Source organism: Halostella pelagica (assembly GCF_004762015.1).
GTDB lineage: Archaea > Halobacteriota > Halobacteria > Halobacteriales > Natronoarchaeaceae > Halostella > Halostella pelagica.
Map to the genome: position 1 here is coordinate 165556 of NZ_SJES01000001.1, position 111989 is coordinate 277544.

General features: G+C 64.9%; 110 protein-coding genes (1 of these 110 running past the window's edge). 58 read left to right on the top strand and 52 right to left on the bottom strand.

What is annotated here, in order from left to right; all coding sequences use genetic code 11:
- On the bottom strand, positions 1–646 hold the start of the coding sequence (katG, locus tag EYW42_RS00895; RefSeq protein ID WP_135533373.1) for a catalase/peroxidase HPI. 1490 nt of this gene lie to the left of the window's left edge; the window shows 646 of its 2136 coding nt (coding positions 1–646); it begins with the start codon at positions 644–646; its stop codon lies beyond the left edge, outside the window.
- On the bottom strand, positions 646–849 hold the full coding sequence (locus EYW42_RS00900; RefSeq protein ID WP_135533374.1) for a hypothetical protein: 204 nt from the start codon (positions 847–849) through the stop codon (positions 646–648). The genes katG and EYW42_RS00900 overlap by 1 nt, the downstream gene beginning before the upstream one ends.
- Before the next feature lie 279 nt (positions 850–1128).
- Between EYW42_RS00900 and EYW42_RS19615 the strand changes: the two genes are divergently transcribed.
- Together EYW42_RS19615 and EYW42_RS00905 are read left to right on the top strand one after the other, a co-directional pair.
- Positions 1129–1293, top strand: a complete 165-nt coding sequence (locus EYW42_RS19615; RefSeq protein ID WP_168192936.1) for a hypothetical protein — start codon at positions 1129–1131, stop codon at positions 1291–1293.
- Between the two features lie 58 nt (positions 1294–1351).
- Positions 1352–2536 (top strand): NAD(P)/FAD-dependent oxidoreductase, encoded by a 1185-nt coding sequence (locus EYW42_RS00905; protein ID WP_135533375.1) that lies wholly within the window; start codon positions 1352–1354, stop codon positions 2534–2536.
- 23 nt (positions 2537–2559) lie between these two features.
- Here the strand turns inward: EYW42_RS00905 and EYW42_RS00910 are convergent, their stop codons facing one another.
- Together EYW42_RS00910 and EYW42_RS19620 are read right to left on the bottom strand one after the other, a co-directional pair.
- Positions 2560–2994, bottom strand: a complete 435-nt coding sequence (locus tag EYW42_RS00910; protein ID WP_135533376.1) for an Hsp20/alpha crystallin family protein — start codon at positions 2992–2994, stop codon at positions 2560–2562.
- Positions 2995–3069: 75 nt separating this feature from the next.
- Positions 3070–3228, bottom strand: coding sequence for a DUF7559 family protein (locus EYW42_RS19620; RefSeq protein ID WP_168192935.1), 159 nt, complete (start codon positions 3226–3228; stop codon positions 3070–3072).
- Between the two features lie 142 nt (positions 3229–3370).
- Between EYW42_RS19620 and EYW42_RS00915 the strand changes: the two genes are divergently transcribed.
- Both EYW42_RS00915 and EYW42_RS00920 read left to right on the top strand, forming a co-directional pair.
- A complete protein-coding gene (locus EYW42_RS00915; RefSeq protein ID WP_135533377.1) occupies positions 3371–5095 on the top strand; it encodes a radical SAM protein in 1725 nt (574 codons plus the stop codon).
- Between the two features lie 70 nt (positions 5096–5165).
- The gene (locus EYW42_RS00920) at positions 5166–5891 is read left to right on the top strand and encodes a hypothetical protein (RefSeq protein ID WP_135533378.1); all 726 of its coding nucleotides are present in this window, start codon (positions 5166–5168) and stop codon (positions 5889–5891) included.
- Positions 5892–5957: 66 nt separating this feature from the next.
- Here EYW42_RS00920 and EYW42_RS00925 read toward each other — a convergent pair whose 3' ends face one another.
- From EYW42_RS00925 to EYW42_RS00935, 3 genes are all read right to left on the bottom strand, one after another.
- Positions 5958–6863, bottom strand: coding sequence for a glycosyltransferase family 2 protein (locus EYW42_RS00925; RefSeq protein WP_135533379.1), 906 nt, complete (start codon positions 6861–6863; stop codon positions 5958–5960).
- Between the two features lie 55 nt (positions 6864–6918).
- Entirely contained in the window at positions 6919–7626 is a 708-nt protein-coding gene (locus EYW42_RS00930) for a class I SAM-dependent methyltransferase (RefSeq protein WP_135533380.1), read from the bottom strand.
- Between the two features lie 231 nt (positions 7627–7857).
- Positions 7858–8265, bottom strand: coding sequence for a pyridoxamine 5'-phosphate oxidase family protein (locus EYW42_RS00935; protein ID WP_135533381.1), 408 nt, complete (start codon positions 8263–8265; stop codon positions 7858–7860).
- Between the two features lie 137 nt (positions 8266–8402).
- Here EYW42_RS00935 and EYW42_RS00940 point away from each other — a divergent pair, with 137 nt between their 5' ends.
- The 6 genes from EYW42_RS00940 (at position 8403) to EYW42_RS00965 (ending at position 11912) form a co-directional block, all read left to right on the top strand.
- Positions 8403–8687, top strand: coding sequence for a winged helix-turn-helix domain-containing protein (locus EYW42_RS00940; RefSeq protein ID WP_135533382.1), 285 nt, complete (start codon positions 8403–8405; stop codon positions 8685–8687).
- Between the two features lie 54 nt (positions 8688–8741).
- Positions 8742–9539, top strand: a complete 798-nt coding sequence (locus EYW42_RS00945) for an MBL fold metallo-hydrolase (RefSeq protein ID WP_135533383.1) — start codon at positions 8742–8744, stop codon at positions 9537–9539.
- A gap of 49 nt (positions 9540–9588) precedes the next feature.
- Entirely contained in the window at positions 9589–9828 is a 240-nt protein-coding gene (locus tag EYW42_RS00950) for a helix-turn-helix domain-containing protein (protein WP_135533384.1), read from the top strand.
- 54 nt (positions 9829–9882) lie between these two features.
- Positions 9883–10560, top strand: coding sequence for a YkgJ family cysteine cluster protein (locus tag EYW42_RS00955; RefSeq protein WP_135533385.1), 678 nt, complete (start codon positions 9883–9885; stop codon positions 10558–10560).
- A 65-nt stretch (positions 10561–10625) separates the two neighbouring features.
- Positions 10626–11021 carry a TRAM domain-containing protein gene (locus tag EYW42_RS00960; RefSeq protein WP_135533386.1) on the top strand — a complete coding sequence of 132 codons (396 nt, stop codon included), beginning with the start codon at positions 10626–10628 and terminating at the stop codon, positions 11019–11021.
- A gap of 390 nt (positions 11022–11411) precedes the next feature.
- Complete coding sequence (locus EYW42_RS00965; RefSeq protein WP_135533387.1) at positions 11412–11912, top strand: GNAT family N-acetyltransferase; 501 nt, start codon at positions 11412–11414, stop codon at positions 11910–11912.
- 25 nt (positions 11913–11937) lie between these two features.
- On the opposite strand, the gene EYW42_RS00970 is transcribed toward EYW42_RS00965, so the two are convergent.
- The gene (locus EYW42_RS00970; RefSeq protein ID WP_135533388.1) at positions 11938–12762 is read right to left on the bottom strand and encodes an amidohydrolase family protein; all 825 of its coding nucleotides are present in this window, start codon (positions 12760–12762) and stop codon (positions 11938–11940) included.
- 226 nt (positions 12763–12988) lie between these two features.
- Between EYW42_RS00970 and thsA the strand changes: the two genes are divergently transcribed.
- On the top strand, positions 12989–14530 hold the full coding sequence (thsA, locus tag EYW42_RS00975) for a thermosome subunit alpha (RefSeq protein WP_135534014.1): 1542 nt from the start codon (positions 12989–12991) through the stop codon (positions 14528–14530).
- Between the two features lie 24 nt (positions 14531–14554).
- Here thsA and EYW42_RS00980 read toward each other — a convergent pair whose 3' ends face one another.
- The 3 genes from EYW42_RS00980 to EYW42_RS00990 all read right to left on the bottom strand — a co-directional run bounded on the left by EYW42_RS00980 (position 14555) and on the right by EYW42_RS00990 (position 18464).
- Positions 14555–16978 carry a DUF5059 domain-containing protein gene (locus EYW42_RS00980; protein ID WP_135533389.1) on the bottom strand — a complete coding sequence of 808 codons (2424 nt, stop codon included), beginning with the start codon at positions 16976–16978 and terminating at the stop codon, positions 14555–14557.
- Between the two features lie 186 nt (positions 16979–17164).
- The gene (locus EYW42_RS00985) at positions 17165–17926 is read right to left on the bottom strand and encodes an SAM hydrolase/SAM-dependent halogenase family protein (RefSeq protein WP_135533390.1); all 762 of its coding nucleotides are present in this window, start codon (positions 17924–17926) and stop codon (positions 17165–17167) included.
- A 19-nt stretch (positions 17927–17945) separates the two neighbouring features.
- Complete coding sequence (locus EYW42_RS00990) at positions 17946–18464, bottom strand: nicotinamide-nucleotide adenylyltransferase (RefSeq protein ID WP_135533391.1); 519 nt, start codon at positions 18462–18464, stop codon at positions 17946–17948.
- A gap of 169 nt (positions 18465–18633) precedes the next feature.
- Between EYW42_RS00990 and lonB the strand changes: the two genes are divergently transcribed.
- From lonB to EYW42_RS01005, 3 genes are all read left to right on the top strand, one after another.
- Complete coding sequence (gene lonB, locus EYW42_RS00995) at positions 18634–20751, top strand: ATP-dependent protease LonB (protein WP_135533392.1); 2118 nt, start codon at positions 18634–18636, stop codon at positions 20749–20751.
- Between the two features lie 8 nt (positions 20752–20759).
- On the top strand, positions 20760–21785 hold the full coding sequence (locus tag EYW42_RS01000) for a CPBP family intramembrane glutamic endopeptidase (protein WP_237561257.1): 1026 nt from the start codon (positions 20760–20762) through the stop codon (positions 21783–21785).
- A 122-nt stretch (positions 21786–21907) separates the two neighbouring features.
- The gene (locus EYW42_RS01005) at positions 21908–22273 is read left to right on the top strand and encodes a hypothetical protein (protein WP_135533393.1); all 366 of its coding nucleotides are present in this window, start codon (positions 21908–21910) and stop codon (positions 22271–22273) included.
- Here EYW42_RS01005 and EYW42_RS01010 read toward each other — a convergent pair.
- Complete coding sequence (locus EYW42_RS01010) at positions 22259–22717, bottom strand: MGMT family protein (protein WP_135533394.1); 459 nt, start codon at positions 22715–22717, stop codon at positions 22259–22261. The genes EYW42_RS01005 and EYW42_RS01010 overlap by 15 nt on opposite strands.
- Positions 22718–23014: 297 nt before the next feature.
- Here EYW42_RS01010 and EYW42_RS01015 point away from each other — a divergent pair, with 297 nt between their 5' ends.
- Positions 23015–23794 carry an SRPBCC family protein gene (locus tag EYW42_RS01015; protein ID WP_161972897.1) on the top strand — a complete coding sequence of 260 codons (780 nt, stop codon included), beginning with the start codon at positions 23015–23017 and terminating at the stop codon, positions 23792–23794.
- Between the two features lie 114 nt (positions 23795–23908).
- On the opposite strand, the gene EYW42_RS01020 is transcribed toward EYW42_RS01015, so the two are convergent.
- Positions 23909–24205 carry a response regulator gene (locus tag EYW42_RS01020; protein ID WP_135533396.1) on the bottom strand — a complete coding sequence of 99 codons (297 nt, stop codon included), beginning with the start codon at positions 24203–24205 and terminating at the stop codon, positions 23909–23911.
- 178 nt (positions 24206–24383) lie between these two features.
- Here EYW42_RS01020 and EYW42_RS01025 point away from each other — a divergent pair, with 178 nt between their 5' ends.
- From EYW42_RS01025 to EYW42_RS01055, 7 genes are all read left to right on the top strand, one after another.
- Entirely contained in the window at positions 24384–27794 is a 3411-nt protein-coding gene (locus EYW42_RS01025; RefSeq protein WP_237561258.1) for a PAS domain-containing protein, read from the top strand.
- Between the two features lie 449 nt (positions 27795–28243).
- On the top strand, positions 28244–28996 hold the full coding sequence (gene trpC, locus EYW42_RS01030; RefSeq protein ID WP_135534016.1) for an indole-3-glycerol phosphate synthase: 753 nt from the start codon (positions 28244–28246) through the stop codon (positions 28994–28996).
- Positions 28993–30231 carry a tryptophan synthase subunit beta gene (gene trpB, locus EYW42_RS01035; protein ID WP_135533398.1) on the top strand — a complete coding sequence of 413 codons (1239 nt, stop codon included), beginning with the start codon at positions 28993–28995 and terminating at the stop codon, positions 30229–30231. Before trpC ends, trpB begins: the two co-directional genes overlap by 4 nt.
- The gene (gene trpA / locus EYW42_RS01040) at positions 30228–31064 is read left to right on the top strand and encodes a tryptophan synthase subunit alpha (RefSeq protein ID WP_135533399.1); all 837 of its coding nucleotides are present in this window, start codon (positions 30228–30230) and stop codon (positions 31062–31064) included. Before trpB ends, trpA begins: the two co-directional genes overlap by 4 nt.
- A 27-nt stretch (positions 31065–31091) precedes the next feature.
- Positions 31092–31886: a 2-amino-3,7-dideoxy-D-threo-hept-6-ulosonate synthase gene (locus tag EYW42_RS01045; RefSeq protein ID WP_135533400.1), complete on the top strand. Its 795-nt coding sequence runs from the start codon at positions 31092–31094 to the stop codon at positions 31884–31886.
- Positions 31887–31928: 42 nt separating this feature from the next.
- Complete coding sequence (locus EYW42_RS01050; RefSeq protein WP_135533401.1) at positions 31929–32705, top strand: SDR family NAD(P)-dependent oxidoreductase; 777 nt, start codon at positions 31929–31931, stop codon at positions 32703–32705.
- Between the two features lie 85 nt (positions 32706–32790).
- Positions 32791–33966, top strand: coding sequence for a 3-dehydroquinate synthase II (locus EYW42_RS01055; RefSeq protein WP_135533402.1), 1176 nt, complete (start codon positions 32791–32793; stop codon positions 33964–33966).
- On the opposite strand, the gene EYW42_RS01060 is transcribed toward EYW42_RS01055, so the two are convergent.
- From EYW42_RS01060 to EYW42_RS01070, 3 genes are all read right to left on the bottom strand, one after another.
- Positions 33953–34357, bottom strand: coding sequence for a DUF7575 domain-containing protein (locus tag EYW42_RS01060; protein WP_135533403.1), 405 nt, complete (start codon positions 34355–34357; stop codon positions 33953–33955). The genes EYW42_RS01055 and EYW42_RS01060 overlap by 14 nt on opposite strands.
- Before the next feature lie 29 nt (positions 34358–34386).
- Positions 34387–35070 carry a type I 3-dehydroquinate dehydratase gene (locus EYW42_RS01065; protein ID WP_135533404.1) on the bottom strand — a complete coding sequence of 228 codons (684 nt, stop codon included), beginning with the start codon at positions 35068–35070 and terminating at the stop codon, positions 34387–34389.
- Between the two features lie 611 nt (positions 35071–35681).
- Positions 35682–36650: a transcription initiation factor IIB gene (locus tag EYW42_RS01070; RefSeq protein WP_135533405.1), complete on the bottom strand. Its 969-nt coding sequence runs from the start codon at positions 36648–36650 to the stop codon at positions 35682–35684.
- 299 nt (positions 36651–36949) lie between these two features.
- Here EYW42_RS01070 and yjjX point away from each other — a divergent pair, with 299 nt between their 5' ends.
- Entirely contained in the window at positions 36950–37477 is a 528-nt protein-coding gene (yjjX, locus tag EYW42_RS01075) for an inosine/xanthosine triphosphatase (protein WP_135533406.1), read from the top strand.
- A 70-nt stretch (positions 37478–37547) separates the two neighbouring features.
- Here the strand turns inward: yjjX and EYW42_RS01080 are convergent, their stop codons facing one another.
- A complete protein-coding gene (locus EYW42_RS01080) occupies positions 37548–39362 on the bottom strand; it encodes a flippase-like domain-containing protein (protein WP_135533407.1) in 1815 nt (604 codons plus the stop codon).
- A 290-nt stretch (positions 39363–39652) separates the two neighbouring features.
- On the opposite strand from EYW42_RS01080, the gene EYW42_RS01085 reads away from it, so the two are divergent.
- Positions 39653–39892, top strand: a complete 240-nt coding sequence (locus tag EYW42_RS01085) for a DUF7123 family protein (protein ID WP_135533408.1) — start codon at positions 39653–39655, stop codon at positions 39890–39892.
- A gap of 498 nt (positions 39893–40390) precedes the next feature.
- On the opposite strand, the gene EYW42_RS01090 is transcribed toward EYW42_RS01085, so the two are convergent.
- The 5 genes from EYW42_RS01090 to pyk form a co-directional block, all read right to left on the bottom strand.
- Positions 40391–41005: a winged helix-turn-helix transcriptional regulator gene (locus EYW42_RS01090; RefSeq protein ID WP_135533409.1), complete on the bottom strand. Its 615-nt coding sequence runs from the start codon at positions 41003–41005 to the stop codon at positions 40391–40393.
- Between the two features lie 38 nt (positions 41006–41043).
- Positions 41044–42198 carry an SPFH domain-containing protein gene (locus EYW42_RS01095; protein ID WP_135533410.1) on the bottom strand — a complete coding sequence of 385 codons (1155 nt, stop codon included), beginning with the start codon at positions 42196–42198 and terminating at the stop codon, positions 41044–41046.
- A gap of 63 nt (positions 42199–42261) precedes the next feature.
- Positions 42262–42942, bottom strand: coding sequence for an NfeD family protein (locus EYW42_RS01100; protein WP_202613779.1), 681 nt, complete (start codon positions 42940–42942; stop codon positions 42262–42264).
- A 79-nt stretch (positions 42943–43021) separates the two neighbouring features.
- Entirely contained in the window at positions 43022–43351 is a 330-nt protein-coding gene (locus tag EYW42_RS19625) for a DUF7312 domain-containing protein (RefSeq protein ID WP_202613780.1), read from the bottom strand.
- A 50-nt stretch (positions 43352–43401) separates the two neighbouring features.
- Positions 43402–45156: a pyruvate kinase gene (pyk, locus tag EYW42_RS01110; protein ID WP_135533411.1), complete on the bottom strand. Its 1755-nt coding sequence runs from the start codon at positions 45154–45156 to the stop codon at positions 43402–43404.
- 91 nt (positions 45157–45247) lie between these two features.
- Between pyk and EYW42_RS01115 the strand changes: the two genes are divergently transcribed.
- The 3 genes from EYW42_RS01115 (at position 45248) to EYW42_RS01125 (ending at position 48187) form a co-directional block, all read left to right on the top strand.
- The gene (locus EYW42_RS01115; protein WP_135533412.1) at positions 45248–45538 is read left to right on the top strand and encodes a GYD domain-containing protein; all 291 of its coding nucleotides are present in this window, start codon (positions 45248–45250) and stop codon (positions 45536–45538) included.
- Positions 45539–45722: 184 nt separating this feature from the next.
- On the top strand, positions 45723–46496 hold the full coding sequence (locus EYW42_RS01120; protein WP_135533413.1) for an ABC transporter ATP-binding protein: 774 nt from the start codon (positions 45723–45725) through the stop codon (positions 46494–46496).
- On the top strand, positions 46493–48187 hold the full coding sequence (locus tag EYW42_RS01125; RefSeq protein ID WP_135533414.1) for a hypothetical protein: 1695 nt from the start codon (positions 46493–46495) through the stop codon (positions 48185–48187). Before EYW42_RS01120 ends, EYW42_RS01125 begins: the two co-directional genes overlap by 4 nt.
- 42 nt (positions 48188–48229) lie before the next feature.
- Here EYW42_RS01125 and metG read toward each other — a convergent pair whose 3' ends face one another.
- The 5 genes from metG to ppsA all read right to left on the bottom strand — a co-directional run bounded on the left by metG (position 48230) and on the right by ppsA (position 55574).
- Positions 48230–50359 (bottom strand): methionine--tRNA ligase, encoded by a 2130-nt coding sequence (gene metG, locus EYW42_RS01130; RefSeq protein ID WP_135533415.1) that lies wholly within the window; start codon positions 50357–50359, stop codon positions 48230–48232.
- Positions 50360–50677: 318 nt separating this feature from the next.
- Entirely contained in the window at positions 50678–51217 is a 540-nt protein-coding gene (locus tag EYW42_RS01135) for a YqaA family protein (protein ID WP_237561271.1), read from the bottom strand.
- 94 nt (positions 51218–51311) lie between these two features.
- Entirely contained in the window at positions 51312–52382 is a 1071-nt protein-coding gene (gene mfnA, locus EYW42_RS01140) for a tyrosine decarboxylase MfnA (protein WP_135533417.1), read from the bottom strand.
- 25 nt (positions 52383–52407) lie between these two features.
- Entirely contained in the window at positions 52408–53166 is a 759-nt protein-coding gene (locus tag EYW42_RS01145; RefSeq protein ID WP_135533418.1) for a DUF7537 family lipoprotein, read from the bottom strand.
- Between the two features lie 68 nt (positions 53167–53234).
- Complete coding sequence (gene ppsA / locus EYW42_RS01150) at positions 53235–55574, bottom strand: phosphoenolpyruvate synthase (RefSeq protein ID WP_135533419.1); 2340 nt, start codon at positions 55572–55574, stop codon at positions 53235–53237.
- A 220-nt stretch (positions 55575–55794) separates the two neighbouring features.
- Between ppsA and EYW42_RS01155 the strand changes: the two genes are divergently transcribed.
- Positions 55795–56694 carry a zinc ribbon domain-containing protein gene (locus tag EYW42_RS01155; protein ID WP_135533420.1) on the top strand — a complete coding sequence of 300 codons (900 nt, stop codon included), beginning with the start codon at positions 55795–55797 and terminating at the stop codon, positions 56692–56694.
- A gap of 23 nt (positions 56695–56717) precedes the next feature.
- On the opposite strand, the gene EYW42_RS01160 is transcribed toward EYW42_RS01155, so the two are convergent.
- Positions 56718–57272 (bottom strand): GNAT family N-acetyltransferase, encoded by a 555-nt coding sequence (locus EYW42_RS01160; RefSeq protein WP_135533421.1) that lies wholly within the window; start codon positions 57270–57272, stop codon positions 56718–56720.
- A gap of 195 nt (positions 57273–57467) precedes the next feature.
- Here EYW42_RS01160 and EYW42_RS01165 point away from each other — a divergent pair, with 195 nt between their 5' ends.
- Positions 57468–61625 (top strand): PAS domain S-box protein, encoded by a 4158-nt coding sequence (locus EYW42_RS01165; RefSeq protein WP_135533422.1) that lies wholly within the window; start codon positions 57468–57470, stop codon positions 61623–61625.
- The gene (locus EYW42_RS01170) at positions 61618–62076 is read left to right on the top strand and encodes a response regulator (RefSeq protein WP_135533423.1); all 459 of its coding nucleotides are present in this window, start codon (positions 61618–61620) and stop codon (positions 62074–62076) included. Before EYW42_RS01165 ends, EYW42_RS01170 begins: the two co-directional genes overlap by 8 nt.
- Before the next feature lie 91 nt (positions 62077–62167).
- On the opposite strand, the gene EYW42_RS01175 is transcribed toward EYW42_RS01170, so the two are convergent.
- Together EYW42_RS01175 and EYW42_RS01180 are read right to left on the bottom strand one after the other, a co-directional pair.
- On the bottom strand, positions 62168–63073 hold the full coding sequence (locus EYW42_RS01175; protein WP_135533424.1) for a PhzF family phenazine biosynthesis protein: 906 nt from the start codon (positions 63071–63073) through the stop codon (positions 62168–62170).
- 126 nt (positions 63074–63199) lie between these two features.
- Positions 63200–64594, bottom strand: a complete 1395-nt coding sequence (locus tag EYW42_RS01180; protein ID WP_135533425.1) for an alpha/beta hydrolase — start codon at positions 64592–64594, stop codon at positions 63200–63202.
- Between the two features lie 86 nt (positions 64595–64680).
- On the opposite strand from EYW42_RS01180, the gene EYW42_RS01185 reads away from it, so the two are divergent.
- From EYW42_RS01185 to EYW42_RS01195, 3 genes are all read left to right on the top strand, one after another.
- The gene (locus EYW42_RS01185) at positions 64681–65373 is read left to right on the top strand and encodes a phosphoribosyltransferase (RefSeq protein WP_135533426.1); all 693 of its coding nucleotides are present in this window, start codon (positions 64681–64683) and stop codon (positions 65371–65373) included.
- Positions 65374–65472: 99 nt separating this feature from the next.
- Positions 65473–66318: an S-methyl-5'-thioadenosine phosphorylase gene (gene mtnP / locus EYW42_RS01190; protein WP_135533427.1), complete on the top strand. Its 846-nt coding sequence runs from the start codon at positions 65473–65475 to the stop codon at positions 66316–66318.
- Positions 66319–66472: 154 nt separating this feature from the next.
- The gene (locus tag EYW42_RS01195; protein ID WP_135533428.1) at positions 66473–66757 is read left to right on the top strand and encodes a hypothetical protein; all 285 of its coding nucleotides are present in this window, start codon (positions 66473–66475) and stop codon (positions 66755–66757) included.
- On the opposite strand, the gene EYW42_RS01200 is transcribed toward EYW42_RS01195, so the two are convergent.
- The 4 genes from EYW42_RS01200 to EYW42_RS01215 form a co-directional block, all read right to left on the bottom strand.
- Positions 66758–67252, bottom strand: a complete 495-nt coding sequence (locus EYW42_RS01200) for an SPW repeat protein (RefSeq protein WP_135533429.1) — start codon at positions 67250–67252, stop codon at positions 66758–66760.
- A gap of 390 nt (positions 67253–67642) precedes the next feature.
- Entirely contained in the window at positions 67643–68638 is a 996-nt protein-coding gene (locus EYW42_RS01205) for a segregation/condensation protein A (RefSeq protein ID WP_135533430.1), read from the bottom strand.
- Positions 68631–72206, bottom strand: a complete 3576-nt coding sequence (gene smc / locus EYW42_RS01210; RefSeq protein WP_135533431.1) for a chromosome segregation protein SMC — start codon at positions 72204–72206, stop codon at positions 68631–68633. The genes EYW42_RS01205 and smc overlap by 8 nt, the downstream gene beginning before the upstream one ends.
- A 30-nt stretch (positions 72207–72236) precedes the next feature.
- Positions 72237–72536 carry a DUF7518 family protein gene (locus tag EYW42_RS01215; RefSeq protein WP_135533432.1) on the bottom strand — a complete coding sequence of 100 codons (300 nt, stop codon included), beginning with the start codon at positions 72534–72536 and terminating at the stop codon, positions 72237–72239.
- Between the two features lie 151 nt (positions 72537–72687).
- On the opposite strand from EYW42_RS01215, the gene gatB reads away from it, so the two are divergent.
- The 3 genes from gatB (at position 72688) to EYW42_RS01230 (ending at position 79007) form a co-directional block, all read left to right on the top strand.
- Positions 72688–74175: an Asp-tRNA(Asn)/Glu-tRNA(Gln) amidotransferase subunit GatB gene (gene gatB, locus EYW42_RS01220; RefSeq protein ID WP_135533433.1), complete on the top strand. Its 1488-nt coding sequence runs from the start codon at positions 72688–72690 to the stop codon at positions 74173–74175.
- 316 nt (positions 74176–74491) lie between these two features.
- Positions 74492–76987 carry a DNA topoisomerase I gene (locus EYW42_RS01225; RefSeq protein WP_135534017.1) on the top strand — a complete coding sequence of 832 codons (2496 nt, stop codon included), beginning with the start codon at positions 74492–74494 and terminating at the stop codon, positions 76985–76987.
- A gap of 70 nt (positions 76988–77057) precedes the next feature.
- Positions 77058–79007 carry a hypothetical protein gene (locus tag EYW42_RS01230; protein WP_135533434.1) on the top strand — a complete coding sequence of 650 codons (1950 nt, stop codon included), beginning with the start codon at positions 77058–77060 and terminating at the stop codon, positions 79005–79007.
- A gap of 52 nt (positions 79008–79059) precedes the next feature.
- Here the strand turns inward: EYW42_RS01230 and EYW42_RS01235 are convergent, their stop codons facing one another.
- Positions 79060–79452 (bottom strand): RidA family protein, encoded by a 393-nt coding sequence (locus EYW42_RS01235; protein WP_135533435.1) that lies wholly within the window; start codon positions 79450–79452, stop codon positions 79060–79062.
- 99 nt (positions 79453–79551) lie between these two features.
- Between EYW42_RS01235 and EYW42_RS01240 the strand changes: the two genes are divergently transcribed.
- Positions 79552–80256, top strand: coding sequence for a phosphoglycerol geranylgeranyltransferase (locus EYW42_RS01240; RefSeq protein WP_135533436.1), 705 nt, complete (start codon positions 79552–79554; stop codon positions 80254–80256).
- 18 nt (positions 80257–80274) lie between these two features.
- Here EYW42_RS01240 and EYW42_RS01245 read toward each other — a convergent pair whose 3' ends face one another.
- The 3 genes from EYW42_RS01245 to EYW42_RS01255 form a co-directional block, all read right to left on the bottom strand.
- Positions 80275–82482: an amino acid permease gene (locus EYW42_RS01245; RefSeq protein ID WP_135533437.1), complete on the bottom strand. Its 2208-nt coding sequence runs from the start codon at positions 82480–82482 to the stop codon at positions 80275–80277.
- 3 nt (positions 82483–82485) lie between these two features.
- The gene (locus tag EYW42_RS01250; RefSeq protein WP_135533438.1) at positions 82486–82932 is read right to left on the bottom strand and encodes an NAD-binding protein; all 447 of its coding nucleotides are present in this window, start codon (positions 82930–82932) and stop codon (positions 82486–82488) included.
- Between the two features lie 298 nt (positions 82933–83230).
- Positions 83231–83701, bottom strand: coding sequence for an Lrp/AsnC family transcriptional regulator (locus EYW42_RS01255; protein ID WP_135533439.1), 471 nt, complete (start codon positions 83699–83701; stop codon positions 83231–83233).
- Positions 83702–83808: 107 nt separating this feature from the next.
- Here EYW42_RS01255 and aspS point away from each other — a divergent pair, with 107 nt between their 5' ends.
- Positions 83809–85110, top strand: coding sequence for an aspartate--tRNA(Asn) ligase (aspS, locus tag EYW42_RS01260; protein ID WP_135533440.1), 1302 nt, complete (start codon positions 83809–83811; stop codon positions 85108–85110).
- A 135-nt stretch (positions 85111–85245) separates the two neighbouring features.
- Here aspS and EYW42_RS01265 read toward each other — a convergent pair whose 3' ends face one another.
- Both EYW42_RS01265 and EYW42_RS01270 read right to left on the bottom strand, forming a co-directional pair.
- Positions 85246–86037 carry a formate/nitrite transporter family protein gene (locus EYW42_RS01265; RefSeq protein WP_135533441.1) on the bottom strand — a complete coding sequence of 264 codons (792 nt, stop codon included), beginning with the start codon at positions 86035–86037 and terminating at the stop codon, positions 85246–85248.
- The gene (locus EYW42_RS01270; RefSeq protein WP_135533442.1) at positions 86034–86432 is read right to left on the bottom strand and encodes a hypothetical protein; all 399 of its coding nucleotides are present in this window, start codon (positions 86430–86432) and stop codon (positions 86034–86036) included. The genes EYW42_RS01265 and EYW42_RS01270 overlap by 4 nt, the downstream gene beginning before the upstream one ends.
- 339 nt (positions 86433–86771) lie before the next feature.
- Between EYW42_RS01270 and EYW42_RS01275 the strand changes: the two genes are divergently transcribed.
- Both EYW42_RS01275 and EYW42_RS01280 read left to right on the top strand, forming a co-directional pair.
- Positions 86772–87602: a pantoate kinase gene (locus EYW42_RS01275; RefSeq protein ID WP_135534018.1), complete on the top strand. Its 831-nt coding sequence runs from the start codon at positions 86772–86774 to the stop codon at positions 87600–87602.
- 160 nt (positions 87603–87762) lie between these two features.
- A complete protein-coding gene (locus EYW42_RS01280; protein ID WP_135533443.1) occupies positions 87763–88548 on the top strand; it encodes a 4-phosphopantoate--beta-alanine ligase in 786 nt (261 codons plus the stop codon).
- 49 nt (positions 88549–88597) lie between these two features.
- On the opposite strand, the gene EYW42_RS01285 is transcribed toward EYW42_RS01280, so the two are convergent.
- Positions 88598–89947 (bottom strand): hypothetical protein, encoded by a 1350-nt coding sequence (locus EYW42_RS01285; RefSeq protein WP_135533444.1) that lies wholly within the window; start codon positions 89945–89947, stop codon positions 88598–88600.
- A gap of 188 nt (positions 89948–90135) precedes the next feature.
- On the opposite strand from EYW42_RS01285, the gene EYW42_RS01290 reads away from it, so the two are divergent.
- Positions 90136–90369, top strand: a complete 234-nt coding sequence (locus EYW42_RS01290; RefSeq protein WP_135533445.1) for a YgaP family membrane protein — start codon at positions 90136–90138, stop codon at positions 90367–90369.
- 465 nt (positions 90370–90834) lie between these two features.
- Complete coding sequence (locus EYW42_RS01295; RefSeq protein ID WP_135533446.1) at positions 90835–91764, top strand: sulfide-dependent adenosine diphosphate thiazole synthase; 930 nt, start codon at positions 90835–90837, stop codon at positions 91762–91764.
- A 17-nt stretch (positions 91765–91781) separates the two neighbouring features.
- Here EYW42_RS01295 and EYW42_RS01300 read toward each other — a convergent pair whose 3' ends face one another.
- Entirely contained in the window at positions 91782–92156 is a 375-nt protein-coding gene (locus EYW42_RS01300) for a hypothetical protein (RefSeq protein ID WP_135533447.1), read from the bottom strand.
- Between the two features lie 205 nt (positions 92157–92361).
- Between EYW42_RS01300 and EYW42_RS01305 the strand changes: the two genes are divergently transcribed.
- Positions 92362–93624 carry an aminoacyl--tRNA ligase-related protein gene (locus tag EYW42_RS01305; protein WP_135533448.1) on the top strand — a complete coding sequence of 421 codons (1263 nt, stop codon included), beginning with the start codon at positions 92362–92364 and terminating at the stop codon, positions 93622–93624.
- Between the two features lie 22 nt (positions 93625–93646).
- Here the strand turns inward: EYW42_RS01305 and EYW42_RS01310 are convergent, their stop codons facing one another.
- Entirely contained in the window at positions 93647–95209 is a 1563-nt protein-coding gene (locus tag EYW42_RS01310) for a SagB/ThcOx family dehydrogenase (protein ID WP_135533449.1), read from the bottom strand.
- Between the two features lie 74 nt (positions 95210–95283).
- Here EYW42_RS01310 and EYW42_RS01315 point away from each other — a divergent pair, with 74 nt between their 5' ends.
- Positions 95284–96069, top strand: a complete 786-nt coding sequence (locus EYW42_RS01315) for a DUF7001 family protein (RefSeq protein ID WP_135533450.1) — start codon at positions 95284–95286, stop codon at positions 96067–96069.
- Positions 96070–96082: 13 nt separating this feature from the next.
- Here the strand turns inward: EYW42_RS01315 and EYW42_RS01320 are convergent, their stop codons facing one another.
- From EYW42_RS01320 to dcd, 6 genes are all read right to left on the bottom strand, one after another.
- Positions 96083–96652 carry a GNAT family N-acetyltransferase gene (locus tag EYW42_RS01320; protein WP_135533451.1) on the bottom strand — a complete coding sequence of 190 codons (570 nt, stop codon included), beginning with the start codon at positions 96650–96652 and terminating at the stop codon, positions 96083–96085.
- 272 nt (positions 96653–96924) lie between these two features.
- Complete coding sequence (locus EYW42_RS01325; RefSeq protein ID WP_135533452.1) at positions 96925–98151, bottom strand: hypothetical protein; 1227 nt, start codon at positions 98149–98151, stop codon at positions 96925–96927.
- A gap of 189 nt (positions 98152–98340) precedes the next feature.
- Positions 98341–99672, bottom strand: a complete 1332-nt coding sequence (locus EYW42_RS01330) for a hypothetical protein (protein ID WP_135533453.1) — start codon at positions 99670–99672, stop codon at positions 98341–98343.
- Positions 99673–99853: 181 nt separating this feature from the next.
- Positions 99854–100528: a class I SAM-dependent methyltransferase gene (locus EYW42_RS01335; protein ID WP_135533454.1), complete on the bottom strand. Its 675-nt coding sequence runs from the start codon at positions 100526–100528 to the stop codon at positions 99854–99856.
- Entirely contained in the window at positions 100528–101424 is an 897-nt protein-coding gene (locus EYW42_RS01340) for a thiamine-phosphate synthase family protein (RefSeq protein WP_135533455.1), read from the bottom strand. Before EYW42_RS01340 ends, EYW42_RS01335 begins: the two co-directional genes overlap by 1 nt.
- The gene (gene dcd / locus EYW42_RS01345) at positions 101421–102008 is read right to left on the bottom strand and encodes a dCTP deaminase (protein ID WP_135533456.1); all 588 of its coding nucleotides are present in this window, start codon (positions 102006–102008) and stop codon (positions 101421–101423) included. Before dcd ends, EYW42_RS01340 begins: the two co-directional genes overlap by 4 nt.
- Before the next feature lie 3 nt (positions 102009–102011).
- Here dcd and EYW42_RS19380 point away from each other — a divergent pair, with 3 nt between their 5' ends.
- The 11 genes from EYW42_RS19380 to EYW42_RS01395 all read left to right on the top strand — a co-directional run bounded on the left by EYW42_RS19380 (position 102012) and on the right by EYW42_RS01395 (position 107923).
- Positions 102012–102173 carry a hypothetical protein gene (locus EYW42_RS19380; protein ID WP_161972898.1) on the top strand — a complete coding sequence of 54 codons (162 nt, stop codon included), beginning with the start codon at positions 102012–102014 and terminating at the stop codon, positions 102171–102173.
- A gap of 89 nt (positions 102174–102262) precedes the next feature.
- On the top strand, positions 102263–103075 hold the full coding sequence (locus tag EYW42_RS01350; RefSeq protein WP_135533457.1) for a TrmB family transcriptional regulator: 813 nt from the start codon (positions 102263–102265) through the stop codon (positions 103073–103075).
- A 91-nt stretch (positions 103076–103166) separates the two neighbouring features.
- A complete protein-coding gene (gene pth2, locus EYW42_RS01355) occupies positions 103167–103505 on the top strand; it encodes a peptidyl-tRNA hydrolase Pth2 (protein WP_135533458.1) in 339 nt (112 codons plus the stop codon).
- 218 nt (positions 103506–103723) lie between these two features.
- On the top strand, positions 103724–104002 hold the full coding sequence (locus EYW42_RS01360) for a HalOD1 output domain-containing protein (protein ID WP_135533459.1): 279 nt from the start codon (positions 103724–103726) through the stop codon (positions 104000–104002).
- Between the two features lie 233 nt (positions 104003–104235).
- Complete coding sequence (truD, locus tag EYW42_RS01365; RefSeq protein WP_135533460.1) at positions 104236–105558, top strand: tRNA pseudouridine(13) synthase TruD; 1323 nt, start codon at positions 104236–104238, stop codon at positions 105556–105558.
- Between the two features lie 123 nt (positions 105559–105681).
- Positions 105682–106116 (top strand): zinc ribbon domain-containing protein, encoded by a 435-nt coding sequence (locus EYW42_RS01370; protein ID WP_135533461.1) that lies wholly within the window; start codon positions 105682–105684, stop codon positions 106114–106116.
- 82 nt (positions 106117–106198) lie between these two features.
- On the top strand, positions 106199–106918 hold the full coding sequence (locus EYW42_RS01375) for a DUF2103 domain-containing protein (RefSeq protein WP_135533462.1): 720 nt from the start codon (positions 106199–106201) through the stop codon (positions 106916–106918).
- Between the two features lie 88 nt (positions 106919–107006).
- Positions 107007–107204 carry a hypothetical protein gene (locus tag EYW42_RS01380; RefSeq protein ID WP_135533463.1) on the top strand — a complete coding sequence of 66 codons (198 nt, stop codon included), beginning with the start codon at positions 107007–107009 and terminating at the stop codon, positions 107202–107204.
- A gap of 35 nt (positions 107205–107239) precedes the next feature.
- A complete protein-coding gene (locus EYW42_RS01385) occupies positions 107240–107518 on the top strand; it encodes a 50S ribosomal protein L37ae (RefSeq protein ID WP_135533464.1) in 279 nt (92 codons plus the stop codon).
- Complete coding sequence (locus tag EYW42_RS01390; protein ID WP_066378269.1) at positions 107515–107649, top strand: DNA-directed RNA polymerase subunit P; 135 nt, start codon at positions 107515–107517, stop codon at positions 107647–107649. Before EYW42_RS01385 ends, EYW42_RS01390 begins: the two co-directional genes overlap by 4 nt.
- A 1-nt stretch (position 107650) precedes the next feature.
- Positions 107651–107923 carry a KEOPS complex subunit Pcc1 gene (locus EYW42_RS01395; protein ID WP_135533465.1) on the top strand — a complete coding sequence of 91 codons (273 nt, stop codon included), beginning with the start codon at positions 107651–107653 and terminating at the stop codon, positions 107921–107923.
- Between the two features lie 6 nt (positions 107924–107929).
- On the opposite strand, the gene EYW42_RS01400 is transcribed toward EYW42_RS01395, so the two are convergent.
- On the bottom strand, positions 107930–108331 hold the full coding sequence (locus EYW42_RS01400; RefSeq protein ID WP_135533466.1) for a DUF7344 domain-containing protein: 402 nt from the start codon (positions 108329–108331) through the stop codon (positions 107930–107932).
- 108 nt (positions 108332–108439) lie between these two features.
- Here EYW42_RS01400 and EYW42_RS01405 point away from each other — a divergent pair, with 108 nt between their 5' ends.
- Both EYW42_RS01405 and EYW42_RS01410 read left to right on the top strand, forming a co-directional pair.
- Positions 108440–108835: a prefoldin subunit beta gene (locus EYW42_RS01405; protein WP_135533467.1), complete on the top strand. Its 396-nt coding sequence runs from the start codon at positions 108440–108442 to the stop codon at positions 108833–108835.
- Positions 108836–109075 (top strand): DUF3194 domain-containing protein, encoded by a 240-nt coding sequence (locus EYW42_RS01410; RefSeq protein WP_135533468.1) that lies wholly within the window; start codon positions 108836–108838, stop codon positions 109073–109075. It begins immediately after the preceding gene.
- Between the two features lie 112 nt (positions 109076–109187).
- On the opposite strand, the gene EYW42_RS01415 is transcribed toward EYW42_RS01410, so the two are convergent.
- Entirely contained in the window at positions 109188–111044 is a 1857-nt protein-coding gene (locus EYW42_RS01415; RefSeq protein WP_135533469.1) for a DUF2070 family protein, read from the bottom strand.
- Between the two features lie 80 nt (positions 111045–111124).
- The gene (locus EYW42_RS01420) at positions 111125–111706 is read right to left on the bottom strand and encodes a GMP synthase subunit A (protein ID WP_135533470.1); all 582 of its coding nucleotides are present in this window, start codon (positions 111704–111706) and stop codon (positions 111125–111127) included.
- A 93-nt stretch (positions 111707–111799) separates the two neighbouring features.
- Here EYW42_RS01420 and EYW42_RS19630 point away from each other — a divergent pair, with 93 nt between their 5' ends.
- On the top strand, positions 111800–111937 hold the full coding sequence (locus EYW42_RS19630; RefSeq protein ID WP_202613781.1) for a hypothetical protein: 138 nt from the start codon (positions 111800–111802) through the stop codon (positions 111935–111937).
- Positions 111938–111989 lie beyond the last annotated feature (52 nt).

Consider the following 111989-nt stretch of genomic DNA (forward strand, 5'->3'; position numbering starts at 1 on the left):
CCGAGGCCTTCGGGTCTGGCTGGCCATCAGGGCCCTCCGGATTCACGTAGATGAGCCCCATCACGGACGCGCCGAGGCCCGTATCGAGTTCTCCGGGGTCGTCGAAGCGCTCGTTCGCTTCCCACTCCTCCTCGGGGCCCCAGTAGACGGAGTCGTCGGGCTCGAAGGCATCCTCGCGCCCGCCGGCGAAGCCGAACGTCTCGAAGCCCATCGACTCGATGGCGACGTTCCCGGCCAGGACTATCAGGTCGGCCCACGAGAGTTTGCGACCGTACTTCTGCTTGATCGGCAAGAGCAGCCGGCGCGCCTTGTCGAGGTTCGCGTTGTCGGGCCAGCTGTTGAGGGGCGCAAAGCGCTGCGTACCGCCGGATGCGCCGCCGCGGCCGTCGCTGGTGCGGTACGTGCCGGCGCTGTGCCAGGCCATTCGAATGAACAGCGGCCCGTAGTGGCCGTAGTCGGCCGGCCACCAGTCCTGCGTCGTCGTCATCAGCTCTTCGAGGTCCGACTTCACCGCTTCGAGGTCGAGTTTCTGGAACTCCTCGGCGTAATCGAAGTCCTCGTCCATCGGACCGACTTCATGAGAGTTCTGGTCGAGAACCTCCAAGTTCAACTGGTTCGGCCACCAGTCGTGATTACGCCCTCTCATTATCCGGCTACCTCCGTGGTACGTACCCGGTTAACCTGGGCCGTCTGCTCCAGGTAGTCGTCCATACGCATCGACCCCTCGGGGCTGGCAGTGCGGGAGTTCTGGTCGTCCGGCACTGGCTCGCCGGAGTTCGTCGTCAACGCGTCTCGTACGGCGTCGAAGTTCGGGTCGCCCATGCCGTGCTTTGGGGTATTGTCTAACATTAATTACTTCTCTCGAAAGATGATTGGACTAGACGATAATAAGGCTTGGGCGCGCGGCGCAAATCTCCGGAATGCGCGGCGAAAGCGACCAATTCCCACGGGGACCGTCGACCCGCCTAGTGACAGCTTTAGGTGGGACGGCAATTACGCTCTTCCGGTTAACAGGTCGGTCCCCAACCGAGCGTCCCTTTCCGCTGTGGAGGCGCGTTCGCCGCTCGTTTTCCTGCCGTTGTCGGGAGCGGTGCGACACTTATTTTCCTCCGTGAACTCCCGTCGACTATGTCCACCGCCACTCACCGGTGTACCTGCGGTGCAACCCTCCAGTACAGACAGGACATGCGGAAGGAGCAAGGCGGCGTCTACCCGACCTGGAAATGCAAGGACTGCGGGACGCCGGTCCCGGGGACGGTCGCCGAGCGTATCAAGCACCAACATCCATCGTAACGCCCGCAGTGTCGCTCTCCGGCGGTACGCGTAAGTGGACCCCGTCCGACCGCTACGTATGGCCAAGCACGTTGCTGTGGTCGGCGGCGGTGCCGTCGGCACGACAGCCGCCTACGACCTCGCAGAGCGCGGAACGGACGTCACGCTGTTCGAACGCGAGGAGATAGCCGCCGGCAGCACGGGTCGCGCGGCGGGGATCGTTTACGACGCGTTCGCCGACAGCGTCGACGCTCGCGTCGCCGACCGCGCCGTCGAGCGCTTCCGCGAATTCTCGGGGGAGGGCGACTTCTCCTTCGAGGTGACGCCGTACGTCTGGCTGGCACGCGAGGGCGACGAACGCCGCGCGGACGCTATCCGTGAGCAGGTCCCCAGAATGCGATCCCACGGGCGGGACGCGGCGCTGGTCGACCCGGAAGAGCTGTCTGCGGAGTGGCCGGCGCTGCGGACTGACGACATCGCTGTCGCCGCCGTCGCGCGAAACGCCGGGCGGGTACGCCCGGAGACGTACCCGCCACTGCTCGCCGAGAAAGCGCGCCAGGCCGGCGCGCGGATCGAAACCGGCGTCGAAGTGTCACTCACGGCCGACCCGCCGGGTGTCACTACCAGGTCGTCGAAGACAGCCCAGGGCGGCGGCGGTTCCGCCGAAGGCGACAGTGAGCACCGCGCGTTCGACGCGGTCCTCGTCGCCGCCGGGGCACAGACGAAACGGATCCTGTCCGAAGCGGGGATCCCGGTCGCGCTGAAACCGTACCGCGTACAGGCGCTAACGACGGCTGGCGGGCCGAGCGGTCGCTCGAACGAGGACGGTCCGGCGGTGCCGATGACCTACGACGCGACAGGCGAGTTCTACCTTCGGCCGTACGGCGACGGTCTACTCGCAGGCGACGGGACCGAAGAGGTCGAAAGCGACCCCGACGACTGGAAACGGGACGGCGACGACGCGTTCGTGTCGTCGATGCGGGACGGCCTCGCACATCGCGTCGGCGTCGACGCCGACGTGACGGACGCCTGGGCCGGCCTCTGTACCGCGACGCCGGACCGCAACCCGTTGCTCGGCGAACTCCGCGACGGGATCTACGTCGCCACCGGGTTCCAGGGCCACGGCTTCATGCGCTCGTCGGCGCTCGGCGAAGTCGCCGCCGAAGCGATACTCGGCGAGGGGGGCATCCCCGACTACGATCCGACTCGCTTTACTGGCGACGAGGAGTTCGACATCGTCGAAGGAATGACCGTCTCCGAGTAGTTGCGCGTCAGTCGCGGCAGTAATTACGCGTCAGTCGCGGCGTCGGCGGTTTCGGAACCAGTGGTGCCGTCTCCGCCGACGGGGTCGGATTTCGGCAGGCGAACGCGGAGTTCTCCCGAACCGGTGAGCGTCGCCGTCGACTCGCCGGGGACGACATCGGCTCCGTCGGGCAGTTCCGCGCGGCCGTCCAGCGAGAGGCCGCGGCCGGGGAACCGCATCTCGTACCCCTCGCGGTACTCCCGGAACCGGTCGATACGGACCATCACGGCGTCGTCGACGAACCGTACCTGAACGTCGCTGCTCGTGGTACCCGGTGCGTCGAACACGACCAGAAACGCCTCGTCGCTTTCCAGTACGTCCGCCGTGAGCGACCGCGACTCCTGAAGGCGACTGGCCGCCCGGCCGACTCGCTTGACGACCGAGTCGCTGACCGACTTGCCGATCTCACGCAGTGTCATCTTGTTCCGAATGACGGGCCGCAGACGCCTAAGTCTGACGCGTTCTCCGAACGCGAGCGGCCGTCGCCGCCCCGCTCACAGTTCGATCAGCTGCAGGCTCTCCGTCTCGGCGCAGTACGGACAGACGAGGTCGTCGACGCTCAGGTCGTCGGGCACGTCGTAGGTGTAGTGGTTCTCGAACATGTCGAGTTCGCAGTTCTCGTTCGTGCACTTGATCTCCTCGGTCTTTGGCATAGATCAGAGTAATCTCGGTACGGGGAAACCGTTTGCGGCAGGGTATGGCGTTGCCGACGCCCGGACCGAGAGTCTCGGACTCTGCCGGATGCCACACCGCCGTTTCCGCACCGTTTTACCCGTCGAGCGTCAACGGAGACGTATGACAGACCCCGCCGACCTCTCCGTGACCATCGTCGACGGTTACGTCGACGAGCCAGCGCATTTCGGGGTCCCGCCGTACGTCTCGACGTACCCCCGGTACACCGCCGGCGCGCTCGTCGACGCGGGCGTCCCGTCGGAGAACATCACGTACCACACCATCGACGAACTCCGCGACGACCGCCACAAGTGGCGCGACGTCGAAGAAGCGGACCTGCTCTGCTACACCGGGGGGATGACCGTCCCCGGGAAGTACGTCGGCGGCACACCGGCCGAACCCGACGAGGTGCGCGAACTCGCGTGGACCGCCGACGGTACCTCGCTGATGGGCGGTCCGGTCCGCTTCGGCGTCGGCGACGCAAACGAGGGCGCGAGCGAAACCGAACGCGACGATCTGGATTTCGACTTCCTCGCCATGGCCGACGTCGAGGCCGCGGCGTACGACATCGTCTCGAACGGGCTCGAAGGGTTCGAGGACCGCTACCGCGGCGTCCCCGAGGAGACGCGCTGGGCGCGCAAGGGGGCGTTTATCGTGGAACAGCATCCGAACCACCCCGACTACCTCATCGCGGAACTAGAAACGTCTCGCGGCTGTCCGTACCGCTGTTCGTTCTGTACGGAACCGATGTACGGCGACCCCGATTTCCGTCCGCCCGAGAGCGTCGTCGACGAGGTGGACGCGCTCTCCGACCGCGGCGTCCAGCATTTCCGCCTCGGTCGCCAGGCCGACATCCTCGCCTACGGCGGCGACGGCGAAGCGCCGAACCCGGACGCGCTCCGCGACCTCTACGGTGGCATCCGCGATGTGGCACCCGACCTCGAAACGCTTCACCTGGACAACATGAACCCCATCACGGTCGTGAAGTGGCCCGAGAAGGCCCGCGAGGGTATCCGGGTCATCGCGGAGCACAACACGCCCGGGGACACGGCGGCGTTCGGTCTCGAATCCGCGGACCCGCTCGTACAGGAGGAGAACAACCTCAACGTCTCCGCCGAGGAGTGCTTCGAAGCGGTCAAGATCGTCAACGAAGAGGCCGGATGGCGGCCGGGAGAGGGGAGCGACGCGACGGGCCCCTCGACCGGCGACGACGCTCCGAACCGCCTTCCGAAACTCCTGCCCGGTATCAACCTCGTCCACGGACTGAAAGGCGAACGGAAGGAGACGTTCGAGCACAACAGGCAGTTCCTCCAGCGCGTCTACGACGAGGGGCTGATGCTCCGCCGCGTGAACATCCGTCAGGTGATGGCGTTCGAGGGCACCGATATGGCCGAGACGGGCGCGGAACTCGCACAGGACCACAAGCAGCAGTTCAAGCAGTACAAACAGGAGGTCCGTGAGGAGATAGACAATCCGATGCTCCAGCGCGTCGCCCCGCCGGGAACCGTCCTGCCGGACGTCACGCTGGAGTACCATCAGGACGGCAAGACGTTCGGCCGGCAACTCGGCACCTACCCGCTGCTCGTCGGTATCCCCGGCGAGCGAGAACTCGGCCGGACCATCGATGTTTCCATCGTCGGCCACGGCTACCGTTCCGTCACCGGCGTCCCCTACCCCCTCGATGTCAACAGCGCGTCGATGGACGAACTCAGGGCGATACCGGGCGTCGGCAGGAGCAGCGCGGGCGACATCGTCGTTAATCGTCCGTACGAGTCGACGGCCGAGGTCGGGGTAGACGCCGACCTGGGCAAGTTCGCGACGGTGCGGTCGCCGGAAGGCGCGGACTAACACCGTCTCGACAGGTGGGATCGCTCGCAACGAAACTTATTGGAGTCGCTGTGGTGCTTCCGCCAAGGGAATGACTGACGGAGATATCTTCAGACAGCGACGGCTAGACAGCGACACCGTCCCTGAGAGGCTGACGCTCGCCGTCTTCAACTCCGACTGTCCGGACGACGTGGTAGCGGCACTGGGCGAAGAGCTCTCCGCCTTTTTCAACGTCGAATCGGTGACCCAGGGCGAGACGCTCAGGGACACCGGAACGGAGTTCGCCGTCATGCACGACGACGTGTTGATCGACGGGCCGATCCTCCACGGCGACCGGTCGGTCGCGGACGTCGACGGGACGGTGATGGGTGCACAACCGGCGGACACCGTCTTCATCGCGGACTACGACGACCGGGAGGGGATGCGAACGCTCTCCCAGCGCATCGAGAAGAAGGCGTGGTGGGCCGGCGACGGAAAACTGTACGCGACGGGCCACCAGCGCCTCTCGATGATGGACGACCAGTGGAACCTGTACGAAAGTATCGCCGACGCCGGAGTGGACGTGACGGTGTTCGACCAGCCGGAGTGGACGCCCGGAAGCCGAGAGGCCCTCACCGTCCGCCCCGAGGGAAGCCACGCCCTGACGGGCACCTGGCTCGTCATCTTCGACGGCGCTGGCAACGATGCGGCGAAAGGCGCACTCGTCGCGACGGAACGCGGGTCGAACACGTACTACGGGCTCTGGACCGTCGACCCTGCCGTCGTCGACCACCTCCAACAGCGCGCGCTCGAAGTCGAGTCCCAGTCGCAGAGATAGCGCGAACGGCAGAGGTGCTACGAGGACAGTGTGACTGCCGAACTACCGCGAGCAGCGTGGGGGTCCCTAGCGCCAGTCGTACAGTTCTACGACCCGGTCATGGCGGTCGGCGAGACCGTTTGGATTCTTCGCCGCGGTGCCGTCGCGCGAACGGGCCGCGAACCCGTCCTTGCAGCCGCGGAGGACACCACCCATCACCGTTCGACCGTTGCCGAGCCAGGCGCTCAGTTCGACATCGCCGCGGAACACGTCCTTCGCGACGCCCGCGGCGTCTCTCAGCGCGAGCCCGGTCATTCGGCGGATCGTGCTGTGGTGGACGCCGTAGTTCTTGCAGAGCTGATAGGCCACCGACTGGTGGCGCCACCCCCAGTCGTACTGCGTTCGGCCGCCGTCAGCCCCGTACTCGCCGCGGACGCTCATCTCGGGAGCCCAGGTGACTGACCGGTCGACCGCCGCGAGTCGATGGGATACGTCGCGGGCCCCGCCGGTTTCGAGGTACTCGTCGAACCCGTCGATAGCCTCGATAGCGTCCCGGTCGAACACGACGTTGTCCCCGTTACAGAAAGAGACCGAACGACCGGCGTACGTGCGGGTCTCCTCGGACTCGGTCGTCATCCCGGCGCGCAGCGTGCGGTGTGTCGGTCCGGTAACGGCGTCAGCGCCGTCAACGAGCGCGTCGGCGGCAGCCTCGTACCAGGACGGTTCGACCGCCAGCCGGTAGCTTATCAGGCCGACAGCGTCACCCGTCGCGACGCCGATACCGGCGTTCCGGGCGACGTTGACGTTCCGGTCCGAGAGTTCGAGGAGGACATCTACGTCTTCGCGTTCGCGGATCATACCGGTCGTCCCGTCCGAGGACGGGCCGTTGACCACGATAGTCTCCGCGGCCGGAACGTGGTCGTTTATTGCGTCCAGGCTCCGTTTCAGTTGCTCTCGGCCGTTCAGTGTCGGGACGACTACCGAGAGCTCCATACCACCCTGTAGGAGAGTGAATGATTAAAAGATCACTGGATACCAGCCAAGGCGTTCACACGACCGACGCGTTCCAGTAGGAAACGGAAGCGAGGCTGTCGCCGACTGGTGATCGATGGACTGCGGTGTCCAGCGACCGAAACGCGCTGGCCATGCTGTTCGGTATCTTCCTGTAAAAGCCGTAGGGAAGAACGAAATCGTGTTCGTCGCCAACGAGCGTTAGACCGGCCCGGTCGAGCAACGAGAGCACCTCCGTTTGCGAGTAGAGCCGCGACCCCATCGGCAACAGCCAGTTGTAGACGCTGCGGCTGCTAAATCGGTTGAACGTGTCGAAAAACACCTGCTCCTTCGAGACGCGACGCATCTCGCTGAGAAACGCCGCAGGGGTGTCCGCGAGGTGGAAAAACCGCATCGCGAACACCGTGTCGAAGTGGTCGTCCGGGAACGGAAGGCGCCCGGCGTCGCCCCGCATGAATTCCAGCGACTCCTCGACGCCTGCCGACTTGGCTTTCTCCCGGCCCTGCTGGAGCATCGGCCCCGAGATATCGAGTCCGACTACGTCCGCACCGCGCTCCGCGAGCATCACGGTGAACCGGCCCGTTCCACAGGCGATTTCGAGAACGCGCTTGCCCTCGACAGGTCCGATAGCGTCGAGAACAGCTTCCTTCTCGCGACGGTCGATGAGTCTTCCCCCGCGCGAGAAACGCTTTTCTTCGTACTCCTCGGCGACATCGGACTCCTGGTACCACTCCTGTCCCTTCACGCTGTAGTGAGTTCTCGTTCCATAGGATAAAACGGTACTGGAGTCGTTCCGACTTACTGACCGAAATTCCTTGTTATTCGGTACCGTAGATCGGCGTATGCCGAAATGCACCACGTGCGGTACGACTCACGACGTAGACAGTCTCGTCAGGCACGAGCGAGGGAACCTGCTTCGCGTCCACTGTCCCGATTGCGAATCGCCGATGGGCCAGTACCGAAACCCGAGCGGCCGTTAATCCCCGCCGGAACGGACCGTCTCGGGTCGTATCCGTATGAGGACTCGTTCACCCGACTCCTCGCCGTGGTTTGGATATTCGTCGACACCCATGTACCGACGTGCGAGTTCGTCGATATGGTCGACCGCACCCTCAGTAGTGACGGCATCGACTGTTCCGGTAACAGAGAGATAGCGGTACGGGTCGTCGGGGTCGAGCATCGACAGCGCCACTGTCGTCCCTTCCTCGACGTTCCGTTCCTTTCGTCGCCCTCGCGCCGTATTGACGAGCATCGACCCCGCTTCTTCGTCGTAGTCGACCCACACTGGAGAAACCTGCGGTCTCCCGTCGGGGTCGTCCGTCACGAAATGCCCGAACGTCTTCTTCTCGAACAGGTCGCGGTGCGTCTCCGGAATCTCGCTCATACATATCGTCTCTCGGCAGGCGAAACAAAAGTCTTCTACAACCCACCTATTACGATAATAATACACCTAATATTCTGTGCATTGTTAGGACCCCCATATAGCCAAGCTTTACTTACCACCTTTGTCGAATAGAGTCCATGAGCACCAGTACGCAGGAGGAGCGCTCGAAAGAAACTGATGACGAAGCCTTATCAGATTCAGAATTCCGCGACCGTCTCTACGAACTCCCGCCGAGTGCGAAACTCGTCGCGAAGGTCCTCGAATCCGACGCACCCCTGTCCCAGGGACAACTCGCCGAGGAGTCGTTACTGCCCGACCGTACCGTTCGGTACGCGTTGAACCGCCTCGAAGACGACGAACTCGTCAACTCACGGTACTCGTTTCAGGACGCGCGGAAGCAGGTCTACTTCCTGAACAACTGACTCTCTCACCCATCGACCGGCCAGCCTTTTGTCTTCGCCACCGAACGCCGGAGCATGACTGGAATAGAGCGGACTGCTGTCCCGTACGACCGCGCACCCGGCGGTGCCACGAACGCGTACGTGGTTGGGTCCGAGGATGCGCTGCTCGTTGACCCGGCCGGCAGGACCGACGAGTTAGACGCGGCTGTCGACGAGCGGTCCGTGGCTCACGTCGCCGTCACGCACGCACACCCGGACCACGTCGGCGGCGTTGCGCACTACGCCGACGCGCTCGACGCCACTGTCTGGTGTCGCGCCGGCCGCGAGGACCGGTTCGAGCGGACGGCGGGTGTCGCCCCCGATAAGACGTTTCGCCCGGGGAGATCGCTCCCCGGAACGGACGGCGCGACCGCTCTCGACACCCCCGGGCACGCGCCCGACCACGTCGCGTTTCGCGTCGGCGACACGGTGCTCGTCGGCGACCTCGCCGTGGCCGAGGGGAGCGTCGCCGTCACCGCGCCCGACGGGGACATGCGTGCCTATCTCATCGCCCTTCGACGGTTGCACGCACAGAACCCCGAGCGACTGCTTCCCGGTCATGGCCCGGCGATCAAGGCACCTCGTGAGACGTTAGATCGTCTCGTTTCACACCGCCGCGACCGCGAGCGCCGCATCGAAACGGCGGTTCGCGGCGGCGCGCGAACGCTGGTCGACATCGTCGACGCAGCGTACGAAAAGGACCTCACCGGCGTCCGCGAAATGGCGGTCCGGACCGTCGAGGCTCACCTGGAGAAACTGGCCGTCGAGGGTCGCGTCGAGTGGGACGGGGAACTGGCGTCCCCGAGGTGTAAGCCTCCAGAGCGGAATTTATAATAAACAATCGAATAGGTTCTTGGCGGGAGGACGCGTCAGTCAAAACGGTATGGACTTCACGTCGTACCCAACCGATCCCGAGGCCGTCGCCCAGCGACGGATGCCGGGCGACCTCCAGTCGTCGCAGACGAAACTCGTCTACTACTACCTTCGAGTCACGGACTGCGAGACGGTCGGCGACCTCTCCGCGGAACTCGACATGAAGCGGATGACCCTGTACGACGTACTCGACACGTTAGACGAGAAGGGATTGGTCCGGCGCGAGGACGAACGGTACCGCACGACGTGACGGGACCCGTTCGCTGACCGCACTCCTTTTGAGTACCCGCGAGTACGGACGAGCATGGAGAGCCTCGAAGCCGAACTCGACCGCGCCCGCGACCTCGACGTCGACGACCTCGCCGACGCCATCGAGTCGATCGGCTTCGAGTGCACCCGCTGTGGGGCGTGCTGCAAGGCCGACGAGGCCGACCCGCACACCGCGACGGTGTTTCCGGACGAGGTACGCGAACTGCAGGACGCCGAGTCCTCAGGCGACTCGACCGAACGGGACTGGCGCGACGTCGCTCGACCGATGCCGTACGGCCTGACGGAGACGGCGGACGGGACCGAAGGCGAGACGTTCGAGTGGGCGCTCCAAACCGACGGCTGCGGCGACTGCACCTTTTACACCGAAGACGCGGACGGCGTCGGCGGGTGTACAGTCCACGAGGACCGGCCGCTTATCTGTCGGACGTACCCGTTCAGCGTCGCGCTCGCCGGAACGAGCCAGCCGATGGGCGAGGCCGTCGACGAGTCCGGCCTCGTCCGCGCTCACGAGTGCGAGGGTCTCGGCCGGGACATTTCGCGGGAGGACGCCGAGGACCTGGCCGCGGCGCTGAAAGAACGGGCCGTCCGCGAACTGGACGAGGCGATCGACGTCCGCGACGAGTACGAACCGGCGGACTCAGCTTCGGGCGAGGTAGTAGTACACGACTCCGAAGGAGCGAAATCCCCCGACGGAACCCTGCGAAAGCGGTAAAAACCCCGCTGACCGGCGATACTTCTTTAATGTATGGCTCCAAGATTTATCGTGGAGGTCTAACCTTGGAAATCTCTGATGAACTCCTGTGTCTGTTCAGCGCCGACGTGACCGTCCAAGACGACAGCTACGTCGTGGAGGTCCCGCGTCGCGAAATCGAAACCGGTTCCGTGAAACCTGGCGAAACTTATCGCGTCGCACTCATCTCTAGCGAGGAAGCGGACGATTCCGATGACGCATCGACCGGTGCGCCGCCGGAACCGCAACCGCCCGTCGAGATCAACGAGACGCGCTACGTCGAGATCGAAGACATCGGCAAGCAGGGCGACGGCATCGCCCGCGTCGAGCGGGGGTACGTCATCATCGTCCCCGGTGCCGACGTCGGCGAGCGCGTGAAGGTCGAAATCACGGAGGTCAAATCCAACTTCGCGGTTGGCGAGATCATCGAAGAAACCTTCTGAAGCGACCGTTTTCCCGGTCGGGGCGCGCAAAGTGCGACCTCTCCCGGCAAAAAGCTCGGCCAAAAAATCCCGCTCGCTCACTCGTTTCTCTCGTTCGCTCACGGTGGCTCTGCGTGCGTAACTGCCTGACGGCCTGCTCTCCGCCCTCGCAAGCGAGGGTTCGGGAGACGAGAAAAACGGGTCCTCCGGCAAATCGTGGCCGGCCAGGACCCCGGAACGCACGCCCCGCCGAACTTCGGCGAGTTGTCGGTCGACTCTACGTCGCGGAGTCCGAACCGCGGTGTCTCCAACTGCACTGTCTCGAACCCCGCGGTGTTTTGCACTGACGGAACCGATCGTCTCGGAGAACTCGCCCCGCGATTTTTTGCCCAGTACGTGCCACAGAGGATCATGGCAGACGAAGCCACTATTCGACCGGCTGAACGTGGAGATATCGACGGTATCCAGCGGGTCGCACGACGCGCATGGGGCGGTGCGTACGGAGGAGTGCTTCCGGAGGACGCGCTGGACGAGATGTTAGCTGTCCACTACTCAGACGAGGTTCTCGGCCGGACGATAGCGTCCTCGAAGCGGAGCCTCTTCGTCGCCGAGGACGACGGAACTATCGTCGGCTACGCCTCCGGCGGCCCCTCGGATATCGACGTGGAGGGAGAACTCAGCATCTATCTCGACCCGGACTGGTGGGGACAGGGGCTCGGAAAGCGACTCCTCGACTGCGTGGCCGAGAGCCTGGCGGAGCAAGACGTCGAGCGCATCGAGGAAAAGGTCCTCGACGAGAACGAGGTCGGAAACGCGTTCTACGAGAAGCATTTCGACCGCGTCGGCCGAGAAGAGATCGAAATCGGCGGGACGACCTGGACGGCGAACGTGTATCGGACGGAGATCGCGTGAGAGACGGACGGCCGCTGTGGGGGCGTTACTGCTCGCTCTCGGCACCGAGCGCGTCGATTACTCGCGCCGCGTTTTTCGAGAACGCTCGGCGCATCTTGTCCTCGGAAACGTCGAGCGTCAGTATCTCCATGACGCCGACGTTGGGGTGAGTGGAGGGCGCGCCGCTGCCGAACAGGACGCGGTCGGGATGTTCGAGGAGGGCGCGCTCCAGTTGCTCGCGATAGCGAACGAAACTCGTGTCGAGGTAGTAGTCGTCGTAGCGGTTCAGCAGGTCGATGGCCTCGCCCATCAGGTCGCGGTTCAGCGGATGCCCGCCGAAGTGCGAGACGATGACGGGGAACGAGCGATCCAACAGAGCGTCCTCGATCACGTCTGGCGGACAGGATTCGCCGCCGTGGACGAGGACGGGGAGGTCGACGGACTCCAGTACGTCTAACACGTCGTCGTCGGGTAGGCCGTCCGTCGCGGGGTCGAGTTTGAACCCGTGGAATCGGTCGTCGTAGGCGTACTGTTCGACGTCGTCGGGGGAGATATGCCACTCCTCGCGTGAGGCCGCGAGATTACGGAGACGCGCTCCGGTCGAATCGCCGGGACTGCGCGGCCCGTTAATGCGTGCGAACGCGACGAACGGCCGTTCGACTGAGAGCCTCGCGACGGCGTTGTTTGCCTGCAGATATCGCTGGTCGTCCGGAACGTCCGGGAACACCACCGAGCGGACGACGCCGGCCTGATGCATCTCCCGCTCCAGGTTGTCCGGCGTGATCGCCCGGCCGCGAACCGCCGACTCGTCGTCCGTGTTCAGGCGCGCGTGACTGTCGACCACGCGGAACCGGTGTTCCAACTCTAACATCTATTCTTCATTTCCGTTCCACGGTATTTTTGAATACCGGTTGGTTTCTGACGCGGCCGCGGGGACACTCTCCACCGCAGACGGACCAGAGCGGCGGAAAGCCCCCGTCAGTGTCCCGTTCCCATCAGATCGCTAACAGAACTTTTATATAGAACCGCAAACGATTCCTCTCCGAGGATTCACCATGGCAGATTCGAACCCCCAGCAGCGCATGGGTGGACGGCCCATGTTCGTGCTGTCGGAGGACAGCCAACGAACACACGGTGAAGACGCGCAGCAGTCGAACATTTCGGCCGGGAAAGCGGTCAACGAGTCGGTCCGAACTACGCTCGGCCCCCGAGGGATGGACAAGATGCTCGTCAGCGACGGCGATGTCGTCATCACGAACGACGGCGCGACCATCCTTCAGGAGATGGATATCGAGCATCCCGCCGCCGAGATGATAGTCGAAGTCGCCGAGAGTCAGGAGGACGAAGTCGGAGACGGCACGACGACCGCCGCCGTCCTCGCCGGCCAGTTGCTCGCGAAGGCCGAGACCCTTCTCGAAGACGACATCCATCCGACGACGATAGTCGAGGGGTACCACGAGGCCGCCGAGATCGCGGTCGAAACCGTCGATCAGACGGCGCTCGACGTCGAGGTCGACGACGACCTGCTGGCGCAGGTCGCACAGAGCAGCATGACCGGCAAAGGAACGGGCGGCGTCGCCGCGAGCAGCCTCGCGGAGTCCGTCGTCGACGCAGTCCGTCACGCGGAGCGAAACAGCGTCGTCGACCGGGACGCCGTCACGGTCTACGCTCGCGTCGGCGCGAGTTCGACGGCGACCGAACTCGTCGAGGGGATCGTTCTCGAAGAGGATCCGGCGACCGACGCGATGCCGTCGGAAGTCGAGAACGCTACTATCGCCGTCCTCGACGTCGACCTCGAAGTCCGAACCGGTAACGTCGGCGCGGAGTTCTCGGTGGATTCAGTCGACCAGTTGACCGCCGCCCGAGAGTCCGAGGAGCGCGAACTACGCGAGTACGCGGAGACGCTCGACGACGCCGGGGTGGACGTGGTCTTCTCAACCGGCGACATCGACGACCGCGTCGCAGGCTATCTCGGCAAACGCGGCATTCTCGCGTTCGAGAGCCTCTCTGACGGCGACGCGCAGGGGATCGCCCGCGCAACCGGTGCGAGCCGGATCGGAGCGCTCGACGACCTCAGTGAGGAGGACTTCGGTACGGCTGACCGCGTCCGAACGGAGACGTTCGGCGAGGACGAACTGGCGTTCATCGAGGGCGGTTCGGCGGCCGAGGCCGTCAGCCTCTTCGTGCGCGGCGGCACCGAACACGTCGCCGACGAACTGGAGCGCGCGATCACGGACGCAGTCGACGTCGTCGCGGCTGCGGTCGAGACCGGCGGGGTCGTCCCCGGTGCCGGCGCAACGGAGATCGCTATCGCGGACGCCGTCCGCGACGCTGCGACGGGGACCGAGGGCCGGAGGCAACTCGCCATCGAAGCGTTCGCCGACGCGGTCGACGTGCTCCCCCGAACGCTCGCCGAAAACACCGGAATGGACCCGATCGACGCGCTCGTCGACCTGCGGGCGACGTACGACGCTCACGGACGAGCGGGCATCATCGCGACAGAGCGAACCGGTGAGATCGGCGACCCCGTCGAGGCGGGCGTCGTCGACCCCGCCGCGGTCAAGAGAGAGGCAGTCGAGTCTGCTGTGGAGGCGGCGACGATGATCGCTCGCATCGACGACGTCATCTCGGCGGAGTGACCGGCCGACTGTTCGGCGACGACACTACTCCTCGACGACGATCGTCCCTTCCATCCCCGCCCTCTCGTGCGGGACGCAGAAGTAGTCGTGTTCGCCCGCCGTCTCGAAGGTGCGGACGTACGACTGCCCGGACTGCACCGCACCCTCGCCGTTTTCCCACCCCTTGCGCGCGGCGTCCTCGCTCTCGAACCCGCCGGACGCCCAGTACGCGGCGTCGTCCGGAATGTCTGCCCCGTACGCGGTGACGCTGTGGGGTTCGCCCGCCGCGTGTTCGAAGGCGACGGTGTCGCCGGCGGCGACCGTCAGTTCCTCCGGTTCGTAGGCGACCCTCTGCATCGACACGACGTGGTCAGCGTCGTCCGGGACTCCGTCGACGACGTTCGGCCCGCCCGAGAGCGACTGTTCGTCGCCGTCGTCCCCGTTTTCGCCGGAGGATTCGTCGAGAGGGGCGTCGTCCGGAGCGCCGACAACGGCGAACTGCGCGCGGAGCGTCGCGTCGGCGTAGGCAGCGGCCGCCTCCGACGCGCCGTCACCCTCTTCTAGCGCGGCCGCGTAGTTCTCTAGAGCATCCTCGAACGTCTCGTACGCCTCGGCGTCAGCTGATTCGAGGGCGTCGTGAACGCGGGCCTCCTCGAACGCCGAAAACGCGTCCTGCATCGTCCGCGCGGCCGCGTCCGTCCCGCCGCCTCCGCCGTTCGTGAGGACGGCGTCGAGCGCGACGAGCGCGGCTTCGTGAAAGCGCTCCGCCGCCGCCAGTACGTCGCCGCCGCTCGACGCCGACTCGCCGACTGCGGCCAGTTCGTCCTCGAACGTCTCGTACGCCTCGTGGTCGGCGGTTTCGAGCGCTTCGTGGTACCCGCCGGCACCGGCCTCGAAGACGGCGAGAGCGTCCTCGGCAACCGCCGACGCCCGGTCGTGCTCGTCGAGTGCGGTCAGCGCGGCGGCGTCGAAGGCCCGTCCCGCGAAAAAGGACGTCTCGGCACCGGCGACGAGACGGTCGCCGCCGACGGCCGCCTCGAACTCCAATAGGGCGGACTGGACGCCGTCGTAGTGCGACTCTACGCCGTTATCGTTCTCCTCCTCCATCGCCTCGACCAACTTTTCGAGGTGGTCGTGTTCGAACCGGTCGTACAGCGATTCGTCCGTCTCCTCCATCGCCTCGTGGAACCCCGCCTCGTCCGCTTCGAACCGCTCGAACAGTCCACGGGCGACCGCGACGGCGGCGTCGGCCGCGCCGAGTCGGTACAGTTCGAGCACGTCGGCGAAGCGCGCGCGGAAGAACCCCGACTGGAGCACGGCCGCAGGCTCGCCGCCGACGAGGGCGTCGACGCCGGCCCGGAGGTTCTCGTCGACCGCCGCAAGCGCCTCGTCGGCGGCGCTCCCGTCACCGTCGGCGAGCGCAGACTGGAGGTCTCCCAGACCGTCCTCGAACCCCTCGTACGCGTCGTCGTCGGCTGCTTCCAGCGCGTCGTGGGCGTCGGCGGCCTCGAAGTGTGAGAAGGCGGCCTCGGCCGTCGTCGCGGCGGCGTCCGTCGCACCTTGGGCCGCCAGCCAGCGGGCGTCGGACGCCAGAACGCGGTACACCGTCAGCGCTGCGGCGTGGCCGAACGCCTTGCCGGGTCCGCCGAGCGCCGACAGTGCCGCAGCGTCGCGGCCGCGAGCGCCGAACGCGGCGAGGTGGCCGGCGTTCGCTACCTCCTCATCTGTCGCGTCGTAGGAAGCCGCCATCGCGGCCGAGAACGCCGCGTTCGCCTCCTCCGCCGCCGCCTCCGCGTCGCCTCCGTTCGCGGCTTCGACTGCGCCAGACAGCGCGTCGGCGAAGTCCTCTGCCCGGTCAGTCACGCCGGACGACTCGGCGTCGTCCAGGGCGGACTGTCCGACGGACGCCGCTGCATCGGTTCGTCCCGCGGTAGTAAGCGCCGCGACATCCGCCGCCCGTGCGCCGTACTGCTGGAGAGCGAGCGCCGTCGCCGCGTCCTCCCCCGTGAGCGCCTCCTGTGCGTCGGCGAGAGACTCGCTCGCCCGGTCGGCCGCGTCCCGGGCCCGAGCCACGTCGCCGTCTTCGAGGCCGTCCGTTCGGAGCGCGCCGAGTCCGCCTTCGAACCCCTCGTAGGCGTCCTCGTCAGTTCTTTCGAGGAGTTCGTGAGCGCCGTACTCGCCGCCCGCGTTCTCGAAGTCCTCGAACGTCTCGCCCGCGACGCGAGCGCCGGCAGCAGCGTCTCCCGCCTCGCCGAGCGCCACCGCATCGTACAGGCGCGCCCGGTACACGTTCCACTCCGCCGCAACGGCCGCTTCGGGGCCGCGATCCGAGTCGTCGGACCCGTCGTCTTCGGTGGGGTTTTCGTCGTCATTTTCGGCTTCATCGTCAGAACTAGAGCAGCCGGCCAGTCCGAGACCGATGCCGACCGCACCGATCGATCGCAACAGGTCGCGTCGCTGATGGCGCATATATGATTTAGGCCAGCCTAAAAGAATAAATCCACCGATCTTTAGGCCGGCCTAATGCAACGCGGAGAACAGAGGCTGGGATAGAGTCGGACGCGAGAATCGAGAAACACAGAAGACTACTCCCGTCGGCGGTCAGATCCCCCGAATCACCCTGGCCACACCGGTACTGGATTACCAGGGAAACGGTCAGTCGAACGTCAGGCGCACCTCGTCGCCTGCGGCGACACCGAACGCCTCGTCGCCGCGGCCCCGATTCACGTCTAACTCGACGTTACCGTGACTGCCGACCGTGACCAGCCACTGCCCCGGCGGCACGGCGGCGAACGTCTCGCCGACGGGCACCGACTGGCCGTTTACGCGCACCTGTTCGACGCCTTCGATCACGTCGCCCGGAACGTTGGTGATCGCATTGCCGAAGTCGTCCACGACGAGCACCTCGCCGACGACCGCGTCGTCCGCGACGGTCGGCTTGGGAAAAGAGAGGCCCTCGTACTCGTCGACGGGGGTCAGACGGTCGAGAGAGTCGAGGTCGTCGACACCGACTTCGTGGACCTCTGCCGCGGCCGGCGCGAACACGTCGCGGCCGTGGAACGTGCTACTGGCGGCGCCCTCGTCGTCGATCGCGAAGTACTCTACCCGGCTATCCTCGCCGAGTAGTTCCCGCGCTGCCGGGACCAGAACGCCGTTGTCAGGTCCGACCAGCACGTGATCGCCCGCTCGTGCGACCAAGGCTGTGCGTTCCGTGCCGACGCCGGGGTCGATAACGGCGAGGTGGACTGCCGGCGGGAACCACGGGAGTACCTCACGTAACCAGAACGCCGCCGCGCGAACGTCCTGACGCGGTAGGTCGTGGGCGACGTCGACGAGTCGGGCCTCCGTCCGCCGGAGTATCACGCCTTTCATCGCGGCGGGATACGGCGACCCGAAGTCGGAGGCGAGCGTAATCATGCTGTGTCGGTTCGGATGCTCAGTTCCCGTTGCTGTCCGTTTCACTCACGCGCTGTAAGCGCTCGATGCCGTTCATCTCCTCGACGACTTCGACGACGGGATCGGGAAGTAGCGATTTCCAGTTTTTCCCCTTGATCATCCGCTCGCGGACTTCCTGACCTTCCAGCACCTCCCGGTTGAACATGGGTGACTGACGCACTTCGACGCCCGCCTCCTCGAACAGTTGGATCACCAGCGGGTTGTTCGAGTACGCGACGTCGAACTCCGGACTCATGCTCTGGACGTGGCTGACCCACACCGAGTTGCGTTCCAGATCCTCGATGGGGACGGCGTAGGTCACGAGGTCGATGTCGACGAGCGACTTCGTCACCATCATGACCCGCTCGCCGGCGGTGAACGGGTCGTGTTTGCTGTGGGAGTCGCCGGCGCTCCCGATTCCGAGGACTAACTCGTCTACGTCCTCGGCTATCTCCTGCACCATGTTGAAGTGGCCGTTGTGGAAGGGTTGGAATCGACCGATGTAGAACCCCCGTATCATACTCAGTAGGTGCGACCTGTCGGTTTATAAGGGTGGCGAGTTCGGGTTTTTGTGCTATACTGCCGGTTGTAGGCCTCTGTGTATCGTTTTCGCCATTCGATGAACGAATGATAGAGGGGGGAAAGTATATCAGTTCTCCTCCCTTCGATTTAGCCAGTAAAGACATTCTATGAGTAACGACACGGACCCAGACGACGTTTCTCCCGAACCGGTGAACCGCGATCCCCGCGATGGGGACGAGGACCACCGGAACGAGGGAAGCGGCGTCGATCCAAGCCCGGACGAATCTTCGGCGCCCGGAGACGAGACAGACTCGCAAGTGTCTGATATCGGTACGGGTGACGAGGAGTCACAGACAGAACTCGGTAGTGAGGTCGACGCGGAGATAGCTGACGACGTCGACGAGGACGACCTCCTCGGCGGCCTCCAGATAGAGTCGACCGAAGACATCGACGTGCCGGACCAACTCGTCGACCAGGTGATCGGTCAGGATAACGCCCGCGACATCGTCAAGAAAGCCGCCAAGCAGCGGCGCCACGTGATGATGATCGGCTCCCCCGGAACGGGGAAGTCGATGCTCGCGAAGGCGATGAGCGAACTCCTTCCGAAAGAGGACCTGCAGGACGTTCTCGTCTACCACAACCCGGACGACGGTAACGAGCCGAAGGTCCGAACCGTTCCCGCCGGGAAAGGCGAGCAGATCGTCGAGGCCCACAAGGACGAAGCCCGGAAGAAAAACCGGATGCGGTCGTTCCTGATGTGGATCATCATCGCGATCGTGCTCGGCTACACGCTCCTTTCCCCCGCTAGCATCCTGCTCGGCATCCTCGCAGCGGGTGTCGTCTACCTCGCCTTCCGCTACTCCAACCGCGGCAGCGACGCGATGATCCCGAACCTCATCGTCAACGCCGCCGACGAGCAGACCGCGCCGTTCGAGGACGCGACCGGTGCCCACGCCGGCGCGCTGCTGGGCGACGTCCGCCACGACCCGTTCCAGTCCGGCGGCATGGAGACGCCCAGCCACGACCGCGTCGAACCCGGCGCGATCCACAAGGCGAACAAGGGCGTGCTGTACATCGACGAGATGAACACGCTGGACATCCGGAGCCAGCAGAAGCTGATGACCGCGATCCAGGAGGGCGAGTTCGGCATCACCGGCCAGTCCGAGCGCTCCTCGGGTGCGATGGTCCAGACCGAGCCCGTCCCCTGCGACTTCATCATGATCGCGGCGGGGAACCTCGACGCGATGGAGAACATGCACCCCGCGCTCCGTTCCCGCATCAAGGGGTACGGGTACGAGGTGTACATGGACGACACCATCGAGGAGACCCCCGAGATGCGGCGCAAGTACGCGCGCTTCATCGCACAGGAGGTCAAGAAGGACGGCCGCCTGCCGCATTACACGCAGGAAGCGATCGAGGAAGTCATCCTCGAAGCCAAGCGCCGCGCGGGACGCAAGGGTCACCTGACGCTGAAACTGCGCGACCTCGGCGGCCTGGTGCGGGTCGCGGGCGACATCGCCCGCGCCGAGGACGCCGACTTCACCACTCGCGACCACGTGCTTCAGGCGAAGCGCCGCAGTCGCTCCATCGAACAGCAACTCGCCGACGACTACATCGAGCGGCGCAAGGACTACGAACTCACCGTCTCCGAAGGCGACGTGGTCGGCCGCGTCAACGGCCTCGCGGTCATGGGCGAGGACAGCGGTATTGTCCTCCCCGTGATGGCCGAGGTCACACCCAGCCAGGGCCCCGGACAGGTGATCGCCACCGGGAAACTGCAGGAGATGGCCGAGGAGGCCGTCCAGAACGTCTCCGCCATCATCAAGAAGTTCTCCGACGAGGACATCTCGGAGAAGGACGTTCACATCCAGTTCGTTCAGGCGGGCCAGCAGGGCGTCGACGGTGACTCCGCCTCTATCACGGTGGCGACGGCCGTCATCTCCGCGCTTGAGAACGCGCCGGTCAGACAGGACCTGGCGATGACCGGGTCGCTGTCGGTCCGGGGCGACGTGCTCCCGGTCGGCGGCGTCACGCACAAGATCGAGGCGGCCGCCAAGTCCGGCCTCGATACGGTTATCATCCCGGCCGCGAACGAGCAGGACGTGATGATCGAAGACGAGTACGAGGAGCAGATCGAGATCATCCCGGTCTCGCACCTCAGCGAAGTGCTGGAGGTCGCACTCGCCGGCGAAACCGAAAACGACGGTCTCGTCGAGCGTATCAAGAGCATCACCGGTTCGGCCCTCGAACGGCAGGTCGGCCGCGGTAGCCCCAGTCCGCAGTAGGCCCGACCGTGCCTGACTGGGCGGTCTTGGCGAGCGAAGCGAGCACGACCTCGTCGCAGTTCGATGCGACGGCGTTCGCGGGTTTTTCGCTCGTCGTTCTTTCGCTTTTGCTGTTACTCTCCCGAGCGACGCAGTCAGCGATGACCGACGACAGCGATGCGGCCGGTCTCCCCACCGACGAGACGGAGTTTGTCACCCGGAAATCCCACTCAGAGTCACCGTCCGAACCGTCTCCCGGACCCGCACCCGTCGAATCCCCGGACGACCAACGCGTTCCAAGACCGAGCGTAGACGGTGACGGACAGGGAACGAATCCGGGGCTCGGTGGGGACGCACCGACCGAGCCACGGGCCCGTCAGTCCGACGGCGAGAGCCGGAACCCGTTTCCGCCCGGCACGCCGTCCCACGAGACGGCCCGGACTGACGAGGACGATATCGAATTCTCCACCGGGGCGTTGCTGGTCAACGTCGCGTTCTCGCAGGGGTTACTGGGAGCGTTGCTCGTAGGGGCGGCCTGGTACACGCAGATACCGATGTCGGCGCTAGGCGTCACGACGGCACCGGGGAATACGGGATGGCCCGCGTTGTTGATCGGAGTTGGCCTCGGTCTGACGCTCTACGCCGCGAACGAGGGGACCGCGATGCTGTTCCAGCGACTGGGTATCGACACGGACGACGGCCTCCGGGAACTGCTCGCTCCGGACTCGCTGACGGGGTGGGTGGTCCTGCTCGGGACCGTCCTGCCCGTGATCGCCGTCTTCGAGGAACTGTTGTTCCGGGCGGCGCTCATCGGCGTTATCTCGACGGGCTTTGCCGTTTCGCCGTGGACGATGGCCGTCGTCTCGACGGTCGCGTTCGCTATCGGTCACGGTATGCAGGGCCCCGGCGGTATCGCCGTCACGGGAACGCTCGGGTTCGTGCTCGCGGCGGCGTTCATCGTCACCGGAAGCCTGTTCACCGTCGTCGTCGCACACTACCTGGTGAACGCACTGGAGTTCGTCGTCCACGAAGGGGTCGGCGTCGACTGGACGTAGCCCGGATTCGTCGAAAGGCACTTCCGGCCGCTCTGAGTCGGTCCGAACGTGACTCCGCTGGACGAATACGCTGACGAGACCTCGTCAGTGAAGACTGTCGCGGGGCCATCCCCGCGAGATACATGAAACAGTTACGTCCGACAGGATATCTGAACGTCCGCACGCTGACGCTTGCGGTCGGCCTGGTCTATCTGGTCATCGCCGCGGTCGCAGTCGCAACGGGCAACGCGACGGCGGGAGTACTCACTGACCTGGCCTTCTCGCTGGTGATGGTCGCGTTCGGCGTACTGCTGCGCGTCCGCAACCCCGACGAAATGGGGCTGCGGGTCGCCGGTGGACTGTTCGTCCTCACCGGTCTCGTACAGGGGTACGTCCTCATCGTCGAGGACGCCGCCATCGGCGACGGCGGAGTGACGCTGCTCGCTCTCGCCGCGCTCTCGCTGTATCTCTTCGAGATGTTCGTGCGGCCGCGCCTAGAGTCCCTCTAGCGACCGCAGTCGCTGCTCGACCGGCGGCGGGGCGGCGCTCGGCCCGTCGCGCACGCGGTGGTCCGGAATCAGGAGCGGCGCGGGGTTCTCCGAAAGCGCCGTTCGAACCGTCCGCTGGTCGTCCTCCTCGTCGCCGCTGAGCCCCGGTGTCATCCGGGCGAGCGCTTCGACCGTCAGTTGCTCCCCGTACGGCACGTCCCGGACCGTCTCCAGTACCGCCCGCTGGTCGGTCGGAACCGTGAGCGCGACCTGAACGTCCGCGAAATCGTCCGTTTCGCTCTGGAGGTACGCGAAGACACGGTCGAGCAGTTCGTGTTCACCGCCCGCGTTGTCCTCGGGAGCCGAAGGGAACGAGACGCTCATAACCCGTCCGCTGGCGATACCTATCTGTACGAATCGCTCTAGATACGGCGATTCCCGCGCATAGATGCCGGCGTCTTCCATGTACCGGTGGAGGACCGTCGAGGCCTTGAACATTCGCCCGGTTCGAGCCGTGGCGTTGTTCTCCCGGGCCAACATACAATGCCGGTCCTGTGGAGTAGTACGGTGGGGGAGATACCGTATGCTACTGAGCGCCATCGTCAAAGGGTCATACTGTCGGACGGAACTGTTTCAGATATTCCGCGGGAACGTCCCCGCGAAATTCGCCACTGGCTTCCGTCCGTCAGTATCACTCGATGCGGTAGTCGAGAGGGCCGACGAATCAGGACGAAACTATCTGAGCGACGCGGGGGCATCACGATGACCGCGCGGCCGCCAGAGTCCGGCGACGAATCGCGGGACGTGGCGGACGTGCGGGCCGACCAGCCGACTGGCGTGGACGTTCACACCGCCGAACGAGTCGGCGCGGCAGCGATCGGCGGAGCGCTCGTCGCGGCCGGCATCAAACGGCGGTCGCTCGGCGGCGCGGTGCTTGCGGCCGTCGGCGGCTGGCTCGCGTACCGCGGGGTCAGGGGGAAACGTTCGACCGCACGGGGCGCGGATGCGAGCGGCGCGGTTCTCGGACGCGACGAGACCGGCGCGCCCCCCGAGGCGACGGAAGTCGAACGCTCCGTCACCATCGGACGGCCGGCGGAGGAACTCTACGAGATGTGGCGCGACCCGGAGCAACTGCCGCGGATCATGGCGCACTTCGCGGACGTGACGCCGACGGGCGAAAACCGCCAGCACTGGGAAGTTCGTGGGCCGCTCGGCCGGGTGATTGCGTGGGACGCACGAGTCGTGACGGACCGGCCCGGCGAACTCGTCGAGTGGGAGTCGCTGGAGGGGACGACGCTACCCAACGAGGGTTCGGTGCGCTTCGGCCCGGCACCGGACAACCGGGGGACGGAGGTGACGGTCCGCTTCCGTTTCGACCCGCCGGGCGGTTCGGTGAGCAACGCCGTAATGGACGCTTTCGACATCGTGCCCGGGACTATCGCCGAGAAGTCGCTCGACCGCTTCCAGAGCCTCGCCGAGACGGGCGAGATCCCGACGCTCGAACAGAACCCGTCAGGCCGCGGGAAAGGCGATATGGTCTGATAGGGGCTGTTCTAACTGTGGACTCACCACAGTCTCCGACAGCGTGAACCCATGCCAAAGAGGGAGCCGGGACCGACATCGACGTAGACCAGCGGGTCGTGACAGAACTGCAGGTCATAGGTGCGCTCGAACGATGTCCTCCTCTCGACTTCGAGACGTTAACATAAGAACTGGTATATCCTGTGTCTTACCCTGTTCTCTCATGCGGTCAAGAACCGAAAACCCATCTATTTCTGGCATCATAACGTCAAGAACAACCGCCTCCGGTGGCGAATCTGAATTCTCTTCTAAATAATTCCATGCCTTCTCGCCGTCCTCGGCTGTCTCCACGTCGAACTCCTCACTAAGAGAGATCTGGATCATCTCTCGAATGGATTCGTCGTCGTCAGCAGCCAGAATATCCGCGGACATACTAGCGAGATTTCTTCCCGCTTTCTTACGTACATTCGGTCGATATACGAATCTCCGTATCAATCTCCGTCATTCCGGCCGTAGAGGAGGGTATAGCTCCACAGAGTGATTGAGGACAGACACCTAGACCACCTCGATAGGAATGCTTAACATATTATTGGGCGTATATACCATAACTGTGCCTGGTCTTACGGACGAAGTGGTCGATTCAATCCAGGTCCTCTACGTGAACTCGGATTCCGCGTTCGCGGAGTTGGTCCAAACTAAACTGCAACAGACGCGCTTCGATATTGATTGTATTTCTGCGAAGGGTATCGGTGAGGCGCTTCAAAGCCTCGCCACGGAACGAATCGACTGTATCGTAACGGCGTATTCGCTCGAAGATTCGGACGGTATTGGGCTTACGAAGTCAATTCGACAGCAGAACGCTGACATCCCGATAATCCTATTTACCGGACAGGGTAGTGAAGAAATCGCGAGTGAATCGACTCGTGTCGGCGTATCTGACTACATTCCGGTTCGGTCGAATCGTGATAACTTCACACTACTTGCGACTCGTATTCAAACGCTATCACAAGCCGCACGACAACGACAGGCAGCCGAACAGACGAATCGACGCCTCCAACGAACGCTCGAACGGACAACTGACGCGGTTTACACCGTCGATACCGAGTGGCGTATCGAATACATGAACGGGACGATGGCCGAACGAGTCGACTGTGATCCGGACACAGTCATCGGGGAAACGCTCTGGGAGGAGTTCCCCTCGATCATCGGGACAGAAATCGAAGAGCAGTATCGAAAGGCAATGGAGACCGGCGAACCGGTTTCGTTCGAACACCATCTCGGAGAGCCGTTCAACTACTGGGTCGATGTGCGCGCCTTCCCAGACGAGGATGGACTCACGATATTCTCCCAGGATGTCACCGACGGGCGTCAGCGGCAACTGGAATTAGAACGAACAGAAGCCATTTGTCAGAACATCCAAGACGTCATATTAGTCCTCGAAAAAGACGAAACCGTTCGATTTGCAAATCCAGCCGCGGCACGGGTGCTGGGAGACACACAATCTGATTCGATCGAGGGGGCGCAACTCTGTACTCTCGTCGGTGATCGGATTCCGGAATCGGACGCACAGGCGTTTACTCGTGCGGTCAGTGAACTGCTACGCGAGATACCAGGGGCCGGCGGTACCACCGAGCCCTCCGATTCTGACCTCCGGATCGACATGTCGACGCCTACGGGACAGCGAACGTTCGACGTTCGACTCACGCCGGTTCAGACCAGTGAACGTCCGCAGGTAATCATCGTCGCCCGAGACGTCACAAGCCAACATGAGATCAAACAGGAACTCGAGCGCCAACAATTCCTGTTCGACCGCGTTCAGGATATCGCAGACATCGGTGTCTGGGAGTACTTCCCGTCGACCGGCGAGCTCACATGGTCTGACGGGGTCCGTCGGATTCACGGTGTCGACGAGGATTACGAGCCGTCACTCGACGATGCAATTGATTTCTATCATCCTGACGATAGAGAAACCATTACGACAGCAGTCGACCAAGCGACCGAGGACGGGGAAACCTACGATCACGACCTACGAATCGTTGCGGCCGACGGTGAGGTGCGTGACGTTCGGGCATGGGGAGAATTCGTCGACAACACACACCGTGGCGATTCAGCGCTTCGAGGCGTTTTTCAAGACATAACGGCACGAAAAGCGGAACGACGTGAGCATCGAGAACTCGCGGAGGAATACGAAGCGTTGCTCGAAACATCCGGAGATGCGATATTCCTGCTCGATGTCGATACCGCTAATGAGGGCCCGTCATTCACGTTCTCCCGCCTCAGTCCCGGATACGAGACCCAGACTGGACTCACAACTGAAGAGGTTCGCGGCAAGACGCCGCGAGAAGTTTTCGGCGACGAACAGGGTGCCGAACTCGAAGCCAATTATACTCGCTGCGTCGATCAGCGTGCGCCGATTTCGTATCGTGAAGAACTCGACATCGGTGACGATGCTCGGTTCTGGGAGACGACCCTCGCACCAGTCATTGTCGACGGCGAGACCGTTCGAGTTGTGGGTATCGCTCGGAACGTGACCGAACAGGTCAAACGAGAGCGTGATCTTGAAACGACGAACCAGCGACTGGAATCACTCATCGAGGCGACGCCACTCACCGTAATGGAAATCGACAGTAACGGTGACGTCATCCGCTGGAACGATGAGGCTGAAAATATGTTTGGCTGGTCACGGGAAGAAGTGCTTGGCGAGTTCAACCCGATCGTTCCGGACGAGCAGCAAGCCGAGTTTGCATCACTCCGGGAACGCGCCCTGAGCGGCGAGCGGATTCGTGCTAGGGAGATACAACAGGAAACAAAAGACGGAGCGGTTCTGGACCTGCTTTTGTCGGTCGCTCCGATTACTGGTCCCGACGGAGATACTACGAGCATCCTTGCCGTCTTGGAGGACATTACTAAACAGAAACAGTTGGAAGCCCGACTCCGCTCACTTCAACAGACCGCACAGCAACTTAGTGGCGCTGAATCAAGCGAAGAGATCGGCTCCATCGCCGTTGATGCGGCAGTTGAGATTCTCGGCCTCGATATTACTGGGATTTGGGAATACAACGAGCGAGAGGATGCACTCGTCCCAATTACGGAAAGTCCTGCAGCACGAGAACTGTTTGGCGATTCCCCTCGGTTCACCTACGGAGACGGTATCGCCTGGGACGCGTTCGAGTCGGGAGAAACCCAGGTATATGACGATGTCCGGACCGAGGGGGAACCCCACAACCCGAACACAGAGATCCGAAGTGAAATTCTCGTGGCACTGGGCGATTATGGGCTTATCTCGACGGGTGCAGTTTCCCCGCAGGTCTTTTCTGAGACCGACGTTGACCTCTTTCGGATTCTTGGTGCGACTGTCGAAGGAGCACTCGCACGAGCGAAGCGGGAAGCGGAATTACACCGACAGAACGAGCGTCTTGACCAGTTCGCGAGCGTCGTTGCCCACGACCTTCGAAACCCGCTCTCCGTCGCAATGGGGTTTCTCGAACTCGCAAAGGAAACTGGAAACGCGGATCATTTCGAAGAGGCGGCATCGGCACACGACCGCATTGAACAACTCATCGAGGACCTCCTTACGCTGGCACGCGGAGAGACGACCATCGAAGATGCAGAAGAGGTCAATCTCGATAGTATTATAACGGAGGCATGGGGATACGTCGACACTGACGAGGCAACGCTTACAGTTACAGATGAAGTCCCGACAGTGACCGGCGATGCAGGTCGTCTAACCCAACTCTTTGAGAACCTTTTCCGGAATGCAGTCGAACACGGTGGTTCCGACGTCACGGTTACTGTAGGTCGGCTGGCCGATGATAACGGATTTTACTTTGAGGACGATGGCAGCGGGATTCCCTCGGAGAGGCGAGATAAAGTGTTCAAGCACGGCGTCACGTCCAGCGAGGGGGGAACTGGCTTCGGACTCTCGATCGTGGCCGACATCGCGAAGGCACACGGCTGGGCGGTCTCGGTGACAGACGGAACCGATGGCGGGGCACGGTTCGAGTTCAAGAGGTCCAAATAGCTACCCGTTGTCAGTAATCCGAAATCAGTGTTCTGCGTATCCAAATTGATCGATATCGATGGACCTATCAATTCCTTCCCAAATGTAGCACCAACACCAATTTCAAAACTTCAGCTTGATCCGTCATTGCTGTGCGGTCGTTCAGATACAAGTCTAATATCGGTATCTTCTGCAGACTCACCCTCATCTGGTGTACAGGTTATGTAAAAATTAGTACCCTAATACCTCATTGTTGTGTCATCACTGTCGAGAGAAAGTTTCTTCTCAAAGTATGACTGGAGACTCCAGCGAGTGAATTCTCCATTCGGGAGTTGATTATGAGCATATCTACTGTCAGTATCGCTAGCGGTGAGATACGCGATCTATTCCCATCTATCTGAATCCAGGACGTTTACTGCCGCGCTGTTCCCGCAAGCCTTATGTACAAATCCGTCCGTTAATGTACGATGATGAACGCTGACGAGGTCGCACCGGCGGTTCGATCCATTCTGGACACCGCCAGAGAGCGTGGAGACGAGAGCCGAGACCGGCTCTCGGTCGACGCCCGGTCGCTGCCGGACGCGCTGGCGGCCGCCGAAGCCGACGACCGCGCGCCGGTGATAGCGGAGGTAAAGCCCACGAGTCCGACGACCGAGGGGAAGACGGAGGCGGACCCGGTCGAGTTGGCGACGGCGATGGTCGAGGGCGGCGCGGCGGCGCTGTCCGTACTGACCGAACCAGAGCATTTCGACGGGTCACCAGAGAACCTGCGGCGGGTCCGGGCAGCGGTGGACGTGCCCGTGTTGCGGAAGGATTTCGTCCTGCGCGAAGCGCAGTTAGACACGGTCGAGGCGGACGTCGTCCTCCTCATCGCACGGTTCGTCGGCGACGACCTGGCGGACCTGATCGCCGCCGCGCGCGACCGCGGATTCGAAGTTCTCGTGGAGGTCCACACGCGAGAGGAACTCGAGCGGGCAGTCGCGGCGGACGCCGATATCGTCGGCGTGAACAACCGCGACCTGGCGAAGCTAGAGGTCGACCTGGGGACGTTCGAGCGGGTCGCGCCCGCGGCACCGCGAGACGTGACACTCATTGCCGAGAGCGGTATAGCGACGCGAGACGACGTGACGCGGATGCAAGACGCCGGGGCTGACGGACTGCTCGTCGGCTCCGCGATCATGGACGGCGACCCGCGGGCAAACACGGAGAGACTAACACGATGAGTACGAGCAAGTTCGGAGAGTACGGGGGACAGTACGTGCCGGAGGCGCTGATGCCGGCGATAGAGGAACTGGAGGACGCCTACGAGCGCTACGTCCTCGACAACGAGGACGGCTTCATGGACGAGTTCCGGCGTCGGCTCCGGGACTTCGGCGGACGGCCGACGCCGCTCCAGCACGCCGAACAGCTGTCGGAGCGCTACGACAGCGAGGTGTATCTCAAGCGCGAGGACCTCGTCCACGGCGGCGCGCACAAGCTGAACAACGCGCTGGGGCAGGTGTTGCTCGCGAAGTACATGGGCAAGGAGCGGATCGTCGCCGAGACCGGCGCAGGACAACACGGCACCGCGACGGCGATGGCCGCTGCCCACCTCGGAATGCCCTGCGAGGTGTACATGGGCGAGCGCGACATCAACCGCCAGCGACCCAACGTGTTCCGGATGCGGCTCAACGGGACCGAGGTAAACCCCGTCACGATCGGCCGCGGGACGCTGAAGGAGGCGATAAACGAAACGATGCGCGACTGGGCGACGAACGTCGAGGACACTCACTACGTCATCGGGAGCGTCGTCGGCCCGCACCCGTTCCCGCGGATGGTCCGGGACTTCCAGTCGGTGATCAGCGAGGAGGCCCGCGAGCAGATCCGCGAGCAGGCCGGACGACTCCCCGATAGCGTCCTCGCTTGCGCCGGCGGCGGGTCGAACACGATGGGGGCGTTCCACGAGTTCACCCAAGACGCGGAGGTCGACCTCTACGCCGTCGAGGCCGGCGGGAGTTCGCTGGAAGTGAACGAGGAGGAGGGCGTCGCGCCTAACTCTGCGTCGCTGTCGACAGGCGACGAAGGCGTTCTCCACGGCGCGCGCACCAAACTCCTGCAAGACACCGACGGCCAGATCATGGAATCTCACAGCGTCTCCTCGGGACTCGACTACGCCGGCGTCGGCCCGGAACTGGCCCACCTCGTCGACGAAGACCGCGTCACGCCCGTCACCGTCGGCGACGACGCGGCGCTGGAAGCGTTCCACCGCCTCTCGCAGGACGAGGGGATCATCCCGGCGTTGGAGACCGCCCACGCGTTCGGGTTCGCCCACGAGAACCCGGAGAAACTCGGCGACGTGACGATCATCAACGTCTCGGGGCGCGGGGACAAGGACCTCGAATCGGTGATCGAGGAAACCGGGAAACGAGACATCGCCGCCGCGCCGGACATGGACGTGTTCACCGGAGGTGGACTGTGAGCCGCATCGACGAGGCGTTCGCGGACGGCCCCGCGTTCGTCCCGTATCTTGCGGTCGGGGACCCGGACTACGAGTCCTCGAAGGCGTACGTCGAGGCGCTGGCCCGCGGCGGCGCGGACGTGATCGAACTCGGCCTGCCGTTCTCCGAACCCGTCGCTGAAGGGCCGACCATCCAGGGTGCGGTGACCCGCGCACTGGAGGCGGGGATGACCCCCGAGACGTACTTCGAGTTCGTCGAGGAGTTAGACGTGGACGTGCCGCTGGTCTGCATGACGTACTACAACCTCATCTACCAGTTCGGCTCCGACGCGGGCCCGCGCCCGTTCGTCGAGCGCGCCGCCGAGGTCGGCATCGAGGGTATCGTCGTTCCGGACCTGCCCGCGGAGGAGGCCGGTCCGCTCCGCGACGCCTGCGACGACCTCGGTCTCGACCTCGTGTTCATCGTCGCGCCGACGACTGAGGGCGAACGACTCGAACGCATCATGGAGCAGGTGTCGGGCTACGTGTACGTCCAGGCGCGTCTGGGTGTTACCGGCGCACGCGACGACGTAAGCGACAAGACCGACGACGCGCTCGCCAGGCTGACAGAGTGGAACGTTCCCAAAGCGGTCGGCTTCGGCATCAAGACCGGCGAACACGCCGAGCGAATCGTCGCGGGCGGTGCCGACGGAATCATCGTCGGGTCCGCGCTCGTCGACATCGTCGCCGAGGGCCACAGGGAGGGCCGCCCCGCCGAGGACGTGGCGGCGGACCTCGAAGCGAAGGCCCGCGAACACACGGAGGGCGCGGAGTCCGGCTACGCGCAACGCGTGCCAGAACCCGAACACACATAACGCAGACATGATAATCATTCACACACCATGAGTTCCGGCATCGACGCGCGTCTCGACCGCATCGGGACAGACGGGAACTACGTCATCGTCCCGATGGACCACGGCATCACGCTCGGCCCGGTAACGGGCCTGAAACGCATCGAGTCGACCATCGACGCGGTGACTCGTGGCGGCGCTGACGCGGTGCTCACCCAGAAAGGTATCGCGCCACGCGTCCACGACAACAAGAACGGGCGGGGGTACATCGTCCACCTGAACGGCTCTACGACGATCGGACCGGACCAGGCTGACAAGCGCGTAACCGGAACCGTCGAGGAAGCGGTCCGGGCCGGCGCGGACGCCGTCTCCTTCCACATCAACGTCGGAAGCGACCACGAACCGGACCAGATAGCTGATCTCGGCGAACTCACCGCAGAGGCCGACCGACTCGGAATGCCCGTGTTCGCGATGGCGTACGCCCGCGGCCCCGGCGTGGACTCGAAAGACCCCGAAGCGCTTGGCCACGCCGTCCGCCTCGCCGAAGAGGTCGGTGCCGACATCGTCAAAACCGGCTACAGCGGCGACGCGGAGAGCTTCGAACGCGTCGTCGAGGCGACCCGCCTTCCGGTCGTCATCGCGGGCGGGAGCAAAGGCACCGACCGCGAGACGCTGGAGATGGTCCGCGGCGTGATGGACGCCGGCGGATCCGGGGTCTCGATGGGGCGCTCCGTCTTCCAGCACGACGACCCGGAGGGCATCGCGCGGGCCATCACCGACGTGGTCCACGACGACGCCAGCGCCGACGAGGCGCTTCGTGACTCCGGTCTGGCCGTCGAAGCGTAAGTTTCCCTACCGTTTTTCTCGCTCACGCTCGTACGCGTCGCCATGGGCCAGACGACCTTCGACTTCACAGACGAAACAGTGATAGTAACCGGAGGCAGTTCGGGTATCGGCCGAGCCATCGCGACGGCGTTCGGCGACGCGGGAGCGACAGTCATCGTCGCTGACCTGCGCGAGGAACCCAAAGACGTCGATGCTGACCTGCCGACGCACGAAGCGATCGAGGACGCCGGCGGGCACGCGGAGTTCGTTCGGACGGACGTGTCCGCGCCGGACGAAGTGCGCTCGCTCGTCGAGGCTGCCCGCGAATTCGGCGGCGTCGACGTGATGGTCAACAACGCCGGCGTCTTCGGCGGAGGGTCGATCCGCGAAACCGACCCGACCGAACTCGACCGACTGCTCGGGGTGAACGTCCGCGGCGTGTTCGTCGGCTGTCAGGCCGCCGCCAACGACATGATAGAGCGCGACGACCCCGGTGCGATCGTCAACACGGCGTCGATCAGTTCGAACCTCGCACAGCACGGCCAGGTTGCCTACGACACCTCGAAGGGCGCGGTACGGATGATCACCCGCGGCGCGGCACTCGAACTGGCCGAGGACGGGATCCGAGTAAACGGCATCGCGCCCGGCCAGATCGCGACCGAGATCGACGAGGGGTGGACCGAGGAAGCGGAGGGAGGCGACTTTCTCAAGCCGGTTCCGCAGGGCCGTGCGGGAAGGCCGGAGGACCTCGCCGGAGCCGCGCTCTTTCTCGCCAGCGAGCAGGCCGGTTACGTGACCGGCGAACTGGTCCACGTCGACGGCGGCTGGCAGATCTGCTGAGACGGCGGGACGGTCGCCGACCTGTGGGTCACCCGTTAATGCCGATTCCGCCACGTTCATGCCCGCCCCATTCGAGTGGTGCAATATGACACGATCAGTGTGGCTCAAAGCCGACGAGAGCGTCGGCGACTGGGATGCGCGACGCAGGCGGATCACCGCCGGTCTGGAGTCCGGCGTGGACTGGGTACTCGTCGACGAAGGCGACGTCGGGCGAGTGCGCGAACTCGGCGATGTCAACGTGGCCGCGTTCCGTACCGGTGGGGACGTGGACGTGATCGACGACCCCGAGTCCGAGGACGCGGCGGAAGCCGACGCCTACGTCGTCGGCAAGGACGGCGAGGGCGACGGGACGGTTGACCTACCTGCCGACTACTCCGGGTCGGCCGACCTGTCGACGCTGCGCCGGGAGGACGAACGGGCGAACGGCGCGTACGTCCGCATCTTCGACGAGGAGTACGAGGCGTTCGCCGAGGCCGCCGCGGACGAGGCAGACTACACTATAGTCGTCGGCGAGGACTGGACGATCATTCCGCTGGAGAACCTCATCGCCCGCATCGGCGACGAGACGGAACTGATCGCCGGCGTCACGACGGCGGAGGAGGCGAAGACCGCCTTCGAAACGCTGGAGATCGGCACGGACGCCGTGTTGCTTGACACCGACGACCCAGACCAGATACGTGAGACCGTCGCCGTGCGCGACGAGGCCGAACGCGAGACGCTCGACCTGGAGTGGGCGACCGTCCGCGAGGTCGAACGCGCCGGGAGCGCCGACCGCGTCTGCGTCGACACGGGGTCGCTGATGGACCACGACGAGGGAATGCTCGTCGGGTCGATGTCCCGCGGCCTCGTGTTCGTCCACGCTGAGACCGCCGAGTCGCCGTACGTTGCCTCGCGCCCGTTCCGCGTCAACGCCGGCGCGGTTCACGCGTACGTCCGCACGCCCGACGGCGGCACGAAATACCTCTCGGAGATCCGCAGCGGCGACGAAGTCCAGATAGTCGACACTGACGGAAACACTAGAGAGGCCATCGTCGGCCGGGCGAAGATCGAACAGCGCCCGATGTTCCGGGTCGAACTAGAAGCCGATAACGGCGACCGCTTCGAGACGCTCATACAGAACGCAGAGACCGTCAAAGTCGCCGCCGAGGACGGTCGCAAGGCCGTCACTGACCTAGAAACGGACGACCGACTCAAAGTCTACTACGAGGACACTGCCCGCCACTTCGGCGAGGCAGTCGAGGAGAGCATCATCGAAAAGTAGTCGACTCCTCCTCGCTCGGGTTGCCGAGACGCGTCGTACACCAGTGACAGAAGTCGATGTCCTCGTCGACTTCCCCGCCGCACTGCGGACAGTGGACCGCGTCCGGGTCGTACCGCGCCTGCTGGACCGAGATGACGAAGGCGTCGATCACGTTGAACAGTATCAGCGACAGCAGGACGAACTGCCCTTGAAGCGACATGCTCTCGACGGTCGACAGCATCCGTTCCGCCGACGTTCCGCCCGTCGCCGGGTCGGGGAGCAAAAGCAGCGCCGCCAGGATCCAGAGCGCCGACCAGAGTATCGCCCGCACCCACTGACGCAGGTACAGGTGTCCCAGACCGGGAAACAGAAGCGCGAGGCCGACTGCGACCGCTGACCGTAAACGACCCATGTTGCCCGCTCATACCAACCGGCCGATGGTTAAGCTTCGGGTTTCGAGCGCAACTGCTCGACCAGGTCACGAAGCGTCGCCAGGTCGTACTGGCCGGGCGCGGTCGCCTCGTCGGAGTGGACCGGCGCATAGCCAATACTGGATCCGTACACCGGTGCGACGGCCCGTGAGTGACGGCCGGGCTCACCCATCGCCATCGTCGCAACCTTCTCGCCCTGCGCGGTGAACTCCCGGGTGAGCATCAGCACCGTCAGCACGTCGGCGGGGTCGGTCGCCGTGACGGCTAGCTTGCCAACGTCGGCGTTGGCCACGGCGTCGGCGAGCATCTCCCGCATCTCGTCCGCCGTGGGCGTCCCGTCGAAATCGTGTAGCGACGCGATGGCGGTGGCGTCGTGGTCCCTGGCGTGCTCGACCACGCCGCTGCCGCCGCCGTGTCGCACGGCGTTCAGTTCCACGTCGACGGCCTCGACGATGTCGTACTCCGACGCCGTCGCGAGGTCGTCGAGGCGGCCGGCGTCGTCGGCTTCACCGCCCTCCCACTCGGCGCGGTTGGTGGCGATGATCGGGAGGACGCCGTCGTACGCGTCGAGTTGGTCCAACGGGTCGTCCGCGAGGTCCATCCGGAACTCGACGGCGTCTGCGTGTTCGCGAGCGGCCGCTTCGTCGTCGAGGTCGGCGGTCGCCGCCGCGAGGACGAAGGAGTCGAAGTTCATGGTTAGATCTGGGGCGCGTGCGGCAAAAAGGGGATGTTTCGCTGCAGGGTGTGCGTACGGCCCGCCGTGGTCGTCTTCCGAACGACTGTCTGTCGTCGCTGGACTCGGATCAGTCCGCGCTGTGGAGCGGTACGAACCCGCAGTCCGGACAGCCGTTGTGTTTGGTGGTCTGGTAGCTCAGTTCGCGACTGCAGTTCGTACACTTGTACTGGGGGTCAGTCATTACCAGAACACCAGTTGCGATGACGGATATACGTTTCGTGAGTCGAGTGCCCGCGAGACGCTGTCTCACTGTCAGGAACCATATATTCGATTCGACGGACCAGGAGAGAGCTGCCAGTGATGCGCTTGTCGGACTATGCGGGCCGAGACGGACCGCTCCGCAGGGCGGAGCGTGTCCGTCTACGGGGAAGGGCAGGCCAGCGGACGAGCGTGATTCCCGCGAGCGGTCTCAGTGAAAACCTTCGATTTCCGCGATGGCAAAAATACGCGGGTTTTGAGCACGACGAGTGAACGGCGCGAGCATAGCGAGCGAAGTGAAACGGGAGTAGTTTCGGTCGAGCTTTTGTCGCGGGAGCGCCGAAGACGCGCGACCGCAGCGCAAACGGCCGCTATGCCAGACCCAGACTCTCTTCGGCTTCGAGCAACTCGTGGTAGCGGTTGCGGATGGTGACCTCGGAGATGTCCGCGACCTCGCTGACGGCGGCCTGCGTGGTCTTCTCGTTGGTCAGCAGGGCTGCGGCGTAGACGGCGGCGGCCGCGAGGCCGACCGGCGACTTGCCGCTGTGGACGCCCTTCTCCTTGGCGTTCTGGAGCAGCTTTCGGGCGCGGTGTTCGGCCTCGTCCGAGAGGTCGAGCCCCGACGCGAACCGCGGGACGTAGCTCTCGGGGTCGGCCGGTTGGACCTGCAGGCCCAGTTCCCGGACGACGTAGCGGTACGTGCGGGCGACCTCGTTTTTCTCGACGCGGCTCACTTCGGCGATTTCGTCGAGACTGCGCGGCACGCCGGCCTGGCGCGCGGCGGCGTAAACGCAAGCGGTCGAGACGCCCTCGATAGAGCGGCCTGGCAGCAGGTCCTCTTCGAGTGCGCGGCGGTAGATGACGGACGCGGTCTCGCGGACGTTCTCCGGGAGGCCGAGCGCCGACGCCATCCGGTCGATCTCGCCGAGCGCCTGCTTCAGGTTGCGCTCCTTGCTGTCCCGGGTTCGGAAGCGCTCGTTCCACTTGCGAAGACGCTGCATCTTCTCGCGCTGGCGCGAGCCGAGGGAGTTGCCGTATGCGTCCTTGTTGCGCCAGTCGATGTTGGTCGACAGGCCCTTGTCGTGCATCGTGTTCGTCGTGGGCGCGCCGACCCGACTCTTCTGGTTTTTCTCCTGTGCGTCGAACGCACGCCATTCCGGACCGCGGTCGACCGAATCTTCCTCGACGACGAGACCGCAGTCGTTACAGACCGTCTCGCCGTGTTCTTCGTCGTTGACGAGCTGCCCCCCGCATTCGGGACACGACAGCGTCTCGTCCTGTGTTTCGGTCTCGCTTTCGTCCGCTTGGTTGCGTGCGCGTGTTCGGGTGTTCTCGGTCATTTGTACGAGAGGGCGGAAGCTGTCCGGGCAGGATTCGATGGAAAAATCCCGGAGGTGGTTCCTTGTACGGACTTTGGAACGACCTCATATAAACGTTTCGGTATTTCGAAGAGGTTACCGGTGAAACGGCTATCCGTAGCGGTTTGAGCGGTAATAAAGGAAAGATTCAAACAGGATGATCGACCCCGCAAACGGAGGTACTCGGCGTTAGTCGAGTGTCGCTGTCGGACGGCCCTGTTTCCGCCGTTTCGGGGACAACCCCACGACATTCTTCACCGACGAGATCCCGTCAGTACAGTATGCGCGTCAGCCTGGGAAGCGAGAACCCGGTGAAAGTCGAAGCGACCGAAGCGGCGTTTGCAGGCCTCGGCAACGTCGATATCGTTCCGGTCCCGGTCGAATCGGGCGTGAGCGAACAACCGCTCGGACACGGTGAGACGGTCGACGGTGCGAAAAACCGTGCCCGGCGAGCGCTCCGTTCCGGTGAGTACGACCTCGGCGTCGGCATTGAAGGCGGCGTCGCGACTATCGATGGCGGAAACGACCTCTTTCTCGTCATGTGGGCGGCCGTCACCGACGGCGTCCGGACGGGCCGCGGCGGGGGGCCGAGCCTCCGTCTACCCGACGACGTGGCAGAGCGCGTGCGCGCCGGCGAGGAACTTGGACCCGTGATGGACGACCTTCTCGACGCCGAGAACGTCGCGGAACGCCAGGGCGCAGCGGGTGCGCTGACGAACGGTATTATCGACAGGGAGTCAGCGCTGACCCACGCCGTCGCCGGGGCGCTGGGGCCGTTCGTCACGGACAAGTACGATAGTGATTACTGAAACGGTTTACACGCAGATCGCATCGCCGTCGTGCGATCTGGTGTACATTGACTTTCAGTGATTGCTATCGTCATTCGGTGTCGACTGTGGGGCTCTCGCGGGCCTCGGCGCTCTCTTCGACGGCCGTCGTCAGCGACACGTTGAGCGCGATCATCGACGCGAGGCCGCCGACCACGGTGACGGCGTTTTTCACCGCGTGGTCGACGATGGCCGCGCCGACGGCGACGGACCAGCCTATCGGCGTCAGACCGACGACCAGCACGGTGAACGCCCCTTCGTACAGCCCGACGCCTCCCGGCGAGAGCGGCAACACCTTGGCGAGGTTGCCCACGCTGACGGCGAAGAATCCGACGGCGACGAGCGTCGGAAGCGAGAGCGAGACGCCGTCGAACGCCGCCAGCACGACAATAGCCGTCACTACGTCAAGCCCCCAGATGAGGAGGCTGGTCGCGCCGACCCGAGCGAAGGAGCGACTGTCGCTCGCGACCGTCTGAACGTCGCCGGCGAACTGCTCTATCACGCCCGATACGTACCGCGCGTAGCTGTCCGAACTGAGGCGAGAGACGCCTTCGCGGACGAGGTTCCGGTCCGAGCGCGCGGTGGCGACGATGAGCGCAACGGCGGCGATTGCGGCTCCGCCGACCCCGGTTGCCACGGCGACTGCGAGCCGCCCGCTTTCGCTGTCGGTGCCGAGGACGGCCGACTGAAGTGTGCCCGCCTCACCGGTTACGACGAGACCGATCAGAACGCTGCCCGCGAGCGCCGTGATGGTGAGGAGGTCGAACACGCGTTCGACGGCCAACGACGCGAACCCTGTCGGGTACGGGATCGACCGCCGGGCCTTCACGACGTACGCCCGGACAGCGTCGCCCGCTCGGGCGGGGAACACGAGGTTCCCGGTCTGACTGATGAATATGGCCCCCGTCAGGAAGCCTATCCGTTCCGTATACCCCAGTTCCGTAAGGATATCGCGGTAGCGCGCCCCGCGGAGCGGCCACGAGAGCAGGTAGATCACCGCGGACAGAGCGACCAGCCCCCGGTCGGCGGCAGCCACGTGAGAAAGCACCGTCGACGGGTCGAGATACTGGGTCATCAGGGCTATCGCCACGACCGTCAGCAGCGTCCCAGTGACGACGGTTACGCGGCGGTCGATCCGGGGGCTGACGGCGACTTGCCACCAGGTGCGAAGGATCTGGCTCCCCATCCCGAACACGTCCCGGACGAGGTCGACTTTCGTGTCGCCTTTCGGCGTCCACTCGACGGGGAACTCCTTGATGCGGTAGCCCGCCCGCTGGGCACGGACGAGTACCTCGGTGTCCCAGAACCAGTGGTCGTCCTCCACGTCGTCGAGAAGCGCAAACAGTGCGTCCCGGTCGAACGCCTTGAACCCGCACTGATGGTCCCGCAGCGACGACGACAGAAAGCGGCGAACGAGGAAGTTGAACCCCTTGCTCGGTACGCCCCGTTTCGCCGGACGGTCGGCTTCCCGGCCGTCGATCCACCGCGACCCCGTCGCCACGTCGTACTCGCCCGATCGGACGCTCTCGACGAGTTCTTCGAGGTGGCGCATGTCCGTCGCCATGTCTGTGTCGAAATAGACCAGCGTCTCCCCCTCGGCGGCCTCGAACGCGCGTTCGAGCGCACCGCCGCGTCCGAGTCGCTCGTCGCTGTGGAAATGCCGAACGCGCTCGTCGTCGGCCGCGAGTTCGTCCGCGATCTCGGGGGTGCGGTCGTCACAGCCGTCCTCCGCGACGATCACCTCGAACCCGTCCCGCGGGAGAAAGCCCGCGAGCGCGGCCACGGTCGTCTCGACCGTGGAACGGATCGTCGCCTCCTCGTTGTACGCGGGGAGGACGACGCTGACTTCGACCGCCCGTCGATTCATTGTCGCCAGTCGCGGGCGTGCGACCAAGAACTTTCTGGATTCGGAGACGCAACGGGGCCGTGATCGCACTCTCTGCACCCGATTCGAATCCGGATCGTGTCGCCGCTGCTTCGGGAACTCCTCCTCTGCTTTCGGTTCGACTGCGCCGGTAAGCCCCGGTTTCCTTCCCGTACCAACCGGTCGCTGTTCTCGGTTCGGACGCCGATTACGGATGTTGATAATCGCAAGACTGCGGCGGATTAACCTCGTGTACCAAACCCACTAAGGGTGCAACTACCATCGGAGTAAGTATGAGCACAACCGCCTCCACGACCGCCGACCTGAACGACAAGCAGTCGCGCATCCTCCAGTATCTCCGCGAGAAAGCCGAGACGAAGACCTACTTCAAATCGCGACTCATCGGCGACGAACTCGACATGACCGCGAAGGAAGTCGGCACCAACATGACCGCCATCCAGAACGGAACGTGTGACGTGGACGTCGAGAAGTGGGGATACTCCTCCAGTACGACCTGGAAAGTCAGCGTCTAATAGGAACTGTCGTGATTCAGTTCGGTCTCTTCCCGACGGGGGTCGGCGAATACCGATACACAGTTACGACAAACCCTACGAACTGACGGTCGGTCACCGCAGGTCCCGCCACGACCGCTCGGCGGTCCACCCCCAAAACGGTCTCCGCTTTTTCCGCGCTGATCAGGCTCTCGTGTCCTGACAGCGACGCTCGTCGTTCCGCCTGGGTTCAGTCGTTCGGCTACGTCCGCACTCGGTAGCGTGGCCGTCGTGTCGCCGGTGACCGCCCAGAATCGCTCGTTGCTGTCGAAGCCGAGTTCGACGGCGCACCGAACGATCCGGACGGCATCGTTCAGCGGGGATACACGCCGGCGGTCTCCTCGCCGCGTTCCTCCAGTTCAGGTTGACTGTCCGGTAGCTGTCGGAGAGATGTGCGAGGACGGCCGGCCCGAGTTCCCAGTTTCCGCCGGTACGGCAACGGTGTCCTTCGCCGACGGTGTGCCGTCGAGCGGGAGAATTTCAGGGGTCGAACCGGATCAGGTCGTCCGCCGTCGCCGCGAAGGCGACCGCGTCCGCGTCGAACGAGTCGGCGTACCGGACGAGAAGCGTCAGCACCGTCTCGGGTTCCTCGACGGCGTACCCGTCCTCGCGTGATAGCAGTCCCGCAGTCTCCAGTTCGCCCGCGTACTTGCTGACTGTCGGACGTGAAACGTCCAGCGCGTCCGCCAGATCGGACCCGGTGGCATCAGGAGTTCGGAGGAGTTCGAGCAACATTCCGCGGGCCGTGTCCCGTCGGAGGTAGCCCAGCGCCACCTGTTCGAACTCCGAAAACCGGCCGGCGGGGAAAAACCGCCGATAGTCGCCATCTTTCCGGCTCTCGACGGCTCCGTTCGATTCCAGTTCCCGGAGGTGGTGCTGGGTTTCGCCTGTGCCTAGCTGGAGGTCGTCACGGACCTTGGAGAAGTGTGCGCCCGGCGTCGTCGTGAGATAGCCGGCGATAGCGTCGCGGGCGTCGTTCCGGTCCCCGTCGTCAGCGTCGTCTCGGAACCGCGTCAGCGGACTCGCCGCTCCGAACGCGGCGAACCGCCGAAGCGTGGCACGCTTGCTCTCGTCAACGTCGCGGGAACCGGGCATTCACTCGCTCTTGCACCGTGGGGCGTATAATGTCTTCGCTAGTCGTCAGTCGACTCGCCCTCGGTTCGTTCCTCGCCCTGGAAGTCCTTGTCCATCTCCTCTATGACCTTGTTGGGGTCGCGGATATCGGCCGGGTCCTGACCCTCCTTGATGGCCTGGGCCTCCTGCTCCATCGCTTCGACGTCCATCTCCGCCTCCTCGTCGATCTGGCCGAGGATCTTGTCGATATCGTCCAGACCGAGCATCTGCCGGGTTTCCTCGTCGAAGTCGAGGCTGTTGAGAACGTCGCCGTTCCCCTTCACGTCGCTGCCGGTCAGGTGCTTGCCGTACCGACCGACCAACGAGGTGAGTTCCTGCGGCATGACGAACGTGGTGGACTCGCCGTGTCCGATGGATTCGAGCGTCTCCATCCCTTTGTCGATGACGGCGCGTTCGCCCATCGACTCCGCCGACTTGGCGCGGAGGACGGTCGACACAGCATCACCCTGCGCTTCGAGGATCTGGCTCTGCTTTTCACCCTGCGCACGGATGATGTTGGACTGCTTCTCGCCTTCCGCCTCTTCGACGGCGCTCCGTCGTTCACCCTGCGCTTCGAGGATCATGGCGCGGCGGCGGCGCTCCGCGGACGTCTGTTGCTCCATCGCCTGCTGAACGTCTTTCGAGGGGTTGACCTCGCGGACCTCCACGCTCTCGACGCGGATCCCCCACTCGTCCGTGGGCTCGTCAAGTTCCGTGCGGATCTTCGAGTTGATCTGCTGGCGCTTGTTCAGCGTGTCGTCGAGTTCCATGTCGCCCAGGACGGCACGAAGCGTCGTCTGGGCGAGGTTGGAGACGGCGCGCTTGTAATCTTCGACTTCGAGAAAGGCTTTCTTCGCGTCCATCACCTTGATGTACACGACGGCGTCGGCCGTGACGGGGGAGTTGTCACGCGTGATCGCTTCCTGTCGAGGGACGTCGAGTGTCTGTGTCCGCATGTCGAAGCGGTGCGTGTTGCTGACGAACGGCGGAACGATGTTGATACCGGGTTCGAGCAGTTTCCGGTACTCGCCGAACACCGTCAACGCTCGCTTCTCGGTCGCGTCGACGATCTCGACCATGCTGTATACGGTGACGATCGCTAGCACCAGAAACAGCAGGGCGACGAGCGTCAGACTGGGCGTGAGCCCCGACTGCAGGATTGTCAGTGACGACATATTGTTACCTTAGGACAGGGACGTAAAAAGCGTTCCCGTGTTGAAAGGCGTTGACCGCTGACGTTAGCCCGTACTCTCTCGCTCGGCGTCCGTTTCGATGGAGTCCGTGTCTGAGCCGTCAAGATCGGTATCGTCGTCCGCAGGTGCGTCGTCGCCGATCGACCCGTCACCGGCGTCACCGCTCGTCGACGCGTCGTCGGGCGAGTCGCTCTCGCCGGCGCGTTCGCGGGCGAGTTCACGGTCTATGTTGTCACGTTGGTCAGTTTCGACCGACTGGACGGTGACGACGTTCCCGCCACCGGGGTCGACGACGATGACCTCCTCGCCCTCGTCGATGTCGCCGTCCAGGCTTCGAGCCCGGTAGTAGGGATTGAACCCGGCGTTTTTGAGTTTCACCTCGCCACCCGTTTCGGTCACTCGCTCGGTGACGCGACCGGTCTTGCCGGCGAGGTCGTCGGAGTCGCTCGTCTGGCCGGCCCCTTTGCCGCCGTAGAAGTCGAACTCGCGGTAGACGAACAGCGAGACCGCCCCGATAGCGAACACGAGACCGGCGAGAACGAGCGGCGACGCCAGACTGCCGAGCGCGAGACCGAGGAGTCCAGCCAGGAGCAGGGCGACACCGAGAACGATGAAATGCGCGCCCGGGGCGAACGCCTCCATGATGACGAGTATAAATCCTGCGACGGTCAACAGGAGGGGGAGACTGCCCTCACCGCCCAGGACCTGCAGTAGAGTCGGGGCCATGTCAGACTGTTAGAACCCCTGTTGATTAACAGTTTTGCAGGGACGTCCCGGAACTGGTGCGTCAAGCAGTCCGCGCGGGTCAGACGGCGAAAACCATCGCTACGCGGACGATGATCCCGATCGTAACGAGAGCGCCGAGGAGGACGAAAAGGGAGTTCTCGAGCGTCGGCGACCCCGGTTCTATCGACTCTCGGTTGTCGACGACACCGTCCTCGTCGACCTCGTCGAGTCCGAACTTCCACCCGTCGGACTCCCCGTCGCGGTCAGTTCGTTCATCGTCGGGCGCGTCGCTCCGCTCGTCGGGCGTGGTGGGTTCGCTGTCTCCCGCTCCGTTCTCGCCGTCGGACGCGGGGCTTCTTTCGTCGAGTGCGGCGTCGTCACCGCCGTCGGCTCCCGGACCTGCGGTCATAGCTGGTCGTTCCCCCGCCGGAGTGAAAAGTCCGCGGGTCGACACCGCGGTCAGCGGATTCGGTCCGCCTCTGCCGACGCGACGTCGCCCTCGTAGACGACGCCGCGCTCGGCGTCGAGCGTGACGACAGTTCCGTCGGGGACCTCGAGCGTCGCGTCGCTTATCATCGGGATCCCGAGTTCCCGCGCGACCATTGCCGGGTAGCCGGTCACGCCGGGCGAGGCATCCACCACGCCGCCCAGTTTCGCGGTGTCTCCGGCGAACTCGCCGTCGAACGTCTCGTCGAGCGTCAGGATCGCTCCCTCCGGCACCGACGACAGGTCCCCGTCCGCGGTGCGTGCGACCGGGCCGATAACGCGGTCGCCGACCACGCTCCGGCCCGTCACGAGCGTCTCGGCGGCGACGTGGACCTTGAGCATGTTCGTCGTGCTCGCGCCTTCGAGTTCAGTCATCATGCCCGAGAGCACGACGACCGTATCGCCGCTCTCGGCGACGCCGGCGTTCAGCGCCGCCTGCACCGCGTTCTCGATGACCGCGTCCGCCCCCTCGTCGGAGAGGGGCGCGTACTGGGCGTTGACGCCCCACGACAGCGCGAGTTGCCGTCGGACCCGGTCGTTCGGCGTCGACGCGACGACGGGGACGCCCGGGCGGAACTTCGCCGTTTTCAGCGCGGTGTATCCGGACTCGCTGGCCGCCACGATAGCGCTCGCGCCGATGTCTCGCGCGAGGTAGCGGGCCGACCGCGCGAGCGCGTCGGTGCGGGCGTCCGCGGCGGCCGGGACGCGCTGCTCGCGCAGTTCCTCGTACTCCGCGCTGCGTTCGACCTGCCGAACGATGCGGTCCATCGCCTCGACGACGCGGACGGGGTGGTCGCCGATGGCGGTCTCTCCCGACAGCATCACGCCGTCGGTCCCGTCGATGACGGCGTTTGCCACGTCGGACGCCTCCGCGCGGGTCGGCCGACGGGCGTGGACCATCGAGTCGAGCATCTCCGTCGCGGTGATGACCGGCACGCCCGCGTCGCGGCAGCTCCGGATGATGCGCTTTTGGATCATCGGCACGTCCTCCATCGGGCACTCGACGCCGAGGTCGCCGCGGGCGACCATTACGCCGTACGCGGCGTCGATTATCCCGTCGAGGTTCTCGACTGCACCCGCCCGCTCTATCTTGGCGATGATCGGGATGTCGGCGTTTAGCTCCTCCAGAACGCCGCCGACCTCGTACACGTCGTCCGCGTTGCGGACGAACGAGGCCGCGACGAAGTCGGCGTCACGCTCCGCGGCGAGTTCGAGGTCCCTGCGGTCTTTCTCCGTCACGACGTCGAGGTCGAGGTCGACGCCGGGGATGTTGACGCCCTTCCGACCGGCGAGGTCGCCGCCGTCGTCGACGCGGGCCACGACCGCGTCGCCCTCCACACGCTGGACAGTCGTCTGGATGCGGCCGTCGTCAAGCAGGATGCTGTCGCCGGGTTCGACGCCCTCGATGGGCAGCGAGAGGCCGACCTCCTCGGGCGTCGCGGTTTCGCCCTGAACGAACCGGATATCGCTGCCCGAGTCGAGGTGAACGGTGTCGTCGATGGGCGCGGTCCGTATCTCAGGCCCCTGGAGATCGACCATCACTGCGAGCGGGTTCTCCGTCTCGTCGTCGACTGACCGGACTCTGTCGACGAGGGCCGCGCGGTCCTCGTGCGAGCCGTGGCTCGCGTTGAGGCGGGCTACCGTCATACCAGCGTCCGCCAGATTCCGGATCGTCTCCCGCGAGTCCGACGCCGGCCCGAGGGTGCAAACGATCTTCGCGTTTCTCATGCGTTCCGGCTACGCCGTCTGCGTCAAAAAGGACGGCGTTCCGCGTGCCGTCGGGAGAACGGTTTTCCGCGTTGCCGTTGCAGTCCCGCTCATGCCAAAATACGCAGCGATGACGACGGTCACCGACCGCGATTTCCAGAACGTACAGGAGCTCGCGACGCTGTGGGGGGAGATCGCTGCAGAGATAGAGAACAACCACGACGCCGAGCTCAAAGAGTCCTACGCGACGCTCGGCGAGTACGATTTCATCGTCATATACGATGTAGAGGACCAGGACGACGCCTTCCAGGTCGCGCTGTCCATCGAGCGCCACGGCCTCGACACCCAGACGATGGCGATAGAGGATACCGATAACTTCGCCGAACTCGTCGACGATATCTGACGCCGCGGCCTCCCGAAACCTCCGAAGGCAGTATCGAAGAGCGTTTTCTCCGGTCCGGTACGGAATGCATTTGTTGCCCCGTTGAATTTAATTCGACCATGGAACGGACCTCCAGAGATGACCGTTCACCGACGCACTTCGGTGCGTCGTGCGGTCCACAGCGTCTCCAGTCGGGTGATAACCGATGACGAATGCGGCCATCGTCGCCGACGGACTCACGAAACGGTACGGCGAGGAAGTGGCGGTATCCGACTTGTCGCTGTCGATCCCGTCCGGGACGGTGTACGGCTTCCTCGGCCCGAACGGTGCGGGCAAGACCACGACGATGCGAATGCTAACGACGCTGACGAAGCCGACGGCGGGCACCGCGACGGTGAGCGGCGCGTCACTCACTGACCGCGCGGGAATCACTGAGCGGATCGGCTTTTTGCCCGCGGATCCGCCGGTGTTCGACGAACTCACGGGGCGGGAACACCTCCGGTACGTCGCCCGCCTGCACGAACTCCCCGAGGCCGAGGCGACCGACCGCATCGAGCGGTTGCTTGACCGGTTCGACCTCGCGGCCGACGCCGACCGTCGAGTGTCATCGTACTCGACGGGGATGCGAAAGAAAGTCGGCGTCATCGGAACGATACTGCACGACCCGGATGTGGTCCTCCTCGACGAACCGACGAGCGGCCTCGACCCGCGCGCCGCTCGGACGATGCGGGACACCCTCGCCGAACTCGCCGACAGGGACATGACGGTGTTCCTCTCGACGCATATCCTCCCCGTGGTGGACGAACTCGCCGACGAAGTCGGAGTCATCGACGACGGCGAACTCGTCGCCGAAGGGTCGCCCTCGGCGCTGAAACAGCGCGCGGAGTCCACCAACGAAGTGGACCTCGAAACGGCGTTTCTCGACCTCACTCGCGAGGACGCCGCCGCGGACGACGGCGAAAGAACGGTTAAACGATGAGTTCCGCGGGCGAAACCAAGTCGTCCCGAGACGGGGCGCTTCCGGCGATTGCCATCAGCGCCGTTATCGCCAAGACCGAACTCCGTCGGGCGGCCCGCAAGATACGCGACCAGGACGTCTGGCTCGCGCTCCTCGCGGTCGGCGTCCTGGGGTTCGTTGTCGTGTCTCCACTCGCGTTCGACGCGGCTCGGGACGTTGGCGCGTCGCTCGCGGCGGGCGACGACGGCGCTCTGACCCACGCACCCCTCGCCGCGGCCGCAACCTGGGTGTTCCTGGCGGCGTTCATGGTCGTCAGCGGCGTCGGCTCCTACGGAGAGGTAGACAACGCCGACGGAATGTTGACGATCCGGCCGCCCAAAGACGTCGCGGGCGGTCTCTTTCTGTCGAGTCTGGCCCAGTATATCCCCTGGATCGCCTACCCGGTCGCCGTCGTGTACGCCGGGCTGTCTGTCGGCGCGCGGACGCCGCTCCCGTTCGCCGGCGGCGTCGCGGCCGGTGCCGTCGTCCTGCTCTCGTCGTGTGCAGTGGGGTATCCGGTCGGGCTGTTCCTCAAAGGCGTCTTCCGGCGGTCCGAGACGCTCTCCCGGCTCAAGCCCGTCCTGGGCGTCGCCGCGGGCGCGATCTACTTCTGGCTCATGTTCAGCGGCGAGTTCGTCACCGTCGCCCAAACCATCGAACCGGCTGTCCTCGCCTCGCCGCTGGGATGGCTCGACGACCTCGCACTGCTCACCACGCCAGGAACGTCGGCGTCGCCGCTTGCGGCCGTCGGCGCGGTGTCGCTGGCCGCCGTCCTGTTCCCCGTGGGCGTCCTCGCCACCGTGAGGGCCGCGCGGTACGCGTGGTACGTCGACCGCGCGGAAGACAACGGCGCGCAGGCGACAGAACCCGAAGATGCGGGGACCGCTCCGGCAGGACGCCTCGGACGGCTGCTATCGACCGTCTGTCGGCGGCAGGGCACCGCCGGGGTCGCCGCCGTGACGCTGGTGCGAGCATACCGCGCGCCGATGCAGTCGCTGTTCGTCGCGGTGCCCCTGCTGTTCGCGTTTCCCCTGTTCGAGCAGTTGCTCACAAGCGGGTCGCTCCCCTGGTACGCGCCCTGGCTGGTGGTTTTCTACGGCGCGTGGGCGGCGGGTGCCGCGTCGCCGCTCAACGTGCTCGGCAATCAGGGCGCGACGCTACCGACGCTACTGACCGCACGGTCGGACGGCCGGACGGCGGTCCGCGGGACGGTCCTCGCCGCAGTACTGCTCGTCGCACCGCTGACGACGCTCGGGGCCGCCTGGACCGCGACCACCGCGGGGGTTCCCCGCGCGGAGGCGGTAGCCGTCACTGTCGCCGCTCCCGTCGGCGTCGTCGCTGGCTCCGTCCTGGCCGCGGGGTTCGGGGCGCTGTTTCCCCGGTTCGAATCGATCGATGTGACGGCTTCACGGTCGGCGGTCCTCCCGAGCAAGGCCGCGTTCGGCCTGTTCTCGTTGCTGCTGACCGTCGGTCAGGTCGGTGCCGTGTTCACCGCCTCGCTGACGGCCCGTCGAATCGGGAGCGTCCTCCTGTCCGAGCGGTTACCGTTCGGTCTCACACCGTCCGCGTCGACGCTCGAATCGGTCGGCTGGTTCCTCGTCGTCCTCGTCCTCGCGGCAGTCCCCGTCGCGTACCTCGTCGCGGCGCGGCGGATCGATTCGTACAGACTGTAACGAGTTAGAAAACGAATTTCAGCCGGCGTACTGCCGGATGCTCTACCGGATCTTCGTCCCCGGCTCGGCGTCCTCGTGGGTGGTGAGCAGGTCGGCCTGCTCGCCCGCCGCGAGCACCATGCCGTTGCTCTCGACGCCGAACAGTTCCGCCGCTTCCAGATTGACGAGGACGACCACGTCGGTCCCGGGCAGGTCGTCGACGTCGTGTAGTTGCTTGAGCCCGGCGACGATCTGGCGGGTCTCGGGGCCGACGTCGACTTCGAGGCGGACGAGGTCGTCTGCGCCCTCGATCCCCTCGGCGTCCTCGATGTGGCCGACGCGCATGTCGACCGATTTGAACTCGTCGAAGCTGATGCGGTCGTCGGCGAGCGGTTCGAAGTCGGCGTCCGCGCTGTCCTCGTCTGACATCTCGTTTTCGTTTTCCTCGTCAACCCTTTCGTCGCTTTCGGTCGCCTCCTCGACGCGCACTTCGAGTTTCTCGTTGAGGTCCTCGACGCGGTCGTCTTCGATCTGGTCGAACAGTTCGTCGGGTTCGTCGAACGTTTCGGGAGGCGCTTCGAGCGTCGCCTCGACCGTGGCGTCGCCGACGCTGCCGCTCTCGCCGAGTTGCTCCCAGAGGCGCTGGGCCTTGCCCGGCGTGAACGGTTCCATCAGGACCGCGACGGCCTTGGCGATCTGGACGCAGTCGCGGATGACCTGCTCGGCCTCGTCCGGCGATTCGTCGACGAGCTTCCAGGGTTCGTTTCGCTGGATGTACTCGTTTCCGAACCGCGAGAGGTCGACGGCCGCCTCGCTTGCCTTCCGCGGCGAGTAGGCGTTGAGCGCCCCGCGGAACTCGTCGACGGCGTCCTCGATACGCTCGCGCACCTCGTCCGACACGTCAGCGTCCGGCGTCCCCTCGTAGTTCCGGTACGCAAACAGCATGCTCCGGTAGAGGAAGTTGCCGACGGTGCCGACGAGTTCGCCGTTTACGCGCTCCTGGAACTTTTCCCAGGAGAAGTCGACGTCCTGCTGGAACCCGCCGTTCGTGGCGAGATAGTACCGCAGGAGGTCCTCGTGGAACCCCTCGTCCAGGTACTCGCGGGCCCACACCGCGCGGTTGCGCGAGGTGGAAAAGCCCTGACCGTTAAGCGTCATGAACCCGCTCGCCATGACGGCGCGGGGCTCGTTGTAGTCGGCGACGCGGAGCATCGCCGGCCAGAAGATGGTGTGGTGCTGGATGATGTCCCGGCCGATGATGTGGACGATCTCTCCGTCGCCTTTCCACGGTTCCTCCCAGTCGTACTCCTCTTTCCCGACGCGCTCGGTGTACTGCTTCGTGGAGGCGACGTACTCGATTGGCGCGTCGACCCAGACGTACAGCACGAGGTCCTCCTCGGGGCGAGACTCCGTCTCGCTTGCCTCCGAATCCTCACCGGATTCGGAGACGCCCGGATAGTCGATCCCCCAGTCGAGGTCGCGGGAGATACACCAGTCCTGCAGGCCGGACTCGATCCACTCGCGGGGCTGGTTCTGGGCGTTCGAGGTCCCTCCGAGGCGGTCGAGGAACTCGGTCAGGTAGTCCGAGAGCTCCGAGACGCGGAAGAACTTGTGCGTCCGGTCGCGGTACTCCGCTGGATTGCCGGTGATAGTGCTGACCGGATCCTCGATCTCGCCGGGTTCGAGATGGCGACCGCACCCCTCGTCGCACTCGTCGCCGCGGGCCTGCTCGCCGCAGTAGGGACAGGTCCCTTCGACGTAGCGGTCGGGAAGTGGCTGGTCGTTCTCGGGGTCCCATGCCACTTTGATCTCCTTCTCGTACACGTACCCTTCCTTCTCCAACTTCTCGACGATTTCGAGCGTGAGTTCCGTGTTCGTCTCGTCGTGGGTGTGACCGTAGTTGTCGAAGTCGACGGCGAACTTCGGGAACGTCTCGCGGTACTGTTCGTGCCAGTCGAGGGCGAACTCCTCGGGGTCGACGCCCTCCTGTTCGGCCTGGACGACGATGGGAGTGCCGTGCATGTCGGAGCCGGAGACGAACGCCGTCTCCTGACCGATCGTCTCCAGCGCGCGTGAGAACACGTCGCCGCCGACGTACGTCCGCAGGTGTCCGATGTGCAGGTCGCCGTTCGCGTACGGCAGCCCGCACGTCACCACTGCAGGGTCGTCAGTAGGGAACTCATCGTGGCTCATACTATGCTCTCTCTGCGTTGCGGGTGTAAAACCCGCCGATTTCGGTCGTCCGCCTGACCCCAGTGAACGCGTCGCTTTGCTATCGGCACCGGCTGGACGAACAGGCGCTTGCGCCGCGGAGCGACCGTTTACTGCCGGCTATCACTGTCTGTGTGTAGCCGGTGGCCCGGCCAGCGAACCCGTTCAACGACGCGCGGCCGACAGTGTCTGACCGGTCCGGTCGCGACACGCCACCCGACGGGGCCCGGCACGACGTGCGTATAGAACGATCACCCGCCTGTAGTCGGAACCGGAAGACGCCACATCGTTGGCGGACGGTCACAGGCCGAAAATAGAAACCGCGCTACCGGCTACCCCCATCGTGACGACCAGGCGACCGACGCTCCCGGCGAACGTCGCTACCGCGAACCGGTAGTAGTCGCGCTCTAGCACCGCGAACGCGTAGATAGAGATAGTGTCCGGAAACCCCGGGACGCAGAGCGCGAGTGCCAGCCCCGCGTACCCGTACTCTCGCGCCAGTTCGACGGCCCGTTTCTCCGAGTACTCGACTATCTCGAACCGGGACTGACGGAGGTATCTGACGACCGGGCCGGCCTGCTTCGCTTCCTGGCCAAGATGGAACGCGAGGACGCTTCCGGCCGCTTTGCCGATGGCGCTGACGAGGATGACGAGCGAGAACTGGACGGAGGACGGGAGCGCGAACCCCATCCCGGCGTAGCCGGGGATGAGAACGACCTCACTCGGGAGCGGGAGGACGAACGCGATGAGAAACGAGTAGAGCAGGATCAACAATAGACCGCTCACTCCGGTCGCTGTCCTGACAGCTGTTTCGACGGCGCTGAAATCGGGGCCGATCAGCTGAACTCTGACGGGTTCGAGGGCTGACGTGAGGAGGGCATCGACCGCAGGGCCGGCGGGGAACGTCACGTACGTGCGGTGTGAAGGGGACCCCCTAAGTATTGACGTTTCGTTGCTGACGAACCGCGTTCACGTCGTCGACGAACGCCTCGAGCATCTCCCGAGTGACGTGTGGCATGCAGACCACGCGGAGTTCGTCGTCGCCGGTCCGCGATAGCTTCCATCCGGCGTCCCGCAGCGCCTCGAACTCCGGCGTCGGCACGTCGGCCGACACCAGCGGTAGTTCCGGGTCGACGACGTCGTAGCCGCAGTCTTCGAGTGCGTCGGCTAACCACTCCGCGTTCGCCAGGGAGCGTTCGTACTGCTCGCGGTAACCGTCCGGCCACAGTTCCTCGATAGCCGCCGCCGCGCTGGCGACGCCCGCGCCGCTGCGCGTCCCCGTCAGCGTCGCCTGTTTGGTCAACTCCAGATACGGTGTATCGACGGCGAGCGCGTCGAGTAACGCATCATCGCGGGCGAGGAACCCGCCGGCCGGGATCGCCGCCTGGCCGAGTTTGTGCGGATCGATAGTCATCGTGTCGACCGGGGCGTGCGAGAAGTTCCACTCGCGGTCGGTAAACGGAAGCGCGAACCCGCCCCACGCGGCGTCGACGTGTAACAGGGCGTCGACCTCGCCGGCGACCCGGCCCAGCGCCGGAATCGGGTCGACTCGGCCGTACTCCGTCGTGCCGGCGACCCCGACGACGAGCGCCGTCTCGTCATCGACCAGGCCGCGGACGGCGTCTACGTCGGCGCGGTAGTCGTCGTCGAGCGGTGCCAGCCGCAGGTCCACGTCGAGGAGGCCCGCAGCTTTCTGAAAGCTGAAGTGAACGCTCTCGGGGGCGACGACGTTCGGCGCGCCGCCGGCGACGTTACGTGCAACCCTGAGCGCCTGAATGTTGGCCTCGGTGCCGCCGCTTGCGACGTAGCCAGCGGGGTCGTCAACACCGGTTATCGTCCCGAGCGCGTCGACTACTTGCTGTTCCAGTTCGGAAACCGTCTCGTACGTTCCGGGGTCGCCGGGGTTCGTCGCGAGGAAGCGCTCGGCTGCCTCGCGGGCGGCCGGATGCGGTTCCGTACACATCGAAGAGAGAACCCGGCCGAAGTCCTGCGGCTCGGCTCGCATGGGTACCGATACCCGCGACGGCCGTTTAGTGATTGCGTTCTCGCGCCTCGTCGACCCAGTCCGGTCGCGATACGTCGGCTGAGCCGTCGGTGTCGAGTTGGAGCGTGATGTCAACCACCACGGGCGTCCCGCTCTGGGACCCCTCGATGTGGACTGTCAGTTCGTGGATCTGCCCCCTCTCGTCGACGACCGCCCTCGCCTCGTAGGTCTGGACGGTCTGGAAGTTAGTGCCGATCCCTCCCCCCGAGAACTCGTTTGCCTGCAGTGTAACGAACGTCCGGCCGTCGCGTCGGTCGACGGACGTGACATCGAACTCGCCAGCGGCGAGGTATTCGTAGAGCAGGCTGTATCCGGAGAGCTGTGACCGGAACCGTGACGCGTCCCGGCGGTCGTACTGGACCTCGTCGTCCTGTTCGGTACGGACGTACGCCGTCGACCCGTTCGCCCAGATCGTCTCGTTCACCGTCTCGGAACCGTGCGTTCTCGCTTCGACGAGAAACTCACCGTCGTCAGCCATCGTGACAACGCGTGCGGAGCCGGTCGTAACGTTCCGGTTGTCCCGGATGAACGTCACCTCCTGGTTTACGGTGAGTTCGTATGACTCGTCGACCAGGCTTTCGTTGTGCGCCGACGACAGCGAACTCGCGTCTTCGAGACCAGACGGCGACACGCCCGGCGGGTGCGCCGACGCATCGTCGGGCCATGGTCCGTCGCCGAAGATACCGCCGCATCCCGCGAGAGCGACCAGCGCGACCACGAAAACGATAGCCCACGATCTCTCCATTACACGTTTCTCGCGCGCCGAGAGACAAAAAGAACGGGCTCCGAACGGTCAGGACTCTCCGTCCGGCGTTATCTGACCGATTCCAACATCAGTTTCTGCTCGACTCGTTTGACCTCGTGTTGCACGTCGCGAACTGCGTCGATGTTCGCCGAGATGGAACTGACGCCCTCGTTGACGAGGAACTGCACCATCTTCGGCTTGGATCCGGCCTGTCCGCAGATGCTCGTATCGACGCCGTACTCCCTGCAGGTTTCGATAGTCGTTCCGATGAGGTTGAGAACGGCGGGGTGAAGTTCGTCGAAGCGGTCCGCGACGTTCCCGTTGTTACGGTCGACCGCGAGGGTGTACTGCGTGAGGTCGTTCGTGCCGAAGCTAGCGAAGTCGATGCCCGCTTCGGCCATCTTCTCGACGCCGAGCGCCGACGCGGGCGTCTCGATCATCACGCCCCACGTTCGTTTCTCGGGATCGATCCCGACGTCTTCCATGAGCTTCTTCGTCCGGAGCACGTCCTCAGCGTCGTTGACCAGCGGGAACATCATCTCGATGTTGTCGTACCCCATCTCGTACAGTCGCCGGAACGCTTCGAGTTCGAGTTTGAACAGTTCAGGCGTATCGAGGCTGCGGCGGATACCGCGGTAGCCGAGCATCGGGTTGTGTTCCTCTGGTTCGTCCTCGCCGCCTTCGAGTTCGCGGAACTCGTCGGTCGGCGCGTCGAGCGACCGGGTCCGGACCGGGCGCGGGTAGAACTCCTCGGCCACGCGCTGGACGCCGTCGACTATCTCGTCGACGTAGGCGCGCTCGCTGTTTTCCTCGATGTATTTGGTGGGCGTCTGTCCGAGCGAGAGGATCATGTGCTCGATCCGAAGCAGGCCGACGCCGTCCGCGCCGGTGGCCGCCGCGCGTTCGGCCGCCTCGGGGATGGAGACGTTTACCTTGACCTCCGTCGCGGTCATCGGCTTCACCGGCGTCTCCGGGCGTGCGTCCTCGATCGGTTCCCGCTGTTTTTCCTGCTGCTCGTGGCCCTCCCTGACGGCCCCTTTGTCGCCGTCTAGCGTGACGAACTGGCCGTCGGAAAGCACCGTCGTGGCGTTGCTGGCTCCCACGACGGCGGGGACGCCGAGTTCCCGCGAAACGATGGCGGCGTGGCTGGTCATCCCGCCCTCGTCCGTGACGATGCCGGACGCCCGCTTCATCGCCGGCACCATGTCGGGCGTCGTCATCTCGGTGACGATGATGTCGCCGTCGCCCACCTTGTCGAGTTCGTCCAGTTTGCCGACGATACGCACCGCACCGCTCGCCGCGCCGGGACTGGACCCGAGACCGCTGACGAGTACGTCTTCGCGAGCGTCGGACCCGTTACTCGCACTTTTGACGGCCCCGCTCCCGTCCGTGGACGCCTCGGCCTTGGCGTCGGTCCCGATGTCGCCGTCGATACGGGACTCCTCGGCCTCGCCGATGTCGCCGTCGTCGATAGTTGTTATCGGCCGCGACTGGAGCATGTACACGTCACCCTCGTAAATGGCCCACTCGACGTCCTGCGGCGTGCCGTAGTGGTCCTCGACCCGTTCGCCCATCTGCCGGAGGCTGTCGAGTTCCTCGTCCGAGAGGACGCGCTGTTCGCGTTTCTCGTCGGGGACGGGCCGCTCGACCGTTTCACCGGTCTCCTCGTCCCGGACGTGCATCACTTTCTTCTCCGCGACGGTGATCTCCTCGGTGCTCCCGCTCTCGCGGTCGATGACGTAGTTATCCGGCGACACCGACCCGGAGACGACCGCCTCACCCAGACCCCACGCGGACTCGATTATCATTCGAGGGTCGCCCGTCGACGGGTGGCTGGTGAACATGACCCCGCTTTTCTCGGCGTCGACCATCTGCTGGATGACCACGGCGATGTTGACGGCGCTGTGGTCGAACCCCTGGTTCTGCCGATAGTAGATCGCACGCTGGGTGAAAAGCGACGCCCAGCACTCGCGCACGCGGTCGAGCAGGTCCTCCGCGGTGATGTTGAGGTACGTCTCCTGTTGGCCCGCGAAACTCGCGTCCGGAAGGTCCTCCGCGGTGGCCGAGGAGCGCACCGCGACGAACGCGTTCCCGTCACCCAGATCCGCGTACGCGCCGAGTACCTCCTCCCGGAGGAACTCAGGAAACTCCGCGCCAAGGATCAGTTCCTGTGCGCGGTCCGCGGCCTCGGACAGTGCGGCGGAATCCTCAACGTCGACGTCGACCACCTCGAACAGTTCTTCGTCGATACCTGCCTCCTCGATGAACGTCCTGTAAGTTCCAGCAGTGACGACGAATCCGGGCGGCACCGGCAGCCCGGCACCCGTAAGTTCGCCGAGTGAGGCTCCCTTCCCGCCAACGGCGTCGATGTCTTCGGCCCCGGTCTCCTCCAGTGACAATACTGGCATACTGTGTCCGAAAACACCACGACGCCAGTAAAGTACTTTGCGAACGGTGGGGAATAGTTCCAACTCGAAAGCGAGTACGTTCTTCGATGTCAGAGTTCCTACTCAGTATCGAGTACGTGTTCCGCACCGCGGATCCGCGTTGTCGTCCGGTCTACCGTGTCTCCCGGCAGTGTCTATCCCGACAAAGACGTTTTAACGGACGAGTACTGTCATATGTGATATGGATACGAAAGTGGCAGTGAGATGGGCGGCGTACTACCGCCTCCTCGCGTCGGGGTCGTTCGTCGTCGGTATGGCGATCGCCATCGCCGGGATATCGGCAGGCCTCGGTGAGTCCCTCGATATCCTCTTCAACGAGTTGGGGAACACGGGAGCGGTCGACGAGGCTCGGGCGGCGGCCAACGTACCGCTCGCCGCCGTCTCGGCGGTCGTCGGCGTTCTCGTCTGGCAGATCGGCAAGTCCGCCGCGTTCTACTGGACGATGTCAAGCGTCATCGACGAGGAGACGAGCGTCGTCGACCAGACGGTGATCCGAGAGGAGATCCGGGCCGCCGTCGACGATGGAGTTCACGGCGACACCGCCGCTGCGGAACCGAACGGCCGGCGCGATCCGTCCGGTCCGACCGGACCAGACGCCGGTGTGAGCGGGTCGTCCAGGCCGGGGGTTACTGTGAGCGAGACGACCGGAACGGAAGCTACTGTGAGCGGGTCGTCCGGTCCGGGAACTACCGTGGGTGAAACGACCGGACCATCCGCCGGTGTAAACGAGGAGATGGACGAGTCGAACGCCGCCGACGAACCCGACGGGGGGTCGCCGACCACCGGAACGCGAACGGGGACGCCGGCCGTCCACGGAGACGACGAGACAGTTCGAACCGGGACGGCGTCGGCAGATGCCGGTGCGGACGCCGAAGCCGGTTCGGCGGACAACGGCGCTGCCGGCGATGCTGGCGCGGCGACAGCCGACGACGAAACCGCGACCAGCGCCGTCGACACCGGCGACGCGACGAACGCGTTCGACGACGGCGACGCGGCAGCGGACGGTGTCGCCTGCGGCGACTGCGGGCACCGAAACAAGGAGTCGGTGTCGTTCTGTATGAACTGCGGAGCCGAACTGTAGCAGTCTCGGCCGATACGAGTCCGTTATTCCCGTTCACGCCACTCCTGACGGAGCAGCCCGTACTGTACCAGGTCGACGTATTCCCCGTCGACGAACCGGTCCTTGCGGATGCGGCCTTCCTCAGTGAACCCGAGTGACTCCAGCAGGCCGCGGGACGCGTCGTTGAAGTCGTACGCCCCCGCACCCACGGCGGGGTGGTCGTACGTCCGGAAGACGTAGTCGATCGCGAGCGAGACTGCCTCCGCGCCGTAGCCCTCGCCGTGGACTTCCGGAGCGAGCCAGTAGCCCAGTTCCGGACGCCGGTAATCGACGTCTCCGACGTACACTGCGCCGATCCGTTGCACGTCGTCCTCGTCCGGCTGTCCGGGGCCGGCATCGTCCGCGTCGAGACAGACGAGGAAGCTGTCGCTACCGTCGTCTTGGTCCGATACTTCGGTCTGCTCCCGGTTCCTGACCGGGTTGCCGGTCGGATACCGGATCTCGGGGTTCGCGAAGGCCCGCTGGTGGAACGGGATGTCCTCTCGTTCGATCGTCCGGAGCGTGACCCGCTCACCGCTCGTAACGCGTGCTCCAGGCATACGCACGGCGACGCCCGGGAACACAATACGCTTTCCGTGTCGGCCGCGGCCGGGGTACACAGATATCGCCGTCGTCCGCCGGATCGAGGAGTAGTGTCCGAAGCCCGGAGCGGGTTCCGTCGAGAAATACTCGCATCTCCGTGGTACGATTACCGGACAGGAACCTTATCCATCTCGAAGTGTTTTACGGTCCATATGAGCAAACGGGCTGAGGCCTCTGGAACGGCGTTCTGGGGCGACATAGACGACACAGAGGCCCGCGAACGCTATCAAACGCTCGTGAACGCGATCGGCGACGGGGTCTATCAACTCGATGCCGACGGTCAGTTCGCCGCGGTCAACGACGTTCTGGTCGAGATGACCGGATACGCGCGAGAGGACCTCCTCGGCGAACACGTCTCCGAACTCCTCGACGACTGTCCGGCCCTCGAACGCGAGATAGAGCGGATCCGCACCGATCCCGGCAACCGAGGCGAACGGTACGAACTTGACGTTCGAACTGCCGGGGGACAACTGGTTCCCTGTGAGGTACGGGTGAACCCGCTCGAAGCGGACAACACCGTACAGGGCGTCGTCGGGACCGTTCGCGAGCATGACGAACGGTCCCGAACGGGCGAGACAGAGAGCGAACCTGACGAACGGTCCCAAACGGGCGAGACGGAGAGCGAGCGCGAGCGAGAACTCGCGGCCCGCTCGGCGGCGAGAGAGAACACCGTCGACGGGGTCGCGATCCTCGACGAGAACGAGGAGTACGTGTTCGCCAACCAGGCCCACGCCGATATCTACGGCTACGACGACCCCGAGACGTTCCTCGGCGAGTCCTGGCGACTGTGCTACGACGACGACGAGATCGAACGTTTCGAATCAGAGGTTCTGCCGGCGCTTTTCGAGGAGGGTAGCTGGCGGGGCGAGGCGACCGCACTCTGCAAGGACGGCAGTTCGTTTCCGCAGGATCTATCCCTGACGGAACTTGACGATGGGCGATACGTCTGCGTCGTTCGCAACATCACCGAACAGACGGAGTACCAGCGGGAACTCCGTCGGAAAGAGCGCCAGTTCGAAGCCGTCTTCGAGGACCCGAACATCCTCGCCGGTTTGCTCGAACCCGACGGGACGGTGCTCGATATCAACCAGACGGCGATGGAGTACATCGACGCCGACCTCGACGACGTCACCGGCGAGGCGTTCTGGGAGACGCCGTGGTGGCAAGAAGACGACGGAGTACAGTCGGACGTCGAGCAGTGGGTCGAGCGCGCCGCAGGCGGCGAGTACGTCGATTTCGAGGCCGAACTCACACGGCCGGACGGCACGGAGTACGTCCTCAACGGCGTCTTCAGACCCGTCACGAACGACGAGGACGAGGTCGTGTCGCTGATCGTCTCGGACCGCGACATCACAGAACGCAGACAGCACGAACGCGAACTCGAGGAATCCGAGCGCCGGTACCGGACGCTCGCCAAGCACTTCCCGAACGGGGCCGTCTCCCTCGTCGGCGAGGACCTCCGCTATCGGACGGTCGGCGGGAGTCCGCTGGACGTGGCCGGGGTACCCATCGACGAGATAGAGGGGCAGTCGGTCCACGAGGCGCTCCCGGAGGAGTTGGCCGACGACCTCGCTCCGCGGTACGAGACCGCGCTAGAGGGAGAGTCGAATACGTTCGAGACCGAACTCGGTGACGGGGTCTTCCAGTTCCAGTTCGTCCCGGTTCGGGACGACGACGGCGAGATATTCGCCGCACTCGGGATGTCTCAGGACATCACCGAGCGCACGGAGCGCGAGCGCGAACTGGCAAGATACGAGACGATCGTCGAAACGATCGACCACGGGATCTACGTGAAAGACGATGACGGACGGTTCACGATGGTTAACGACGCGTACGCGGACCTAACCGGCTACGACCACGAGACACTGGTCGGCGAACACGCCTCGCTCGTCGTCGACGAGGACGCGATCGAACAGTCCCGAGAGATGCGGACAACGATGGACGGAGAAGGGACCGACCGAACGATGAAAGCGGTTATCCAGACGGCGGACGGTACCTCCGTCCCCACAGAGAGAACCTTCTCGACGCTTCAGGTTGGCGACGGCGAGGAGAGACACGTCGGCGTCGTTCGGGACATCACTGAACGGATCGAACAGCAACGGAAGGTAGAGGAGTCAGAGCGTCGGTACCGGACGCTCGTCGAGAACTTCCCGAACGGGTCGGTCGGACTGTTCGACCGAGACCTGCGTTACACCGCTGTCGGTGGACAACTCCTAGACGCGCTCGACATCTCACCGCAGAACCGCGTCGGAAGCCACATCTACGACATTCATCCGGACAGCCTGCTCGACGATATCGAGCCGTATTACCTGGCCGCACTCGAGGGCGAAACGAACACCTTCGAAGTCGAATACGGGGGCCGGTATCTCCACGCCAACACGCTCCCCGTCAGGGACAGCGAGGGCGAGGTCTCCGCGGGAATGCTCGTCGTACAGGACATCACCGAGCGACGGGAGGCCGAACACGAACTTCGCGAGAGCGAGGCGAAGTTCCGGATACTCGCGGAGAACTTAGAGGAGGTCGTCTGGATGGCCACGCCTGACGCCGAGGAGTTCATCTACATCAACCCCGCGTTCGAGAAAGTGTGGGAGATCGATCGGAAGAGCCTGTACGACGAGTCGCTGTCGTTTCTCGATGTGGTCCATCCCGACGATCACGAGCGCGTTCGGGAGGAGTTCACGGCGCTCCCGGAGAATGATTTCGACGGGGAGTTCCGGATCGTCCGCCCCGACGGCGAAATCCGCTGGGTCCACGCCAAAGGGACCAGAGTGTACGACGAGGACAGCGAGATCAGCCGCATCGTCGGTACTGGTCAGGACATCACCGAGCGAAAGGAGCGCGAGCGTCAGTTAGAGGAAAGCGAGCGGCGCTACCGGACGCTCGCCGAGCACTTCCCGAACGGTGCAGTCGGGGTGTACGACCCGGACCTCCGGTACACGCTGACTGCAGGGGCCGTACTCGGTGACACTCTGCCAAGCTCGAACCGGCTCGAAGGCGAAAGAATGACGGAGATATTCCCGCCGGACACAGTCGAGGATCTCGAACCGCTGTTCCGCGCCGCCGTCGAGGACGGCGCGACCGATAGCGCGAGAACCGAATTCGGGGGCCGACACTGGCAGGTGTGGGTGACACCGCTACGCAACGCCGACGACGAGATATTCGCCGGGCTAAGTTTCACCCAGGACATCACGGAGCAGGTCGAACGCGAAGCCGAACTCGAACGGACACTCGACCTGCTCGAGAAGACTGAACGTATCGCGGACGTCGGCGGCTGGGAGATCGACCCGCAGACGCAGGACGTGTTCTGGACCGACCACATCTTCGAAGTTCTGGATCTGCCCGACGACGGGGAACCACCGCTGAACGAGGCCATCGACATGTACCACGAGGACGACCAGCCGATCGTCGAGGATGCCGTCGAGGACGCGCTCGCCTCCGGCGACCCCTTCGACGCAGACGTCCGAGTCTGTACGGACAGTGGAGAGATGCGTTGGCTTCGGCTTCAGGGGATACCGGAGACCGTCGACGGCGACGTCGTTTCGTTCCGTGGGGCGGCACAGGACATTACCGAACAGGTCGAGCGCGAGCAGCGACTCGAAGAGCTGATCGACGAACTCGAAACGTCCAACGAGCGCCTGGAACAGTTCGCCTACGCGGCCTCCCACGACCTTCAGGAGCCTCTTCGAATGGTGTCGAGCTACCTCCAGTTGATCGAGAAACGGTACGCCGACGAACTTGACGAGGACGGCCAGGAGTTCATCGACTTCGCAGTCGACGGGGCCGACCGAATGCGCGACATGATCGACGGACTGCTCAAGTACTCTCGGGTCGATATGCGAGGAAACCAGTTCGAGGCCGTCGAACTGGAGGAAATCTTCGCCGATGTCCGCTCGGATCTCAAAGTGCGGATCGAGGAGAGCGGCGCCGAGATCACGGCAGACCCACTTCCATGCGTCGAGGGTGACGAGGGGCAGTTGCGTCAGGTGTTTCAGAACCTACTCTCCAACGCCATCGAGTACAGCGGCGAGGAGCGCCCTCGAATAGACGTCTCGGCCGAACGGAACGGTTCTGAGTGGGTAATATCGGTCAGCGACGAGGGGATCGGCATCGACCCGGACGACGCGGACAGGGTATTCGATGTGTTCCAGAGCCTCCACGCGTCGGATACCCACTCGGGGACGGGGATCGGGCTCGCGCTCTGTGAGCGCATCGCCGAGCGCCACGACGGGGAGATATGGGTCGACTCAGCGGTTGGAGAGGGATCGACGTTTTCATTCACACTGCCCGCCGAAAGCACATACAGTGAGTGAACAGAACTCTTCCGCTGACCGAGCAGAGATACTCCTCGTCGAGGACAATCCGGGAGATGTCCGGCTAACGGAAGAGGCATTCAAGGAGGGTCAGATCGCCAACACACTCCACGTCGCGACCGACGGGGTCGAAGCGCTCGATTTCCTCCATCAACGCGGGGACTACGAGGACGCGCCGTGTCCGGATGTGGTCCTCCTCGACCTCAATCTCCCGCGGAAGGACGGCGACGAGGTGCTCAAGGAGATCCGCAACGATACCGACCTGAAGCGCCTTCCAGTAATTGTTCTTACAAGCTCGGAAGCCCAGGAGGATATCGTCAAGTCCTACGAACTGCAGGCGAACGCGTTCCTGACGAAACCGGTCGACCCCAGTGAGTTCATCGAAGCGATCCAGTCTCTCCAGCAGTTCTGGCTCTCAGTCGTTCGATTACCGCCGTGCAAGCAAAAGTGACAGCGACTATCAGAGTGAAGGGGCCAGTCGCTCCGTCGTCCATCGACGCATAGCCGCGTTCCTCGACCGCGGCGCAACCGTCCGACGTCTTCTACGCCTCCAGTATGTCGTCGTCGTCGTCCGCGGCCGGCACCGACAGCGTTCCGTCTATCGCAGTGGCGGCGTCGCCGCCGACGCGGACCGTCTCGCCGACGCGGACCCGGACTCTGCCGGGGCGGTCCACGAAGTGGCCCTGTTCGAACACCATCTCGTCGGGCAGTTCGCCGTCGAAGGCGCTGACCTCACGAAGGTACGCGCCCGCCGCTCCGCTCGCCGTTCCAGTGACCGGGTCCTCGGACACGCCTGCCCCCGGTGCGAACATCCGCGCGTGCAACGTCGCATCCCCCTCCAGCGTGTCGAAGGTGAACGCGTAGAGGCCAGTCGCGTCGTACTCCTCGCAGAGTTCCTCGACGGCCGCCATGTCAGGGTCAGCGTTTCCGACGTGTTCGAGAAAGTTCACGGGGACGACGAGGAAGGGAAGTCCCGTGGACGCGACTGCCGACGGCATGTCCGCGCCGACGTCCTGGAGGGATCCGACCGGCACGCCGAGAACGGTCGCGAGTCGCTCGTAGTCGACGTCGACCGGACGGACCGTCGGGTCGTCCTGCGTCATCCACACCGCTCCGTCCTCGGCGACCTCGATGTCGAGGACGCCCACGTTCGTCTCAAGCGTGTGCGTGCCCGCCTCGATCACGCCGTCCTCGTGGAGATGCGCGTGGGCGGCGATAGTCGCGTGACCGCACAGGTCCACCTCCTGAGACGGCGTGAAATACCGCACCTTTCGGTCGGCGGGGCCGCTCGGGAGCAGAAACGCCGTCTCGCTGAGAGAGAACTCGCGGGCGATAGCCTGCATCTGTGCCTCCGTGAGGCCGTCGCCGTCCGGAACCACCCCCGCGGCGTTTCCCGAGAGCGGTTCGTCGGTGAAGGCGTCGACCTGCAGGGCGCGTACGCTGTCCATGCTCGTGGTGTCTCCCGGCCCCGACATGAATCTGGTGCGAGGGACCTAACGCGAAGTGCGATAGCCGGGTCGCAACGAGGTGCGATAGCGGATTCGCGACGGACGCCGACCGACGCGCGATACCCTCTACGTATCGTTGGGTAGCCACGCCGCAACGTCGTCGACGACGGACTCGGCGACGTTGCCCGTCTGTATCTGCTTCACCGGCGTCGACTGTCCCTCGCCCGGCATGAACAGGTGGTTGAGTCGGTCGTACAGCCGGTACGTCGCCTCGTCTCCCAGCGCGGACCGCCACCGCTCGAAATCCGCGTCGGGGCTGGCTTGCCAGTCCCGCTTCCCCTGACAGACCAGCCGCGGGATGTCGAGGCCCGCCGCAGTCTCGACCTGGTCGTACTCTTTCACGCTGAGCCAGAACCGCGCCGGTTGCCCCGCTATCGTTTCTTCCGGGTCGACCTCGCCCTCGTCGAGGCGGCGGACAGCCTCCTCGAACCGCTCGATCCGCTCTTGCTCGGCGTCGGTGACGGTTCCGTCGAGTTCCGCGATGTACCGGTTCTGTTCGGGCAGAAGCTGATACAACGGTCTGGCGTTCCCCGCGAGCATGGCGATCCCGGACAGGTTACCGTCCCGCTCGGCGATACGGGGCGCGACAGCGCCGCCGAAACTGTGGCCGACGACGGCGACGCCGTCCGGCCGGACGGGGGCGGCGTCGCGGAGTTTCGCGACCGCCGCGAGCGCGTCGTCCGTGACGACACGGTCGACCGTCGCCTCCTCGGGCGACACTGAACACTCGTAGGTCCGTTTGTCGTACCGGAGGACTGCGACGCCGTTCGAGGCGAGTCCCCACGCGAGGTCCTGGTACACCTTGTTGACGCCGATAGTGCCGTCGCGGTCCTGCGGGCCTGACCCGTGGACGATCACGACGCCCGGGAACGGACCGTCGCCGTCGGGAACCGAGAGCGTGGCTCCGAGTTCGCAGTCCCCGTCGAGGGTGAGTTCGCGTTCCGTGAACGCCGACTGGTCGGCGTAGGTCGGCGGGGAGTACGATTCGAGAAACAGCAGTCCCGCGATAGCGTTCTCGTCGTCGACGACGAGCCGAACGGCCCGAGAACCGTTCTCGAACGCGACTCTGACGATGACCTCGGCGCGCGGCGGGTCCGAGCGACGTTCGACGGCCGATATCTCCTCGAACGATCCGAACGACGCCTGGAGTCGCGACCAGATACCCTGTAGTTGCGTGGCAGACACCTGTCGGGAGAGGGCATCGTCGAACAGGTCCGCCGCGCTCTGGAACTCACCTTCGTTCAGCCGCGTCACGAACGCTCTCGCGACTTCGTCAGGCGATTCGGGCGGGTCGGTCGACTCCTGTTCGGTAGTGGTGTTCTCACCGGTGGTAGACGGTGTAGATGATCGGTTCGCGGTAGTCTCCGTCGACGGGGACTCGTCGGACGACGCGCACCCGGAGAGAGCGGCGGCGACTGCGGCAACGACTGTACGGCGAGTCGTACTGTGGCGGACGACCATATCTGAACCGACTCTACTTCTCGGAATAAAACCTTTCTCTCGCTTTCCTGTAAACGGTTAAGTGTCGAGGCGCGCGACTGCCGTCCATGAGCGACCTTCCGGAGGACTTCGACTGCACGATCACCAACTGGGAGTACATTTACGGGCTCTGCCGGGACGTGAGTTCCGAGGTCAGGGACGACGAGTTCGAACCCGACGTGATCGTCGCGTTAGCCCGCGGCGGGTGGTTCGCCGGGCGGTGCATCTGTGACTTCCTGGGCCTCGACGATCTCACCAGTCTGAAGATGGAACATTACGTCGGCACCGCCGAGAAGGCCGACGAACCGCAGGTCCGCTATCCGATGCCGGAGGGGAGCGTCGAAGGCAAGGACGTACTCATCATCGACGACATCGCCGACACTGGCGGGTCGATCAAGCGCGCGGACGAGTACGTCAGAGAGCGCAACCCCGGCGAGGTCCGGACCGCGACGCTCCAGTTGCTCCAGACCAGCGAGTTCGAACCGGAGTACGTCGGCGAGCGGCTAACGGAGTGGACGTGGATGGTCTATCCGTGGAACTTCATCGAGGACATGATCGAACTGACAGTCGGCGTCATGGAGAAGGCCGACCAGGAGACGTTCGACCGCGAGGACGTGCGTCACTACCTCGCGGAGTACCACGACGTCCAGCGGATCGAGATGGAGATAGCGCAACCGGACCGCCTGGACGAGGTGCTCTCCGAGATGGAGCGCCGCGGCGAGATAGAGGGTGAGGACGGGACCTGGACGCTCGCACACTGAGGCGGCCCGGCGCGCGTTGCGGAGGCCAGCGGGAACTCCGAGTGTCGAAGCCCCGCGACGAGGGACCGATTTTTGTAGTCCCGGGACGCAGTCCCGGCCATGATAGGCTTTATCGGCGGCAGCGGCATCTACGAGGCCCTCCCGCTGGAGAACGTCCGAGAGGAAGACATCTCGACGCCTTTCGGCGACCCGAGCGCGCCCATCACGGTCGGGGAACTCGCCGGACGGGAGGTGGCGTTCCTGCCGCGACACGGCCGCGACCACCAGTACTCACCGACAGAGGTTCCCTACCGCGCCAACGTGCACGCGCTGAAGCAACTCGGCGTCGAACGCGTGCTGTCGAGCAATGCGGTCGGGAGCCTCCGCGAGGACCTCCCGCCGCGGACCCTGGTCGTCCCGGACCAGACGTTCGACCGAACGAAACACCGGACCCCGACGTTTTTCGACGACGGGATAGTCGTCCACGCGGCGTTTGCGGAACCGTACTGCCCCCACATGGTCGACCATCTCGGCGAGTCGACCCGTGCGACCGACGCGGACTGTGAAGTCGGCGGTACCTACGTCTGTATCGAGGGGCCGCAGTACTCGACGCGCGCCGAGAGCGAGTTCTACCGCGCGCAGGACTGGGACGTGGTCGGGATGACGGCCATCCCAGAGGCGAAACTCGCGCGGGAGGCGGAACTGTGTTACGCGACGGTAACCGGCGTCACGGATTACGACGTCTGGAAGGCCGACAGCGAAGTGAGCCTGCAGGAGGTGCTCGAAAACGCCGCGGCGAACGAGGGCGCTATCAAAGAGGTCGTCGAACGGGCGGTCCGAGAACTGCCCGACGACCGAGCGTGCGACTGCGGGTCGACGCTCGACGGCGCTATCAACACGCCCCCCGAGGCCGTCCCCGAGGAGACCAGAGAGCGCGTCGACCTGCTCGTCGACGACTACCGCTGATACTGCCGGCTGTCTCCCGTACAGAGAATCTCTACCCCGAGGTGTCGACGTTCGTCAGCGGCGTCCAGTCGCAGGCGACGATGCGTTCGCTTCGCGCGACGCGTTCCGCACGGGTACATCTCACCCTTGCGACGATTACCCGACCAGAAGGCTCATGGCAGTAGTCACCTTCCCTCGGAAAGAGAAGCTTACCATGATGGAATCGGACTTTTTCGCGCTGGCTCGGGCGGATCCGGGCCGTACGATCACCTATTCGGTGGTTCCCGTCCTCGTCGCCGTCGCACAGTTACTCAACGGTTTCTACCACCACGTCTCTCTGGTTTACCCGGCGCTGTTCGCGCTGTCGCTCGTCGCGTTCGCAGTTCTCGCTACACAGTACCACGTCGCATCCCACCGCGTCACGCAGGCCTGGTCGACTACGGAGCGGACGGCGGACTGATCACGTCGTCCGGGCCACCGTCCGAGTATCGCGGGCCTGCCGGCCTTTGTACGCGTTGTAGCCGCCGATAGCCGCGGCGACCAGACCGCTGACGACCGTGCTCCACAACAGTCCCGTCGTCCCCATGTCGAACACGGCGATAGCCGAGACGACGATCCAGAGGCCGAGCAGTAGAGTCAGTCCGGCGGCCGCCTCGCTCACGTTCATATCCTGCGACATCCGGTAGAAGTTGTATCCGGCGACGAGGAATATCGCCGCGCCGATGATGATGTTGTTCCACCCGGCGGCGTCTAACTGCGTGGCCCCACCGAGGTCACCGTACACGAAGGGTGAGACGGCTATCCAGGCCCCGATCAGCGACGCGAGACCGGCAAGTAGTTTCGATCCGCGGAGGTCGACGGTGCGGTCGTCGACGGTTCGACGGTCGCCCGTCGCTCGCTGGTCACCGGTCGTTGTCGTGTCGGCCGTCGTATCTCTGTCTGGTGAATCTGCCATACTTTCCCCGTTCGATCAGTCGCCGTTGACCCAGTAAAAAGAGTCGACCGTTTACGCAGTTCCCCGTCGACAACCCCGACTAACACCTGCTTACTCTCGGGCCGTTCGTTCCGGGTGCCCCCGGACGTACTGCAGTGCGGCGACGTACTCCTCCGGGTCGACTTTGTCGTCGACTTCGGAGAGACGTTCACGGATTTTCGTTGGAGTCATGCGCGGACGTACGCGACGCTAGGCTATCAGTGTTATGGTGAATGTTAACATGGATTTTCGCATCCGGACCCGAACGCAGCCCGCTGGTCGGGCGCTCGGTCGTACTGTCACCTGTGCGCCACTGAAGAACGTCCGCACCGCAGAGATGTCGATTCTTCTCACGACTATACAGCCGCGGGGTCAGTCCGCGACCGCTCCGTCGGAGGCGGTCCCCGAGTTCGGGTCCTGCACCCAGAGGTCGCCGAACAGTTCGTCCTGCTGGAGGCGAACCTGCCCCCGGTTCGAGAGAAAGAGCAGGGCGAGAAACGTCTGAACGCGCGTGCCGCCTGCGTCCTCTATCTCCGCGTACAGCACTTCGTCTCGGCCGGCGTCGTACTGCTCCGACAGCGTCGACCGGACGTCGTCGATCACCGTCTCGATGTCCTCCTCGTGCGTGTTGCTCGTGACCTCGTCTTGCGTCGGTTCGTCGTCGACGCGCATGTCGTCACCGCTGCGATAGTCGAGCGTCTGCGTGCCCCGCTGAAACCCCGACGCGGAGTCGCTGGTGTCGTACTCGCGGGACTCCTTCCATCGCGAGTCGCGCTCGGCTTCCCGTAGCTCCCGGACGAGTTCGTCCAGCGTCTCCGGCGTCCCGCGGGCCCGCTTTCGGTCCAGTCGGCGTTCCATCTCGCGCTCTAACCCTTCGACCGGGTCATGATCCGGCGGGGGTGCCTCGCCCCCGCCCTCCAGCGGCGCTTCCCACGGTTCGGGCTCGTCGTCCTCCGGTTCGTCCTCCGAAAGCAGGCCGTCGCCTTTCATCCGCAGGAGAACGCTCGCGTAGAACAGCGCCCGACCGGACGTTCGCAGGTCGACCTCGTCCAGTCGGTCGAGGAACTTGTCGGTCACCGCGACGATGTCGATGTCCCACGGGTCTATCTCGTCTTCCTTCGCCAACTGGACGAGCAACTCGACGGGTTCGACCTCGTCGGTTTCCTCCTCGGGCACGAGTTCGTCGACACCTGCGGAAGCGTCACCGTTGCTGTCGGTTCCTTCCCCGTCGCCGTCCTCGCTCTCGCCGCCGGGGAGCGCGCTCTCGTCTGTCCCCGGCGGGTCGCGGTCGTCGTGGCCCGCGATGTTCAACGGGATGTCTTCGTCGCCTTCCTCGCGGGCCGCGTCGTCCGCTCGCTGATTAGTCATCCGCGGGCACCCCGTCCCCGCTCAGGTCGATACCGGTCACCGCGCTAACGTTGTCGTCCTGCATCGTCACGCCGATGGCGCGCTCCGAGCGGTCGAGCATCGCCGAGCGGTGTGAAACGACGACGAACTGCGCCTCGCCGGCGAGTTCGTCGACCATCTCGCCGACGCGTTCGGCGTTCGCCGCGTCGAGAAAGGCGTCGACCTCGTCCAGCGCGTAGAACGGCGCGGGGTTGTACCGCTGGATCGCGAAGATAAAGGCAAGCGCCGTCAGCGACTTCTCGCCGCCGGACATCGCGTCCAGGCGCTGGATCGGTTTGTCCGCGGGCTGGGCCTTCATCGTCAGGCCGTCGTCGAACGGGTCGTCCTCGTTCTCCAGGTGGAGCGTCCCCGACCCGGAGGAGAGGCGGGCGAAGATATCCTCGAACTGCTCGTTGATCGCCTCGAACGCCTCCATGAACGTCTCTCTCTTCTGGGCCTCGTAGGAGTCGATACGCTCCCGGATGCCGTCGCGCTCCTCGACGAGCGTCGCCTTGCCCGCTTCGAGTTCGTCGAGGTCCTCCTGCACCTCGTCGTACTCCTCGATAGCGAGCATGTTCACCGGTTCGAGCGCCTCCATCTCCGTCTCGAGCCGCGCGATGTTGGCCTCGACCTCGTCGTGGTCCGGAACGTCCTCCGGGTCGTAGTCGCCGACCTCGGATTCGAGTTCCTCAATCTCCCACTCCAGTTGCTCTTCGCGCTCGCGGAGGCTCTCCAGTTTGGTTTCGACGGTGTCGACTTTCTCCCGCTGTTCGTCGCGGACCGCCTTGGCCTCGCGCAGATCGTCTTTGAGGTCGTCGCGTTCGCCTTTCAGCTCCGCGAGTTCCGCTTCCAGTTCCTCGACGGCCTCGCGCTTCCCGTCGAGTCTCTCCTCGTGGTCGTCGATCTCGGCCTCGTACTCCTCTATCGCGGCCTCCTTCTCGGCTTTGCGGTTCTGGGCCTCCTCTATGGTCTCGTGGAGTTCCTCGATGGACTCCTCTGCGTACTGTTTCTCTAGCTGGTACTCGTTCAGGTCGCCGTCGAGGTCCGAGAGCCGCTGCTCGAACTCGTCTATCTCGCTCTCAAGTTCCTCGATCTCGGCGGTGAGTTCGGGGATCCGCGAATCCGCGAGTTCGTCTTCGAGTTCGTGGATCTCCCCCTCCACGGCCGCGATCTCCTCGTCTTTCTCTCCGATCTCGTCTTCGATCTCCTGCATCCGGTTGTCGACGTCGTCGCGTTCCGCGCGGAGTTCGTCGAGTTCGTCCTCCATATCGGCGATCCGTTCCTCGACCGACCCGTACTCCGTCTCGGTCGATTCGATCTCGCTCTCGATGGACCGAACCTGGTCGGCGGCCTCCGTCTGCCGGTCGCGCGCGTCGTCGAGTCGCTCCTCGACGCCGCGGAGGTCCTCGCGGAGCGAGTCCCGTTCGTCCTGCAGGGCCGTTATCTCCTCGGCGACGCGCTCTAGCTGGCCCTTCCCGGTCTTCGAGAAGGAGTAGCGCGAGCCGCTTTTCGACCCGCCGGTCATCGCGCCGCTTTTCTCGACGAGTTCGCCGGACAGCGTCACGAGGCGGTAGTCGCCCATGTACTCGCGGGCCGTGTCCATGTTCTCGACGACCAGCGTGTCGCCGAGGACGTACGAGAACACGCCCGCGTGTTCGTCGGCGAAATCGACGAGGTTGTACGCGAAGTCGACTACGCCCGGGTCGTTCGGTGCGGACGGCAGCGAGCGGTTGTGCATCTCGGTGATCGGCAGGAACGTCGCCCGCCCCGCGTTCTTCGATTTGAGATACTCGATGCACTCCTGGCCGACGCCGTCGTCGTCGACGACCACGTTCGCGAGGCGGCCGCCCGCCGCCGTCTCGCAGGCCGTCGAGTAACGTTCGTCCACGCTTCCGAGTTGGCCAACGGTGCCGTGGACGCCGCCCTTGCCGGCGTTCAGTACTGTCGAGACCGCGCGGCCGTACGAGGAGTCGCCGCTCTCGTCGGCGCGCGCTTCGAGTTCCGCGTACTCCTGCTGTTTGGCCTGGAGGCTGTCCTCCACGTCCTCGATATCGTCCTGTAACTCGCGCTTCTCGCCTTTGAGGTCCTCGACGACGCCTGCGATGTTGTCCTCGTTCTTGCGTGCCTTCGCGAGTTCGTCCCGCAGGTCCTCCAGTTCGGCCTGGAGTTCCGGCAACTCGTCGCGGGCGTCGTCTATCTCGTCTTCCGTCTCGCTTATCGCGTTCGACCGGCGTCGCGCCTCGTCGAGCAGGCGGTCCTGCTCGCGTTGGAGGTCGTTTTTCTCCGTCTTGCGCTCCTCCAGTTCCTCCTTTCGCTCCTGGAGTTCGGCTTTCACCTCGTCGTACTCGGTGTCGATGGCGTCTATCTCGGTCTGAAGCGTCTCTATCTCCGACTCCCGCTCCTGAACGTCGGCCTTGACCGACGACTTCTCCAACTTCGTCTCGCGGATGTCGCTCTCCAGTTCGCCGACCTCCTCCTGTTTCCGGTCGACCTCGACGAACGCCTCGCGGCGGGTCTGTTCGGCGTCCTCGACGGCTTCCTCGGCCGCGTCGATCTTGTCCTCTAGCCGCGATATCTCGCCTTTGATCTCCTCTATCTCGCTTTTGATCCGGAGCTGTTCGTCCTCGCCTTTCCGCTCTATCTCGGCGTTTAAATCCTCCAGGTCCTCTTGCAGGCGGACGACTTTGCCCTGCTTTTCGTCCAGAGCGCGCTGGAGTTCGTCGAGTTCGGCGTCTCTGCGCTCGACGTCCTCGCGCGTCTCTACCAGACCCTCGCGCTTGTCCTCCAGTTCGGCGGCCTTGAGATAGCCCTCGTACTCCTCTTTGTCCTCCCGAAGCGACTGGTATTCGAGTGCCGCCTCTCGCTCGTCGCTCAACTGTTCGAGGCGCTGGGCCTTCTCCTCGATGCGCAGCTCCGCCTCGTCGATGCGTTCCTCGACGACTTCCAGTTCCTCGAAGGCGTCTTCCTTCTTCGCGTCGAACTCCGCGACGCCGGCTATCTCGTCGATTATCTCCCGGCGCTCGTGTGGCGTCATGTTGATGATGCCGGTCACGTCGCCCTGCATGACGACGTTGTACCCCTCCGGCGTGACGCCGGCGCTCGCCAGCAGGTTCTGGATGTCGGAGAGGTTGACGGAGCGGCCGTTCAGATAGTAGTAGGAGTAGTAGTTGTCCTCGGTCTCCTTGACACGTCGCTTGATCGTTATCTCGTCGACGTCGCCGACGTCCTCGCTGCCGGCGGCGTTGACGACCTGTGCGCGCTCGACCGTCCGGTCCTCGTTGTCGAGGATGACCGTGACGCTCGCCTCGCGAGCGCCGCCGCCGGCCGACCCGCCGTCCTCGTGGCCGGGGTTGTAGATCAGGTCGGTGAGTTTCTGCGCGCGGATACCTCGCGCTCTGGCCAGGCCGAGCGCGAAAAGCACCGCGTCGATAATGTTACTCTTTCCCGAACCGTTCGGGCCGCTGACGGTCGTGAAGTCCTCGTAAAACGGGATCCGGGTCTTCCGCCCGAAGCTTTTGAAGTTTTCAAGGACGAGCTCTTTGATGTGCATGGGTTGCTCGTGGGGCGGACGAACCCCCGACTACGCCACGATGATGTCGTCGCCCAGTCCGGAGTCGTCCGTTTCTTCCTCCTCGTTTTTCCCCTGGGGTTCACCCTCCTTAGCCGCTTCGGACGCCGCTTCCTGAACCTCGTCAGGAGCGGCTTCCTGGGTCGGTGCGGCCCGTACGTCGGCGGACCGCGACGGCGTTTCGGCGTCGAGTTCCGACTCCAGTACTCGGATGCGCTCTTTCGTTTCGACCAGTTCCTCGGTCAGTCCTTTGACCGTCGACTCCAGTTCCGCGACGGTCGCCTCCAGTTCCTCGACTCTGTTACCGGCCATACGAGTAAAAGGACAGTTCCGGATGCATAAACGTGTGTCAGACATATAAAAGAATTGTGACATTATCCCGCCGGGCCGGGACAGCAGTAGGCGCGAGACGGAGCGACTGTTCCCGTTAGCCTTTAACCGACCCGCACCGAACCGAGGCGTAATGACCGCACAGGCAGCCCGATCTGAGGAACTCGTGACTGTCATCGGGTTGGAAGTCCACGTCCAACTGGAGACGGACACGAAGATCTTCTGTGGCTGTTCGACCGACGCGTCGGACGCCGAACCGAACACGCGCACCTGTCCCGTCTGTCTCGGCCTCCCGGGTGCCCTCCCCGTTCTCAACGAGGGCGCAGTCGAGGCCGCCGTCAAAATCGGGAAGGCGATAGACGCCGATATCCCGGAGGAGACGGCCTTTCACCGGAAGAACTACTACTACCCGGACCTGCCGAGGAACTTCCAGATCACCCAGTATGATGCGCCGATCTGTCAGGACGGCGAACTGACGTTCTCGGAAAGCGGCGAGCGCCGGACCGTCGGCATTCGCCGGGCGCATCTGGAGGAAGACCCCGGAAGCCTCCAGCACCAGGGCGGGAGCATCGACACGGCGGAGTACACGCTGATCAACTACAACCGCGCGGGAACGCCGCTGATGGAGATAGTGACGCGGCCCGACTTCCGCGGGGCGGACGAGGTGCGCTCGTTCCTCGCCAAACTCGAAGAAGTGCTCGAATATCTCGGCGTGTTCGACAGCACGCGCGACGGCAGCCTCCGGGTCGACGCCAACCTCAGTCTGGTCCCCGGCGAGGAGGTCGGCGATGACGGCGACATCGACGAGTCGGCACTCGATGCGGCCAACCGCACCGAGGTGAAAAACATCACCAGCCACAAGGGCGCGGAGAAGGCGCTGGCCTACGAGGAGACGCGCCAGAAAAACGCCGTCCAGCGCGGCCGCGAAGTCGAACAGGAGACGCGCCACTGGGACGAGTCCCGCGGCATCACCGTCTCGATGCGCTCGAAGGAGGAGGAGAAGGATTACCGCTACTTCCGCGAGGCCGACCTGCCGCCGCTACAGGTCGCCGACTGGAAAGAGCAGATCGATATCCCGGAACTCCCCGACGCACGCCGCGAGCGGTTCCGCGACGAGTACGACCTGAGCGGGGAGGCCGCGTCGAAACTCACCTCGACGAAGCAGGTGGCGGACTTCTACGAGGACCTGGCGGGCGAGTTCGACCCGGACCTCGCGGCGACGTGGGTCGCCGACAACCTGCTCGGGGAACTCAACTACCGCGACATAGAGATAACGGACGTCGAGAGCCGACTCGACGAGGTCCACCGGTTGGTCGAACTCGTCGCTGAGGACGAGATAACCGCCAAGAACGCCCGCGAGACGGTGCTCCGTCGGATGCTAGACGACGGCACCGACCCCGACTCGGTCGTCGAGGAGGAGGGGCTGGGCAAAACGGGCGAAGGCGAAGTCCAACAGGCCGTCGAGGCGGCGGTCGCCGACAACCCCGACGCAGTCGAGGACTACTACGACGGCGACGACGGCGCGATCAACTTCCTCGTCGGCCAGGTGATGCAGGAGACGGGCGGGAGCGCCGACCCCGGCACCGTCAACGAACTGCTGCGTGCCGAACTGGACGACTGATTGTGACGCGCCGCCGGTCGAACGCCGTGACCGACCGCCGTCAGCTATCGGTATCGGCCAGCGGTCTCTGACTGTCAGCGATCACCGATGCAGTCGGTCAGTGGCCGCCATCAGCGACATACGATGATCACCATCAGCGACATCCGACGGCCACCATCAACGACCACCGGTTAGTCGTCGCGCACGGACGCACGTATCCGAGCGCATACGCCCGCACACCCGCGCTTTCCGGCGATTTACCCCGAAAGGTTTAGGGCCGGCGTGGGCCTAACCAGTGTCGAATGACGACACAGGATCGACGACGGGGTGGTACGCGGTGGAGTTGATAATAACGGAGAAAGACAACGCCGCGCGACGGATCGCGGACATCCTGAGCGGCGAGAGCGCCGACGCCGAACGGCGCAACGGCGTCAACGTCTACAAGTGGGGCGGGAAGCGCTGCGTCGGCCTCTCCGGACACGTGGTCGGCGTCGACTTCCCCGACGAGTACAGCGACTGGCGTGACGTTGAGCCGGTCGAACTGATCGACGCGAGCATCGAGAAGAAGCCGACTCAGGAGAACATCGTCCGGACGCTCCGACTACTCGCCCGGGAGGCCGACGCGGTCACCATCGCCACGGACTACGACCGCGAGGGCGAACTCATTGGTAAGGAGGCGTACGAACTCGTCCGCGACGTGAACGAGGACGTTCCGATCAAGCGGGTCCGCTTCTCATCGATCACGGAAAACGAAGTCACTGACGCGTTCGCGAATCCCGAGGACCTCGACTTCGACCTCGCGGCGGCGGGCGAGGCCCGCCAGATAATCGACCTGATCTGGGGTGCGGCGCTGACGCGTTTTCTCTCGCTCACCGCGGGGCAACTCGGCGAGGACTTCATCAGTGTCGGCCGCGTGCAGTCGCCGACGCTGAAACTCATCGTCGACCGCGAGCGCGAGATCCAGGCGTTCGACCCCGAGGACTACTGGGAACTGTACGCAGACCTGCTGAAGGCGACGGGCGAGCAAGACGACGCGTTCGAGGCTCAGTACTTCTACCGCGACGAGGACGGCAACGAGGCCGAACGCGTCTGGGACGAGGACAACGCCGACGCGGCACACGCGACGCTGGCCGAAGCGGACGCGGTCACCGTCGACAGCGTCAACCGCCGCACGCGAACGGACGCGCCCCCGGCACCGTTCAACACCACGCAGTTCATCCGCGCGGCCGGCAGCCTCGGCTACTCCGCACAGCGCGCGATGAGTATCGCCGAGGACCTCTACACCGAGGGGTTCATCACCTACCCGCGGACGGACAACACGGTCTACCCCGACGACCTGGATCCGGAAGCGCTCCTCGACGAGTTCGTCGGACACGGCGATTTCGGCGACGACGCCGAGTCGCTGCTCGAACTCGACGGCATCGACCCAACCCGCGGCGACGAGGAGACGACCGACCACCCGCCGATCCACCCCACCGGCGAACATCCCGGCGCAGGCGAACTGAGCGACGACGAGTGGGAGGTTTACGAACTCGTCGTCAGGCGGTTTTTCGCAACCGTCGCCGAGGCCGCGACCTGGGAACACCTCAAAGTCGTCGCGGTCACGGACGGCCTCACGCTGAAGGCCAACGGCAAGCGTCTGGTCGAACCGGGCTACCACGACGTCTACCCGTACCTCTCCACGAGCGAGAACTACGTGCCCGACGTCGACGTGGGCGAAGAACTGTCGGTTACCGACGTCCGTATGGAGGAAAAGCAGACCCAGCCACCCCGACGCTACGGCCAGTCTCGACTCATCGAGACGATGGAGGACATGGGAATCGGGACGAAGTCGACCCGCCACAACACCATCGAAAAACTGTACGACCGCGGCTACGTCGAGAACGACCCGCCGCGACCCACCCAGCTAGCGATGGCCGTCGTCGAAGCGGCCGAGGAGTTCGCCGACCGCGTGACGAGCGAGGAGATGACCAGCCAGCTAGAGGCCGACATGACCGCGATCGCGGAGGGCGAGGCGACGCTCGACAACGTCACGGACGAGTCCCGCGAGATGCTGGAGACGGTGTTCGAGTCGTTGATCGATTCCCGGGAGGAGATCGGGGATCACCTCCGAAAGTCGCTGAAAGCCGATAAGACGCTCGGCCCCTGTCCGGAGTCCGACCACGACCTGCTCGTGCGCCGTAGCTCTCACGGATCCGCGTTCGTCGGCTGCGACGGCTACCCCGACTGCGAGTACACGCTCCCGCTGCCAAACACGGGTAAGCCGCTCATCCTGGACGAGCAGTGCGAGGAGCACGAACTCCAGCACGTGAAGATGCTCGCCGGGCGGCAGACGTTCGTCCACGGCTGCCCGCAGTGCAAGGCCGACGAGGCCGGCGAAGGACCGGTTATCGGCGACTGTCCGAACTGCCACGATGACCACGACGGCGAACTCGTCATCAAACAGCTCCGAAACGGCTCCCGGCTGGTCGGCTGCACCCGCTACCCGGACTGCGACTACTCGCTGCCGCTCCCGCGCCGCGGCGAGCTCGAGGTCACCGACGACCGCTGTGACGAACACGACCTGCCGGAACTCCACGTCCACAACGGCGACGACGAGCCCTGGGAACTCGGTTGTCCTATCTGCAACTACCGCGAGTATCAGGCCCGCGAGAGCGACTCCGGCACGGACCTCGAAGCGCTCGACGGTCTCGGAGCGAAAACCGCAGAGAAACTCGTCGAGGCCGGCATCGAGAGCCTGGACGACCTGACCGACGCCGACCCCGATGCGGTCGCCGCGGACGTCGAGGGCGTCAGCGCCGACCGGATCGAAGACTGGCAGGCGGAAGCGTAAGGCGATGCCAACTTCTGCTCAGGCGATATCATAGTTGGTTTTATTTATGTGGATAGAGAAGACGTAGCCGATGGTCCCCACCAACCGACGCAGTCTGCTCGTAGCGGGCGGCTTCACGCTTGCAGCGGGCTGTCTGTCCCGTGCAGACGACACGCGATCGATGGACGAGACGACGACTACCGACGGCCAGGACGGTGAGAACGAGTCCCTCCCGGACGGGCTCGTCACCGCGCTCGGCGCGGTTCCCTCGGCTATCGAAGGCAACGAGGCGACTCGCGTATACGTGCTCTCGCCGGAGGAAGAGGGCCGCTACGGCGCGGGCCTCTCCGAGCAGTACGGACTCGGCCTGTCGGATATCGACAGGGCCGTCGCCGCAACGTACGGAGACCGCGACGGACAGATCGTCTGTCTTGCTGGGTCGTTCAGCAGCTCCGACATCGACGCGCCGGACAATACGGCGTCGACGACGACGGACGGTCGGCACATCAGCGCGCGCGGACTGACGGACGGCGGTGCGTGGGACGCCGGTCTCGACGCCGCACGGGCCGCCGCTAAGGGTTCGATCGAGAACCTCTCCGAGGACGAGTCCGTGACTGCGGTTCTGAAACCTCTCACCGACGAACAGTACGTCCGGGTCTTCAGAGGCGACAGTGACGAGAACCGGGCGGGCCTCGCCGACTCGCTCGACGCTGACAGCGTCGACGCGACCGCGTACGCAACGACGCAGATCGAGGAACGGACCCGAAGGATCACGACCGTTGTGCTGTTCGACGACGAGTCTTCGGTCGACGAGAGCAAGCTCCGGTCCATGGTCGACGACAACTGGGGCGACGGAGTCGAAGAGCAAAGCATCGAGCAGGACGGCCGTCGCGGCGTCGTGACCGTCGTGTACGAACGGCCACCCCGGCCGGATTACGAGGCGTCGCCGGACGCGCGGCTCTGGGTCAAATACGACGATGAGACTGGCGAAGCGACGCTCCGCCACCGGGGCGACGAAGCCGTCGATGCGTCGACACTGACGATCGAGGTCGAAGGGGAGGAAGCGCCCGTACAGTTCGAAGACGAGTACGATACCGTCGAAAACGGCGACGAGATAACCGTCACCGCCGCCCCGTTCTCGCACGTCCGCGTCCGGTGGGAGGACCCGGACGACGAGGAGACGTTCGATTACCTCGCCCGGGAGATCGTTCACGACAGATCGGCGTTCGAACCGGACTACGATCCGGACACGTCGGAACTGACGATCACGTACACCGGCGAACAGCAGGCCGATACGGAAGGCCTCGAACTTCAGCACCGCTCGCGCGACGATCGGCGGAACAGCGAGAACGACGAGGTGCCGCTCTCGGAGTACCACGAGACGCTGACGACGGGCGACGAGATCGTCATCGAGGACGTGACTCTCAACGACTGGGTGTCGGTCATGGCGACCGTCACGGAAGGCAATTCGAGCTACGGGACGAGCGTCTTCTCGTTCCACGTCCGCCCGCCGGGGTACTTCTACGTCCGCCGGGAGGACCAGACGACGTACCTCGTGTACGGCGGCGACCACGGCCGGTCCGCCATAGAGAGCGATATCAGCAAGTATCAAGTGCTGGTCGACGACGAACGAGCGTCGACCCAGTTCGGCGAAACGTACGACGAACTGTCCGAGGGTGACCGCATCGAACTCGACGCCGATATCGGTTCCGAGGTGTCGGTGGAGTGGACCGGCAGTAGCGAGACGGTCGAGATGACCCGACGAACGGTTCTCCCGAACGTATCCGTCAAATTCGAGCGGGTTGACGGAGACCAGGTCGAGGTCACGCACGACGGCGGCGAACCCGTCGACGCGGGTGAGCTAACCGTCGCGATCCCGACTCGGTCCGGCGAAAACGCCGTCAACTGGGGCGAGTCCGGAACGACCGTCGAGGAGGGCGATTCGATCACGGTCGACATACCCGACGACGCTCGGTACGTCATCGTCCGGTACGGTTCGCGCTCGTTCACCGGGCGGAGTGTAGACGACATCGAAGGCTGATCGCGGTCAGCGGTCCCGGATACCTCCGAGGTTCGGGACTCTGACGCACCGACTACTCCGTCTTCACTTTCGCCACCGCCTCCACTTCTACGACCATCTCCGGGTCAACCAATCGCTCGACCTGCACCATGCTGGTCGCCGGGCGCACGTCGTCGAAATACTCCCGATGCGCGCGACCGATCTCGTCCCACCGGTCTACGTCTGTGACGAACAGCCGTGTTCGGACCACGTCCGCACAGGTCGCGTCGAGTCGCTCCAGCGCCCGTTCGACGTTCGAGAGCGCTTGCGCGGTCTGGGCGTACGGGTCGCCGATACCGACGAGATCACCCGCGTCGTCCGTCGCAGTGGTGCCAGAAACGTGGATCTCGTTACCTGCCCGGACAGCGCGCGAATAGCCGACGGTCGACTCCCACTCCGTTCCTGACTGGATCGTCTCGCGTTCCATACGTTCACCCCGGAGCCCCGTGCAGAAAATATTGACGCGCACGTCCCGCGAACCGAACCTTTCGAAGGGGTTTTAGCCAACCTTTCTGATTGAACGGATATGACCGCACCGTGGGCCGACTGGGACCACATCGTGAAGATAGATCCGGACAAGGACCTCGTCGAGGGAGAAACGTACGAGGACGTCTGTGCGACCGGGACTGACGCCATCGAGATCGGTGGGACGACCGGCATGACCACCGACAAGATGCAGCGCGTGATAGACGCCTGCGCGACGTACGACGTGCCGCTGTATCTCGAACCGAGCGCGCCGGAGGTGGCCGTCAACGACGACGCCCTCGATGGGTATCTCATCCCGACGGTGTTCAACGCGGGCGACCCGTTCTGGACCGTCGGCGCACACAAGGAGTGGGCACGCTTAGAGGAAAACCTGCCGTGGGACCGCATCACGACGGAAGCGTACATCGTGATGAATCCCGAGGCGAGCGTCGCCACGTACACGGAGGCGGACTGTGACCTCGGTCCCGACGACGTCGCCGCCTACGCGGAGGTGGCCGAGGAGATGTTCGGTCAAGAGATAGTGTACGTCGAGTACTCGGGCACGCTTGGCGACCCCGAGACGGTCCGCGCCGCGGCGGGCGCGCTGGACGAGGCGACGCTGTTCTACGGCGGTGGCATCCACGACTACGACTCCGCGAACGGAATGGCCGAACACGCCGACGTGGTGGTCGTCGGCGACCTGGTCCACGCGGACGGCGTCGACGCCGTCGCGGCGACGGTAAACGGCGCCAAAGACGCGAACTGATACTGGCGGCCCGACTCGTCAGAACACGACCCGTTCGAAGAGGCGACGGAACAACCCCGGCCGAGAGCCGTTTGGCTGGACCTGGATCGCCGTGCAGTCGACTTTATCTACGATCCAGTCCGCCGGCCGTCCGAACAGGTTCCCGTGGATCCGGCCGCCGTCCGTTCCGATGATCAACACGTCGGCGGGATCCGTCACAGCGACGAAGTCCTCCGTGGGGTCGTCGGTCGGGACAACCGAGCGTTTCACCGGCACGGAGCAGAGCGATTCAAGCTCCGAGAGATAGTCCTCGACGGTCTCTCGCTGCGCCGTCGTTGCGTTGCGCTCTACCGGATAGAGCAGGTCGATGCGTGCCCCGGCCTCGCTCGCCAGCGCGTCAGCGATGGCGATCTTCTGCGGGTCGAACGGACCGCGGTCCGTGACGACGGTGATCGCGTCGATCCCGGCCAGATCGCGCTCTTCGATCAGCAACACGTCGCACGGAGCGTGGCGCGAGACCCACTCGATGTTCGAACCGAGAAGCGGGGCGTATAGCGGGTCGTCCGCTCGTTCGAGAAGGAGGAAGTCGGCCTCCTCGTGCTCCGCGAAGTTGACGATCGCTCGCTCGGTGTCGTGGCTGACGATCTCGCCGTACTGTACCGGAACGTCGAACTCGGCGGTGAGGTCCGACGTACGACGTTCGAACTCGACGTCCGCCGGGGACTGCGTCTGCGACGCCTGTTGCAGCGGCGCTTGGTCGGGAACCTCGTCAAACCGTACGATCGTGACGCTCCCGTCGTTCTCGCGGGCGATGTCGGCGGCGATCCGGATGAGCGAGCGTTCGCGCGCTTCGTCCGTCGTCTCGGTAACGGCGACCAGCACTTCGTAGCCGTCGACGTCCTCGAAGGTCGACTTCGTCCGTTCGACGGCCCGCTTGCCGACGGAGCGCCGGACGACGTCCGTCGCGGCACCCTCGCGGTCGACGTTGTCGCGGGCGTAGTAGAAGTACCACAGTCCGGACCCGACGGTGATGACGACCGCACCGACCAGTGGGAGAGTTCCCATGTAGCCGATGAGCAGGAGGCCGCCGAGGATACCCGCGATCTGTGTCCACGGGTACAGCGGTGATTCGAAACTGGGGTCGTACTCGCCGACGTTCCCCTCGCGGAACGCCACGACCGCGCCGTTGACCAGCGCGAACACGATGATCTGGAAGGCGCTCGCCAGTTTCGCGATCTCGAGGATCGGGACGAACGCGATGAGTACGAGCATCACGCCCCCGGTGAGCGTGATCGCCCGGACCGGCGTCCCCCAGTTCTCGTGGATCTCTGTGAGCGATTCGGGCGCGAGGTCGTCCCGAGCCATCGCGAAGGGGTATCGCGACGATGAGAGGATACCGGCGTTTGCGGTGCTGATGAGAGCCAGGACCGCCGCGACGATGATAGCGACGACGCCCGGCCAGGCGAGCGTCGCCTCGGCCGCGTGGATCATCGGGACGCCGGAGTCGCTGAGGAGGTCGGGCGGGGTCACGCCGACCATCACGACGACGATAAGTACGTACAGCAGCGTCGTGAAGACGAGCGAGATGAGGATCCCGAGCGGGATGTTCCGGTCGGGGTCTTCGACCTCCTCCGCGACGCTCGCGATCTTGGTCACGCCCGCGTACGAGACGAAGACGAGACCGCTCGCCGCGAGGAGGCCGTTCGACCCCTTGTCGAAGAACCCGCCGTAGTACGACGCTGTCGTGGAGGGTAGCCCGCCGACAACGAACCACACCATCGCCGCGAGCATCACGACGACGATACCGATCTGGAGGCGGCCGGTCTGTTTCGCGCCGAAGAGATTGACCGCGATGAGGACGGCCGCAAGTCCGATCGCGACCGGTTTGACCGGGAGGTCGAACAGGTAGAGCAGGTACGGGACGCCGCCGACGAGCGCGAGCGCGCCTTTGAACGATAGCGAAAACCAGGTACCGACGCCTGCGATCGTGCCCAGCAGTGGCCCCATTCCGCGCTCGATGTAGATGTACGTCCCGCCGGCTTCCGGCATCGCGGTCGCCATCTCCGCTTTGCTCAGCGCCGCGGGCAAGACGAGGACGCCGGCGAGCAGATACGCGAGTATGACGGCCGGCCCTGCTGTCTTGAGTGCGAGGCCGGGGAGGATGAATATCCCGCTCCCCACCATCGCGCCGATACTGATAGCGATCACTGCGAACAACCCGAGATCTCGTTCTAGTTCCTTCGTCATGGTTTACTGCGTCAACTGGTCGACTATCTCGTTCGCGAGAACCGAGGTCAGACAGACCGTCCGGACGTCGATATCGTCGAACGCGTCGCTGTTGGTCGGGTCGTCAAGTCGGACGACGACGTCGTCCACGTCGAACCTCGTTCGGACGATCTGTGCGGTGAGAATGTTCCGGTCGTCACGCCGGGAGGCAGCTACAACGGTGTCAGCGCCCCGAATACCGACGGTATCGAGCGACCACGGGTCGGTCACGTCCGCGCGTCGTGCGTCGAGGTCGGCGCGCTCGGCGGCTTCGGCGAACGAATCGTCCGCGCTGACGAATACAGTCGGTGTGCGGTCGGCCAGTTTTCTGGCGAGACCGATAGCGATACTGTCGTCGCCGACGACGTAGATGCCCGAGTCGGCCGCGGACCTCTCGTTCTCGCCGGCGGGTAGCTGTTGGTTCTTAGCCATGGCCCCGGTCCGGAACGCGGTGTGGTCTGTGAGCGGACATCCGTGCGGTTACGAACCGGTAGAGGCGTGGCTGCGTCGATGACATTGTCTATCTCCGTACCCGGTTGTAGTTCCCGGAACACGATAAACAGTCCGATTGAATTGCGGATTCGGTAGTATAATTGCCTTATTTTGTTGTATCGTCCTCTAGGACTGATCGTTCGGGGCCGGCGCTCAGCGGTACGTGTGGCCGGGACCCTGCAGAGGGAACGAGTTCTGTCAAAGCGATCAGAGCGCCGGAGGGAACGAAAAAAAGCAGTTACAGTCCGTCGACCTCGAACCCGTGGAACGGGTTCTCGTACTCGTTGCGGATCAGGTCCTCGTCGACGATTTCCAGGCCGATCGCGTTCAGGTCCTGACCGATCCTGCTCAGGTCGTCGCCGTCGGTGCCGATCGCCTCGACGTGGACGTTTTCGGTGCCGGTCATGACTTCCCTGACGGCGACGACGCCCGGGACTTCGAGGGCTTCCTGCGCGAGTTCCTCGCGCTTCGGGATCGGTGCAGTACAGATGATAAGCGTCAGCAACTGATAGCCCGCTTTCTCGTAGTTCACCTCGGGATTGTACCCGGTGAGTATGCCGGTCTCCTCCAGATTTCGGATGCGGTTTCGGACCGTGCTTGCGGAAACGTCGGCTTCCTCGGCGATCGTGCTCGCGGATGTCTTGCGAGCGTCCCTCTGAAGCGTGTGGATGATCCGCTTGTCGAGGTCGTCGAGCGGGTCCTCGTTCATACGTCCGGGTAATCAGTCCCCGGAAAGTAGTTCTTTCCACTGTGGTGGGCTGACAGGCGACGAGTGAAAAGACGGTTTTTAAGACTGGGCCGGCAGAACGGGATGGTATGGAGAACAGGACTTACACCGCGGACGCCGAACCGGGCGACACTGTCACCGTCGCCGGGTGGGCACACGAGATCCGCGACCTCGGCGGCATCGCATTCCTCATCGTTCGGGACACGACCGGCAAGATCCAGGTCAAGTTCGAGAAAGACGAGATGGACGACGACCTCGTGGAGACTGGCGTCAACGTCAACCGCGAGAGCGTGGTGCAGGTCTCCGGTGCCGTCGAGGAGGAAGAGCGCGCCCCGACGGGCGTCGAGATAGTTCCCGAGGACGTCGAAGTCGTCGCTCCGGCCGACCCGGAACTGCCGCTCGACCCGTCGGGCAAGGTCGACGCCGACATCTCGACGCGACTGGATAACCGGACGCTCGACCTGCGCATGGAGGAGTCGAAAGCCATCTTCGAGATCCGCGCCGAGGTCCTCCGCGCAGTCCGCGAGCAGTTCCGCGACCTGAACTGTACCGAGATCAACACGCCGAAGATCGTCGCGACCGGTACTGAGGGCGGGACGGAGCTGTTCCCGATCACGTACTTCGGGCAGGAGGCGTTCATGAACCAGAGCCCGCAACTGTTCAAGCAGTTGATGGTCGGCTCCGGCCTCGAACGCGTCTTCGAGATCGGCCCGATCTTCCGCGCCGAGGAACACAACACGCCGCGACACCTCAACGAGGCGACCTCGATCGACTTCGAGAGCGCCTTCTACGACCACTCGGACGCGATGGACGCCTGCGAAGCGGTCGTCAGAGCCGCCTACGAGGGCGTCGCCGAGAACTGCCAAGAGCAACTGGAGACGCTCGGCTACGAGGACTTCGAAGCGCCTTCGGGCGACTTCCCCCGTCTCACGTACGAGGAGGCCATCGAGCGCATCAACGCGACGGGCGAACTCGACGAGCAACTCGTCTGGGGCGACGACCTTCCCACTGAGGGCGAGCACGCTCTCGGCGAGGAAGTCGGTGAACACTACTTCATCACCGACTGGCCCAGCGAGATCAAGCCGTTCTACATCAAGGACCACGACGACGACGAAACGCTCTCGACCGGATTCGACCTGATGCATCCGTCGATGGAACTCGTCTCCGGCGGTCAGCGCGAACACCGATACGACCACCTGGTCGCCGGGTTCGAACAGCAGGGACTCGACCCCGACGCGTTCGAGTACTACACCAAGATGTTCAAGTATGGCATGCCGCCGCACGCCGGATGGGGTCTCGGTGGCGAGCGCCTCGTCATGACGATGCTCGGTCTCGACAACATCCGCGAAGCGGTGCTGTTCCCGCGAGACCGTCAGCGTCTCTCGCCGTAGGGGAAACGTGCCTGTCGAGCGGGTGCTCGTTGGACGAGCGGAGCGAAGTCCAACGGCGTTCCCGCGAGACCGTCAGCGTCTGAGCCTCTGACCAAGACGCCGGGTCGACGGGACGGTACGGATTTTCGGACCGCTCTACTGCGAACCGCGGACGACGTGGCCGTACTTCAGCAGCGCGACGAAGACGGTACCGCCGATAGCGTTGCCGACGGTCGCGGCGAGCAGGAACTCCGCGTAGTCCATGAAGACGACCTCAGACGACGCCATCAGGCCGGCGACTATCTCGACGTTGCCGGCGATGCAGTGAGGAAGGTGTGCTAGTCCGATAGCTGTCGTGACGAGCCAGACGAAGAAGGTGCGGCTGATAGACTCCTGGGCGGCGCTGACCAGCCACGAGACCAGCCCCATCATCCAGCCGGCGAGGACGCCGCCTGCGACCAGCGTCACGATGTCCTGTGTCGTGTACGTCAGCGCGATCTCCTCGAACGCGTGGGGCTCGATCGTGCCGACCGACGGCATGATAGTGACCATCAGCACGGCGAAGGCCGCGCCGCCGACCACGTTCGCCGAGTAGACGAGCACCCAGAGGCGGCCGAGTTGTTTGACCGTCGCCTGTCCGCCAAGCACCGGAAGCACCGCGAGCGTCGTGTGTTCGGTAAACAGCTCCGAGCGGCCGAGGACGACGAAGATGAAGCCGACGGCGTACATATTGGCCACGAGTATCTCCGTCGTCGCGACGCTGTAACTGCCGCCGGCCAACGTCACCATCACCGCCATCAACAGCGGGCCGAATCCGATGTCGAGGCCGGCCGACAGCGCCGAGAGGAAGATGCCGGTCGCCGATCGGTTCAGTTCTTCTAATCCCGTCTCTATCTCCTGGTCGAGGATGGCCTCGTACGGAGTCTGGTGGGTTTCTGGTGAACTCATGTGTTCGAACGGAGAGGTCTCCGAGCCGGAGCGATAGCGATGGCCGCCTCCGTCTCGACGGTGCCGGCGACCATCTCGCCGTACTCGACGGCGGACAGTTCGCCGTCTGCGTACGCCCAGTCCGCGAAATCGTAGTACGACCCGAACGGGTCGCTAGTACTGTCGAGCAGCGTTACCGCCAGTTCCGGCGGCGCGTCGCTCACCGGTTCGAGATACTCGGCCGCTAACTCGGCCACGCGTTCCTCGACCGGCAGGTCCGGAACACTGTCGGCTACGGGCGGTGGCTCTCTCGCCGTGGTTGCCGTCTGCTCGCGGGCGTCGTTGCGCTCCGCGCAATCCACAGCGACGAAAGCGCTCGCAACGGCCGCTCGTCTGCAGAAGATGTGCCGGAGCATTACGTATCTGAGACGGGCACTTGTCGAACGTACAGTCAGTTGGTACCACGACGAATCGCAAAAAGGTCGTTCGTGATTGCCTGATAGGAGCCGTCTCAGCACGCTCAACGCGTCTTTCGCAGTTCGTCGCACGTGGCTACAGATACGCTGGCTCTCTACGACCTGGCGCTGGTCGTCACCGGACTGCTCGCGCCGCTGATGGCGGAGGCTATCGCCGTCGCGATAGCTATCGTGTTTCTCGTTCGTCCGTTCGAGTCTCGCCGGTCGTGGAACTGCTGGACGCATGCGCCGCGGAGCAGATGGAAAACGGTTAACGACGGTCGCTCCGATGTAGTTGCAATGAGCGACGACGCGGCGAGCGCCTTCGTTCCGGGACACATCACGGGCTTTTTCACGCCTCACGAGCACGACGACCCGACGAAGGCCGGCTCGCAGGGCGCGGGGCTGACGCTCTCGGACGGCGTGACGGTCGAGGTCCGCCCCGCCGACCGAACGGAAGTGTACCTGGACGACACGAGTATCGAGATGGAACCCGTCGAACGCGTCCTCGACGCACTCGACGTGTCCGCGCGGGTCTCTGCGGAGGCCGAGGTACCGATAGGCGCTGGGTTCGGCGTCTCCGGCGCGATGGCGCTCGGGACGGCGCTCGCCGCCAACCGCCGCTTCTCGCGACAGCTCTCCGAGAACGAGCTTATCACCATCGCCCACGGGGCAGAGGTACAGTCCGGAACGGGACTGGGCGACGTCGTCGCGCAGGCTCGCGGCGGTATCCCGATCCGTCTCGAACCGGGCGGACCGCAGGACAACTTGCTCGACGGGATCCCGCGGCGCGCCAGGGTAGAGTACGTCACTTTCGGCGAACTCCCGACGAAGACGGTGATCGGCGGCAACACCGAGGCGCTAGAGCAGGCGGGAACGGAAGCGCTCTCTCTCGTCGTCGGAGAGCCGACGCTGACGAGTTTCATCTACGCCTCGCGCCGGTTCGCCCGCGAGGCGGGACTGCTGACCGAGACGGTCCGCGATGCGATCCGCGACGTCGGCGAAGTCGACGGCGAGGCGTCGATGGCGATGCTCGGGGAGACGGTGTTCGCGCTCGGAACCGGACTCTCGGACGCGGGGTACGACCCGGAAGTTTGTCACACCCACTCTGCGGGCGCGATACCGCGTTGAAGGTGCTACTCGGCTAGCTCGGATAGAGGAGGCAATGGAAGTATCTAGGCGGTCCGCGAACGGGCCGCCGACGGACACCAGACGGTCGCGCAGTGAACCACCGCGGACGGCGACGGATTCGATCGCGGCACTTTTTTGAAACGCTCGCACACGTTCGGCCGTGAGCGACGACGAAACGGTTCCGGCGGACGTCACCGGCGAGGATGAGATCCCGAAGGACCACCCGCGGTACGAGGATCTGGTAAGCAGACACCGCATCGAGTCCGGGGTCGAAAAGGGGATCACGCACCTGCAGGGCGTACACGCTGAGGGTCGAGGAAGCGCGTTCGACTACTTGCTCGGCGAGGAGACGACCCCGAGCGCGGACGAGGCGGAACGCGCTGCGGCGGCGCAACTCCTGCTCGCAGACCGCCCCGTCCTCTCGGTGAACGGCAACGTGGCCGCGCTCGTGCCGGCCGAGATAGTCGAGTTGGCCGACGCCGTCGACGCGGACCTGGAGGTCAACCTGTTCAACCGCACGGAGGAACGGATCGAGGCCATCGCCGATCACCTGCGCGAACACGGTGCGGAGGGCGTGAAGGGGTTGACGGCGGACGCCCGCATTCCAGGTCTGAACCACGAGCGCGCGAAAGTAGACGAGGACGGTATCTACGCCGCGGACGTCGTGCTTGTCCCTCTGGAGGACGGCGACCGCGCCGAGGCGCTGGGCGAGATGGGCAAGACCGAGATAGTGATCGACCTGAACCCGCTGTCGCGCTCGCCGCAGGTCGCCGCCGTTCCGGTCGTCGACAACGTCCTCCGCGCGGTGCCGAACATGACGCGCCACGCCAGGGAACTCGCGGACGCCGACGAGGCCGAACTCCGCCGGATCGTCGACGAGTTCGACGCTGACGAGGCGCTCGACGCGGCCGAGCGGCGGATACGCCGCGGCGACTCGTCGCCCTGACGGATGGCTCTCGCTTCGACCGCGTAGATCCGCCGTCGCTGTCCCGACCTCAGGAGACGACCGGCGGCCCCCGGCGAGCGGACGAGATCTCGTCCGACGGCCCGCGGGGCGCGATGACGGTCACGTTCCCGCCATTTCCGGTCGCTTCGGCACCGTCGACGAACGACTCGTTGCCCGCGAACACGACGACGGTTCGTTCCGATACGCGAACGTGCCGTAGGGTGGCGACATCAGCAGTCTCCAACTCTCCGCCGATATCATCGACCGCGTCGGCGAACTCGTCGGCGTCGGACGACGTGTCCCACCGAGTCACCCAGGTGACGCTGGTCCGGTTTTCCTCACCGAACGAGGCGAGGGTGTCGTTACCCCAGCCGGTCGCGGCGGCGTCCACGCGGTCTTGCGGCAGTTCCGTGTGCAACCAGGTTCTGACGCCGAGTTCACCCATCCGTTCCGGGCGGTTCGCCTGCCAGGACTCGGTGCCTTCGAACGTCACGGACAGATCCACCGGCGGTTCGGCCGACGGAGCCAGACCGTGCACGAGCTGTTCCGTCGTGTTCGGCGGCGAGCGGTAGACGGACGAGATATCCGTCGACGAGTTCAGGCGCTGGTCGAAGTAGCGGCCGCCGAAGTAGTAGCGCCCGGATAGTTCCCGCCCGGTGTCGCCCACGCTTCGGTAGAGACACTCCCGTATGCCGAGCGGCGTCGTGTCGTGCCACGACTTGTCGTACTCCCGGGCGTAGGCGTCTGCGACGTACACTGCGGTGCCCTCGGTCACGGCGTGTCTCAACCCGTGGCTGCCGACGGTACTGAGGTTGTCGTACCCCTCGACGTTCCGCTGGATGATGTGAACGTACTCGTGGGCGAGAACGAGTTTTGCGCCGGTTTCGGTGAGATTGTCTGGCGAGATTATAACTTCGTCGCTTGCCGCGTAGGCCGGGGCGAAACTCCCGCACTGTGACTCGTTTCCGGGGTCCGACTGATAACCCAGCGCACGGTACCGCGGAGAGACCCGTCCCCTTGAGAAGTCAACAGCGCCGAGCTGTCTGATCTGCACTGTCGGGGTGTCGGCGTCGACGCCCATCAGGCGCTCGACGCGCTGGTACACTTCGGTTGCGTTGACGGACAACGACCCGTTTTTGACGACTACTCGCTCGCTCTGTCCGACCGCGGTGCCCGTTCCGTTCGGCGAGTCGATTCCCGGCTCGGAACCGGCCTTCTCGTCGGATGGGTCCGACGATGTCGCGTCGTGCGCCGTCTCGGTTGACGTGCGCTGTGACGGATCAGTCGTCTCGGTATCCGGAGATTCCGTCGCCGTATCGGACGCGTACGGCGCGGCGCACCCGGCGACGAGGAGGAGCAATGCGAGTGTCACTGCAGAGAGCCACGAGCGGCCGACCATATTTCCACCAGACACTACCAGAAAGTAAAGCATTTCGGATAGCAGAGCATTCGGAGGAAGGGAAGACAGCAAACGATCCCAACTACTGAATACGGGCTTCGTTCGGCAAACATACGTCGGTCCGCCGCCGGGTAGAGTTGCCATCATTCCCGGCAAACAGTTTTCTCGCTCGTCGTGGAATCTCGACCATGGCGAAAAACGTCGGTGATACCGAACGTATCGCGCGCCTCATCGCCGGAACTGCGCTCGTTTTACTCGCGCTGACCGCGAACCGCTCCCGCGCGGTTCGGGTCCTTACTCTTCTCGGCGGGAGCGAACTACTGTACACGGCGACGACGCAGTACTGTCCGGCGAACGCGGCGCTCGGCCGCGACACGTATCCGTCGGACCAGGACCGCGACCTCATGGAGATGCCCGCCTGAATGCGGTCGAGCGGCGAGGATTCTACCGGTCGATGGGAGGTGAGAAACCCGACACTTTCAGTCTGCCGCTACCGACGGTGCGCGGAGAACTGAGATAGATTACGAGGCGCCCATCATCGCCGCGATGAACGACCAGTCCGTTCCGGACTTCGTCTCGCGCTTTTTGTGCTCTGCATCGCTCTCGTTTCGGGGGTGTTTCCAGTACATACACGGACGTACTTCCCCCGCACTGAAGAGTGTTTTCTAAATGATACAAACATCACGGATGTCCACAGGTAAACCATATTATAGACGGATCAGCGGCTCAATAATGAGATCGGTACGCACACGCTATTGACAAGTTTAGAATACGAATTGGTTGTATTCCCGCTATAGCTATAGAATGACGGGGACGGAACCTGACTCACTGCCGGCAGCGCGTCACAACGCAACACCTTTAACCACTCCGTGGTATTACTAAGTGGTATGAGCGAATCAGATCAGTTCGACGAGTTCAGTGACGTGGGCGAGGCAGAGGTCACGCGCGCCATCGGACAGGAGTGGACCGAGGAGTTCATGGACTTCTCGGATTCGGACGTTATCATCGTCGGGGGCGGACCGTCGGGGCTGATGGCGGCCAAGGAACTCGCCGAGCGCGGCGTGCAGGTGATGGTCGTCGAGAAGAACAACTACCTCGGAGGCGGCTTCTGGCTGGGCGGCTTCCTGATGAACAAGGTCACCGTTCGGGACCCGGCCCAGCAGGTGCTCGAAGAACTCGAAGTGGACTACAAGCAGTCCCAGGACTCCGACGGGCTCTACGTCGCGAACGGACCCGAGGCCTGTTCCGGCCTCATCAAGGCCGCCTGCGACGCCGGCGCGAAGATGCAGAACATGACGGAGTTCACCGACATCGTGATCCGCGAGGACCACCGCGTCGGCGGTATCGTCATGAACTGGACGCCGGTCCACGCGCTCCCGCGTGAGATCACCTGTGTCGACCCCATCGCCGTCGAGGCCGACCTCGTCATCGACGCGACCGGTCACGAAGCGATGGCCGTCAAGAAACTCGATGAGCGCGGCGTCCTGAACGCCCCCGGCCTAGAAGAGGAAGCCAGCGGCATGGACAGCACCGGCGACGACACCTACGGTGCGCCCGGTCACGACTCGCCCGGCCACGACTCGATGTGGGTCGGCAAGTCCGAGGACGCCGTCGTCGAACACACCGGTCTCGCCCACGACGGCCTCGTCGTCACCGGCATGGCGACCGCGACGACCTACGGCCTGCCGCGAATGGGCCCGACGTTCGGTGCGATGCTCATCTCCGGCAAGCGCGCCGCACAGACCGCTATCGACGAACTCGGCATCGACGCCGAGGACGTCGACGTGACGAGTCGCGCCACCCTCGCCGACGACTGACGCGCCGACTCCTATCTCTACGCGAGCGCGCAGCAAGTAGCGTCCCTCCCGGTCGCGTTCGCCGCCGCCGGTGCCGCGACCGGTGCGGCGCTGACGGCTATCGAGGCGAACCCACGTCTGCAGTCGGCGTTCGAGAGCGTCCCCGACTCGGTCCGGACCGCGGCGTTCGTGCTCGGACTTGTCACGGTCGTCACGTTTCTGCGCGCCGAAGAGGCGGCGACCACCGGACTCGGGTTCGGCGGCGGCGTCATCGCGACGACGGCGCTCGCGCTGGCGCAGTCGCGGTTACGCGCGTAATCGTCGTCGACCGGACGACCGTCGCCCGACGGCGCTCGTCGATGAGGAGTTCGGTCGCGGCGGACGGGCATCCACGTCCGGGTGTCAGACACCACCACACCACCCGAACGCCTTTGTCGGATAGCCGAGAAGCCGCTACCGCATGCTTCAAACGACGCACGCTCGCCGTAGCAACCGCGGGTCCGGTGTGGCCCGCGGCTGGGTTCCGCGATAGCCGTATCGAGGAACGAGCGCACTGGTTCTGTCGTATCGTCACGAGTAGCTGTAGCGCGACGACCGCCGCGAACGGGGGTGAGTCCCGTGCGGCGTAGCGAGGCGTACCTCCCCACCAGCCGCGAGGCCGGCGACCACGACCGGGAGGCGGTCGAGCTCGCGCACCGCGCCGGCCTGGTAGAGCGACTGGGAAGCGGCGTGTACGCGTTTGCCCCCGCTGGCGAGCGCGTCCGGCGGAAGGTGATCCGGACGGTCGAGCGGGAGATGGAGGCCATCGGCGGCCAGCGGATCAACCTGCCCCAGTTGCAGTACCGGTCCGCCTGGGAGCGAAGCGGCCGGTGGGAGAAGTTCGAGGACGAGATGTTCACCTTCGAGAACCGCGACGGGGCGGACATGTGTCTCGCGCCCTCCCAGGAGGAGGGCGTCGTGGACCTCGTCGACGGCCGCGTGCGGTCGTACGATGACCTCCCCATCCTGCTCTATCAGGTGGGCGTGAAGCACCGCGACGACCACGCCAGGAACGGACTGCTCCGGACGAAGGAGTTCACGATGAAGGACGCCTACAGCCTCCACGCGGACCGCGACTCCCTGGCCGAGTGGTACGAGCGCGTCCGCGATGCCTACCGCCGGATCTTCGAGGCGCTCGGCGTCGAGTTCGTCGTGAGCGAGGCCGACGACGGCGTCATGGGCGGGACCGGCTCCGAGGAGTTCGTCGCGCCCGTCGACGAGGGGACCTGCGACCTGCTGCACTGCGGGTCGGCGGACTGCCGGTACGGTCTCACCGACGAGCACCCCGCGTTCGACGACGCCGCGGCGGGCGACGACTGCCCCGACTGCGGCGGCGCGCTCGGCGCGAGCGAGGGCATCGAGGTCGGTCACGTCTTCCGGCTCGGGACGCGGTACTCCGAGGCGATGGACCTGACGGTCGATCTGGCCGACGGGGAGCGGGTCCACGTTGAGATGGGGAGTTACGGGATCGGGGTCACGAGGGTCGTCCAGACGCTCATCGAACAGTACGCCGACGCGGACGGCTGTCGGTGGCCCGTCACGGACAAGGGGAGCGTCGCCCCCTTCGCCGCGTCGGTGATCCCCCTCCGCTACGAGGGCGAGGTCCGGGCGGCCGCGGACCGGATCCATGAGGCCCGCGACGACGTCCTCCTGTACGACGGCGACCGGACCATCGGCGAGCGCTTCGCCGAGAGCGACCTGCTCGGGATCCCCACGAAGGTCGTGCTGGGGAACCGCTTCCTGGAGACCGGCGAGGTCGAACTGGAGTCCCGCGACGGCGAGACGCGGTACGTGGACATCGAGACGGCGCTGGAGACGGTGGGCCGGGAGCGGCGACTGTAGCCCGCCGGCCGACGGTCCGGGGTCAGTCGTCCCGCCGGCCGAACGCGAACAGACACATCGGCGTCTCTCTTGTCGCACGCGGAGAGAGATGTTCCGTCACTTCGTCGTCGTAGAACGTGAGACCCGTCCCGCCCAGATCGCGGTGAGCGTAGGTCGCGAGATACAGTCGACCGAGTGCGAGGCCGGCTTCTAACTGGGCGAGGCGATAGCCGCGGTTGCCCAGTCGGTCAACCAGTTCGTCGGCGTTCGCGAGGAGGTAGACGTTCACGTGGGCGTCGCCGGCCCAGCGCTGGTCCAGGGCGAGATGCTGTTTCGTCCGCCGGTCCGCGTCGCCGAGACGCTCCAGCGCCGACTCGTCGCCGCGGAACTGGTAGGTCCCGTCGGGGATGCCCTCGACGCCCGTCGCGAGGACGTAGACGTCGTTGAACTCGAGCCCCGACGCGCGTCCGTCGTTCCAGTCGCCGGGAACGCCGCGGGTCGCGCGGTCGAGGACGGTTCCGACCTGTCGCCGGGACGGTCCCTCGTCGGCGAACTCCCGACACGACCCGCGGCGTCGTATCGTCTCGTGGAGCGGCCGGGCCGACGCCGTCTCGTGGTCGACCGGGTCGAGGGCGACGCGCTCGCCGCCACCGTCGTCCACGGCTTCGACAGTGCTCGCACCGCGCGCCTCGCGACAGCGCTCCCGCCACTCCCGTGCGGCGTCGCCGTCGGGGAGCGCGCTCTGTTCCCAGGCGTCGTGGATCAGCGGATAGTCCACGGGGTCGGCCGACAGCGGTACTGTCTCGGGGGCGATGGGGTCGACCGCCGGCGCGCCGGCGGGAGGTTCCTTCGTGCTACCTGCGCCGCCGACCGGGACGAGTTCCAGCGGGGCCTCCTCGGTCGGGTCGATGCCGAGAAGCGTCGCCACCGGGTCGTCGGCGAACCCGGCGACGACCTCGGCCCGGTAGTCGAGCGCGTGTGCCGCCCCCAGCAGGTTCGCGAGGACCGTGCCGGAGTCCCAGAATGCGTGGCGGTAGGTTCGGTCGCGGTACTTCCAGGCATTGCGCCACCACGTCGACGTGGTGACGACGGTGACGGGAGCGTTCGCGACCCCGTTCTGTCCTCCGGTCGCCTCGGCGAGGACGCCGCGGTAATCGCCCTCGCGAACGACATCCAATGCGAACGTCGAGGGGTCGAAGTGGTAAACGCCCGCCGGCAGTCCGTCGCAGTCGCCGCAGACGAGATAGAGGTCGACGTGGTACAGTTTTCCCGTACAGGAGGCGGCCCGGAAGCGCAGCGTCCGCCGCTGATGGTCGATGGTTTTCACGACGCCGTTCGCATGGTAGCATATCGTCGCCAGCGTCTCGCGGTCGAGGTCTGTCCGCGGGACCTGTTCGGCGTCTACAAGCGGGTCCGCGGTAGATTCGGCGACCGCGCTAAGCGTCGCTCCCTGCGCCGGCCGAATCGCCGGGAGCGAGCGCTTCGGCAGGTCCTCGTACGTCTTGTACGGCCGCGGGCGGTTGTCGTGATCGAGCACGAAGTCGTCCTCGCGAACGCTCCGCGGACTGTGTTTCGTCCGTTCGTGGTACTCGCGAGCGTCGACCATACCGATACTCCGGTCGTCGAACGCAAAAAGACCCGGACCGCAACTTGTTTCATCCAGTGGTACCACCGAGGCATATGGTCGACGAGGTCACGCTCTACCGGCCGCCGGCGTACGACGGAGCGCCGCCGGTCGACACCGACGCCGTCGCTGACTGGCTCCGAGAGCGAGTCGACGCTGGCGTGTGCGTCCGGAAACGGTTTCTCGATGTCCACCGCGGGGGATCAGACAGCGACCTTGCCGAGCAGTTCGCCGAGGCGCGCGTTCTCGACCCGTACGAGCGCGAAACCGGGAACACAATGTTGGGGATCGTCCGATACGAGGAGCGCGCATTGGACCACCCCGAGCGCGAGGGCGGCGTACTCTACGACGGCGTCGCCGTCCAGCGGGCGCTGAACGCCGCGCTTCCGCGGGAGGAACGCGCGCTCGACAGCCTCCACATCGCCCTGCTGGATCGCGTCGTCGGCACCTGGGGAGACCACGACGGCCGCTGGCACAAGCGCGTGAACGTGCTCGGCCAGCCCTCGCTGGTGTCCGTGCCGGGGCTCTACGAGGCCCCCGCAAAGCCCGAGTCGTACTACCGCGAGAAGCAAAAGCACGCGATGCTGTCAGGGGATGCCCCGCCGCGCGAGGTGCTGGAGAACCAGGTCGACGGCGAGTTCCTCGTCGACGGCGACCCGCGGACGACCGAGGCACTCAAAGGGTACGTCCTGCAGGCGGTCCATCTCGCGGCGACCGGCGAGGGCTTTTGCGACGACGAGCGCTGTCGCCTCTCGAACCCCCACCGTCAGGACGGCGTCGTCAAGGCGCAGTTACGCGACCCCGAGTTCTGCGCGAGGCACGCCGAGCGGTACGAGGCGTAACCTACCGTCGCCGTCACCCGTCGAGTATCTCCTCGGGGCCGCCCCACTCGTCGACCAGCAGTCCGTATCGCTCGACGTCCGCGTACTCGCCGTCGGCGAACTGGGTCTCGCGGGTGGTTCCTTCGTGGACGAATCCGAGCCGCTCGCAGAGCGTTCTGGAGGCTTCGTTCCGGGCCATCGCGGTCGCCGAGACGCGGTGCAACCGGAGGTCCCGAAACCCGTACTCGATGAGGTTCGCGCCGGCTTCGAGCGCGTATCCTTCTCCCCACGCCGTCGGATGGAACCAGACGCCGAAGTTCGCGTAGCCGTCCGCGTCGTTGAGGGGATACAACTGTACCGACCCCACCGGGTCCCCCGAGAACTCGCCGTCGTTCGGAACGGCGAGTAGCGAGACGCCGTCCCCGTCGCTATCTATCGGCCACAGCTCGTCCCGGTAGCGGTCCTCCGTGTACGGCGTCCTGAACGCGCTGATGTACTGACGGACTCTCGGGTGATTCACTCCTTCTCGGAGGAATTCGATGTCTTCCTCGTCGGGCGGCTTGAGGTCGAGGCGGTCGCAATCGATGAATGTTGGTCTTGGCATGATATCTCTCTGATAGTCGGTAGGCTACTGATGCAACGAAAGCCGGAAGCTGGTCCGCCTCGGGGACGAAGCGAGACGACGGCCAACTCAGGAGCAGAGAGAAACGATCATCGGTCAGCTCTGTTCGGCATTACTGTCACGGACGAAGTAAATGTTCGGGTTGGTACGGAGACACAGTCCGGATCTGCGAGGTTCACTCCCCGTGACTGTTGCCCGTTCTGACCGGTCTCGGCGACGAAAGCGTACGGCCAGCGGCCACAAGCGCGGTTCTCCTACTCGACGGTCACCGTCACGGAGCCGTTCTCGCCCTCGACCGCGGCGTCGAACGAGTCCGGCGCGGCGGTCAGAACGACCGTCTCGCCCGTCGGTCGATCGACCGCGAACATCGCGTCGCTATCGGCGTTGCGGGCATCCGCGAACGTCTCCATCGCGGCCGCCAGTTCGTCGGCCTCGCTCGTGTCGTCCATGCGGAAGGCCCAGATGTACGCCCGCTGGTCGTCGTTCCGGAGTATCACCACGTCGTCAGTCCCCCACCCCGCCACGGCCTGGCTCGCGGTGTCGTCGTCGAGTTCACCGGAGAGGAGGACGCGCGTAGTGAGTTCGCCTATCGTGTCGTTACCGGCAGTGCGCCACTCGCCGGCGTCGTCGACAGCAACGTTCAGGTCCCGTTCCGCGTCGTCGGAGCCCGGATGAAGGAGTTGCTCGGTGGTGCGCGGGTAGTCCTCGTACACCGTCTCGAGTTCGGACGGGTCGTCGATCTCGTTGGCGACGTACTGATTGCCGAAGTGGTACCGGGCCAGGAACAGCCGTTCCGCCGTCGACCCGGAGTCGTACTCGTCCGCGATCCGAGTCGAACTCGGGGCGACATCGAGATGCTGGTCGGTGTACACGTCGGAGACGTACACCGCTCCGCCTTCGACCAGCGAGAGGCGGGTCTGGACGAGGTCGTTGGTCAATCGCGGCTGTTCGAGGGCGTCGATCCAGGGCAGCATGTTCCCGTTGAACTGAGCCGCGTGGACGTACTCGTGGACGAGCACCTGCTCGACCTCTCCGGGCGAACCGTTCCCGGGATGGATGTAGACGGCACCGCTCGTCGTCGTGAGGCCGCCGGCCGTGTCCTCGGCGAACGACGCGTTCCCGACGCCCATCGTCGCGAAGAAGTCGTTTGCACCGGGAGCGAACCCTCGGTGCTCGGTCAGGTTGCGTACCTCGACGGGTCGCGGTTCGATGTCGGTACCGAGCAGCGACTGAGTGCGTCCGTACGCTTCGTCTTCGTCGACACCGAGCGTGCCGTTCTGGACCGTTACGTCGTATTCGTCCCCACCGAGAGTGTCAGTCGTAGTCGTGGTTTCGGTCATCGGAGCATCGGTCGTCGTGGCGTCGACCGTCGACTCGTTCAGGACCTCCGTCTCGGCGTCGGTGGTGGTGTCACCGAGGAACGGAGCGGAACATCCGGAGACGAGGAGGAGCAACACGACGACGAGAGCCTTCACACGCATGTTAGTTGCCAAAACGACTCGTTTGAACAAAACAGTGGTGGTCTCGCCCCTCGGTCCGCGGACCGGGCTGGACGGCGACCGGACCACACGGAGTAACGCGTCGCATTGCCGAAGCGGCCTACAGTAACCACTGAAAGTCAATGCAGATCTGGATCGGACGACAGCGATGCGATCAGCGTATGAATCGTTTCAGGGACTACTGTAGACGCCAGTCGTGGTCCCGCCACCGTCGTTCGGTGCGGGTACCGCCGGGAACGCCACGTCCGCGCCGGCGGTCGTTCGGTTGTCGATGGCGACCTCGACCTCGTCGTCGCTGCCGGCGGCGTAAGCGTTGTCGACGAACTCGTCGTCGCCGGCGAACACCACCAGCGTTTCACGGGTGACGCGTTCGACCTGTACCGACGCCTCGGAGTCGTCGCCGTGTTTCGCCGCGTACGACCGGAAGGCCGCCTGCGCTTCGTCGGCTTCGTCGGCATCGTCCCAGCGGAGCGCCCAGGCGAGCCCTGTCGTTCTGCCGGAACTGTGTTCGTACACGTACAGGCGGTCGTTCCCCCACCCGGACGCCGCCGCGGCAGCGCGCGCCCGGGAGAGTTGGCTCCGGAGAACGATGCGAGTCACGAGTTCTCCTTTCGTGTCAGCGTCGGTTCGGAACCAGCTTCCGGAATCGTCGGTCGACAGTTCGAGGTCGAGGGCCGGTTCCTCCGCCGGGCCGTAGTTGTGGATCAACTGCTCCGTGGTCTCGGGGTGGTTTTCGTACGCCGTGTCGAGTTCGTTCGGCGAGTCGACCGTCGCGGCGACGTATCGGTAGCCGAAGTGATAGGGAGCCCAGAGATAGCGGTTGCCGGCGGGACCGCTCTCGTATTCCTCCGCGACGACGTCCGACTGATGTACCGTCGGCGACTGGAACCGCTCGGAGTAGCTGTCGGTGACGTACACCGCGCCTCCCTCGACGAGCGCCTGGCGAACCAGCGAGGCGTCCGTCGATCGACTCACTGCAGACTCCCTGTTCAGACTCTCTGTCATCCCCGACCGCATCTGAACGGTGTGGATGAACTCGTGGGCGAGAACGCGTTCGACCTCTGCATCGGACGCCTCGCGGGTCGTGAGCCGCACTTCTCCGTCCCTGTACGTTACCCCGCTTGCACCCTTCGTCGAGTAGTTCGTCTCGTCGAGACCCATGATCCGGAAGAACGACCGGGACGTGTAGTAGTCGGCGGTGTTCGACCGTGCCGTCCCCTCACGGACCGTCACTGACTGCGGTTCGACGTTCGTCCCGACGAGCGCCTGCACGCGGGCGAACGTTCGGTCGGCGTCGACCGGGAGGTCGTCACCCTCGACGGGGACCGAGTACTTTTCCGTGACGTTGACTTCCGTCGTCGTCGTGGCGACCGTCGTCTCCGTGGTCGTGTTCGTGTCGTTTTCGTCGGCCGTCGTTTGGAAGGCGGCCGAATCTGCCGCGCATCCGGAGAGGACCACGGAGAGGACGAGTATCAGGGCGGCGAGACGCCTACGAGTCGCCATACGTCAGTATCGACTAGAGCGACCAAAATACTACCGCCGGGCACGACCTTTCGACCGGCCGGGACCAGCTATCGAGAGCGGTCGCCGCCGGGTGGTCGCACAGGGTTCGTCAGACGGCTCGCGCGACCACCGCCATATCCGCCGAATAGTTCGCGCGACCCCCGCCAGATACGCGACCGGATCAGTCGATCCGGCCGCCGGTCAGGCGAACGATCCCGGCCCAGTGGTCCTCGTGAGCGACGGCGGCCGAGCGCGCCCGAAGCGCGTCTCTGGCGTCCGTGACCCGCCGCACGAGCGACTCGTGCGGCGAGTTCTCGTACCGAACCCTGAGCGTCGGCGGCGTCGAGAGGACGGTGACTGCGCGGAACGCGGCGTTTATCGGCGCGGCGTACCACCGGTCGCTCTCCGCGGCGTCGACCAGGACCAGGTGACCGCCGGCGTTCAGGAGGTCACACCAGTCGTCGACGGTCCCGGCCGGATCCGCCAGCATCCCGACGACGAACGTCGAGAGGATCCCGTCGACGCCGTCGGTGATCGGCGGCCTCGTCGCGTCGCCGCGGACGACGTGGACGTTCTCCCACCCGCGCCGTTCGACGAGGTCCCGCGCCCGGTCGAGAATAGGGCCAGTGAAATCGACGCCGACGACGGTCCCGTCCGGACCGACCTGCTCGCGGAGGTACGGGAGGTTTGCGCCGGTCCCGCAGCCCATTTCGACGACGGTGTCGCCGGCGGAGAGTCGGAGCGCCGACGCGGCCCGCTCGCGGAGACGCGCGACGCCGGGCATGTGTCTGGCGACGGCGTCGTACAGCGCCGCCCAGCGGCCGTAAAACGCCTGCGCGGACGACGCCCCCGACATTACACCAGCCCTCGAACGCGCTCGACGACCGTCTCGGCGTCCGGCCCCAAGACGTAGACGATCGGCTCTATTCCGTACCCGCCGCTCTGGTAGAGCGCGTCGGCGTCGTCCACGTCCGAGAGCGCCGCTTTCACCGCCTCTTCCGTGGACGTTTCGCCATCGAACTCGACGGTCTGGTAGCCGTCGTTCACGAGACGTTCGACGATGTCGGGGTCGTACCGGACGTTCAGCGCCGCCCGTGCGTCGCTGCCCGCGCGGCGGGCCGCGAGGAGGACGGTGGCGACGTGTTCACTGACGCCGAACTCGGGGTCGCCCGGCACGGTCGCCTGACCCTTCACGTCGAAGATCCGACCGGGGACGCCCGCGACGTCGTCGACGTCCGTCGCGCCGGGCGTACAAGCGACGAGGTTCGACCCCACGTCGGGAATGAGCGTGGCGAACCCGCTGGTGTTTTCCAGGCGGCGCAGCCCCCGCCGGACCGATGCGAGCACGCGCTCCGTCGTCCGGAGTTCGCTTTCCGGGTCGTGAATGTTGAAGCCGCCGCCGTACTCCGAAAGTTCGGGGACGGCCTCCTCGTGCAGCGACGCCAGTACGTCGCCGTTTTCCAGACGCCGGATCAACACCTCCGTCTCGACGAGCGCCTGCACCGGTCGCATCTCGCCGTCGGTCATCCCCTCGCCGATCCGTTCGACGAGTTCGCGGACGCGCTCGTCCTCCAGGATCACCTCGCGGCGTGCCACGTCGCCGTGGGCGTACTTCGAAACGGCCGACTGGCTGATCCCGAGCGCTTCGGCGACCTCGCTCTGGGTCAGCCCGCGATCGCGCAGGTCCTCCGCGAGCATCGACCGGAACGTCGGGAGGAACTCCTCGACGACGATCTCCTCGATGAACTTCATTGGTCGCCGCCGAACTCCCGGTCGCCGCCGATGCGCGACGCCTGTGGCCCGTCCTGGTCCTGGTATTTCGACCCGCGGCCGCTGCCGTACGGGCGCTCCGCCGCGGATTTCATCTCAGTGAAGATGAGCTGTGAGATGCGCATGCCGGGCGTCAGCGCCACGGGTGCGGTGCCGAGATTCGACAGTTCGAGCGTTATCTGGCCGCGGTACCCCGGGTCGACGACGCCCGCCGTCGCGTGTACCACGATCGCCAGGCGGCCGAGCGAAGACCGGCCCTGTACGTGCGCGAGGAGGTCCGCCGGGATGTCGACGCGCTCTTTCGTCGTCCCGAGGACGAAATCGCCGGGGTGGAGGATGAACTCCTCGCCCTCGTCGACGACCGTCTCGTCGACGTACTCGTCTACCTCCCACTCCGCGTCGGGGTGGATACAGGGAATGTTCGTTCGCTGGAACTCCAGGAACTCGCGGCCGAGTCGGAGGTCGATGCTCGCCGGCTGGATCTGTAGGTCGGGGTCCTCCAGCGGCTCGACGGCGAGGTCTCCCGCTTCGAGCCGGCGGAGGATGTCCGCGTCCGAGAGTATCATACGGTGAAGGAGCGAGCGGAGGGGCCTAAATTCCCCGGTCCGGGCGTCGCGTCAGAGCCAACCGACGACCGGCGACCGGCGGACCGATCCGCCGGCGTTCGCCGGAGCAGTTCGCGGGAGACAGTCGACGAACAGTCGTTCGTCCGGGTCGGCGCGGGGACGTAGCGGCGGCGGTCGTCGCGCAAGACGGAGAGGACGACGTCCGGGAGAAACACCACCCGAAGGCACTACCGAACACGTCCCGTACGGACGATATGGACGAGGCACAGGCCGCGATAAGCGCACTTGAGCAGCTCGGTTTGACCGCATACGAAGCACGGTGTTTCGTCGCGCTCACGCGGATCCCTCACGGGACAGCCAAAGAGGTGGGGAAAGTCGCCGACATTCCGCGGTCGCGGGTGTACGAGACAGTGGAGAAGCTCCAGAAGAAAGGGTTAGTGGCGATGGAGGAGGGCGAACCGCGGACGTACCAGAGCGTTTCGATCGACAGCGCGATCAGGATACTCCGGAAGGAGTACGAGTCGTATTTCGAGACGGTCGAACGGTCGCTCCGACAGCTGGAGCCGGCGTACAAGGAAGCCCAACAGGCGGTGTGGGCGATCAGCGCCCACGAACAGGTGACCGGTCGGGTGATCGATATCGTCGACGGCGCGAGCGACGAACTAGTGTTGATACTGCTGGACGAGGGGTTACTCGACGAGGACGTCGTCGCCGCGCTCGCCGATGCCACCGAGCGCGGCGTCACCCTCCACGTCGGTACCGTCGTCGAATCGGTTCGGGAGCGCATCAACGACGCCGAAATAGATGCCGTCATCTTCACCACCGGACTGATCGAGTGGTTCACCTCGATGAGCGAGAGCCCGCAGATCGGGCGGTTGCTAATGGCGGACCGGGGACCGGTGCTGGTGAGCGCTACGCACGACGAACAGCTCCCGGGTGTGCCGAACGAAACCGCGGCGTGGAGCGACGGGATCGACCACGGCTTCGCGACGTTTACCGAGCGGGTGTTGACCTACGAACTGAAGGAAAACGTCGGAGATGTGTACGACGAGACCGAGACCGAGTGATCGACTCACCGAGCGCCGCTTTCCCGACGGGCTTCGACGGTGCCCGAGAGCGATGATCAGGGCTAAAGGCGTTCCCGCCATCGTACCGGGCATGAAACAGGCGATCGTCGCTCGCACAGACATCGGCATGGGTCAGGGAAAACTCGCCGCACAGGTCGCACATGCGTCGCTTTCGGCCTACCAGGACGCGGACAAGCGGACCCGCAAGCGATGGAAAGGCGACGGCCAGAAGAAGGTCGTCCTCAAGGGAAGCGGCGAGTCGCAACTGTTCGAACTCGCAGACGTCGCGGAGCGCGAGGGACTGCCCCACGCCATCGTTCGCGACGCCGGCCACACTCAGTTGGACCCTGGTACCGTCACAGCACTGGCGGTGGGTCCTGGCGACGAGGCCATCGTCGACAAAGTAACTGGTGACCTCTCGCTGTTCTAGAGCGCGGACCTATCAGCACCGTCCGCCTCAGTCACGTCCGAGACGAAACCGGCGTCGAGAGGGCGCTTCTCCTCCCTAAATTCCATCTTGGCTGTTTCATTCCGGGCACGTCGGAAGAGTCTGATCCCACCGGATACTATACTCATAGCCATCCGATTCCAGCGAGGCTATTGAGCAAGATGGAACCACTATACCCGTGCCGCTCTTCGGAAGGAGTGATGAGTACGACACTCGGTACGGAACAGGCCCCACAGGACTCCCGGAGCGTAACCGAGTCGGTTCTCCACGCTATCGCGGACGAACTCGACGCGGATCTCCTCGATCTCGAACCGCTTCACGACGCCGTCGACCCCGACGCGCTCGAAACGATCTTCGACGACACGTCGTCGACAAGCCGAAACACTGGCTCCGTCACCTTCGAATCGAACGGTTGTGCCGTCACCGTTGCGGCCAACGGGTCCGTCACTGTGCAGGCGATGACGACATCGAACGAGTAAGAGACGCTGTCGGCTATTGTCGAATATCTGCCAGCATCAGCAACCGGATCCGGTACACTGACTCAGCGACTCCTGTACGAACAGGGACAGCCGACAGTGTACTCTGACTGCGACCGCCGGCCCAGTGCGCGGGACTTCACGTCGGTTCCAGCGCGGACCGGTCAGCCCTTATGCCCCGCGGCGACACCACTCTCTATGGACGCAATCCGTCGTTCGCCGGGAGGTGGTCGCTGATGCGGTCGCCGCACGATATCGAGCGTGCAGTCGGCATGGAGTATTACGTCAGCGACGCGGACGGGACCGGCGGAAGACTCCGCGCCGAGGAACCCGACTTCCGCGTCGAGGAACTCGAACGGTTCGACACGGAACCGGTCGACGCTGACTCGGGGACGTACAATCATCTGGTTCTCCGAGTCACTCTCTCTGGCTGGGATACGAACGACTTCGCCAAGCGCCTCTCGGACGCGATAGGGATCAGCCGCGAACGGGTCTCCTGGGCCGGAACCAAGGACAAGTACGCCGTAACGACGCAACTGTTCAGCGTGAAGGGAGTCGAACCGGCCGACCTCCCCGACATCCGCGACGCTGCCATAGACGTCGTTGGCCGCGCCGGGCGAGCCATCCAGTTCGGCGACCTGGCGGGCAACGCGTTCGACATCGTCGTTTCCGACCCGGACGCGCCCGAAAACGCGGACGCGATCACCGCGACCCTCCGCGAGTTCGGCGGCGGGTCGGCGGCGGTCCCCAACTTCTTCGGCCAGCAGCGGTTCGGAAGCAAGCGACCGGTCACCCACGAGGTCGGTCTGTGCGTCGTCCGCGAGGAATGGGAGGAAGCCGTGATGGCCTACCTCGGCAACCCCCGCGAGAGCGAACCCGAAGGGACGCAGGACGCCCGCCGCTTCGTCGAGGAGAACCGTGACTGGACGGCCGCGCTGGAGGAGTTCCCGCGCCGCCTCGGCTACGAGCGGTCGATGCTGCACGAACTCGCGGACAACGGCGGCGAGGACCCGGCGGACTTCCGCGCGGCGCTGGAGACGGTCCCGTCGAACCTCCAGCGCCTGTTCGTCCACGCCGCGCAGTCGTACGCGTTCAACCGGATCCTGAGCGAGCGACTGGAACGCGGTCTCCCGTTCGACCGCCCCGTGGAGGGAGACGTCGCTTGCTTCGCGGACACCGACGCGCCGGACGGCCTCGCCCTGCCCGACACGGACCGCCTCCAGCGCGTCACCGAGCGTCGCGTCGACACCGTTGCCCGCCACTGCGAACGCCGCAGGGCGTTCGTCACTGCACCCCTGATCGGAACGGAGACGGAACTCGGGGACGGCGAACCGGGCGAGATCGAACGGGACGTTCTCGACGACCTCGACCTCGCGCCGGCCGATTTCGATCTGCCGGGCGAGTTCGAGTCGACCGGGACCAGACGGGCGGTCCTGGTCCACACCCATCTCGACGTGGAGCGCGACCCGCTCAGGTTCTCGTTCACTCTGCCGAAAGGGTCGTACGCGACCGTCGTCCTGCGCGAGTATCTGAAAGGCGATCCGCTACATCTCGGGTGATGGCGAACGGGACTTTCGCAACATCATAACGGTGGTCGCTTCGCCGCGCGGACGGTCGGCGACACAACGGGGCTGAGACTGAACCTGGCCGACCCATTTATTCGTTCGTGTGGAAGGGCACATATGCGAAGTGAACGGCTTCGGCGCGAGATAGACCAGGCGCTGCAGGCAGGATGGGCTATCGAGGACGAGTCGCCCGACCGCGTCGTCCTCGTGAACCGGAACTACGGCGACCTTGGCGTCCACGTCGTCATCGCTCTTCTCACCGCCTGGTGGTCGTTCGGCGTCCTCAACGCGGTTTACGCGGCCTACAAGTACCTGAACGACTCGCGACGGCGGGTCCTGTGGGAGTCGGCCCGCGCGTGTCCGAACTGCGGCGAAGCGGCCGCAGCAGACGCCGAGTTCTGCCGAACTTGCGGCGAGAAACTTCCCCACGACTCGGACGGGCCGCACTCCTGCCCGGAGTGCGGCGTCGTGCTGGCCGACGGCGCTCGGTACTGCCGCAACTGCGGGAGCGAGGTCGGCACACGATCAGCGACGGGCCAGGACGTCGGGTAGTCGATCCGGGTTCGAGTGAGCGACTCCGCCCGGAGAGACGAGAAGCGGGCGTGTTTTATCCGGCGCGCAGTTACCATCGGTCATGGACTGTCGGCAGTGCGCGTCCCCGCTGGAGCGACCGGGCGACTACTGTCTGGTCTGCCGGACGCCGAACGCCGACGCGGTCGTTCTCGACATCGACCGGGACCGAGCGTCGGTGACGATGCTAGACGAGGACGCCGTCGTCGCGACGACGACGATAACTACGAGCCCCGAGGACGGCGAGGAGACCGGCGTGATCGAACTCCGAAACTTCGCCGGGCGCATCGCCGACGAGGTGCGGCGCAAGCGGCCGGAGGAGGTGTTCGCCGCCGGTCACCGCGAAGTGTTGCGATCGACGCGGGAGCAACTCCACCACGAGTTCTACCGCGTCGAGGAGGAGGACCCGGTCCAGGCGGTACTCGACAGGCAGGGAACCGCCGCGCTGGAGGTCGTCGACGCCGCACCGAGAGAGAAGATCGGCGGCACGCACACCACGCTCATCGGCGGGCGGGCGGGCAGGCGCGCCGTCCAGACTGTCGCGGGACATCCGCACGTCAAGAAGATAGTACCCGGTCCGATCGACGCCGGCGGGAAGGGGTCGCAGTCCGGTCTCCGCGCGAAAGCGACCCGGTCCGACGGGAACGGTAACGTCCGCCTGTTGATCCGCAACGGGTCGAGCGTTCAGGAAAACCGAGTAGTGACGACGGCCCGCGACCGCGACACCGGCGAGCGAGTGCGAGAGGACCTGAACGACGCACTCGCCGAAGCGGAGTTACAGTAACCCCAGCGGCCCTGTCGGCGAGCGGGGCCGGTCCAATTCTCACCGGTCCCCCAACGCCTTTTTAGCTGTAATTAGATATAATTAGACGATGGCCTCTCGGTACGACGCGGTGCTCGTTGCGATCCCGCTCGTCGCGTCGAGCGGGATCGTTCTCGAAGCGGGCGCACGAGCGCTCGGTACGAGCGGAGGGGGATCGTTTCTCTGGGTCGTCGGGTTCGTCGGCGCGCTCTGTCTCATCGCCCACGAGATCCTGACGTTACCGGTGGACGGGGAAGCCAACTCGTAGCCTTTATTTGCGCGCTTCGGTTACGTGACGGTACTATGGCCGAAGACGGAAAACGACGAACCGGTAGTGCTGGGCGCTTCGGTGCGCGCTACGGTCGCGTCGCCCGACGCCGAGTCGCCGAGATAGAGTCGGATATGAACGACGACCACACCTGCCCGGACTGCGGCACCGACGCCGTCGACCGACAGGGAACAGGCATCTGGCAGTGCGGCAAGTGCGGGTACAAGTTCGCGGGCGGGACGTACCGACCGCAGACCCCCGGCGGACGAACTGTTACCCGTTCGATCCGCGCCGCACTGGCCGACGAAGAATGAGCTACAAGTGCTCTCGCTGTAAGCGCGACGTCGAACTCGACGAGTACGGCGGAGTTCGGTGTCCCTACTGCGGTCACCGCGTACTGCTGAAAGAGCGGAGTCGCGACGTCAAGGAAGTCGACGTCGAGTAACGTGGCGTCGTTCGTTCACGAGACGACGCTCGCGTTCGACTACGCGTCTCCCGAACGCGCTCGAATCGTCGAGCGGAGCGTCCGCCAGGAAGTCGGCGAGATAGCGGGCGACCGCTCGACGACGACGGTGTCGCGGACCGCCGCGACGGTGACCGTCACCGTCGAGGCGTCGGACCTCGTTGCCCTCCGGGCGGGACTGAACACGTGGCTCTCGCTCGTCGACGCGGCGGAACGAACGCTCGAACGCGCGGTTCCGGGAGACCGTCTGACGTAGGGAAGGTTACGGGAGCTCCGCGTCTCTGCTCTCCGAGAGTTGGGCTTCGAGTTTTTCAGATCCGAGATACCAGACGAGACCGGTGTCAGCGTCGTACGCCACGACGCCTTCCGTCTCCAGACGCTGCAGGTGTGAGTGGTGTAGCGACGACAACACTCGACTCTCGTGGCCGCGCGGCGGGTCGAGATCGCCCGTCTCCCAGTCGACGACGGCGTCGACGAGGTCGTCAAAATCGACCGGGCTGTCCGCGTCGACGAGGTGGTAGAGGGCGTATCTGCGACGACGTTCCGCCATCAACTCGAACACTGCACTCATTGAGAGCATCTCGGATCGCGTTTCGTCTTGGTCGCCCCGAACGAACGGGGCCGGGCGGGGAGGCTCCTGCCGGCTCGTGTCGTCGCTACTCATGCCTATTTATATTCATAAATAACGCCCTTAACAGTAACGACAGGCGTCGCCTCTTCTGCCGAAGTGATAAAGCGGGGGTTTTTCAATGCGGGGAACGACCCTCAGAATATGCAGGGTAATCTGCCGCCGGAAGCACAGGAAAAACTCGAAGAACTGCAGGACCTTCAGGAGACGGCCCAACAGGTCGCCGTCCAGAAAAACGAGGCCGAGACGCAACTGACCGAGGCACAGAACGCTCTCGACGAACTCGGCGACATCAGCGAGGACACGCAGATGTACCGAGAGGTCGGCGAACTGCTCGTCGCGACCGATTACGACGAGGCGCAGGACGACCTCGAAGAGAAGACCGAGAGCCTCGAGATCCGCGTCGAGACCCTCGAAAAGCAGGAGGAGCGCGTGCAAGAGCAGTTCGAGGAACTGCAGCAGGAACTCCAGCAGATGCTCGGTGGCGGCGGTGGCGGCGGCCCGATGGGCGGAATGGGCGGCGGCGCCGGCGGCGCATAAATGCCGACTGACGACGAAGTCGTACAGACCGCCGCCGAGGCGGCCGAGAACGTCGTTTTATCGCGGTTCAAAAACTCAGATATCGACGACTTGGACGTAACGGTGACGTTCGAGGACGAGATCCTCGAAGTCGACGTGTACGTCCACGCCCCTGACGGAGACGCCGACGAGGACCGCGTCGCAGACGACGCCGCGCTCGCCGCGCGCGGCGCAGTCGACGATCTCTTCGATTCGGCCTGAGGGGCCGTTTTCGCTGCCGTAACGGTAGTTCGTAGCGCGATCCTACAGCTACCGCCGTTTCATCCGTGGACGAGCGGCACGCGGAGCGTTCCAGACGCCGAAAATGGTCGTGTTACGCGATCAGGAAGATGAGTACGCTCACGATCATCGCGACCAGTGTCGTCGCCGCCGCGAGACCGCCACCCATCGACACCATCGCGTTGGCAGTGCTGGCGAGCGTCTCCGTCCGGTCGTTACCGAACACGGTGACGGCCGCGCGCTCGCTCGCTATCCCGGCCTCGACCGGTTCGACGTCGTCGACGGCCTCGTCGACGAGTCGGCTGATCAGGTCGAGCAACTTCCCGTCGGGAATCGCTTCGCCCACCTGGTTCGTCGCCTCTACCTGGTTGACGACGTGCGTGTCGGTCGTCATCACTTCGATCTGATCGACCCCGGTGATGCCCGTAACGAGGCGATCGCGTAAGCCCGGTTCCATGTTGTTCCCGTCGATCAGGACGTACGCCGTTAACTGGTCGTCCACTTCGAACACGGCCACTCTGACGCCCAGCGGACCGATCCCGTCGTCGGGCTCCCAGGGCGTCTCGTCCCAGGCGACGCCGACGCGAAGCGGAGCCCGCGGCGCGTCGACCAGCGTCTCTCCGGCCCGCGCGGCGGCTTCCTGCGTCTCGAAGGCCCGCTCGCTCCCCGGGGTGACGTGGCCGAGATCGTCGCCCTGCAGGCCGTCGTTGCAGTTGTGCGCGTCAGCGAGGAGGACGTCCTCGATCCCGCCGGACCGGGCTTCCGCGGCCGCCGCGAGGCCGACAGCGTAGGAAACGTCGTCGGCGAAGGAGGGCGAGTAGGTGATAGTCGATAGGAGGTCGTCGCCGACCGCCTGCGCCAACAGCGAGGCGTCGCCTTCGTCCACGCGGACGCTCCGGGTCGCGCGGTCGGTGTAGTCGATGTCCGCCATCGCGCGGTCGGCGGCGTCGACGACGGTGTCGACCTCCCGCTCGGTGACGAGGTTGAAGTCGTGGCCGGCGGTCGCGTGCGGCGGGAACCCGAGCCCCTCCGCCTGCTGGGCGACTCGAACGGGCAGGTTACCCCCGCCGATCTCGCCCATCGGACCCGGGTGGATCATCGGCAGGACGAACCGGGCTTTCTCGTCGCCACCGGGGCGGCGAACCGAACAGACGGTGACCGGGACGACAGCCTCCTCGCCGATCTCCTCGAAGAAGTCTTCGAGTTCGCGGGTCCCGTCGGCGATGTGACCGATGAACCCGCCGAGAAAGTCGAGCACGCTTACGCCTAGGCTCCGTTGCCACGGCCGGTCGATGGTCCGGACGAACGCGTACACCGCCGCGCCGTAAACGACACAGATGGCGAGTAGTAGCCCGAAGTCGCTGGGGACGACGACGTTCAGTTCGGGAGGTGCCTGCCCCTGCCGCGAGAGGAACGCTTCGACCAGACGGCCCTCGACCGCGAAATACCGCATCGTCCCGCTGTACACGAACAGCATGACGGCCGCGGCGGCGGTCTGGATGCTCGCCGGGATGGAAGCGACCAGTACGCCGTGACTCGACACCGCCATCACGACGAGCAGGCGAAAGGCGAAGATCCCGGCGAGCGCCGCCAGGAAAGCGTCGAAGACGAAGTTCAGGCCGAACGGGGAGAGCGCGGCGACGACGCCGGCACCGACCAGCACGGCGACGACGAACACCTCACAGATAAGCGCAAGTAGCGACGACCGGTTCGGCGTTAGCTGTCCGCCGAGCGAGCGGTCGACGCTGCTGGTCAGGAAACTCGCCGCGACGGTTGGCACGCCGACGAAGAAGACCCCCTGCCAGACGTCCTCCAGCAGATACGTGTTGTCGAAGACGCCGACGCCCGTGACGGCGGCGACGACAAGTGCGAACGCCAGGCTCGCATGCCACCGCGGCGCGCGAAAGACGTAGCGGGAGAGACTCGCAAGGTCACCTTGCGTCGCTGTCATTAGTTTCGGGTTCTCGCCCGTAGATAGTAAAGATGTAGTGTCGATCGCACCCGTTCTCGCGTTCAGTTACCGGCGTTCGATCAGGCGTGAGACGACTTGCGAGCGGTACTGTAGCTCTCGCAGATCTGCCGGAAGTTCTCGAACAGTTCCTCGCCCTCGGCGGTGTGTGCGACCTCCGGATGCCACTGGACGCCGTAGAGGTCGCGGTCCGCGTCGCTCATCGCTTCCACGTCACAGACGTCGCTTCGTCCCGTGAGTTCGAACCCGTCGGGGAGCTCTTTGACCTCGTCCGCGTGACTCGCCCACACGCGCGTCTCGGGCGCGAGCGTCCCGGTCAACGGGTCGTCCTCGTTCAGTATGTCGACGGTGACATCGGCGTACCCGCCGTACTCGCCGCCGCCGACTCGCCCGCCGAGTTCGTCCGCCATGATCTGCATGCCGAGACAGATCCCCAGTACCGGTACGTCCGCCTCCAGGTACTCCGCGCTCCGACCGATGTCGTCCATGTCCGGGCCGCCGGAGAGGACAACGCCGTCGGCGTCTATCTCTTCCGGCGGCGTGTCGTTGTCGATGAGGTCGGTGTCGACTCCCATGTCGCGGAGCGCGCGCTGTTCGAGATGCGTGAACTGTCCGTGGTTGTCAACCACGACGATCCTCGTCATTACGCACTCATACCCGGTCAGCGGATAAAAGCGGTCCGGAGTCGCTTCCGGGGAAGCGGTAAGATTAAGCGCCGGCCAGACGACAGTCGGAGCATGCCAAACGCCTTCGACGAGTTCAACCACCCGGCGTGGATGGCTGCGCTCGGTACCGGAGTCGGCTACGCGATCATCCTCGTGGCGATGACGGCGATACTGTTCGGCCTGCCGTACCTGCTGTTCGTCTCGCTGTAGATCCGGATAGGACTGTTGTCCGTCAGTTCGGGAGTTCGCCGACCGGGTCGGC

Excerpts from the sequence above, each read along its gene's own strand:
- EYW42_RS01405 (WP_135533467.1), top strand. The coding sequence starts at position 108,440 with ATGCAGGGTAATCTGCCGCCGGAAGCACAGGAAAAACTCGAAGAACTG.
- EYW42_RS01045 (WP_135533400.1), top strand. The coding sequence starts at position 31,092 with ATGAGTTCCGGCATCGACGCGCGTCTCGACCGCATCGGGACAGACGGG.
- EYW42_RS01290 (WP_135533445.1), top strand. The coding sequence starts at position 90,136 with ATGGCGAAAAACGTCGGTGATACCGAACGTATCGCGCGCCTCATCGCC.
- EYW42_RS01125 (WP_135533414.1), top strand. The coding sequence starts at position 46,493 with ATGAGTTCCGCGGGCGAAACCAAGTCGTCCCGAGACGGGGCGCTTCCG.
- mfnA (WP_135533417.1), bottom strand. The coding sequence starts at position 52,382 with ATGCGAGCCGAGCCGCAGGACTTCGGCCGGGTTCTCTCTTCGATGTGT.
- EYW42_RS00965 (WP_135533387.1), top strand. The coding sequence starts at position 11,412 with ATGGCAGACGAAGCCACTATTCGACCGGCTGAACGTGGAGATATCGAC.
- EYW42_RS01240 (WP_135533436.1), top strand. The coding sequence starts at position 79,552 with ATGACCGCACCGTGGGCCGACTGGGACCACATCGTGAAGATAGATCCG.
- metG (WP_135533415.1), bottom strand. The coding sequence starts at position 50,359 with ATGAGCCACGATGAGTTCCCTACTGACGACCCTGCAGTGGTGACGTGC.
- EYW42_RS01065 (WP_135533404.1), bottom strand. The coding sequence starts at position 35,070 with ATGAACTTCGACTCCTTCGTCCTCGCGGCGGCGACCGCCGACCTCGAC.
- EYW42_RS01400 (WP_135533466.1), bottom strand. The coding sequence starts at position 108,331 with ATGAGTAGCGACGACACGAGCCGGCAGGAGCCTCCCCGCCCGGCCCCG.
- EYW42_RS01270 (WP_135533442.1), bottom strand. The coding sequence starts at position 86,432 with ATGCTCCGGCACATCTTCTGCAGACGAGCGGCCGTTGCGAGCGCTTTC.
- EYW42_RS01215 (WP_135533432.1), bottom strand. The coding sequence starts at position 72,536 with ATGGCCGGTAACAGAGTCGAGGAACTGGAGGCGACCGTCGCGGAACTG.
- EYW42_RS01360 (WP_135533459.1), top strand. The coding sequence starts at position 103,724 with ATGAGTACGACACTCGGTACGGAACAGGCCCCACAGGACTCCCGGAGC.
- EYW42_RS00905 (WP_135533375.1), top strand. The coding sequence starts at position 1,352 with ATGGCCAAGCACGTTGCTGTGGTCGGCGGCGGTGCCGTCGGCACGACA.
- EYW42_RS01195 (WP_135533428.1), top strand. The coding sequence starts at position 66,473 with ATGGCAGTAGTCACCTTCCCTCGGAAAGAGAAGCTTACCATGATGGAA.
- EYW42_RS01250 (WP_135533438.1), bottom strand. The coding sequence starts at position 82,932 with ATGGCTAAGAACCAACAGCTACCCGCCGGCGAGAACGAGAGGTCCGCG.
- EYW42_RS01185 (WP_135533426.1), top strand. The coding sequence starts at position 64,681 with ATGAGCGACCTTCCGGAGGACTTCGACTGCACGATCACCAACTGGGAG.
- EYW42_RS01095 (WP_135533410.1), bottom strand. The coding sequence starts at position 42,198 with ATGTCGTCACTGACAATCCTGCAGTCGGGGCTCACGCCCAGTCTGACG.
- EYW42_RS01050 (WP_135533401.1), top strand. The coding sequence starts at position 31,929 with ATGGGCCAGACGACCTTCGACTTCACAGACGAAACAGTGATAGTAACC.
- EYW42_RS00955 (WP_135533385.1), top strand. The coding sequence starts at position 9,883 with ATGGAGAGCCTCGAAGCCGAACTCGACCGCGCCCGCGACCTCGACGTC.
- EYW42_RS01055 (WP_135533402.1), top strand. The coding sequence starts at position 32,791 with ATGACACGATCAGTGTGGCTCAAAGCCGACGAGAGCGTCGGCGACTGG.
- EYW42_RS01060 (WP_135533403.1), bottom strand. The coding sequence starts at position 34,357 with ATGGGTCGTTTACGGTCAGCGGTCGCAGTCGGCCTCGCGCTTCTGTTT.
- EYW42_RS01420 (WP_135533470.1), bottom strand. The coding sequence starts at position 111,706 with ATGACGAGGATCGTCGTGGTTGACAACCACGGACAGTTCACGCATCTC.
- EYW42_RS01335 (WP_135533454.1), bottom strand. The coding sequence starts at position 100,528 with ATGTCGGGGGCGTCGTCCGCGCAGGCGTTTTACGGCCGCTGGGCGGCG.
- EYW42_RS00915 (WP_135533377.1), top strand. The coding sequence starts at position 3,371 with ATGACAGACCCCGCCGACCTCTCCGTGACCATCGTCGACGGTTACGTC.
- EYW42_RS00985 (WP_135533390.1), bottom strand. The coding sequence starts at position 17,926 with ATGATTACGCTCGCCTCCGACTTCGGGTCGCCGTATCCCGCCGCGATG.
- EYW42_RS01230 (WP_135533434.1), top strand. The coding sequence starts at position 77,058 with ATGGTCCCCACCAACCGACGCAGTCTGCTCGTAGCGGGCGGCTTCACG.
- EYW42_RS01390 (WP_066378269.1), top strand. The coding sequence starts at position 107,515 with ATGAGCTACAAGTGCTCTCGCTGTAAGCGCGACGTCGAACTCGACGAG.
- smc (WP_135533431.1), bottom strand. The coding sequence starts at position 72,206 with ATGCACATCAAAGAGCTCGTCCTTGAAAACTTCAAAAGCTTCGGGCGG.
- EYW42_RS01380 (WP_135533463.1), top strand. The coding sequence starts at position 107,007 with ATGGCCTCTCGGTACGACGCGGTGCTCGTTGCGATCCCGCTCGTCGCG.
- EYW42_RS00940 (WP_135533382.1), top strand. The coding sequence starts at position 8,403 with ATGAGCACCAGTACGCAGGAGGAGCGCTCGAAAGAAACTGATGACGAA.
- EYW42_RS01020 (WP_135533396.1), bottom strand. The coding sequence starts at position 24,205 with ATGTCCGCGGATATTCTGGCTGCTGACGACGACGAATCCATTCGAGAG.
- EYW42_RS01265 (WP_135533441.1), bottom strand. The coding sequence starts at position 86,037 with ATGAGTTCACCAGAAACCCACCAGACTCCGTACGAGGCCATCCTCGAC.
- EYW42_RS00990 (WP_135533391.1), bottom strand. The coding sequence starts at position 18,464 with ATGATACGGGGGTTCTACATCGGTCGATTCCAACCCTTCCACAACGGC.
- trpB (WP_135533398.1), top strand. The coding sequence starts at position 28,993 with ATGAGTACGAGCAAGTTCGGAGAGTACGGGGGACAGTACGTGCCGGAG.
- EYW42_RS01375 (WP_135533462.1), top strand. The coding sequence starts at position 106,199 with ATGGACTGTCGGCAGTGCGCGTCCCCGCTGGAGCGACCGGGCGACTAC.
- lonB (WP_135533392.1), top strand. The coding sequence starts at position 18,634 with ATGAGTAACGACACGGACCCAGACGACGTTTCTCCCGAACCGGTGAAC.
- EYW42_RS01205 (WP_135533430.1), bottom strand. The coding sequence starts at position 68,638 with ATGACTAATCAGCGAGCGGACGACGCGGCCCGCGAGGAAGGCGACGAA.
- EYW42_RS01320 (WP_135533451.1), bottom strand. The coding sequence starts at position 96,652 with ATGCCAAGACCAACATTCATCGATTGCGACCGCCTCGACCTCAAGCCG.
- EYW42_RS01100 (WP_202613779.1), bottom strand. The coding sequence starts at position 42,942 with ATGGCCCCGACTCTACTGCAGGTCCTGGGCGGTGAGGGCAGTCTCCCC.
- EYW42_RS01155 (WP_135533420.1), top strand. The coding sequence starts at position 55,795 with ATGGATACGAAAGTGGCAGTGAGATGGGCGGCGTACTACCGCCTCCTC.
- EYW42_RS00950 (WP_135533384.1), top strand. The coding sequence starts at position 9,589 with ATGGACTTCACGTCGTACCCAACCGATCCCGAGGCCGTCGCCCAGCGA.
- EYW42_RS01245 (WP_135533437.1), bottom strand. The coding sequence starts at position 82,482 with ATGACGAAGGAACTAGAACGAGATCTCGGGTTGTTCGCAGTGATCGCT.
- EYW42_RS01120 (WP_135533413.1), top strand. The coding sequence starts at position 45,723 with ATGACGAATGCGGCCATCGTCGCCGACGGACTCACGAAACGGTACGGC.
- mtnP (WP_135533427.1), top strand. The coding sequence starts at position 65,473 with ATGATAGGCTTTATCGGCGGCAGCGGCATCTACGAGGCCCTCCCGCTG.
- EYW42_RS01385 (WP_135533464.1), top strand. The coding sequence starts at position 107,240 with ATGGCCGAAGACGGAAAACGACGAACCGGTAGTGCTGGGCGCTTCGGT.
- EYW42_RS19620 (WP_168192935.1), bottom strand. The coding sequence starts at position 3,228 with ATGCCAAAGACCGAGGAGATCAAGTGCACGAACGAGAACTGCGAACTC.
- EYW42_RS01235 (WP_135533435.1), bottom strand. The coding sequence starts at position 79,452 with ATGGAACGCGAGACGATCCAGTCAGGAACGGAGTGGGAGTCGACCGTC.
- EYW42_RS01160 (WP_135533421.1), bottom strand. The coding sequence starts at position 57,272 with ATGCCTGGAGCACGCGTTACGAGCGGTGAGCGGGTCACGCTCCGGACG.
- EYW42_RS01200 (WP_135533429.1), bottom strand. The coding sequence starts at position 67,252 with ATGGCAGATTCACCAGACAGAGATACGACGGCCGACACGACAACGACC.
- truD (WP_135533460.1), top strand. The coding sequence starts at position 104,236 with ATGCGGTCGCCGCACGATATCGAGCGTGCAGTCGGCATGGAGTATTAC.
- EYW42_RS01080 (WP_135533407.1), bottom strand. The coding sequence starts at position 39,362 with ATGAATCGACGGGCGGTCGAAGTCAGCGTCGTCCTCCCCGCGTACAAC.
- EYW42_RS00980 (WP_135533389.1), bottom strand. The coding sequence starts at position 16,978 with ATGCGCCATCAGCGACGCGACCTGTTGCGATCGATCGGTGCGGTCGGC.
- EYW42_RS19625 (WP_202613780.1), bottom strand. The coding sequence starts at position 43,351 with ATGACCGCAGGTCCGGGAGCCGACGGCGGTGACGACGCCGCACTCGAC.
- EYW42_RS01015 (WP_161972897.1), top strand. The coding sequence starts at position 23,015 with ATGACCGCGCGGCCGCCAGAGTCCGGCGACGAATCGCGGGACGTGGCG.
- EYW42_RS00925 (WP_135533379.1), bottom strand. The coding sequence starts at position 6,863 with ATGGAGCTCTCGGTAGTCGTCCCGACACTGAACGGCCGAGAGCAACTG.
- gatB (WP_135533433.1), top strand. The coding sequence starts at position 72,688 with ATGACCGCACAGGCAGCCCGATCTGAGGAACTCGTGACTGTCATCGGG.
- EYW42_RS01090 (WP_135533409.1), bottom strand. The coding sequence starts at position 41,005 with ATGCCCGGTTCCCGCGACGTTGACGAGAGCAAGCGTGCCACGCTTCGG.
- EYW42_RS00970 (WP_135533388.1), bottom strand. The coding sequence starts at position 12,762 with ATGTTAGAGTTGGAACACCGGTTCCGCGTGGTCGACAGTCACGCGCGC.
- aspS (WP_135533440.1), top strand. The coding sequence starts at position 83,809 with ATGGAGAACAGGACTTACACCGCGGACGCCGAACCGGGCGACACTGTC.
- EYW42_RS01115 (WP_135533412.1), top strand. The coding sequence starts at position 45,248 with ATGCCAAAATACGCAGCGATGACGACGGTCACCGACCGCGATTTCCAG.
- pyk (WP_135533411.1), bottom strand. The coding sequence starts at position 45,156 with ATGAGAAACGCGAAGATCGTTTGCACCCTCGGGCCGGCGTCGGACTCG.
- EYW42_RS01325 (WP_135533452.1), bottom strand. The coding sequence starts at position 98,151 with ATGCGTGTGAAGGCTCTCGTCGTCGTGTTGCTCCTCCTCGTCTCCGGA.
- EYW42_RS01255 (WP_135533439.1), bottom strand. The coding sequence starts at position 83,701 with ATGAACGAGGACCCGCTCGACGACCTCGACAAGCGGATCATCCACACG.
- pth2 (WP_135533458.1), top strand. The coding sequence starts at position 103,167 with ATGAAACAGGCGATCGTCGCTCGCACAGACATCGGCATGGGTCAGGGA.
- EYW42_RS01275 (WP_135534018.1), top strand. The coding sequence starts at position 86,772 with ATGAGCGACGACGCGGCGAGCGCCTTCGTTCCGGGACACATCACGGGC.
- EYW42_RS01165 (WP_135533422.1), top strand. The coding sequence starts at position 57,468 with ATGAGCAAACGGGCTGAGGCCTCTGGAACGGCGTTCTGGGGCGACATA.
- EYW42_RS00910 (WP_135533376.1), bottom strand. The coding sequence starts at position 2,994 with ATGACACTGCGTGAGATCGGCAAGTCGGTCAGCGACTCGGTCGTCAAG.
- EYW42_RS01370 (WP_135533461.1), top strand. The coding sequence starts at position 105,682 with ATGCGAAGTGAACGGCTTCGGCGCGAGATAGACCAGGCGCTGCAGGCA.
- EYW42_RS01180 (WP_135533425.1), bottom strand. The coding sequence starts at position 64,594 with ATGGTCGTCCGCCACAGTACGACTCGCCGTACAGTCGTTGCCGCAGTC.
- EYW42_RS00920 (WP_135533378.1), top strand. The coding sequence starts at position 5,166 with ATGACTGACGGAGATATCTTCAGACAGCGACGGCTAGACAGCGACACC.
- EYW42_RS19630 (WP_202613781.1), top strand. The coding sequence starts at position 111,800 with ATGCCAAACGCCTTCGACGAGTTCAACCACCCGGCGTGGATGGCTGCG.
- EYW42_RS01350 (WP_135533457.1), top strand. The coding sequence starts at position 102,263 with ATGGACGAGGCACAGGCCGCGATAAGCGCACTTGAGCAGCTCGGTTTG.
- EYW42_RS00935 (WP_135533381.1), bottom strand. The coding sequence starts at position 8,265 with ATGAGCGAGATTCCGGAGACGCACCGCGACCTGTTCGAGAAGAAGACG.
- EYW42_RS01310 (WP_135533449.1), bottom strand. The coding sequence starts at position 95,209 with ATGGTCGACGCTCGCGAGTACCACGAACGGACGAAACACAGTCCGCGG.
- EYW42_RS01010 (WP_135533394.1), bottom strand. The coding sequence starts at position 22,717 with ATGGAAGACGCCGGCATCTATGCGCGGGAATCGCCGTATCTAGAGCGA.
- ppsA (WP_135533419.1), bottom strand. The coding sequence starts at position 55,574 with ATGCCAGTATTGTCACTGGAGGAGACCGGGGCCGAAGACATCGACGCC.
- EYW42_RS01070 (WP_135533405.1), bottom strand. The coding sequence starts at position 36,650 with ATGACCGAGAACACCCGAACACGCGCACGCAACCAAGCGGACGAAAGC.
- EYW42_RS01295 (WP_135533446.1), top strand. The coding sequence starts at position 90,835 with ATGAGCGAATCAGATCAGTTCGACGAGTTCAGTGACGTGGGCGAGGCA.
- EYW42_RS01340 (WP_135533455.1), bottom strand. The coding sequence starts at position 101,424 with ATGAAGTTCATCGAGGAGATCGTCGTCGAGGAGTTCCTCCCGACGTTC.
- EYW42_RS19615 (WP_168192936.1), top strand. The coding sequence starts at position 1,129 with ATGTCCACCGCCACTCACCGGTGTACCTGCGGTGCAACCCTCCAGTAC.
- EYW42_RS00945 (WP_135533383.1), top strand. The coding sequence starts at position 8,742 with ATGACTGGAATAGAGCGGACTGCTGTCCCGTACGACCGCGCACCCGGC.
- EYW42_RS00900 (WP_135533374.1), bottom strand. The coding sequence starts at position 849 with ATGTTAGACAATACCCCAAAGCACGGCATGGGCGACCCGAACTTCGAC.
- EYW42_RS01085 (WP_135533408.1), top strand. The coding sequence starts at position 39,653 with ATGAGCACAACCGCCTCCACGACCGCCGACCTGAACGACAAGCAGTCG.
- EYW42_RS01315 (WP_135533450.1), top strand. The coding sequence starts at position 95,284 with ATGGTCGACGAGGTCACGCTCTACCGGCCGCCGGCGTACGACGGAGCG.
- EYW42_RS01330 (WP_135533453.1), bottom strand. The coding sequence starts at position 99,672 with ATGGCGACTCGTAGGCGTCTCGCCGCCCTGATACTCGTCCTCTCCGTG.
- EYW42_RS01285 (WP_135533444.1), bottom strand. The coding sequence starts at position 89,947 with ATGGTCGGCCGCTCGTGGCTCTCTGCAGTGACACTCGCATTGCTCCTC.
- dcd (WP_135533456.1), bottom strand. The coding sequence starts at position 102,008 with ATGATACTCTCGGACGCGGACATCCTCCGCCGGCTCGAAGCGGGAGAC.
- EYW42_RS01145 (WP_135533418.1), bottom strand. The coding sequence starts at position 53,166 with ATGGAGAGATCGTGGGCTATCGTTTTCGTGGTCGCGCTGGTCGCTCTC.
- thsA (WP_135534014.1), top strand. The coding sequence starts at position 12,989 with ATGTTCGTGCTGTCGGAGGACAGCCAACGAACACACGGTGAAGACGCG.
- EYW42_RS01005 (WP_135533393.1), top strand. The coding sequence starts at position 21,908 with ATGAAACAGTTACGTCCGACAGGATATCTGAACGTCCGCACGCTGACG.
- EYW42_RS01175 (WP_135533424.1), bottom strand. The coding sequence starts at position 63,073 with ATGGACAGCGTACGCGCCCTGCAGGTCGACGCCTTCACCGACGAACCG.
- EYW42_RS01410 (WP_135533468.1), top strand. The coding sequence starts at position 108,836 with ATGCCGACTGACGACGAAGTCGTACAGACCGCCGCCGAGGCGGCCGAG.
- trpC (WP_135534016.1), top strand. The coding sequence starts at position 28,244 with ATGAACGCTGACGAGGTCGCACCGGCGGTTCGATCCATTCTGGACACC.
- yjjX (WP_135533406.1), top strand. The coding sequence starts at position 36,950 with ATGCGCGTCAGCCTGGGAAGCGAGAACCCGGTGAAAGTCGAAGCGACC.
- EYW42_RS01415 (WP_135533469.1), bottom strand. The coding sequence starts at position 111,044 with ATGACAGCGACGCAAGGTGACCTTGCGAGTCTCTCCCGCTACGTCTTT.